This is a genomic window from Fibrobacter sp. UWB4 (genome assembly GCF_002210345.1).
Classification (GTDB): domain Bacteria; phylum Fibrobacterota; class Fibrobacteria; order Fibrobacterales; family Fibrobacteraceae; genus Fibrobacter.
On the sequence record NZ_MWQI01000010.1, the window covers coordinates 1 to 115343 of the forward strand.

A 115343-nucleotide genomic window follows, 5' to 3' on the forward strand; every position below is an offset into this window, starting at 1 on the left:
CAGGCTGTGAAAATCGCCTGGGCTGCCGCTGCCGATGGCCTCGAAGCCAACGACGCCGATGGGGAAGCATTCGCATTCACGACGGTTAAGGCGTAATTGTCATCCCCGCGAAGGCGGGGATTTCCCAGCCAAACCAGAAATACTTTATCCCCGGAATCTAAAATTCCGGGGATATTTTTATATTCATATGAAGTTGTTTTGCTCCAATGTTTATTGATGTATTGTGATAAATTATGCTGAGCTTTATAAAGTATTCCTGGATTCTTATATTATTTGCTGCTTGTGCATCAAGTAATTTAGAACCGTCTAAAGAATTGTCAAAAGTCCCTCCGCAAAGTGAATATAGAACGGAGTTAGTTCCTCCGACTGGTGTGGGCTATTATGTTGATTTTTACGGTCGTATTAGTGACGAAGAAATATCGTGGAAAGATAAGGGGTTTTATATTCTTTTTGATAAAGATGACCAAAAGAAAATAGGCTTTATCCCATTAGACTCAAATAAAATTCGTATTTATAAGTTCCTTTACTTCCCATCTTGGGATATTGGATATCCAGATATTGGATTATGTGTAGGAGAAAGTTACACTTCCCAGGAATATGAAAATTTTTTCATGGACAAATGTCGTAAAGAATACTCAATAGACTCTATGGATTACAGACTCGTTATGTCTTATTTTTCTGAAAAAAAGATGTCCATTAAAAAAAGAGGAATTCCTCCACGTGAATGTGTTGGTGAAACATTGAATATCATTTACTATGACGGAAATGAATATCAATATTTCGATATGATAAGTCCTAAGTGTTTTGATAGCGCCTTGAGGAATAATCCTGAGTCTTTTGAGTATAAACTTTTTTATGAGAAAATAGATGGCATTATGAAAGGTGATTTCCAAGAATGCCGATGGGATAAATTTTTAGACCCTGATGTTGTGGAGAAATGTGTGTCAAAATATAGATGATTGTAAAATTTATAACTTTATTTATATTTATACATCATGAAGTATTTCCCGTAAAAAAGAAACCGAACTTCTTTATGTTTCCGGAAGGCTTGTTCCCGAGCCTTTGCGGTAGGGCGCCTCGCGCCAGACGCAAGCGAACGTTATCGTGTGGAAGGATTCTACGGCTGGTTTGCAGGAATCTGATGCAGATGGCGAAAAGGTCTTCGTCGAAGCTGTAAGATAAGTACATCGCAGGAGACAACCTCGCAAGACGAGAGCAGCGGCCACGCTTGCGTGGACATTGCCGAGCCGAAGAGGTTGGGCACGAAGTGCCAAACGCAGGCTGTGAAAATCGCCTGGGCTGCCGCTGCCGATGGCCTCGAAGCCAACGACGCCGACGGAGAGGCATTCAGCTTCACGACGGTAAAAGCCTAGTAAGGCGAGAGTCGCGCAATTGTCATCCTGAACCCATTCGACAGGCTCAGGGTAAACTCCGAGGCGTATCCTCGAAGTCGAAGGATCCAGACCCAAAATTCTTTATCCTCGGAATCTTAATTCCGAGGATATTTTTATATTCGTAACACAATGAAGTTTATTCGTACTCTCGTTCTTCTTTTTGTTCTACTTTTGCCGGATTATTCCTTGGCGCAGGTAGATTCAGTTTACACACCTAAGAAAAAAACTTCAGATTATATACCAACACCTCTTGGGTTAGAGGCGGGTGGTGGAAGTATGTTCATGGCGGGGCTGGAATGGGGGTCTCCTTTAAGTTTAGTCTATGCACAGGTACGTCCTGGAATTGCGGATGGTCTATGGACGCCGGATTATGCAATTTTATGGTCCATTCGTACCAGGTATGTTTATGATTACATTGATCATGAACATGGCGCTTTGCTTTATCCGAATATTCAATACCTGCGTGGTCTCTTTTTCGGCATTGCCGTTGGCCCTCAGGTGGGGTGGTTTTCTTCAACGGGATTTGACTATGGAGTATCCGCCCGTTTGGACTTGATAGGCATATTCAATGTCGAAATTGGTTATTTTTTCGAAAAAAAGACCCCTTACGTGAGTTTCCTGTTCTCGTTTTCCATTTTGAGATTTGGACCTTTCGATCCCTAATTAACTATGTCTATCATCAACGAAATTCAAAAAGCGCTTTTTGCAAAACAGGATTTAAAGTTCAAGGCTTTTCATAGCAAGCTTATCCCGAAGACGGATGCAAAGTCGATTATCGGTGTGCGCACTCCAGATTTGCGTGCAATCGCCAAGGAATACGCAGGTCACTCTGATGTGGAAAAATTCTTGACTGCGCTCCCGCATAAATATTACGACGAAAATCAAGTCCATGCATTTATCTTGTCCTTGATTAAGGACTATGATGATTGCGTTTCGCACATCGATGCATTCTTGCCGTATGTGGATAACTGGGCGACCTGCGACCAGATGCGCCCCAAGGCTTTTGCGAAAGCTGCAAACCGCAAACGCCTTTTGAAAGATGTTGAGCGCTGGATGAAAGCTCCCGTGACGGATGTTTACACGATGCGCTTTGGCATTGAATCGCTGATGTCGTTCTTTCTGGACGATGACTTTGACCCAAAGTTCTTGAAATGGGTCGCGAAAATCCGCAGCGAGGAATACTACCTCAATATGATGATCGCGTGGTTCTTTGCGACGGCACTTGCAAAGCAGTACGAGGCGACACTCCCGTTCATTGAAAAACATGCGCTTGATACATGGACGCATAACAAGACTATCCAGAAGGCGATTGAAAGCTATCGCATTACCGATGAGCAGAAAGCATATCTGAAGACCTTAAAATTATAGTATCTTTAAAATATGATTGATTATACCGTACAGACCGTAAAAACTGACAATTTTGAAATGGACTACCTCAAGTTTGGCACGGGCGCGCGTACGCTCGTGTTGCTGCCGGGGATGAGCCTCAAGAGTACGATGGGCATTGCCTCGATGGTGGTGGATTCGTACAAGATATTTGCAGACGATTTTACGGTTTACATGTTCGACCGCAAAAAGAATTTTGGCGAATCGTACCTGATGGAAGAGATGGCTGCTGACACTGCCGAAGCGATGGATGCTCTTGGCATTGAATGCGCCTGCATCATTGGAATTTCGCAGGGTGGCATGATTTCGCAAATCATTGCGGAACAGAACCCGCAGAAGGTCGAACGTTTGGCGCTCGGCTGCAGTGCCTCCCGCTTGAACGATATGTCTCGAGCCGTGATGACGGAATGGAAACGCCTCGCGGATGCCCGCGATATCGAATCCCTCTGCTCGAATTTCATCGACAAGGTTTTTTCTGAGGAAACCGTTCGCAAGTACAAGAGGAGCCTGATGCGCATGAACACGAACGCCACAGAACAGGACATGGCTCGATTCTGCGTCTTGGCTAAGGCTTGCCTTGCGTTCGAAGCGTACGAAGGACTCTCTAAGCTCAAGTGCCCGACATTGATTCTCGGAGCCGAGCTGGACCAGGTCTTGGGCGTAATTGCATCCCGCGAAATCGCTGAAGTGCTAAAGCAAAATGGTGTGCCTGTGGAACTCTACATTTACGAAAAATACGGTCACGCCGCCTACGACGAAGCCCCGGATTTCCGCTCGAGGATTTTGGAATTCTTGAAAAAGTAGTGGGGGCGTTGCGGGGAACTCCCCGCTCGTGGGGGTGATGTAAGACCAATGGAGATCCCCGCTTTCGCGGGGATGACATGGGGCTGCAATCAGGGGGATTCTTCCCCCTCCTATAAAATAAAAGCGTATTTTTGCGCACTTCCTACCCCCAAAAAAACACCTTTTTCTGCATTTCCTTCCTACTTCCAACTATTTTCATTGTTTTTAAGCATATTCTTTCGTCTCTCGTCTTTCGTCTTTCGTCTATCTTTTCTATCTTTGCACTCGTCCAAGCAATATCGCTTGGGCATAAACAATCACCGGCTTGCAAGAGTCGCTTCGGTGGCGCGGTAATTTTAACTTCGCTTTGTGGCTTAATTGCAGTCCGGGTAGTAACAACCGAAAAGGAAAATATACTATGGCTAATTTGCCTTCCGTCGAAGATCTGCTTGCAGCAGGCTCCCACTTTGGTCACCAGACTCAGCGCTGGAACCCGAAAATGAAACCGTACATCTTGGCAGAAAAGAACGGCATCTACGTTCTCAACCTCTCCAAGACTCGTGACCTCCTCGAAGAAGCTGCTAAGGCTGCTGCCAAGATTTCTGAATCTGGCAAGACCGTGCTCTTCGTTGGCACGAAGCCGACTGCACGTCAGTGCGTGCTCGACGCTGCTGCTACCTGCAACCAGTTCTCCGTCACCAACCGTTGGTTGGGCGGTATGCTCACGAACTTCCAGACTGTCCGCAAGTCCATCAAGAAGATTGACAAGATCGACACCATGGAACAGGACGGCACCTTCCAGGCTCTCTCCAAGAAGGAAGTCCTCGACAAGACTCGTGAACGCGCCAAGCTCCTCGACGTGTTCGGTGGTATCCGTGAAATGGTGAACCTCCCGGGCCTTCTCGTCGTGACCGACCTCGCTCACGAAAAGATCGCTGTTGCAGAAGCTCGCCGTCTCCACATTCCTATCATCGGCATCTGCGACACGAACGTCGATCCGACCCTCGTGGACTACCCGATTCCGGCAAACGACGACGCTGTGAAGTCCCTCAAGCTCATTGTGGACTACATCGCTGCTAACGTCAAGCCGCGCGTCGCTGCTGAAAAGAAGGAATCCAAGGAAGAAGTGAAGAAGTTCGACAACGGCGAGGACAAGTAATATGCAGATTACCGCTTCCCTCGTTAACGAACTCCGCCAGAAGACTGGCGTCGGCATGATGCAGTGCAAGAAGGCACTCACCGAAACTGACGGCGATATGGAAAAGGCTTTGGAACTCCTCCGCAAGCAGGGTGCTGCTGTTGCTGCAAAGCGCGCAGACAAGGCTGCTAAGGAAGGCCGCGTCTATCTTATCGAAACCGCAGAAAAGGCTGCTGCTTTCGAACTCACCTGCGAAACTGAACCGGTTTCCAACAACGACGACTTCGTTGCCCTCGCAGCCCTTGCTACCAAGGCTGTTGAAACTCAGGCAATCGCTTCCGTCGAAGATCTCAAGAACGCTGTCGTTGATGGCGTCAAGATCAATGACCGCCTCCAGGACGTCCTCGTGAAGATTCAGGAAAACATTGACTTCCGCAAGTTCGCAGAAATCAAGAAGGTCCCGAACTCCGTGTTTGGCGTTTACAGCCACATGAAGGGCAAGATCGGTGTTATCACTGAACTCGCTTTCGAAGGCTCTGCTGACGAAGCTGCTCTCAAGCAGGCTGCTAAGGACATCGCTATGCAGGCCGCTGCATTCGCTCCGGTTGCATTGAACGATGCTGCAGTTCCGGCTGAAACGATCGAAAAGGAAAAGGAAATTGCCAAGGCTCAGATCGAAGCTTCTGGCAAGCAGACCAAGCCTGAATTCATGCAGCGCCAGATTGATGGCCGCGTGGCTAAGGTCCTTAAGGAAATCGTTCTCGAAGACCAGGAATTCTTCATGTCTGAAAAGAACCCGAAGAAGCTCTCTGTCAAGGACTACCTCCAGGAAGTCGTTGCAAAGCAGCTCGGCCTTACCAGCTTGAAGGTCGTGAACTTCATCCGCTTCGAACGCGGTAACTAAGTTAGACGAAAGACGAGAGTCTAGAGACGAGAGAAAAAGTAATGAGATTATTTTTCGTCTCTCGTCTGTAGGACCTTTGGTCCGTTCTCTCGTCTGAGAACCTATCTTTATGAAATTGGTCGTCCCATCCGGGGCGGCCAGTTTTTTTATAGTTTATTTTGTATCTTATTACGTACACGTAAGTGAGAAAGGGAAAATGAGAATTTATCTTACATTGACGATTTGTGTTTCGTTGCTTTTACTTGGATGCGGTGGGGCCCAGGTGCAAAGAGGTTCTTTTGAAGCCTTGGTTCCCGATGCGTATACCGGTCCAACATTTGCTATGGACGATGATTCTAGTGCGTGGAAAGTCAATGTGTCGATTCGAAATCCCAATGATAAACATGTGCATTTGAAAGAAATCTGGAACGATACGATTAATGGCTTTGAGTACACCTTGGATCCAGTTGCTGGCGATGTCTACTATGATTTCAAGATATTCCCAGTGGCGGCCTCTATTGACTATTTTGGTAAAAAAACTTTTTTGCTGGGAGGCATCGGTTTTGGACTTGATCCTTTCCCGTATGTACGTGTGACTGCAGGCATAAATGAACGATATTTTGAGTTGGGAGCTTTTGCATCACTAGGATTAGCTAAAGTCTCGTATTCAGTTTATGCCCCTTATATAGATGATCAAGGAAATATGGCTGGAGCGGGAACGAGTTCTAAAGGCGTTATTGAATGCGATGATTGTAGCGAATGGAAATACAATGGGAATTTTGGTTTTTATGTAAACGCATTCCCGTTTAGCGAATTTGCGCTTTCTTATTCTTTCTCGGCATTTTGCCCCTGGTTGTACAACGAATTGCAAGAATATCCGCTGACATTTGATTTTCCCTATATCTTTTCAAATTACTTTGGTGGAACGTACATAATCAATAATCATTATCTCGTTTCTCTAGGGGCGAATATCCACTTTGGAAACGATTTTAAAGAAACCATCTGGAATTTGGAATTGAAGACGGCCTTTATCTTTTAAACGGAATGATCTGAACGGCGCCTGTCTTATTCGCGCTGTTCCAGATTGACCTTGTAGCCGCGTTCAATTGTTGTTCCGAGCCGCAACTGGATTAACTTCATCGCGTGGTCGCGGGCCCTGCGCTTGAGTTCCGCGCTGTTTTCCTGCTCATATTTCTTTTGTTCGGAAATAAAGAACTGCTTGAAGTCTTCGAAGCGGATGTTGTTGAACCAGCCCTGCTTTTCCCAAAGAATCTGGATGCTCTCGAAATCGATGCTGTGACTCAGAATTTTAGGCTCTGGCAGATAAATGAAAATGCTCTGCGTGTTCGGCTCCACGAGAATCTTGATGTCCTTCAAGTCGTAACCCAGCTTGACATCGCCCTGATAAACAAGCGAAAATTCCTTGATGGACTTGTTGATTCTCCAGTCGGGAATGTATTCGAGAAGCTTTTTCGCGTCCTGAAAGTTCGCGTTTTTGCGGTAGTGATGGTGGAGGGTTGCAAGCTCCGAAATCTCGCTGATCTGCTGCTCCACAAACTCGCTCGTGATGCTCGTCTGTTTTGTGTCGGTGTACAGCTTTTTCATGACAAGCGCAGTCGTCACGCTTGTAGCGCAAATGATGAGCAAAATCGCAACTATTTTCAGGGCTGGTTTCATGCTATAAATTTATGCAAAAAAGATGCAAAAGGTTAATTTCATTGAAATTTCTTGTTATTCATGAATTCTTCATTCTCTTTATATAACGGGGGAGGAATCCCCCTCGCTCCAGCCCCGACTTACAAGTGCAAAATGCGGCATGTCATGCCCGCCACCGAGCGGGCATCGCCTCTATCTGTCAAAAACACATCGTCGGGTCTTACGCTACCCCCACTGCGGGCTTCAGACGCCAGCCCGCAACGCCCGGCTTGCTCCGCTCACCTATCCTTTGGAGCCTTAAAAGAGATGCTGTTTCTGGCTACTCTAGAAAATGTTGCTTGTTTTTCTCTGAAAAAGATTGTATATTTATAAATAACAGGACCCCCCGCACCTCTCATTGATGTGTCCCAGGGGGGACATTTTTTTATGGAAATCAAAAAGGCGACAACGTATAGGGAGCAGGCAGAAAAGATCGAACAACGTGGCTGTTGTATCGAAAATGTTGACGATGCCATCCGCTGCCTTGAAACCATAAATTATTATAGGTTGTCTGCATATTTTCTGCCGTTTAGAAAACAAGATGGTTCCTATAATGCAGGGACGAGTTTTTCAAGAATTGTGCAGATATATGAATTCGACCGATTGTTGAGACGGTCACTTTTCTCGGCTCTTGAAGAAATAGAAATTTCTATGAGGGCGAGACTAGCGTATTTCCATGCGCATAAATATGGTCCGACGGGTTATTTGATTGAATCGAATTTTTCTCTGTCGCATAAACACCAAAGATTCTTGGAAACGTTCAATAGAGAAGTTGAACATAGTTCTAATGTTCTTTTTGTGAAGCATCATCAGGATTGCTATGATGGTGTGTTCCCTATATGGGTGGCAGTGGAGTTGTTCTCGTTTGGCATGTTGTCCTATTTTTATGCAGACCTTGTTCTTGCAGATCAAAAGCTCTTTGCATGTCAGTATTATAAGACCATTCCGAAGAATCTAAAAAGCTGGCTAAGGTGTACGACTGACTTGCGTAATATCTGTGCCCATTACGGACGACTCTACTATAGGATTTTCTCCGCTATTCCTGCTAATATTGAGGAAGTAGAAGAAAAAGATAATCGTTCTCTTTGGGCGGCGTTCCTTGCGGTGCGGAATTTGTATCCAAACCCCAAAAAGTGGAACGAAGAATTTCTTCCGTCAATTAAAGAATTGTTTGAAAAGTATTCGTCTGCAATTCAGTTGGAACATATTTCGTTCCCTGAGGATTGGGCTGAGAAAGCGGTTGCCAAGGAAGAATAGTGGTGGTTAATTCCCACAAAAAAGACCAATTCCCCAAAAGTGGAAGTGTCAATTATACTTTTAAAATTTATATACCTATATATGATTTCCCCATTTAGGCGAAATTGTTTTTGAACTAGTTAAATATGTTTATCGCTTTTTTCTGCTTAGTGAAGGTCGACTCTATGCCGTGTATTTCATTGGAATACCTAGCCGTTGATGGAGCTACTCTTTCAGTTCTTCTATTATATTTGACGATATGAATGATTTATTCTTAATTCCATCGCCAGAAAGTTTTGAAAATAGCAGATTGACTGTTGATTTCGGCTTAAGAACAGCACTTTTGAAGCACAGAACTGCCGTCGTCCCCTGCATTGGTACTGTTCAATTTCTGAGGCAGATGACATGGTCTCTGGCAGCCATATATCTTTGTACTGAAAGCTTTGACGAAAGAACGCGTCGAATACAACGAATTTCGGCAACAGTTGTTGCGAATGCTATTGAGGCGTTAGCATGTAAAGCAATGTATAATTATGCATCGCGCGATTCATTTGACTTTTATGGTAGCAGGGCTTTTGGAAGAGAATGCTCGGATGGGATTTTTGAGCGACGAGATGTTTGGACGTTTGGTTGGCTTGGTCAAACCAAGAATTATGTACAGAATACATATAGGCAAAGTGCCTCTGCTGCAATATATGCATTAGGATTGACGGAAGGTTCATCTAGATTTAACTCAATGAAATTGACCCCTGAGGGGCGAAATATTGCCATAGAATTTCTGCAACAGAAGGTTGGCGATAAGACTTTGAAATCTTTCCTGTCTTCTTGGATATGTAACCCGAAATGGGTTCCGTCTGCTAATTCATCTGCATGGAAAGAATTTCTTGGCTCAGTAAATCCGACTCTGCAGACGGTCTCCGAACGGATGCTGTATGCAGCTGTTTTTGAAAAACAAGTTCGTTATAATGGTAAGCAAATATTGATGCCTCGAATGAAAAAATGCGGTTCAGAAAAGGATTTGTTGGCGAATTTAAAACAATCAAAAGAAGAACGTTACCATACTGAAATTCTGGCTGCGAAGGCATTTGATGAATTCCATAATGCGGTCAAGAAGCTTTTTTCAGGATGTGTTAAGCTAATGGATTCTAACATATATAACTTGAAGGATATTGAAGGTAGACTAAAACTCGAAATTAAGGATGTGAAAGAGAGGGGCGAGTCTTATCTAAAGTTCAAGGAATTTGCTTATGGAAAAGTTGAGGTTGGGGAAATAATAAAATCTAAGTTTAGGAAAATGCTTGATTTGATTATCTCAAATAACAAGTCTATTCTTATCAAAACCGATATGGTAATGAAGGGGCCTCTGTATGCTGCAGCAAAGGATTGGTCTTTTGAATTAGATCGACAGAAGAATAATGATAAAAAATGGCCCTTATCAAGATTGCGTCAATGGCGAAATTTGTGTATTGATTGTGGAATTTGCTGATGAAGACTCTTTCTCAATTGTTTACGCCTCCTGATGGCTATGTAGGGCAGATTTGTGTCGCAAGTGCCTTGAGTGCAGATGTGCGTTTTTTGGATAGTATGTTGACTGAATTTACCCGCATGTCAAATTCCAAACGTCGCGGATGTGGTAATGTGAGTTTACTGCTAATGTTAGATGCAAAAGCTGATCGTCTTGATATGGATGCTGCCTCTGGCTTCATTCAATTGCAACCCAATGGCAAAAGTAAATGGGATAAGATTGCTTGTATGCATGCCAAGGTCGCTTTGATGCAATTTGGCAAGTCAAATACAGTTCAGTCTCGTAATAAGACTGTAGATTTGATATGGCGTCTTATTATCTGTACCGGTAACTGGACTGAGGCTTGTGCGATTCGTCAAATGGAAATGGCTTGGTCAACGGATTATGATTGCGATGGTAAGCCAAAGGATTACAAATCTTTGTCAGATATGGTCTGTGCAGTAAGATTTCTAAGAAAGCTCCATCAAAACTATGCTGTGGATGAGCGAATGTGGGTTCCTGCTGAAATTATGTTCAATGGTATAGAAAATTGTGCTGCTGAGGTTACTTCATTACCAACGCCAAGAATGTTTACCACTTTTAGCGATAAAACAATGCTAGATTCTATCGCAGCTCGTTTTCGCGGTGTTAAACCCAATTATGTAATAGCAGGTTCGGGTTTCTATGAGCAGGATGATGGCAAGAAGGGTAAACCTATAACGATTGAAAAAATTGAGCAAAAACTCAAACTTGCAGAAATCGGCAAGGCAGACAGGCATTTGGTTGTTAATCCAGATACAGCAGGCAAAATTGCTACATGGTCGGGAAGCATTTTGCGTGATTGGAGTCTTCATTTACCATTGGATCTTATGGCAGAAAGATTTATGCATGCCAAGTATATCTACGCAGGCGTTAAGAAACGAACTTCAGTTGGTGAAGGAAGGCTGTATCTAGGTTCAGGAAATCTGTCTGCAATGGGGTTACTTGGGTATGCTAGTGGCAAGGCAAAGAATATTGAGGCGGGAGTTGTGATAACTCAGTCTGACTTTAGCGGTGAGGAACGGTCTTCTCAAGAAAAAATGTTTAAAACATTGCTTTGTGGGATGGAAAAATCATCCTATGAACTTAAGCCATTAAATGAATCTTTTGATGAACCTGGTTTTAGAGAGGATGATGCTTGTTATAAAGACCCTTGCCCTTTGTTGGCTTTTGAACTTATTTTTCAGGATGATAAATACATGCTTCGTCCTGTTTGGCTTGAAGATATCCCTGTGAAGGGTGTTATACATAAAAGAACTGGAGCGGAACTTGGGAAAAAGGATGTTTCTATTATGGACATCCCTTCTGGATATGATTCTGTTCAGTGGAAAGGTGAAAACTATCAAGTTCCTGTAATTGTGATGAATGATAAATTTGCAAGGCTATCCGCACCTGCAGAGACTGTGCTCACGCTAGAAGAAATGCTGTCTCAATTAGAATCAGCCATGAATGGTAGGGATGCAGAAGATGATGATGGAGATGATGATCAGGAAGATCCTAATGGAGAAAAAAGAAGGAATGATTATGCAAACAGATTGATGAAAGAAAAATCTTACAAATACCAATCCGCTATGACCTTGGTAGAGACCATTGCTGAATATAGTCAAGAACGCTTTGAAAAGTACGAAAATGTGTGTGTGGAAGATATTATGGATTGGATCTCGATGATAGATTCAAAATTGCGAAATCTGTCAAAGGAACTTGTTGCAGAATGGCAATCACTTGAGGTTGATTTCATTTCAGTTTTGGCTAGGGATAATTTTGCGCCACCATGCAAGGGCAAGGCTAGGACTCTGTGGAACAGCTATGTTAAAAAATGGTGTAGAAAGTGGCGCCTTGATAAGTATGAGATGCTGTAGTATGGATTGGAAACAAGTAAGGAAAAATCTATTCGATGTCATTCATGAAATGACTATGAGTGATAACGGCAAGCCTGTATATGGTCAGGATGCTGCCGCTATGGCTGTCATGAATCGTTTATCTCAAAATGGGGTTATTCTTGCAGATGATGTTGGTCTCGGAAAAACCCGAGTCGCTTTAATGCTTATGGAGAGCGTTTCTCGTGCGGGTGGAACAGTTGCAGTAATTTCACCTTCGAATTTGATACACCAATGGATTGATGAAGCTAGATCATTTTTGGAAACACTGAAGAATAGTTCATTGGATGCACAACCGTTCTCTCTACAGAGTGTTGCTAAGCTGAATAAGGATCTTACGTATCCATTATGTTATAATAATGGCCAATTAAACCGTTGGCTCATCGTGTCTCAGCAATTCGGTTTAGTAGGTAATAAGAGTCTTAAGATTGGCGGAGACAGAAATAATAGAGATGCTCAGAAGCAGAAATCTTTCTTTAGGTCTACAATCAAGGGGATGATTAAACAGGGATGTGTTGCAAACGATGAATATACCAATGAGGCGGCTTGGTTAATTGGAACTTTGATTGGTAAGGTTGATTTACTTGTTGTTGACGAAGCACATAAGAGCCGTCACTTGGAAGATGCTGAAGAAGAATGCAAGAATATGCCGAGACTACACTTCTTGTTGTCTAAAATAATACAACGCAAGAATGATTCAAGATGTCTTTGCATGACTGCGACCCCTGTGGAAATGGGTGTTGATCAGTGGCAGGCATTATTAGAACGTTGTGGAGGCATCAAGAATAACAAGACTGCAATACTTGAGCATGTTAAGATGTTTTCTGAGAAATTGGACAAGGCGAATGCTGCTCCAGAGAACACAAAAACTGTAAAAAATCTAATTGAAGCGGCGAAAATCTTACATGGAGACCTTAAAAATTATGTGGTCCGTCGTCGTCGAACAAATCAGAACGAGTATAAGAACTTAATTTCACAACTCCCAGATAAGGGAGGTTGTCACCCTCATAGGGAACTTAATCCAGTTAATGTCAAGACTGATGACTTAAGTGGTGATTGGAAGTCTATTGTCTTATGTATGGAAGGAATTTCCTGTGCAGCAAAGAAGAGTGACGCAAGCTACCGCGATAAACTTCTTCGTTGTCATTATGCCGCGGGTATGTTAAACATGAAACAAGGTGATGCACTACGCGACTTGAACAATGCTATAAATAGGGAACGTAAGCAGGATGCTGCTAAAGCAGGTAGATTGGACTATTGGAAGGCTAAACTAGCCCAATATGAGGAAAACGATCTATTTCTACTTGAACATCCGCGAATTCAGACTACTGCAGACCATATTGAAGCTGTTTGTCGTAAGGGTGAAAAAGTTCTTGTTTTTGGAACGTTTATAGAACCCATGGAGGCTTTGCGAAATGAATTGAATTACAGGCATATTTTGCAACGTATGGAGGATGGCTTGCCAGTTGCTTTGACTAGGGTTTCCATGGACGCTCTGTGGCATGTCTATGAACGCTTGAAGGTAAAGAACAATTGGAAACGATGGGGTAATAAGAAATCCTTTCGAGAACGATTTAAAGAAGAACGCGATAGATTTAGCGATGCTACGACTTGGCTAAAGGATTATGTGTTTGGAAATTCTGCTTGGCTAAATATGCTATCCGAACATCCCATGTATTCTTTAACCCGATATTTTGTATTCTTAGAAGCGTTGAAAGGTCTTTCTGAAGAAAAGATTAGGCCAATTGCTGAAAAATTACGTTGGGATCTATTGGAATCTATCTACCAATCTAACTCCAAGTTTTCCTTTAGTGGTAAGCCTTCGAAGAGGGAACGAAATGATTTGATAATGTTGTTAGCAGATGTAATTGACGTATATCTCAATTGTGGAAAAGATGATGGACTACCAGTTTGTCTGAAAAAGTTTTCGTTGACTGATTTTGTTAAAACCATGATGTATGACGATGCTATTGGACGTCATGATTCTTTCTGCGCAATGATGTCGGGAAAAGATGATATGAATACCCGTAGACCGTTGCTTACTAAACGTTTCAATATGAAAAATACATTCCCACAGGTCCTTATTGCTCAGTCTCGTGTGGGGCGTGAAGGTTTGAATCTTCATAAGGCCTGTAGTCATGTGGTTATCTTCAATACAGAATGGAATCCTGCGGTTGTTGAACAAGAAATTGGTCGAGTTGACAGAATCAGTTCGCTGTGGAATGAACAGATGGTTATGTGGAATTCTGAGGATCCTAAAGATCGCTGTGATCCACCTAAGATTAAGGTCGATTTTGTTGTATTTGATGAAACTTATGATCTATATCAGTATGAAGTTTTTGCTCACCGTCGACGAGAAATATCTAGTCAGTTGTTTGGAACCTTACTAGATGAGGAAACTCTGAAAAGGGTTCCTAAAGAATTTCGTGATCACAATGAAAATGAGCTTGTGTCTGCTTTTGATTTTGACCCTGTAAGAGAATTTGAGGGTATGCTAAAAAGATGATGAGGCGTGTAAAGGTCTTTGAAATGTTCTAATAACGAGAACGAGTTGCCGATGTTTGGGAAAGTTTTTAGAGCATGTCCTGCAATAAGAAAAACCTCGGTTCATCACCGAGGTTCTTTTGTAAAGGGAGATCCCCGCCTTCGCGGGGATGACACCTGCGAGGCTTATGCCTGCTTGTAGCTTTCGAGCGATTCCACGCGGAGGCTCTTCACAAAGTTGTAGTGCTTTGCGACTTCAGCTTCGGCGAGGTTCAAGTACACCTTCATGCTCTTGTCGAACAGTTCTGGTGCCTTGGTGGCGTCGCGGAGGAGCAACTGGGTCATCACGCAGTTGGCGGCGAGTTCGTACAAGTGACGGCTGCAGAGGTCGGTGAATTCGTTGTTTTCAACGGACTTCACGTATTCGATAGCTTCGTTGTACTTTTCGTCCATAGCCTTGGCGCGGGCCTTGAGGCTTTCGTATTCCGGGCGAACGTCCATAGCTTCGAGTTCTTCGAGCATGAGGCCGTAGCTGCCGGTAGTGATGTGTGGAAGTGCTGCAACCGTCTGGAGCTGCGTTGTACCTTCGTAAATGGAGGTGATACGAGCATCGCGGTAGAGGCGCTGGCAAGCGTATTCAAGCATGTAGCCCGAACCGCCGTGAACCTGGATACAGTCGTAGCTGTTCTGGTTTGCGTATTCGGAGTTCATGCCCTTTGCAAGCGGTGTGCAAGCGGAAGCGAGCTTCTGGTAAAGCTTGAGTTCCTTCTTTTCGTCGTCGGTGAGCTTGCGGGTGCGTTCGATGTCTTCGAGGCACTTGTAGATATCGACGTAACGAGCTGTCTGGTACAAGAGGGCGCGGCCTGCATCGAGGCGAGCCTTGATGTTCGAGATCATTTCGTAGACGGCCGGGAAGTTCACGATAGCCTGACCGAACTGCTTACGGTCCTTGGCGTAGGCGAGAGCTTCGTTGTAAGCCATCTGGCTGATACCCACAGACTGAGCGGCAATGCCGAGGCGTGCGCCGTTCATGAGGGCCATCACATACTTGATGAGACCGAACTTGCGGCGACCGCAGAGTTCAGCCTTGGCGTTCTTGTAGACAAGTTCGCAAGTCGGGCTTCCGTGAATACCGAGCTTGTTTTCGATGCGGCGAACGTCAACGCCACCGTCACGCTTGTCGTAAATGAACATGGAAAGACCACGACCATCGTGCGTGCCTTCTTCGGAGCGGGCGAGCACCAGGTGAATGTCGGAGTCGCCGTTCGTGATGAAGCGCTTCACGCCGTTCAAGTACCAGCACTTGTCAGCTTCGCTGTAGGTGGCCTTGAGCATTACGCGCTGCAAGTCAGAACCTGCATCCGGTTCGGTCAAATCCATGGACATCGTTTCGCCGGCGCAGATGCGCGGGATGAAACGGGAACGCTGGTCTTCGTCGCCGAATTCATAGAGCGTTTCAATGCAGTCCTGGAGGGACCAGATGTTCTCGAAACCGGCGTCTGCAGAGGCGATCATTTCGTTGATGGCCGTGTAGGCGGTAATCGGGAAGTTGAGACCGCCAAAGCGGCGCGGCATCGTAACACCGTTGAGGCCAGCCTTGCGGGTGGCTTCGAGGTTTTCGTAGGTCTTGGATGCGTAGCGGACGCGGCCGTTTTCGCAGTGCGGGCCTTCGGCATCCACGTCTTCGGAGTTCGGGAAGACCGTGTTTGCGGTGATGTCGCCAGCGACTTCGAGCACGCGGTTGTAGTTGTCCATAGCGTCGGCAAAATCTTCCGGCGCATAGTCGAAATTGTCCTTGTCAGCAAAGCCGTTTTCCTTGAGCTCGACAATGCGCTGCATCAAGGGGCTGCTTTCGAGGTTGAATTTAATCTCGGGGTGATCTGTGTAGAAATTTGCCATAGCGCTTACTTGTTGTTTGCCTTGTAATACTTGATCATCTTCGGGAGAACTTCTTCGACGGTGCCGTTGATCACGTAATCAGCGATAGCGTTGATCGGAGCTTCGGGGTCGGAGTTCACGGAGATGATGATACCTGAATCCTGCATACCAGCGAGATGCTGGATTTGGCCGGAAATGCCGAAAGCGATATAGACCTTCGGGCGGACCGTCACGCCAGTCTGACCGATCTGACGGTCATGATCGACGAAACCTGCGTCCACAGCGGCGCGGCTAGCACCGACTTCAGCGTGGAGTTCCTTGGCAAGTTCGAACAGCATGTCGAAGTTTTCCTTGGAGCCCATGCCGTAACCACCGGCGACCACGATCGGAGCGCCCTTGAGGTTGTGCTTGGCCTTTTCCACATGGCGTTCGAGCACCTTGACCACGTATTCCGTTTCCGGAACGTACTTGGCCACGTCGTGCTTGATGACTTCGCCCTTGTAGTTCGGGTCCACGATTTCCTTCTTCATCACGCCTTCACGGACGGTAGCCATCTGCGGGCGGTGTTCCGGGTTCACAATCGTTGCGACGATGTTACCGCCGAATGCCGGACGGATCTGGCAGAGCTGGTTTTCGTAGAACTTCTTCACGCCACCGATGCTCATTTCGAAGCTGTCGATTTCGAGTTCGGTGCAGTCAGCGGTAAGGCCGCTGTGCATGGCGCTAGAGATGCGCGGGCCGAGGTCACGGCCGATAACCGTTGCACCGAGCAAGCAAATCTGCGGCTGTTCTTCCTTGAAGAGGTTCACCACGAGAGAAGCGTGCGGGTTGGTCGTGTAGGGGAACAGGCCTTCGGCGTCGAACACATGAACCTTGTCCACACCGTAAGGGAACACCTGTTTTTCAATGCCATCAAGGCCCTTGCCAGCGCAAATGCACTCGAGCTGAACGCCGAGAGTGTTGGCCAACTTGCGACCCTTAGAAAGCAGTTCAAGGGAAACGTCAACGACGGTGGTTCCCTCAATTTCGCAATATACAAATACGTTATTCATAGGTTAGCCAATAATCTTCCCGTCTAAAAGTTCCTTGATAAGTCCTTCAATGTCGGCGTCGCTTGCGGAGAGCGTGCGGCTTTCCTTGGCCTTGAACACGATGTTCTTGACGGCCTTCACGTTCGTCGGCGAGCCTGCCTTACCGATCTGAGCCGGGTCGGCGTCGATATCGGCTGCACCCCACTGCGGGATGTCGAGGTAGGGCTTCTTAGCGATGAGAGCTGCGTACTTGTCAGCATCTTCCGGCTTGCGTTCGGCAACTGCAGTAGCGTTCTTGAACTTCATGATGCGCTTTGCATTGCGCGGACGGCACGGAGCAGCACTGCCGTTCACGGTCACGACCAGCGGGAGCGGTGCTTCCACAGTTTCGACACCACCGTCGATGTGGCGGCGGATCACGACCTTGCGTGCCTGTTCGTCGAGCTTCAAGATTTCTTCGGCGTAAGTGACCTGAGTAAGTCCGAGCTTTTCTGCAATCTGCGGACCGACCTGTGCGGTATCGCCGTCGATAGCCTGGCGGCCACCGAGGATAATGTCGTAGTCACCGATCTTCTTCACTGCCTGGGCGAGCGTGTAGCTCGTAGCGAGCGTGTCAGCACCACCGAGCGGGCGGTCCGTCACGACGTAACCGCAGTCAGCACCGCGGTACAAAGCTTCGCGGACGACTTCGGCAGACTTCGGGAGACCCATGGTCAACACGGAGATGGTGGAACCAGGGAACTGGTCCTTCAAACGAAGGGCTTGCTCCAGGGCGTTCAGGTCTTCGGGGTTGAAGACCGCGGGCAATGCGGCACGATTGATAGTACCCTGCGGCGTCATAGCGTCCGGGCCTACGTTTCGTGTATCAGGTACTTGCTTTGCAAGCACAACGATTTTAAGACTCATATTACTATAGTGTTTTAATTTAACGGTTAATTGAAAATCCTGCTACTCTGCAAAATTTTACGGATACAAGATAAAATTATTAAGCCCGCCGGATTTCTGAATATGCTCCGAACGGGCCGAAAATAACTCCATTTTAAGATTTGTGTAATAATTTTGTGATAAGCGGCTTTTACTTCGCTATTTCCACGTAAACGCCTTTAGGCAGGTCGGGCAATTCGCCTGAATCAGTCCTTTTGCCGACGGGCTTGCCGAGTGCGTTGAAAATCACATTCCCGGGTTTGCCATGCTTTGAACTGCGGATGTTTGAAATCCTTGTCGTCATTTGCTGTATCGTGACTCTGATTTCAAAAGTGACCTGCTTGTTTTCGTATGTGACCGCTTGTCGCACGGTGAATGTATCGCCCGCATAGACTTTATTCGGCATGTGTCCGATTTTGGTCGTCATTGTCGAAAGGTCTGCATTTGAATAAACGATGCTCGAACCGTTTGGATCCCAGGCGACGATTTTGCCGTCCTTGTCAAACCAGTGTCCGGTCCCTTCGCCGGTGGTACGGCTGTTGAGCGAACCGTCTGGTTCTACGCCGTAGAACTTGACTTTATCTGCGATTTCGCTTTTCTTGATGTTCAAAATTTTTGCTACATCGTCACCTTTCAAGTCGAGCGTGACGTAAGCATAATTGTTGTCTATCGGGAGCGTCACGTCAAATGCAATTTTTTCGATTTTCATTTCGACGGCGCTGCTGCTCTCGGGCTTCGGCACACTCGAGGAACTTGAAACAATTGCGCTGGACGAACTCGACGCGATCCCCGTTGAACTTGACGATTCCTGTGCGGGGCAGTTCCCGCCGATGCAGAACGTGAGCGTTTCGCCGGGCGTTCCGATGTCTGTGATTTTGAGTCCTGTCTTGGAACCGTTGTACCAGCGGATGGCGGGGTACTTGTCATCCGAAAATTCAGGGTAGGCGCTGTAACTGAAGAACGTGTTTGCTGTACTGCCAGGGCTTGGCCATTGGTCTGAAACGTTATCCGTAGATTTGCCTGCTGCACTTGCATGTACGATTCTTAAACCGAGCTTGTCGGCGGAGGAATTGGCGCCGATCGAAAAATCGTAGTGCTGCATCAAGAGTCCGCTACCTTTAAGAACTTTGTTGCGGCCTGTGTTGCGTACATAGGACCATACCAAGCCTTCTTTGTCCGGCCTTGCGGGGTTCTTGTAGCGGTAGCACACTTCGCCAGGCTTTGTGGTTTCGAGGCTTATATCTTCGCTAGTCACGTCCACGAACGGGATCCATCCTTGGTCCGCACGGTAAAAATCGTTGATGGCGACGGGGTTCAAGTCGTTTGCGCGGTTGCCCATGGTGCAGTAGTCGCCGTACCAGTAAAGGTCCGGCCAGCCAAAAATCATGTGGCCGCTTTCATGCACAAAGACGTAAATGGAAAACTTTCCCGGCATGTCCGTCATCTGGTGGTGCGTGAGCTTCACGCCGTCGCGTTTTTCGTTGGACCATCCCGAGTGGGGCCATAAGCCTTGTCCCCATGTTTGCCCGGCGCCAGCGTACACGATGTTGATCGCTTCGGTGGTGCCGTCCTTGTCGTTGTCGTAGCGGGAAAAATCAACTTGCGGATCGAAATAGTCAAAGACTTCCTTCATCAGCGAATCCGATCCCGTGTACCCTTGCAGGCTCTCGTACCAGGACTTGGGATGCTTTGCGCGGTACCAGCCGTAGACTTCGTTGGTGAGGTCGAGTTGCCCGTTTGAAACGTCCAGATAGTAATCGCGGACGGATCCGTTGCAGCCGTCCCTGTTGAATCCTTCCTTGTTCAGCCATTCTTCAATGTCGGCAACCGAGACAGGCGCCTTCTGGTCCGAAAAATCAACGAGAAGCGTCAGGCTGTAAATTTTGCCTTTGGGGGCAGCGTAATGGCTTTGGGTCTGTGTTGCGGACGTTCTTGCCAAAATAAAGCTGGGCTTGTTGGCGCTTGAACCGTTGAATGTCGGCCGAGCTTCTTCTGGCCATTCCTGGACCCTTTTCCCTTGATATACGATGTCTGCGAAAAGCATCGTCGGTAGCAACAATAAGCTTGATAATAAGCCAAATACAATTTTGGTTTTCATAGAACATCCCTTTCCTTTCAACTCTTTTTATAAATACATTAATTAGTGGTAAGAAGGCGTTTCGTATGAAAAAAGCAAGGACTTTTAGTGTTGGCCATAGCCTATTTTTATTACATTTCCTCTGAGACACTAAAAACTAATGACCAATAACTAGTGACCAACTTATGAAATTCAAACGCATTCTTCTCAAGCTCAGTGGCGAAGCCCTCGCAGGCGAAAAGGGCCACGGCATCGACAACCAGATTCTTTCTGACATGGCCTCCGAAATTGCTTCTATCGTCAAGCAGGGTGTGCAAGTCGCTCTCGTGATTGGCGGTGGCAACCTCGTTCGTGGCATTTCCGCTTCTGCAGGCGGCATGAACCGCGCCCAGGGCGATGCTATGGGTATGCTCGGCACCGTGATGAACGGCCTTGCCATGCAGGACGCTCTCGACAAGCAGGGCATCGACTCCGTCGTGATGTCCGCTATCCGTATGGAACCGGTTTGCGAATTCTTCGACCGTCGCAAGGCTCTCAAGCTTTTGTCCGCTGGTTCCGTGGTCATCTTCTCTGCCGGTACTGGCAATCCGTTCTTCACGACGGACAGCTGTGCTGCTCTCCGCGCTATCGAAAGCGAATGCGACGTGATCATGAAGGCCACCAAGGTTGACGGCATCTACACTGCAGACCCGGTCAAGGACCCGACGGCAACGCGCTTTGACGACATCAGCTACAAGGAAGTCATCTCCCGCGGCCTCAAGGTCATGGACACCGCAGCAGTCGCTCTCTGCATGGAAAACAACATGCCTATTTTCGTGTTCAAGATGGAAAAGGGCAACCTCACGCGCGCTGCCGTCGAAGGCGACCTCGGTACGCTTGTCCACTGCTAAATTATAAATAACTTACAATTATGCACCCTTGCGATTGCGGGGGTGTTTTTGTGTTTTAAATAGGCCGAAAATGTAATACTAGCCTTGCTTTTATTTATATTTAGCCTCTAGAAGATATCACTAAAACCTTTAACCTTTTACCTAGTAACTATCATCTAGTAACTAGTAACTAAAAACTACTATGGCAGATTATTCTGAAAAAATGGACAAGGCCATCGAGGCCACCGAACGTGAATTTTCCAAGATCCGTGCTGGCCAGGCTAGCCCGGCTATCCTCAACGGTGTGCGCATCGACTACTACGGCACTCCGACTCCGATCTCTCAGGTCGCAAAGATTTCTGTGCCTGAACCGCGTATGCTGCTCGTGACCCCGTGGGAAAAGCAGCTCGTCGATACGATCGACAAGGCTATCCTCGCCGCTAACATCGGCCTTACCCCGATGAAGGACGGCAACTGCATCCGCGTGACGCTCCCGATCCTCACGACCGAACGCCGTAAGGAACTCGCTAAGATCGCCCGCAAGCATGCTGAAGACGGCCGCGTGGCTATCCGCAACATTCGCCGTGATGCTAACGACGCCCTCAAGAAGAACAAGGAACTCTCCGAAGACGACGTCAAGAAGCAGCAGGACGAAATCCAGAAGGCAACTGACAAGGCTATCGCACAGATCGACGCTCTCCTTGCTGAAAAGGAAGCCGACATCCTCAAGGTGTAATAGGTTCTATGGCCAATCAGCTTAGACATATTGCCATCATCATGGACGGTAATGGCCGTTGGGCCCGCCGTCGCGGTCTGGAACGGTTCCTGGGGCACCGCAAGGGCACGGAATCAACAATTGACGCTGTGGAAATGGGCGTGAACCTCAAGCTCGAACACATGACATTGTATGTGTTCAGCTCGGAAAACTGGGGCCGCCCGTCCAAGGAAGTGGATTACCTGATGAACCTCCTCATCGAGATGGTTTACAAGGAAATTCCGGACCTCATGGAAAAGAATGTGAAGCTGATTGTCATCGGAGACATCAGCCGCTTGCCCGAGAAGCCGCGTACCAACTTGCAGATGGCGATTGATAAGACGGCGAACAATACGGGTATGCAGCTGAACCTTGCCATCTCCTATGGCGGTCGTCAGGAAATCGTCGAAGCGGCAAAGCACATTGCGGCAGAAGTTGCTGCAGGCAAGCTCTCTATCGACGAAATCAACGACGACGTTTTTGCAAAACACTTGTACCTGAAGGGCGCTCCCGATCCGGACCTGATTATCCGCACGGGTGGCGAATTCAGGCTTTCCAACTACCTTCTGTGGCAGGCCGCCTATAGCGAGTTCTATGTGACGGACACGCTCTGGCCTGATTTCACGAAGGAAGAGTTCATGAAGGCGGTCGAGTTCTATAATACTCGCGAACGCCGTTTTGGGAAGGTTCTTCATGAGTAATTTGGCTCAGCGATTGATCACTGCATTTATTGCAATTCCAATCGTTTTTGTTTTACTTTGGTTCAACGACTTTAGTCGCATTGGACTGATGTGTTTTCTGGGCGCTGTGGGCGCCTGGGAGTGGGCCGGTATGGCTTCCAAGATGTATGCAGGCCCGGACATGCGCTATCTCTCGTTTGCATCGACTATGGCGTTGACGCTTGCGTGGGCGCTTTCGAAGGGCGGCTACTTTGGCCTCCCGGCTGTACCTTACGTTGTCGGCATGACGTTCCTCGCCATTTTCGCGATTTACATTGGCGTCGCCTATGCGAAGGTTGAGATTGACCACTTGTTCCCATGGCTTGTGATGCAGCTTGGCGCTCCGCTGTACGTGGGGTTCTGGGGCGGCATGAATGTGCTCATGATGGGCAACGGCCAGGGCTTTGAACATTGCTACCCGTTCATCCTCGTGATGACGGCGGTGTGGCTCTGTGACACGGTTGCTTACTTCTTTGGAAAGTTCGCTGCAGGAAAGGGGCCGTTTGGCCGTCATCCTTTTGCTCCGAGCATCAGCCCGAAGAAAACTTGGGAAGGCTCGATTGCAGGCTCCATCGCTACGATTGCCTGGGTTGCGTACTGGGTCAAGTGCAGCGCTGCTCTCAGCTCTTTCGAAATGAATTTCACATGGACATCGGCAATCGTCATTGGCCTCCTCATCACGGTAGCTGGCCAGGTGGGCGACCTCTTGATGTCTGCTCTCAAGCGCTGGAGCGGCACAAAGGATTCTGGGAACTTGTTTGTTGGGCACGGCGGTGTGCTTGACCGTTGCGACTCGTTCCTCCTCGCAGCACCTGCCCTATACATCTTCATGGACTTCTTGAAGAGCGTCGTCCATCCATGAAAATGGCAAGATAGTCGATAACGCCTGATGCAGCTCCCTTCACGGGAACATAACGCATACTGTTGTCTGTTCCGATGATGATTGCAAGTCCGGCAATGTAATTTATCCAATGGTAGTCCACGTGGTATTTGAGGGCTACTTTTTTGTTTGAACCGAATACGGTGAGTGGCATCACGAGAATGTCGTGCGAGACCATTATGCTCACGCGCTTCCATTTGGATAAATTCTTGAGGATGACTTTCTGCATGAATTCTTCGGCGCGGGGCGCGAGTTCATAGAGTACGTCGGGGTAGCCGCCATCGTATGCCCAATGAGCCATGAGTTCGACAGAACTGCCTTTCATGTTGAGCTTGGTGGCGTACTGTGCGAGCGAATCTGCTGAAATTTTCAGGAACCAGTTTCCGGTGATGTCGTAGTTGGTGATGAGTTTCGGGAGACTTGCTTCTCCGCGGCCTTTTGAAATGTTGTTTGCGGTTTCATTAGTGCGCACAAATCCAGAAGTGATGTATGAAAATTCTTCATCGCTTTTGAGGGTGGCGCCTAGGTCTTGGGCCATCTTTACGCCATTGGCGGTGAGTTCCGTTTCTATAGCGACGTCATCTTCGCGTTCGGAATGTCGAATGATGAATACCGCTTTTTCGTCTGCGGTAAGACTCTTGTAGACGTCGGCGACAGTTGCAAAACCGTTCTCGTCGAGCGAAATCTCTTTTGCTGGTAGCGATGTTTGCGAGGAACTGGAAGATTTTGCTACATCTGAAGACGAAGAAACTGGCGTGTCTTGCGAAGATGAAATTATGGATGAGCTTGTTTGTGCTACAGAAGACGAAGATCGTCGATGGCTGCTTCGTGATGAACTGGAATTATTTTTTGTTCCACTTGACGACGAGCTTTGTTGAATTGCTGAGCCGGATGATTCAACGGTTGCGACCTCCGATGACGATAGTTCCTCAGTTGTTGTTGAGGATGAAGCGATGCTTTCAGGAGCTGTTGAGAATGTGGTGTCGCTACAGGCTGAAAGCATCGCTGTGAATGAGATTGCGACAAATAGGGGCTTTGTCGCAATTGCGCGGAGCACGCTATGGTTGAGTTTTTGCATTTACGAACCCCACTGGTAATCGCCTGCTTTGTAGACGGGTTCTTCTCCGTTGAAGCCTCGTGGGCGTTTAATCTTGTCGTCGAATAAAGTCTTGTTGAATATGCGGAAATCTCCACGTTCGTAGCTCTGGAAAGAAATATGACAGAAAATGGGGCCTGCCGGCATGTACTCGCTATAACTCATGGTGCGTTCACCGGCCGTGTAGAGGTAGTTGTAATATTTTCCGTTAAATATAATGTGCAGTCCGATATTTCCGACCGTGAACCAGCGGCCTTTTGCAAGGATGTTTTCGTGGTGGGTGTCGTCGTAATCCATGACGACGAATTCTGCATCGCCATTCTTGTCGAGGTGGAAACGGTACTTGTGGTTTCCACCGCAGCAACGCCCGTCAAAGAACCAGGTGTAACCACTTGCAGCCGCAATGCGCGGGTCTCGCACACTAGTATCGGGGTGGGCGAGCTGTTCATCGCTCACGATTCGTTCGGGTTCCACGGCTGCGATAAGCTGTGCCAATGTTTTGGGGTTGCTTACCGTGGGGATACTCACTTTGCTCTTCGCTTCGCTTGCGGCTCGGCGGTACAGACGATAGGGAATGCCATCGTCACTGATCATCGTGAGTTCATCTTCGCTGAACACGTAATAAGCGTAAGTTTTGGTGCCGTTCTTGGTGACAACGTTAAAGCTGCGGTTGTTGAGCGTGTACCATTGTCCTGAAACATTCGGGAATCCGGACACGGCCGCTATCCCGTCTTCGTTGATGATTACGGTGTAATCGTCGCTGATCCAGGCTTCGTCAGAAGCTGTGATTAAACGGCAGTCGCGGTTCTTGTCGCCTTGGCAGACGGCGGCCGATGGGTTTGCAGCTTCGCAAGGGCTGACCATTCCCGGCGGGAGCTTTGTGGACATGCCGAGTCTGAACCCCATGTCGGCGGCGCCATCGCGGCTGCGGATGGCGCGACGGCTCACTCGCGCGAACTCTGCGGGTTCCCCGTAGCTTCCGCCTCGACGCGTCTTGTTGCCGGAACCAGTGAGCTGTACCGGGTTCACCTTGTCGTCAGATGTATAGCCTACGAGCCAGTCGTACACCCATTCCCAGGAATTTCCGCTCATGTCGTAAAGTCCTAGCTTGTTTGGCTTCTTGGTCGCTACATCGTGCGATTTTCCGCCGCTGTTTTCGGAATACCATGCCACATCATCGACGTTGTTGCTTCCTGAAAACTTAAACTTGTCTGAAACGCCGTCCTTGCCGCCCCGTGCCGCAAATTCCCATTCGCCGTCCGTGAGCAAACGGTACTGACGCCTTGTCTGTTGCGAAAGCTTGCAGGCGAAATTGTTGGCGTCAAACCAGCTTACTCCAATTTTGGGGGCCTTGTCCGATTCCCAGGCGCTCTTTTTACCGCCCATTACAGCGTTCCATTGTGCAATAGTCACTTCGGTATTGGCAATGAAGTATTCATCGACTGTTACTTTGTGTGATGGACTCTCGTAAATTTTATCTTGTTCGGCGCAATTGTCGCAGCCTCGTGTATAAGAACCGCCTGTTACATAGACCATGTTGAATACAACGCCGTTTACCGTATCGGCGAAATTTGCAGGCGAGGTGTAGACAAAAGACTCTTCGCTGGAACTAGAATTTACTTGAAGTCCAGACGATTTTCCTTGCTCGGAACTCGAAGATGAACTCCGGTGGACATGTCTACTCGAAGAACTTTTGTGCGAATCTGTGGACATGCCCGGCGATGTTCCCGACGAGCTTTCAGATACACTTGTAATGGATGATGACGAATTTGTTCCGCCATTTTCGGCAGAATAGTTTTTGTCTGGTGAATCGCCTGCCTCGGAAGACCCGGAATAGTCGACAGACGATGAAATATTGATGTCCGATCCGGAAATGTCATTGCTTGACGAATCCGAACAGCTCCAAAGCACCCCGACTGCGCAACAACACGCAGCATATACACCCGAGGAAAGTATGCGCATAAGCACCTCCTTCGAGCAACAAACCTAACCCATATTCAATATACACTAATTTTTTTTATTGAAATGTAAAATGTTGTAATTGTCTCAACGCAAGCATATATATGGATAAATCGTTTATCTCCATATGTATGTTACCCTAGAATTTAAAGCTTGCTTTCTTGGCGGGATCATCTCTTTATTCTATCTTTACCGAAAAAGCAATCACTGAGGTTCTTAAATGAAAAACGTTGTTCTTTTGGGTGCCACCGGTTCTATCGGTACCTCTAGCGTCGATGTCATTCACCAGCATTCGGATATCTTCAACCTTTACGCCGTGGCTGCCAATAGCAGTGTCGAGAAGGTTGCTGAAATCGTGCGCAAGTACAATGTCGAACGTGTTTGCATGTTCAACGAAGCTGCCGCCAAGGAACTCGAAGGTATGCTTGACAAGAAGGTGCTTGCCGGTATGGATGGCCTCTGCGAACTTGCTGCTGACCCGAAGGCGGACATCATCATCAACGCCTTGATGGGCGCTGTGGGTTGCCTCCCGACGATTACCGCTATTGAACATGGCAAGCATGTCGCCCTTGCAAACAAGGAAACGATGGTGATGGCAGGCCCTGTCATTTGGGACAAGCTTGCTGAAAATCCGAAGTCATTCATCACGCCGATTGACTCCGAACATAGCGCCATTTTCCAGTGTCTCGAAGGTGGCAAGCGCGAATCCGAAGTGGAATTCCTCGAAATCACGGCTTCGGGTGGCCCGTTCCGCGAATGGCCTATTGAAAAGTTCGAAAACATCACCGTCGCCGATGCCCTCAATCACCCTGTGTGGAGCATGGGCAAGAAGATTACGATTGACTCTGCTTCCATGATGAACAAGGGCCTTGAAGTGCTCGAAGCTCATTTCCTCTTCCACATTCCGTATGACCAGATCAAGGTTGTGGTTCACCCGCAGTCTATGGTGCATTCTTTGGTGCAGTTCCGCGATGGTTCCTTGATGGCTCAGCTCGGCGCTCCCGACATGCGCATCCCTATCCAGGTGGCGCTCACGTGGCCCGACCGCCTCAAGCTCGAAACCAAGCGCCTCGACTTGCCGACGCTTGCAAAGCTCACGTTCTTCGAACCGGATTTCAACAAGTTCCGTTGCCTTGCCCTCGCCTTTGAAGCCGGCCGCCGTGGCGGTATCGTGCCGTCGATGATGAACGCCGCAAACGAAGTCCTCGTGGACCGTTTCCTCAAGGGTAACCTCAAGTTCACTGATATTCCGAAGTACGTGGAAATGGTGATGGAAAAAGCCCCGAATGTCACCGGTCACCTTTCGCTCGAACAAGTTCTCGAAGCTGACAAGGAAGCCCGCCTCATGACAGAAGGCTTCTTGAAGTAATCGCCTTATGCGGTTTTGTTGCAAATAATGCGTTTGTTTAGCACGGCTTCGGTCGTGCTTTTTTTTGTATATTCTGTGCAATTTGTTTAAGGAAAAATTTATGAGAAATTCATGGCGTGTTGCGGGTTTGTCTGTAGCTGTTCCTTTGCTTGCTTTTTTTGCAGGTTGTTCCGAAAATCCGACGAGTCAACTTGATGAACCGGGCAAGAATCCCGCATCGCATTCGGGGGATGAGTCATCGTTTGAAACTTTGCTTTGCTCTTCGCCTGTGGGCGGTGCTGTAACGCCTGAACCCGAATATCTGAATGTGGGGTCGATGACCGCCGTCATTCGCGACTTCCAGCCGAATCATTCGGACTTTGAAAACTTCTCGGAAGAAGCGACGACACAACTGGAGTACGAATCCATTGCACATCTGGATCTCATTTATAACTATGTCACGCGCACTGGTGTTGCGATGAAGGATAATGGCTACGGTGATGATTGGTATACCGCTGTTCCTTATCACGCTTCTTGCGGAACCGTGAGTGCCAATGCCCAGTATGGCTCGGGAACGCAAATAGGTGTCGACGGTCTTCCTATGGACGAAAATACGAATTTGCCGGAATACCTCCGACAGACCTCCGCAGGTCCGGTGCTGCAGTTTGGTGAATGTCAGGAGAGACTTTTGGGTAACAACAGGATTTTACGCGGGTATGCGAATGCGCTTGAATCCATTGACTACTATGATTGCCCCAATGGCAAAACGGTTTGGTCGAACCCTGTGATTGCCACGACGGGTATGGTGCAACCTTACTTGAAGTTTGCTGCTGGCGCTGACGGCAAAATTGACATGATCGATGGCGTCACGATTAGTAAGCAGAATGAACGCTGCGATAACGCCAACTTTGATCAGTGGTTTACCGATGTTCCGTCCGTGAATAAGCGAGTCAACACGACGCTCGATCTTGTTAAGAAAGAGGATTCCGAAGATTACATTTACGGTCGCGGCTATAATGATGTTGGATTCTTCCCGCTGGATAGCATCAATCCGATTACTCATGAATGGGTGATGAATAAGCCCTGCGATCCGTCGTTACAGCCGAGTGGCACTTGTGAACAGTTCTTGCCACAGTCTCTTTCCATTTTTTGCCCGCCGTACAATTACATGTACGCATCGACTCAAGTGGATGAATTTGGAAATAATACCGCTCAGCTTTGTAATGAATGGTTGAATCAGGGTGGGCCGCGTGCCGCTGATCCCAAGGGCACTGGATATAGTGCTGCTTGGCTTGCTATGGTGTCCATGGCGGAAATGGGGTACAAGACTGGTATGCAGCACCTTCGCAATTTCCATTTTACGATGATGGCCTATTCGACCTTCAAGTATGATGCCGCCAAGCAGGCCACATTTCCGCAGAATCTCGAATTTATCAGTAGCGGTGATATGTGGGTCTTTGTGGATGGCGTGCTTGTTGCCGATATGGGGGGCGACCACATGCCTGTCCCGAGCCAGGTGAACCTTCAGGTGCTTGCCGCAAACAACCACGGATGCCATGAAGGCGAACCTCTTGCCGCTTACGAAAACTGCAATGGCTCTACGGAAAAGGATGGCTGGGCTGATGGTTCCATTCACCACTTGCACATCTTCTATGCAAACCGCCAGACGAACGGTTCCGAAATCTACATCCGCACGATTCCTGTAGAACGTGCAACGCGCCGTGTTGAACCGCTTTCGATGAACAAGCTCGAAGTGGTAAAGGATTCTCGCGGCAATACGCAGAACCGCATTTACATGAATCTTCCGTTTGCAGATTCTACCGTTGCGGCTATGACCTCGCGGAATTTGCCGTCGATGATCGTGCTCCGCGACGATGCTGAGGGCAAAACAAAGGTGTTTGGTCTTTATCTGCTCTCGTTGACGGATTCGACGGCCAACGAAAATGGAGAACCGATGTACCAGTTCGAAGGTGTCCTGAAGGATGTTAATGGTAACACTGTTGAGGGCGGGTTGCGTAGTTTGGACCGCGTTGCTTTCAATGTTCCCTGGAGTGAGGCTCTTGAAAATGGAAACGATGCGGACATGTATTTGGGCGATGTCTGGAAGCAGATGATGGCCTGGTCTAAGATGATGCCGACCTACATAGCTTCTTCGTCTGGGAAACAGATTGTGACCTTTACCGCGAATAACGCACTGAACAAGCTGATCAATTCATGTGCTGAATAAGTTTTGGGGGTTGTAATCCTGAACAACGAAATTGAGGCTCCGCTTTGTAGCGGGGCTTTTATTGTATATAAATTTATTAAAGCTGGTTCCGGTGTTAGGGACGGTGTTGATTGGAGTGGATATGAAAAAGATGACAATGGCGGTATGCATTGCCACTGTTTCTGCGTTCGCCCAGTGGGGCGGCGGTGGTGGCTTTGGCGGCCCACAAGGTGGTGGGAGCGTATCTAATGCCGATAAGACTGCCGATGTAAACTATGTAGGCGACGGAAAGGCCTACCATACGCTGGATATTTATATTCCAAAGGAAGCGAAGGAATCGTATCCGGTGGTTATCCATACTTATGGTAGTGCCTGGAGCTTTAACAACATGAAAGGCTCTGCGGATTTGAGCACCATCTGTTCCGCATATGTCAAGGCGGGCTATGCCGTCGTGACTCCGAATCACCGTTCTGCAAGTGACGCCAAGTATCCGGCGCAGCTTCACGACATCAAGGCTGTGGTCCGTTTTGTCCGTGGCAATGCAGCTAAGTACAAGTTTGACACGAATTTTGTGGCTGTGTCCGGCTTCTCGTCGGGAGGTCACCTTTCGAGCCTTACTGCGACAACCTGCGGCTTGAAAGAAGGCAAGTCGGGTTCGGTGACGGTGGACTTGGTGGGTGACCTCGGCGAATTTACGTCATTCAGCAGTTGCGTGGATGGTGCCGTGCTTTGGTCTCCTCCGACGGATATTTATACCATGAACCCTATTAGCATGGGTGGTTCTGGAACAATGGAAGGAGCCTTCATCGGTGTCGAGCGCGAAGGAAACAAGGATAAGTGGATGGTTGCAAGTTCTCCCTATTATGCAAGCGATGACGATCCGCCGATAATCATGTTTCATGGCACGTCCGATAATATTGTGAATATCGAACAGAGTGAGGAACTTTATGATTCCCTCAAGAATCATAATGTGGTAACGGAATTTGTCAAGGTGCCAGGCGGTTCCCATGGCGGCGACAAGATGAATGCGACTGAAAACCTGAACAAGGCGGTCGCTTTCCTTGACAAGGCTCGCGAGGCGAAGGCGGCAAGCGTCCCGCCGGATACGGTGGCTGGGGATACGTCCGTGATAGATACTTCTGCAAGGGATACTGCTAGGACGGATACGAGTAAGGTGGATTCCGGCAGGACCGTGTTGCCGGAATTTGCAAAGTCCCATGGTGTAGAGATTTATGGAAATCGCTTAACGGTTCAGGGATCTATGGCGGTGTTCCGTTATACGGTGATTTCTGTAGACGGGGCGCGTAAAGTTAGCGGATTCTTCCGTAAGGAACTTGACTTGTCCCTATTGCCGGTGGGCGTTTACGGGATTATGGTGGAATCGCCTTCGGGTGTGACAAGCATCATAAAATTTGCGAAAAAATAATACATTGGGTACAGTTGTAACCAGATTGTCCAACAAAAGTTGGGCAATTCTTTTTTTTAGGGGTAAATTTATATTGTGAAAATGGAAAGGAGTGTCTTATGAAGGTTTCATTTGGCTTAAAGCAGTATATCCCCCTCGCAGCTACGGTTCTTTCGCTTGCTACGGCTGCGACCGCTGCGACTGCCTATATCAACCAGGTTGGCTACCGTACCACAGATCCTAAGGAATTTACTCTTTTTGAAGGTTCTGGTGATATCGAAATTGTAGATGCCGCCGGTCAAACTGTACTTCAGGCTACTCCGAAAGCGGCATCCCGCTGGAATCCGAGCGGTCAGGATGTGCAGCTTGTCGATTTCTCCGCCTTGACTGTTCCTGGAACTTATTCCATCAAGCAGGGTGGGCAGGTGCTCCGTTCCGATTTGGTAATTGCCGAGAAGCCGTTTGAAAATGTTACTAAGGCTGCTTTGAAGTGGTACTATTATCAGCGGGCTTCCATGGAACTGGAAGAACAGTATGCGGGGCAGTGGAAACGCGCTGCTGGCCATACGAACTCGACGGCGACGCTCCACAGTTCTACGGGTGCTTCGGGAACGATTGAATCGAGCAAGGGCTGGTACGATGCTGGTGACTATGGCCGCTATATCGTGAACTCGGGTATTACGACTTATACGCTCCTTTCTCTTTACGAGCATTTCCCGGACTATTTCAAGACTTTCAAGTGGAACATTCCGGCCGACGGAACCCTCCCGGATTTGCTTGCTGAAATCAAGTACAATCTTGACTGGATGCTTACCATGCAGGCAGAAGATGGCGGTGTCTATCACAAGCTTACGACGCTTCAGTTCCCGGGCGACGTGATGCCCGCGAAGGATACGGAAAAGCTTTATGTGATTGGCAAGGGAACTGCGGCCGCGTTTGATTTTGCGGCGGTGATGGCTACTGCATATCGTGTGTACAAGCCGTTTGACGCAACTTACGCAACGAAGTGCCTTGAAGCTGCCAAGAAGGCTTATGCCTGGGGCGCTCAGAACCCAGAAAAGGCTTTCAACAATCCGATGGATGTGGCTACGGGTTCTTATAGCGATGGCAAGCTGGATGACGAAAAGGTCTTTGCAGGTATGGAATTGTTTATTTCTACGGGCGAAGCCTCCTATAAGCCGACTTTGAATCCGAACGAAACGAGCATTGTTCCTGCATGGCCTGAAGTGTATGGCCTTGCTGTTTATGGTGCCGCAACTCATGCGACGGAACTTGGTGCTGACGCCGCTACGGCAAAGAAAATGCTTACGGACTATGCTAATGAATTTGCATATGAAGCCTCGAAGGGCTTTGGCGTTGTTATGTCTCAAGACGATTTTGTCTGGGGATCGAATGCTGTTGCTGGCAACCAGGGCGTATTCCTTCTTCATGCTTACTATATCACGGGCGAACAGAAGTATTACGAAGCTGCAAAGAAGGTGGTGGACTACTTGCTTGGCAAGAATCCGCTCGATATGTCTTTCTTGACGGGTTTCGGTACCAAGTCCGCCAAACTCCCGCACCATCGTCCGAGTACTGCTGACAAGGTAACGGATCCTGTCCCGGGCATGATCGTTGGCGGTCCGCAGCCGGGTGGAGAAGATATCGGTTCCAAGTCCTGGGAATGCAAGGACTATACTTCTGGCAAGAAGCCTGCGACGGCTTACATCGATGACCGTTGCAGCTATGCCACGAACGAAGTGGCCATCAACTGGAATGCTCCGTTTGCATACTTGGTTGGCGCTATGGAAGCCTTGAATGCTGGTTACGCTCCGTCCTTTGCTGTAGAAGGTGTTGCAAAGGGAACCTCTGCGATCAAGCCTTCCGTTTCAAGAAGTCGTATGAAAGCAAACGATGGTGTTCGTCTTCGTTTTGCTGATCAGAAGGTGTTTATCGAAAAGAGCGGCAAGCGCTTTGACCTCAAGGGTCACCGCATGAAATAGAATTCCCCAAAATCCATATTCATAGAATGCAGAAACGGCGCCCCTTCCGGGACGCCGTTTTTTGTGGCATTTCGTCATCCTCCGTTAGGAGGAACCATAATTTCCTACCAAACACTTGCTACACTTTTCTGTAAAATAACGTTCTCGCGGGTGGGAAATGCGTTCAAACGGCTCTATATTATATGGACCAAAAACTTGCACTTTTTTACGAGGATGTTTGTGAAAAATCATGCGTTAAAGTCCGTCGCGCTTGCCGCGCTCGTCGCAGCCCCAGCTTTCGCAGTGACTGCCTATATCAATCAAATTGGCTACCGTCCGGGCGACTTCAAGGAACTCGCCTTGGTCGATGCTAATGGCAGCGTGGATTTCGTAAATGCTGCCGGTCAGGTGGTTCTCTCCGTGACGCCTAAGGCCGCTTCTTACTGGGATGCGAGCGGTCAGAATGTCCAGCTCGTTGATTTCTCCAAGCTCGCTGAAGCGGGCAAGTACAGCATCAAGGTAAACGGCAATGTGCTCCGTTCCGACCTCGTCGTGAAATCCCAGACGTACGAAGAAATCGTCAAGGCTTCCATCAAGTGGTTCTACTACCAGCGCGCTTCCATGGCTCTCGAAAGCCAGTACGCAGGCAAGTGGGCCCGCGCAGCCGGCCACACGAATCCGACTGCCGAACTTCACAATTCTACGGGTGCTTCGGGCACGATCAATTCTACCAAGGGCTGGTACGATGCTGGCGACTACGGCCGTTACATTGTGAACTCGGGCATCACGACCTACACGCTCCTCTCTCTTTACGAACACTTCCCACAGTATTTCAAGACGCTCAAGTGGAACATCCCGGCTGAAGGCTCCCTACCGGATTTGCTTGCTGAAATCAAGTACAATCTCGACTGGATGCTCACCATGCAGGCTTCTGACGGTGGCGTCTACCACAAGCTTACCTCTCTCGGATTCCCGGGCGATGTGATGCCGGCGCAGGACAATTCCAAACTTTACGCCATCGGCAAGAGCACGGCGGGCACGTTTGACTTTGCTGCCGTGATGGCAATGGCTTCCCGCATTTACAAGCCGTTCGACGCGACTTATGCTTCCAAGTGCCTTGAAGCCGCTAAAAAAGCTTACGCTTGGGGCCAGCAGAACCCGAGCCGCAACTATCTTGCCAATCCGTCGGATGTCTCGACGGGTGCCTATGAAAACGACAATCCGAACGACGAAAAGGTTCTTGCCGGGACAGAACTCTTCATCACGACGGGTGATGCTTCTTACAAGCAGTCCGGCTCTTCGGAATACGTCTCTTACTGGGGCGATGTCATGGGCCTTGCCACGTACGAAAAGGCTACGCATCAGGCGCAATTTGGTGGCGATGCAAACGAAGCCAAGCAAAAGATTTTGGGCACGGCAGACAACTTTGCTAACCGCGCTGAAAAAGGCTTTGGCGTTGTGATGGCAAAGGATGACTTTGTATGGGGTTCCAATGCGGTTGCCTCCAATCAGGGCGTTTGGCTGTTGCATGCCTACTACCTCACGGGCGAACAGAAGTATTACAAGGCTGCCGTCAAGGTTCTTGATTACCTCCTTGGCAAGAACCCGCTCGACATGTCTTTTGTGACCGGTTACGGCACCAAGTCTCCGAAAATGCCGCACCACCGCCCGAGTACTTCGGATAACGTAGAAGAACCGATTCCGGGTATGCTTGTGGGTGGCCCGCAGCCGGGCGGCGAAGACGTTGGCTCTGCCGCCGAATGGAAGTGCGCTGATTATCGCAAGGGCCAGGCGGCAACCGCTTACACCGATCAGCGTTGCAGCTACGCCACGAACGAAGTCGCTATCAACTGGAACGCTCCTCTTGCATACCTCGCTGGCGCTATCGAAGCCATCAACGCGGGCTATGCACCAGAATTTGCAGCCGCAGGCGTCGCAAGACAAGACGTGCCGGCCTCTAGTTCTTCTGATGTTCCCGCAAGCTCATCTTCGAGCGTACCGCAGAGTTCCTCCTCTGAAGTTGCAAGTAGTTCTTCCGCGATTTCTGGCAATTCCTCCTCTTCCGAGATGCCCGCAAGCTCCTCTAGCTCTTCTGCAAGCATTGAATCTTCCAGTTCGCAGGGCACGATTGCAATTCACGCTACGGTGGATTACAAGGCTGTTCGCTCGACGCAGCCGCGCCTCCGTTTCGACGACCAGAAGCTCTTCGTTGAAAAGGACGGCAAGCGCTTTGACTTGAAGGGACATAGAATTAAGTAAGTTCTATTTTCTAATATTCATAGAATGTCAAATGGCGCCCTGTCTGGGGCGCCGTTTTTTTCTACATTGACCGTATGATGTCGAGTATCTTAAATAATTTGTTGATGTTCGTTTTGGGGCTTCTGGCGTTGAGCTTTCTCGTGACCATTCACGAATTAGGCCATTTTATTGTCGCCAAGTGGAACAAAGTCCGAGTGAACACGTTCTCTGTAGGCTTTGGCAAAAAGCTTTTCCGATTCAAGAAAGGCGAAACGGAATATTGCATTTCGGCAATTCCCTTTGGCGGTTACGTCGCCATGGCTGGCGAAAATCCAGATAGCATTGAAGATGGTAAGCTTCCATCGCAAGATGATTTTTTGGGAAAGTCGGTTGGCGCTCGAGCGGCGATTGCTTTTGCGGGGCCGTTCGTGAATATCGCATTTGCATTTATCCTTCTGATTTTCCTTTATATGGTTGGCGTTCAGGAACCTGATAATAAGAGTCTCATTATCGGTTTTGTTGCGAAAAATTCGTCTGCTGAAATTGCAGGCATCCAGCCGGGTGATACGATCACGTCTATCAATGGCAAGGAAACGCAAGGATGGGATGATTTTCGTGAACAGATTGGCGTGAGCCTTGGTGCTGATGTGATGCTCGAAGTGCATCGTGGCGGTGAACCGCTTGCCATCAAGGTTGTTCCGCAAGAACTCGTGATCCCGGCGGCGGATTCCGCTTCAGAACCTATAAAGATGGGAATTGGCGATATCGGTATTTATCCGCGCAACCGCGTGATTGTGCGCCTGCCGCCTAAAGAAGGTTCTGCGGCGCAGAAGGCTGGCATCATGCGCGGTGATACGCTCTTTGAAATTAATGGTGAACACATTTCCCGTTACGAAGATGTTATTCGCCTCATTGATGGTTCCAAGGGGGCCGAAGTCAACGTGACGCTTTTGCGCAGTGGCGAAAAGGTCAACGTGAAGATGACTCCTGCTTACAATGAGGAATTCAAACGCTACATCGTCGGAATCCAGATGGGCTATGTGATGTTCAGCGAAACGCACCTCGTGCGCCGTGGCCCGATCGAAGCGTTCGAGAAGACCTGTGCCACGAGCTGGAAAATGACGACGAGCATATTCCGCTATTTCAAGCGCTTGTTCCAGGGACAGGTCAAGGTCGATGCTTTCTCCGGCCCGGTCTCGATTGTCGCCGTGATGGGCAACGTGTGGATGAGCGGTTTTCAGGACTTCCTCATGCTCCTTGCACTTATCAGCATTAACCTCGGCGTCATGAACTTGCTCCCACTTGCGATTACCGATGGCGGTCTCCTCTTGTTCCTTGGCATAGAAAAAGTGCGTGGCAAGCCGTTAAGCCTCAAGACGCAATCCGTGATCCAGAACGTCGCGGCGGCATTCTTCATCAGCTTCTTCGTTTTTATCACGATTCTCGATTTCGGGAAAATCTCGCTCTTCTTGAAATAGAAAATGGCGGCCTCGGCCGCCTTTACTGTCATTCCTCTTCGAGACCCTCTTGTCATTCCCCTAACGGGGCTTGACATGTTCGCCTCGGATATAGAAACATGCAAGCATGTTTCTGCATCGCTCGGCTCCATTGTCATTCCCGCCTCCGAGCGGGAATCTCCATTTATCTCGCTTGCATGTACGCGTACGCGAAATTCATCGGCGGTGTACTGATGCAAATGTATTCGAAAATCTCGGGACCCATATTGCGCAGCCCGTGAATTTCCTTCTCTGCAAATCGCACGACATCGCCTGCTTCAAACGGAACTTCCTTATCGTCGGCAAGCAACAAAACGCCACGGCCTTGAACCGCGACCCAAACCTGTTCCGACGTATAATGCTTATGGCGCGGCTGTTCTGCACCCGGCATGACAGAAACTTTCGTGACCGAAACCTTTTCTGATCTGCTGTTCTCGGGCGTGAGCATCTGTGCAGATTCCACTCCTGGGTTGCACAAAACCGTTATGTCGTACTTTTTAATCAGTTCCATTTCGTGTACAAAGATAGCTCTTTATTGTGCACAAATGGCTCAATGCTGTGCTAATCTTCTGTATTTTGCAGGTTTTAGGCTTCCATCCCGAGAACGGCACGGGCGAGCTGGTCTGCGCAAGAGGTTGGCTTTCCGCCGCAGGTGTTGCCGAGCAACTTGGCTGCAATGTCTTCGGCCTTCATGCCTTCGCAAAGTTTTGCAATGGCCTTGAGGTTTCCGTTGCATCCACCCGTAAAGCGGATGTTGCGGATAATGTCTCCGTCACGCGTGAACTGAATCGTCGTTGCGCATGTACCTTTTGTCTTAAATGTCTCTTCCATAGTAAACCCGTTGTTGTGATTTGTAATGTCTGCGCGTCTCGTCATCCTGAGCAACGCGAAGGATCCAGTGAAGTCTTGATTTGCATTAAATATAGAATGTCTTGTCATACCGCGTGGCGACTTAGCGATCGCTAGTTATTTTTTATAGATTATAGCAACAAACTATATGGCAATGGTTTAGGTATGAATATTCTTGTTCTTTCGGGTAGCCCGCGCAAGGGCTGCAATACGGATTTGCTGGTGGAATCGTTCGTAAAGGGCGCTTCGCAAAAGCACCAAGTCGAAGTCGTTTCTGTTCACGATTACAAGGTCAATCCTTGCATCGGTTGCAATTCGTGCTTTGCCCGCGATGACCACAAGTGCTGCCAGAAAGATGATATGCAAATCGTCTACGACAAAATGGCGAATGCCGAAATGCTCGTGATTGCATCGCCGGTTTATTTCTACGGCTTGAGCGCACAGCTGAAAGCAGTCATCGACCGTTTCCACAATCCGATCCGCGATACGTTTCACATCCACAAGATGGCTTTGCTTCTGGTCGGTGCGGCTTCGCTTCCGGAACTGTTCGATGGCATCCTCACGCAGTACAAGCTTTGCTTGAATTTCTTCAAGTTGCAGGACATGGGCCAAGTGCTTGTGCGTGGCGCAAAAGATAAAGGCGATGTCAAGAACGGAGATGCGCTCCAAAAAGCTTTTGAGTTAGGACAAAGTCTTTAAAAATATGTAAGGAGGGAAAATGAAACGTTTTCGTGATTTTATCGGCTATTTGTTAGGTGGGATTCTCTTTGTGATGCTCATCCCGACAATCATGTGGCTTGCATCTGGAATGCCCGCGCTTTGGCCTGTTGATGCTTGGCGCTGCGTTGTGGCGCCTGTCGTGATGCTTGTGGGCCTTGTGCTGAGTGTTTGGACTATCGTCTACATGCGCAATCGCGGCAAGGGCAATCCGATGGATGCTTTTGGCCACGAAGTGGCCCCGCGTACGCAGCACCTGATGGTCGAAGGCCCGTATAAAATCAATCGCAACCCGATGCTGACCGGGACTCTCGTTTACCTCGTGGGTGCCGCCGTGTGGCTGTGGACTTGGCAATCGTGCGTCGTATTTGTCGCCTTCTTTGCCATCATGATGGTGCAGGTGCTGAGCGAAGAAAAACGCCTCCGCCGCGACTTCGGCGAAGAATACGAAGAGTATTGCAAACACTCACGCCGGTTCTAAAATTTGAGATTTTGTATGTAATTCATTTTACAGCTTGAACTTTACACCCCAAGCCATGAAACCGGCCTGCCCGATTCCAAACTGCCAAAAGAAGGATGTGTCCTTTCCAAATTCAAATCCCGCAAGGGACAAATGCCAAAGTGTATTTGCTTTAAATTCTTCACTGTTGAAAAGGAATACGGTTCCAATTGCCAGTAGAGAGTAAAAACGAAAATTAGATTCGTTAATCCAGTTAATTTTAGCTTTGGGCATGAACGTAATGGTGTGATTGTTATAACCGGAACCGACATACGAATATGTCAGTATGCCGCCGGTTTCCAATTTTCCCCATAGCTCGTATCCATATGCGACATTGAACGAACTCATTGTTAAAAGATTGACATCTTTTAGGTCTTCTTTGTCACCACCAAAGTAACTGACTAGCGCATTTGCTGCCATGACGCTTGCTCCAGTCGTGTTTAAAAGACCGTAGCTAAGGCTCACGCTGTGGGCTCCATTTTCACTGGCGAATAAAACAGAAACTGTAAACAGCAAACAGAGAATAAACGATTTCTTCATATAACAGACAATATAAAAAAGTTTATTTGTTACGGCTTTGTCGAAAAATACTCCCGTAATTTCTGCAGATTCTAAAGATTACGTTCATAAGCTCGTATAAATGATAGTCATAATTGTGTTTAAATATAACATTGTTGACGGCGCTGCCATGAAATGATGAATTTTTCTTGTGTGCTTGCCGATGTGCATTAATGTAATGTGCTAAAATGAATAATCTGCATAATATTCTGAAATGATTATGCAAATTTTGTGACTTTTCTGCATAAAAAAGCTATATTATATGCAGAAAAGAATACGATTATGCATAAATTTGATTATTCATTCCTGAAAAATGGGCTTTTGCCCGCAAATTTGGTCAATACGACGTCCTCTATTGCGTCGTTAAAGACGATGGCGTCGTTTCGCAAGGAATCCTATCAGGAAATTTTCACGGAACTTGAATCCATAGCCAAGGTCCAGTCCGTCAAGAGTTCAAATGCGATTGAGGGTATCATTACTAGCGATGATCGAATTGCACAAATCGTGAACCAGAACAGCGCTCCGCTTAATCACGATGAAGCCGAAATCGCTGGCTATCGTGATGCGCTTTCGCTTATCCATACCGGCTATAGTGATATTCCGTTTTCTGTGCAGAGCATGCTCTCGCTGCACCGGACTCTTCTCGCACAAGTCGCCCAAAGTCGCGGAGGCGTGTTCAAAAACGAAGACAACGTGATTCTGGAAATCGACAAGTCGGGAATGCGCAAGATTCGCTTTGCTCCAGTGAGTGCTGCTGAAACGCAAAAGGCGATGGAACAACTTGAACTTGCTTACATGGATGCTGCGGCTGATGACTCGATAAGCAAACTGTTGCTGATTCCATGCGTGATGCTTGATTTCCTGTGCATTCATCCATTTAGGAACGGAAACGGCAGAATGTCACGATTGCTCTCGCTACTTCTTTTGTACAAGAATGACTACGATGTCGGCAAGTACATTTCTTATGAAGAACAAATCAACAAGGATAAGTCGTGGTATTACGAATCGTTGCGGGAATCTTCCGTGAATTGGCACGAGAGTCGCAATGATTATTTCCCGTTCGTTCAGCATTTTTTAAGTATGCTTTATCAGTGCTATCAGGAATTGGATAAACGCTTTGCGACTGTAAATTCTAATAAGATCACCAAGTCTTCCCGCATCGAGGCAACTGTCTTGAATAGCCTTCTCCCGATATCGAAATCCGAGATATGCAAAATTCTTCCCGATGTCAGCCCGACTACCGTCGAATATGTTTTGGGAAAGATGCTGAAGAGCGGAGTCGTCACGACTGTCGGCGCCGGGCGCGGCACAAAGTATCTGAAGAAGTAACGACATCTCGTGGATTTTTATGGAGAAGGTAGAAACTATATGAAATTTTTAGCAGTATTCCTTTTGACGCTTTCGTTGGTGGCGACAAGTTCTTTTGCGGTGTCTCTGAATTCTCCGTTGGTTTTGTCAATGCAGGAATACGAAGGTACTATGACCTCCGACGATTTTGACTATAATGAAAGATCGGAGGCTGATTTCGGTTTCTTTAAACCCTTTGTGGGTGTGATTTCGTTTATGCTTGTTATTTTCGGGTTTTCTTGGGGTGTGCTGGGGGCAAAGGAACTCAAGGACGGGGTGATGGTGGAGGTGCGATGCTTGGTGAAGGCTTGGGCATAACTGTTTTAGGGGGCTTGGGCCTATACTGGGCATTTTGAAAAAAATGCAGCGGAACGCTGCACTATCTATTTTGAAACGTTTTCGACGTAAAGAATTAGATTGTAAAGCCGTGTATCTGCTTTGGACGATTCCATTGAACGATGTTCAATTTGTGTGAAGTAGGTTGAATCGGTTGTGTAGTATGTTAAAGGAATTGCGTCTAACTCTTCGTTGTTGGAAATCGGCTTTATTATATAGCGGTCATTGATAGTGCCGTTCTTGTCTCGGTATGGGAAAAACATCGCTTTCAAGTCATGTGGCTTTTTGGAAATGTGAATGGTTTCGTACATTTGATATTCTTGGTCGGCATCTGTTTTCTTGTAGATGTTGTATTCAAAATACAAACTGTCATTATTGATGCCTATAGCGTTGTGAATGCCTTCATAATGTGCTGTGTCGTCAACGGCAAGGAAAATACAAGCTTCGGGGGCTGAAGTTGCTTTTTGGGAAATGCTGGGTAGTGCATGATAGCCTTTTGCCGTTGCACAACCGCATATTGATAAGGTGATAATGCCTAAAATTGTAACTGCCCAGTAGCGGGTTCTTTTCATATTTTCCTCCAGAGATGACGTGTTGAGGGGCTTGGATAACTCTAATTATACATTATTCCGTATGTTGGCAGATTTCTTATAATGCATTTTTCTACATTTCCCCCCGTACAAAGATAAGGATTCGCTTATGAATATTCTCGTCGTTGGTAGCGGTGGTCGCGAACATGCCATCGCTCTTGCAGTCAAGAAGTCGCCGCTGTGCGACACTCTCGTGTGCGCTCCGGGCAACCCGGGCATGGCTAACCTCGGCAAGTGCGTACCGGTGGATGTGGCCGACCCGAAAGCCATTGCCGACCTCGCGGTTGCCGAAAAGATTGACCTCGCGGTCATCGGCCCCGAAATTCCGCTGGTCGCTGGCGTGGTGGATGAATTCCGCGCTCGCGGTCTCCGTGCTTTCGGCCCGACTGCGGCTGCTGCCGCGCTCGAAGGCTCCAAGGCCTTCAGCAAGGATATCATGAAGAAGTACAACGTGCCGACGGCAGCCTTCGAGACCTTCACCGATCTCGCCTCTGCCAAGAAGTTCCTTGCCGAACACCCGGCTCCGATCGTGGTGAAGGCGTCGGGCCTCGCTGCGGGCAAGGGCGCTATCGTCTGCATGACCGACAAGGAAGCGAACGACGCAGTCGAAGAAATGCTCGGCGACAAGGCGGTCTTCGGCGAATCTGGCAAGACGGTCGTGATCGAAGAATTCATGGACGGCGAAGAAGCTTCCATCTTCGTGGTTTGCGACGGCAAGGACTACGTGATTCTCTCCTCTGCCCAGGACCACAAGCGCGTCTTTGACGACGACAAGGGCCCGAACACGGGTGGCATGGGCGCTTACAGCCCGGCTCCGGTAGTCACGGACGCTCTCCTCGACGAAGTGAAGAAGACGATTATCGAACCGACCCTCAAGGGCATGGCCGCCGAAGGCAAGCCCTACACGGGCGTGCTTTACGTGGGCATCATGGTGACTGCGAAGGGCCCGAAGGTCGTGGAATACAACTGCCGCCTCGGCGACCCCGAATGCCAGATTGTGCTTCCGCTCTACGACGGCGACGTGCTCGCTCTGTTCGACGCTGCCGAAAAGGGCGAACTCGCCAAGCTCGGTGCCCCGAAGGCTCCGAAGGGCAGCTCCGCTATCGTCGTGCTTGCCAGCGCTGGTTATCCGGGCTCCTACGAAAAGGGCAAGGTCGTCACGGGTATCGAAGAAGCCGAAAAGAACGGCGCCCAGGTGCTCCATGCCGGTACCAAGATGGTGGACGGCAAGCTGGTCACGAACGGTGGCCGCGTGTTTGGCGTGGTGGGCCATGGCGAAACGCTCCAGGCTGCTCTCGACATCGCTTACGAAGCCGCCGAAAAGGTTCAGTTCGAAGGCAAGTTCTACCGCAAGGACATTGGCAAGAAGGGCCTTGCAAGACTCGCTAAGAAGTAGGAAGTAAGAAGTAGACAGTAGGAAGTAAATATGCAGATTAATGAAGTTCCGAATGCAAAGGTCGGTATCGTTGCGGGTAGCAAGTCCGACCAGGAAACTGTAGACAAAATCACCGCTGTGCTCGACCAGTTCGGCATCACGTGGGAATACAACATCCTCTCTGCACACCGCACCCCGAATGCGACCGCGAAGTATGCTCGCGAAGCCGCCGGGCGAGGCCTCCAGGTCCTCATCGGTGTGGCTGGCCTCGCTGCAGCCCTTCCGGGTGTGCTCGCAGGGCACACGATTCTTCCGGTGATTGGTCTGCCCTGCGCGGGCGGCCCGCTCAACGGCGTCGATGCACTGCACTCTATCGTGCAGATGCCCCCGGGAATCCCGGTGGCAACAGTCGGCATCGGCAACGGCAAGAATGCCGGTTTCCTCGCTGTCCACATCGTCGCCCTCTCTGACGCAAGCGTCCGCGAAAAGCTCGTTGCTTACCGCAAGGGCCTCGGGGATATCGAAGGCTAAGTCTTCTAATTCCGAATTAAAAAAAACGCTGGCGTTTCGTCAGCGTTTTTTGCTTTTTTGTCACAGTCTCTTTGATTTTACTCACATGTAGCCGTATCTATCGCTTTCGACTTTTATATATTGTCTTTATCTTAAATTTTATCCATTATAAAGAGTATTGGGGTCTATGTTTTACCGTGCTTTGAAAAGTGTTTTGTTGCTTGCGTTTACTTTGTCGGTTTCGTCTATGGCGGCGGAATCTTCGGATTCGTCTTCGTCTGTGCAGTCCCAAAGTGCGGCGAATCTCGACAAACTGCCTCAGTCTTCGGCGACTCTCGAATCGCAGACCCCAGGCGTTCAGCCGTCCTCAAGTGCTAGTGCGCCTGCAAAGCCTCTTTCCAAGTGGCAGACCCTTCCCGAAGTCAATGCCTCGTGGATGAATGGCGAACGTCTTGAATATGAACTCAGCTGGGGTTTTATTACGGCTGGCTACGCTACTCTCGAAGTCAAACCGCGCAAGGATGGCAAGGTCGAGTTCCTCACATTTGCAACCGCCAACAAGACGGTCAATAAATTTTACCCTGTCCATGATACCGTCTATACGCTTGTTCACAAGAAAGGCCTCATGACGGATGTATTCCGCAAGTCCCTTCACGAGGGTACTTTCCACAACAAGTCGCTTATTAGGTTTAATCGCGATGGCAAGAAGGCCGTTCTTTCCGATACGGTATTTAAGGACCCGGTCAAGCACTATGTCAAGCGCTCTGCAGATACGTCTGTGACGATTGATGGGCTTGAACACAGCATTATGTCGGCGTTTTATCTTGTGCGTACGCTTCCGCTTAAAGAGGGTGAAACATCTCGTTTTTCGGCGGTAAGCGGGAAAAAGCGCTATGAACTGAAGGTGATTATTCACAAACGAGAAACGATCAAAACGGATTTGGGCACGTTCAAGACCGTTAAAGTAGAACCTGTCCTGGATGGTGACGGCATTTTCAATTCCAGCGGTCGCATTTTCATCTGGTTTACTGACGATGAAAAGCGACTTCCAGTGCTCATGCAGTGCGAAATTAAGCTTGGTTCGATTAAGGCAGAGCTGAAAAAGGCTAAATAGTCATACTAGAATCTTACGAAATTGTAAAATCAAACGAAAAAACAAGTTTTACAAGAAGTTTTCGAAAAAAACTTCTATAAAAAGTTATATTCCAAGCGTGGTTATTTATCCGAGGCTTTTTTAATGCTGAAAAAATTGTTGTTGCTGTTGTGTCTTTCGAGTTTGGTTGCATGGGCTGCTCCTGCAAAAGCGCGTAAAGCTAAGTCTAAAAAGGCTGCTCCTGTAGCAGAACAGACCGTTGAAGCTCCTGCTGCTCCTGCGGAATCCGATGATGGCTTTATGTCTGTTTCCGAGGCTCCTTCTTCTTCTGCGGCAAAAGCTGTCGATGATGATGACGAGGAAGAAAATGCCGAAGCGTCTATGGCTGGCATGAATGCCGCACAGAAAAAGGACTTCCTTTCCCGTAAAAAGTTTGAAGAAGAACAGCGCTTGGACGAATATGCAAACTCCGAACGCCGTCGTGACTGGCTCAAGGACCGTCTCGTTTTTGAATTGGGACTTGGTTCCCGTATGCCGTTCATGGGTGAATCTGGCATGGGCATGGGCCTTGGCGCTGGCGTCGAATATATCACTCGCTGGCATGTAGGCGCTTTTGCCTCCTTCGGTTTCTTGCCGAAGGTCAAGGACAGTGAATTTGATTATATGGAACTTGAAGGTGGTACGGGTTACAAGATCGGTATTAACTACTACTTCTTCCCGAAGATTCCTATCCACCTGGGCTTGTCCGCTTCTTACGGTACGGTCTACTTTGACCACGATATGGAACCGGATGACAGTGGTCTTCGCCGCTTGATTTCTGTAAAGGGCTACCAGTTTGATATCCTGGTGTCTTACCTCTCGAATGAATGGTATTATTTGCAGTTCTCTTTTGGTTTCTACTATTCTCCGGAACTTGCCAAGCCTCGTGAATCGAACCCGAGCTTCAAGGAAACGAAGGACTCCAAGACGGAAACCGAAGTTACTTATGCTTCTCGCGTCGTGAACAAGCCTAACGGCATGGACAAGACCGGCATCGTGTTCGGCATTACCATCGGTTATTCCTTCCCGGAATTCTTCCCGGACGATACCGAAAAGCGTCGCCGTCAGCGTGAAAAGGAACGCAAGAACGCCAAGTAATCCGCATCTAGCTTAAGTGCTAAAAAGCCCGCCAGTTCATCGAACGGCGGGCTTTTTGTTTGCTTTTAATACCCATGTCCGGAATCGAACCGGAATACCTTCCTTCGGAGGGAAGGACACTATCCATTGTGATACACGGGCGTGAGCCTTTAAGGCGGGTATAATATAATAATTTAGACGAGAGAATGTGCCTACGGCACTACAGATGACAAATGCAAAAGGCGAATGCTGCAGGGCTGCTTGCAGACCTATAACTGAGCCGAGCATTTGGGGCTTGCCCAAAGACGAAAGTATCTCTCGTCTCTCGTCTTTAGTCTCTAGTCTATCAATTTGACCACAAGTTCGTGCGGTTCGGCATCCACGACGAGTGCGTTGTGGAACTCTCCCACGTCGCCATCGCCCTCGATGACCTTCACGATATCGTCGTTCTCCATCGAGTTGCCTTCCGTGCGTCCGTAGAAGTGGTATTCGCTTTCTTCGGCGACCTGGTCGATGATGATCTTGACTGTCTTTCCGATCATGTTCTCGGCGTATTCGGCGGCAAGTTCTTCCTGGTAGTCCGTGACTGCTTCGAGCCTTGCGCGGGCATCGCTTTCGTCCACGGCGGGGAGGTCCATGTCCATCACCGGGGTTCCTTCTTCGGGGCTGAACACGAATCCGCCCAAGTGGTCAAATTGCACATCCTGCAAAAGTTCCATCAGCTCTTCGAAATCTTCGTGCGTTTCACCGGGGAACCCGACGAGCACGGTGCTGCGGAGCGTCACGCCCGGGATGCGTTCGCGGATCTTGTGCAGAAGGTCAACAAGTTCCTTTTTGCGGTAATTGCGCTTCATGTACTTGAGCATCTTGTCGCTTGCATGCTGGATCGGCATGTCCACGTACTTCACGAGGCGCGGTTCTTTGGCCATCAAGTCCAGAAGTTCATCGTCCACGAACATCGGGTACCAATAGAGCATACGGATCCACGGGATGCTCGTGTTGTCCAAGAGAGCGCGCAAAAGTTCGACAAGCGTACCGTCCTTCTTGCCCTTTTCACGTCCAAAGTAGGTTGTGTCCTGTGCGATCAAAGTAATTTCCTTGACGCCCTGGGCTTCGAGGTCCTTTGCCTCTGCGACGATGTCTTCAATGGAGCGGGAATCCTGCTTGCCGCGAATGAGCGGGATGGCGCAGTAGGCGCAACGGCGGTTGCATCCTTCCGCGATTTTCAGGTAGGCATGGTGCGAAAATCCGCCCAGGTTCATGCGGGGGAGGTTCTCGGCGTCGCAGCTCTGCGGTGCGACAATGCCCATCTTCTTTAAAAGTTCGCCTGGCTTGTACGTGCCGACCCAGTAGTCCACTTCGGGCAGTTCCTTCATCAGCTCTTCGCCATAGCGGCCGCTGAGGCAGCCCGAAACAATCAGTTTCTGCTTGGCCTTCTTTGCTTTGGCCTGTGCAAGAATCGCATTGATGGATTCTTCCTTTGCGGCTTCGATAAAACCGCACGTGTTCACGAGGATGTAGTCCGCCTTTCCGGCGGTATCGCAGGTTGCAAAACCTGCATGGAGCATTTCGCCGACGAGGTTTTCTGCGTCGACCTGGTTCTTGGCGCATCCGAGATGCACGACAAAGACTTTGGGCTTTTTTGTAGGCATGGCACAAATATAGAATTTGAGGCAAGGGGTGCTTCGACGACGTGTTCGGGAGCTGTTTTTTTTCAATGATGGCTTTAAAGCTGTGCTTCTGTATCTTTTTTTTATATTTTCCAAATAACAAAATAATAAGGAGAGTATTTATATGAAAAAAATTATCCTTGCATCAGCAATTATGCTTGCTATGACCGCTTGCGATACTGGTACCAGTGCTAATGCTGACTCCGGAAAAGTCGTGAACGGTTTTTCGTGCAAAGTGACTCGAACGGCCAATTCCGTTACGCTTTCTGAAACGTATGTGCTGGGAACCTATAAACAAACGCAAACGGTTTATCAGGATCAATATGGTTTTGATTATTCCATTTGGGCTTCGGACATTGTTTTCACTGATCTTGAAGAAGCCGCTGAGGTATGCGCGGACGAAAGGGATGAAGCCAGGAGCTGGAGAGATGGCAGCTACCAGGTGGAATGCTCGTCGAATTCTGTGCATGTGAAACAGCGTGATGATAGCACTCGAGAGGATCTGGAAGAAACCGCTGCCGAGTACCAGGCCCAGTGTGACGATGGTTACCGGAGAGCCCAAAACGGCACTCTTTACGAATACGATTGATCCTGTTTTCGTTAGGTTTTAAATGAAAAAGGCTCCGCAAAGTGCGGGGCCTTAACAGTTCGTTGTTCTTGTAAAATTACATATCTTCGCTTCCGCCCGGCTGGCCGATGCGGTCGTTCTTGCGGTTGTCCACCCATCCGGCATAACCCTGCGGAGCGAGGACTTCCTTGCCGAACTGCTGGGCGTTTGCAATCGTGGAGAAATACCCGACGCGTACACGGTAGAACGTGCCTTCGAGTTCTCCCGGGTTTTCAACTTCGGCGACGTATGCCTTGATGCCCTGGTCGGAGAGCTTGCTCACGACGTTGTTGGCGGCTTTTCTGGAGGGCTGGATGCTTACCTGGATTACGAATGGGCCGGAGGCTTCTTGTTCGACGCTGGATACCGGAGCTGGGGTTTCGACAGGAGCGGGCTTTTCTTCGCTAAGGGATTGGATCGGAACGAGTGCCGGTTCTTCCTGGACTGGTTCTGGAGCCGCTTCTTGCACTGGAGCGGGTTCTTCGACGACGGGTTTTACCTCGACTTGTGGAGCAGGCTGTTCTTCCTTGCTACCGCAAGCAGAAAGTAGGGCGATGGAAAGGGTGAATGCCCCAAGTAAAGAAACCGATTGCAATTTCATGGTCGTACTCCGCTAAAAAAATAGTTCTCCGGCAATTTGGAAAATCTTACAAATAATATACATAAGTCTTTGATACTTCGCAAGTTATGAAGATTTATTTTTCTGAAAAAAGTCCATATTTTACAAAAAATTACGAGGAAATTTTGATTATTTATTTAGTTTTAGTGCTCAAATGTTTATGCATGCTGTAAAGCAGAAGCCCTGGAAAAATTTCCAGGGCCTCGTAATTTAAAGCGGATTGTTCTTCTTAAGAATCGCAATACCCGTTACGGAACTCTCGACATGTGGAAGCCCATGATCATTTGATCGTCCGGGGCGTCGTTCTGAGTGCAAGCGAGCTTGAGAATGATCTTTCCGGATGCCGGAACCGTGAACGAATGGAGAATGTACGGTTCGCGGATTTCCTGCATGGATGCGCTAGAGTATTCATAGCTGGACTTGGAGGTGAATTCGGTACCGTTCTGGAAGAGGTGTGCTTCCATCTTGATCGGCAACTTGCCCAAGGACTTGATCGTGTTGCCCTTCATGAGCCATGTCACAGCGAGCTTGTACTTTTCACCAGCCACTAAACCGTCGATGAGGACGTTTTGCGTCTTGTTGTTTCCGTTAGCGTCCTTGAAGAGAGACGTGTAGTTTGCTCGGTTCCAGTAGCCGGAGAAGGACTTGTTGGATGCCATGAGGTTGAATGCCGGAACGCCCGGAACTGCACCGCCATCGGAATCTCTGTCTTCAATGAGGTTGCCAAGAGTAGAAGTCAGGAATACGGGCTTGACCATTTCCGGGTGACCCTTGAAGAACGGGTGCTTGCTCATCAAGACTGCGCCCATGGCTGCAGAATACGGTGTCGATGCGCTCGTTCCGTTAAAGATGTCGCCGTATGCATCCGGGAAAATGGGGTCTGTGAAGTTCGTGAGGTTCATGATATCGGGCTTCGTATTGCCGATATTGGAGTTGATGTAGTTGCTGTACGGCAAGTAGAAATAGGCCGGTCCTTCCGGAGTTGTACTTGGAAGCGGGTTCACGGCGCCGACAGTAATGACGTTTGCTGCCTTGCCCGGGGAATGGATGGTCGGTTCGGGCTGCAAGCTTTCGCTCTTGAGGTTACCTGCGTTCACGAATTCGGTAACGCTGGTTTCATAGACGTAGTTGTCGTACTGGGCGTCGATGACTTCGTAGTTATTGCGGTACTGGCCGTTATAGTAGAAGCCCAGGGAAGTTGTACCAATGTAGATCTTCGGGCTGAACGAAGACGGGTCTGCAGGACCATCGTGGCTGTTCAGGACCGTGTAGTCATAGCCGTAGACGTTTACGTTCGGTGCAAAAAGCTGGAGGACGCCAGTCACGCCGGTAGCGTGGTCGCTGGTGCCGGAGCATCCCGGCGTGGAGTGCTTGGACGGGTCCGGAATTTCACTTACTCTTGCGCAACCCTGTTCCAGATAGTAGACGCCGACGTCATTTCCCTTGTATCCGTCAGCGTGTGCAAAGTTGAGCTGGGAAATTTCGAGAGCTTCGTCACGCGTTACGTAATTGGCGGTGTAATAGCCGTAGCCACGAGTGTAGTCTGTAACGGTGAGGTAGTTCGGTTCGACCTGCAATTCTTCGCTTTCGATGTAGATTGCATCCGAAGACTTGAGCTTCTTTTCGATTTCAGTAGGAGTCAAGAAAGCCTTGTAAGATTTCTTGAGCGGCTTGCGCTTCTTTGCACGGCGCTTTTCCCAGTCTTCTGTTTTCTTGAAGAACGACTTTCTGTCGATTGTCTTGCCGTTCAGCCAGAACTTTTCTTCCTTGGAATCGCCATTGAAGGAATAGAATGCGCTGATCGGTTCGATATCAATGTTGTCCACCTTCAAGTCCGTGACGGTGACTTCCATTTTTGGTTCGATTTCATCTTCAACCATGTAGACGGTGGAATCGCGGAACTGACCTTTTTTGGATTTGCGGCCGAGAATATCGCTCTTGAGGACAACTTTTCTCTTTTGTGCGTTGATTTTTTTATTAGCCTTTTCTGCTTTGTATTTTTCAACAAATTCCCTAGCTTTTGGGGACAAGCGGTCTAGATGATTGTCTGCTAAACCTGCTTGCGCAGAGACTACTCCAGCAAGTGAAAGTACCAATAAAGTCTTGGTATTCATCCTTTTCTCCTAATTTAATTGTAATTGATTATTTTACATTTTGTTAGCAAAATGTTGTATGAATATAATTTATTCTTTGAAACAAATGAATATGATGGGTTGTAAAATGTGAAATATTAAAAATATTTTACATAAAACAGGCTGAGTATGAGTGTGGCACCATTGTTTTAATCCCTTTAAAAGCCTCAAAACATGAAAAATGGTTTTGACAACCCCCTGAATTATTTCTATTTGTAATAAAAAACAATTTTTGTTGTAACAAAAAGAAAAGGTTTATATGGGCTTCAACATGCACGGGCTGGCGTTCAAACAGTCCATGATGACCCTGGTCGGTTTCAGCATCGTGTTTGCGACGCTGTTTGGGGTTCTCAGTTTTAAGGTGCAAAGCGAGCTTTCGACGTTGCTCACGGAAAAAGGCGAAGAGATCAGTCTTGCAAATGTCGCCATAATCGAAAAGCTTTTCGAAAAAGGCAAAAAGCTCGGCGATGAATATGCTGAAGTGCTTGGTAAGGAAATGCTTTCGGGCAAGGACCTTGATGACTTTCTGACGCAGGCGGTCTTTGACGCGCGGCAGACGCTTCCGCAGGTGCTGGCTGTTGTGGTTGCCTATGAACCGGGGATGGCGCCTAAGGCAAAATGGCATCAGGAAGTGATGCGGCTGGCCCAGTATTCGGGTAATGACATCAAGCTCTTGAAGGGGAAGGATTATCTGGAGAAAACTTGGTACAAAAGTACCAAGAACTTGCAGAAAGGGCTTTGGCAAGAACCTTTTATCGGAGACTTTATCAAGGAACCCATTGCAATTTATACGGCTCCGATTTACCAGAAAGATGCTTATGGAAACACCGTCTTTGCGGGTGTTCTCTGTGTTGATATGTCGATTGCCTTCCTTAAAGAAACGGTAGCCTCGATCCCGGTGTCGAATTCCGGGTATGTGGTCGTCCTGTCTGCAAATAATACTGTTATCGCGCACCCTAAGAACGAAATTGTTTTCAAGGAGAGCTTGTCCGATCTCTCGGGAGGGATGGGAGTTCGTACGGTCACGGAATTTGAGAAGGCTGTGCAGAGCATGAAAAAGGGGCTTTTCATGGGGAGCACACCCGATGGCAAAGAGGCGGTTATCTACTTCAAGGCGATGGATGCGAATGGATGGACGTTCATGATCGTGTGGCCCGCGCATGAATATATGGAAAGCCAGCGTTCCCTGGAAAAAATGTTCGCGTGGATGAGCGTTGCGGGCTATGTTGTGATGTTGTTTTTGATATTTGTAATTTCGTCCAGGGTGTCCCGCCCGCTCAAGGAGCTGGCTGTGGCTGCAAATAAAATGGGGCAGGGCGATTTCGATGTGGAAATTCCGCACCTCTCTGGCCGCGATGAAATTGCTCAGTTTGCGTGGGCGTTCCTGAACATGCGCACGTCGCTCAAGGAACATATCGAGAAACAGAAGGACTTGGACCGCATTGAAAGCGAGCTAGATTTCGCGAAGGATATTCAGCTTGGGTTCCTTTCGATGACGGAAAAAGAGGAAAATTCTGAGGACTCGCTCCATGAACTCACTCCGTTCCTGCAACCGGCGAAGGAGGTCGGTGGTGATTTTTATGATTTCTTCAAGCTGGATGATGGACGTTTGTGTGTAGTCGTGGGCGATGTGTCGGGCAAGGGAGTCCCGGCTGCGCTGTTTATGATGGTGTCGCGCATTGTGCTCCGTACGACGGCTAGAAACTTGCAGTCTGTTGTTGAAACTTTTGAGAAGGCTAATTACGAGTTGGCGAAACGTAACCGCGCGAACATGTTTGTAACCGTCTGGATGGGGTTTGTCGATTTGCAGACGGGGCGTATAGAGTTTGCATCGGCGGGGCATAATCCGCCGGTGATTCGCCATAAGGATGGCTCGGTTGAACTTGCGAAGAGCAAGGCGGGGGTCGTTATGGCGGCTATGGAAAACTCGCGCTACAAAATGCAGACGCTTGAGCTTGCCCCGGGCGATACACTGTTTCTCTATACCGATGGCGTGACCGAAGCGACCAACGAGCATAACGAGCTGTTCGGCAATGACCGGTTGCTTGATGCCGTTTCGCTTGGTGGCGGGCGGGGTACTAAAGAAATTTGTCGCTTTGTCAAACGCCAAATTGACGCTTTTACAAGAAATGCCCCGCAATTTGACGACATTACCATGCTGGCGATGGAATATAAAGGGGGTAATGACCGGTAAGCTTAAAGTGCTTACAAAATGTTACCCTTGACGGATTTAGAATATTTAGGTATATTTGGCTATCCAAAAACTGAATTTTTAACCAAAGGATTATCGTGATCGGCGTTATTGTTAAGTCCAACGAACCTTTCGAACGCGCACTCAAGCGTTTCACCAAGTCTTGCGAAAAGAATGGTATCATTTCCGACGTCAAGAAGCGTCAGCGTTTCGAAAAGCCCTCCGAAGAAAAGAAGCGTATTGAAACGGCTGCTCGTCGCAAGCGTCTCAAAGAGATTGCTGACCAGAACCGCAAGCGTCTCTACTAATTCGATTCAATAATCGGAAATTTGCTAAGCTTTAATGAGTTGTCGGCTGGTGCTGATGACTCATTAGGTGTTTTATAACAAATCTTCATCGCTTGGAGCGAAGCGTTATAATCGCTCGAGGTCAATATGAGTTGTGCATTGCTTACCCAGATTCTCGACGACATCAAGACCGCCATGAAGGCTCACGATGCCGAAACTCTCGGAACTCTTCGTACGCTCCATTCTGACATCAAGAACGAAGCTATGAAGTCTGGTGCCACTCCGGCACAGATTACCGAAAGCATTACCGATGCCATGTGCATCGACGTTCTCGCCAAGAGCGTGAAGCAGAAGCAGGAATCCATCGAAATCCTCAAGAAGGGCGGATTCCTGGACAAGATCCCGGCCGAAGAAGCTGTCATTGCCATCTACCGCAAGTATATGCCGGCCGAGATGACCGAAGACGAAGTCAAGGCTCTCATCGCTGAAATCAAGGCTGCAACGGGCGCCTCTTCTCCGAAGGACATGGGAAAGATCATGAAGGAACTTTCCCCGAAGGTCAAGGGCCGCTTTGATTCCAAGCGCGCTTCTGCCCTCGTACAGGAAGCGTTGAAATAGTCGGAAGTAGACGGTAGGAAGTAGGAGGGGAACGTTTTCCCCTGACTCGTACTTCGTGACTCGTCACCCCTTCTAGCGTGGCCTCAGACGCCGGCCCCGCAACGCCCCGCTGTCATGCCCGCCACTGAGCGGGCATCTCCTTTTTTTATACAGCTAAAAAAATTATATTTCCTTCATCAATCATTTGTTGTAATTCATTGAAATATCCAAAGGTTTGCTTTATGCGCAAATTATCTTTTTTCATGTTGATTGTGTTCGCCATTCAGTTGACTGGTTGCTTGGGCTTGGCTTATCGCATGAGTTCGTTGGAAAAAACGACGTTTGCGCCATCTCTTTCTGACGCCTACAAAAAAAATATAGGGCTTGATACAGTTTACAATGTTGGCGCAGGTGGAATGACCATTGAACAAATTCAAGAGAAAACACATCCTGCGGTACGAGATTTTCTTTTAGAATTTATTCAGAAAGATGAATTTGATTACAAAAAATATCTGAAGTTTAATTTGGTTGAAGGCTTTATTATGGATGCCGTCATGAAAAAGGATGATGACGAAAATGCCACGGTTTATTTGGTGCATGTGAATTATGGTGGAGAAAAAGATGATTCTTTGCGTGAAAAACTGAAAGCTGTTTATGATTTATGGTACATTAATGGACGCGTCACGAGGCTGATGCGTCGTATTGGTGACAAAATTATTTATGACATGGATGTTGAAAAAAAGTATGAATTAGAATATTACGATGATGGTCAAGTCATGTCCGAATATCGAGGTGAATTTTTAAATGATACTGATGGTGCTTCTAGATATAATGGGACATATACCATATATTCCGAAAGGGGTAAAAAGGCTATTGAATGTGAAATTAGCGATTTGCGAGTGGAAAAAGAATCTTGTAAAAAATGGGATGAAAAAGTAGATTTAAACAAGGTTTTTAACCATTAATCCGTTTACTCAAAACGTATTTACTGAAAAAATCAATGACTTCTGGTGAAGAAAGACGAATTCAAGAACTGGAGCTGCTCTACAAGATCAGCTCTATTTTGAACCAGAGTCTTGATTTCGAAACGGTGGCGCATCCTGTATTGCAGACCGTCGAATCGGTGATGGGCGTCGAGCATGCGACCCTCACATTGTACAACCGCCATACCGGCGAAATTTCCATTGAAATTGCAGAAGGCTTGAGCAGCCGCCAGGCGAGCAAGGGCCGCTATAAGGTGGGCGAAGGCATCACGGGCCGCGTCGTTGAAACAGGCAAGCCCATCATCATTCCGTCTGTCGCGAAAGACCCGGACTTCTTGGATCGCACGGGCCGTGGCAAGACCGAGGACAAGGCTTTCCTTTGCGTTCCGATTATCATGGAACAGGAAGTCGTTGGCGCCTTGAGTGCCGACGAACACAACCCCGACGAGGCAAACCTCAACGACCAGATTCATTTGCTCGAAATCATCGCGCAGATGCTTGCAACTGCCGTGAAACTCCGCCGCCAAGCCCGAGAAGAAAACGAAATCCTCAAGGCCGAAAACGAACGTATGGCGATGGAGCTTAAGGCCAGATTCCAGCCGGACAACATCATCGGAAAAACGCCCGAAATGCAACAGGTCTATACGCAAATCGACCAGGTTGCCAAAAGCCCGCTCCCAGCGCTGATTGTGGGCGAGGTGGGAACTGGCAAAGGTCTTGTTGCAGAAGCAATCCATTTCCGTTCCGACCGCAATTTAGGGCCGTTCGTGCGAGTGCATTGCGCGGCCCTCCCGGAGTCCGTTCTGGACCGGGAACTTTTCGGTAGCGAAAAGGGCGCCTTGGTTGGCGTCGTCAACGAGGCGCCGGGCCGCGTCGAGCAGGCCGAAGGCGGAACGCTATTCCTCGATGAAGTTGCAGAACTTACGCCGAACTTGCAGATAAAGTTGCTTCGCCTTTTGCAGCAGGGCGAAATGGAACGCGTGGGCGCTCGATTCCCGAAAAAAGTGAACGTGCGCGTGATTTGCGCAACGACTAAGAACTTGCAGCAGATGGTCTCGGATGGAACCTTCCGTGAAGACTTGTACTACCAGCTTCACATTGTTCCAATTTACGTGCCGCCTCTTCGCAAGCGCCGCACCGACATTGTGCTCTTGGCTGATTACTTTGTGGATCATTACTGCCGCTTGGTCGGCAAAAACGTGCGCCGCCTTGCTCGCGGGACGATTGAAATGCTCATGAGTTACCCGTGGCCGGGCAATGTGCGTGAACTCGAGAATGCGATTGAACGTGCGGTGCTCTTGACTGAAGAAGATGTTATCTACCCGCATCATTTCCCGCCGACCATCCAGACGGATGAAACGAGCGGAACGCCTGTGAGCGGGAACCTCAAGCTCATGGTCGAGGCGTACGAACGCGATATCATCTGCGATGCCCTTAAAAGTTCTAGGGGTAAAATGGCTGCTGCAGCCCGCAGTCTCTCGACCACTCCGCGCATCCTCACGTACAAAATCAAGCAGCTCGGCATCGACCTCGCGGCGTTTACCAAGTAGCGATCAAGTTGTCGCGCCTGCCTGAATGTCATGCCCGCCGCTGAGCGGGCACCTCCCTCTCGTCTAAAAACCTATATTGCTACACATGGAACTGACTCAGCTTAAATACTTCTTGGAGGTGGCCCGCACGGAGCATGTCACGCAAAGTGCAAAGAACCTCTGCATCGTCCAGCCGGCACTTACGCAAGCTATCCACAAGCTCGAAGATGAGCTGGGCGTATCGCTGTTCAAAAACTCCGGGCGAAACATCAAGCTCACCGATAGCGGAAAGTTCTTTTACGAAAAGCTCCAGCCGCTTTATGAAAACATGATGGCGCTCCCGGCGCTACTCAAGGAGACTGCAGATAAGCAGAATAACAACGTCAAGCTGAATGTCCTTGCGGCATCCACGCTCATCACAAGCGCTGTGATTGAGTATAAACGTGGTAATTCCGATATTGACGTGGACATTGTGCAAAATGAGGAGACAAGCGTCTTTGATATTTGCGTTCGCACTTACGCCAATTACAAGCCGGAACTTGATAATACCGAAAGTGATGAAACGTTTGTCCATTCTGAAAAAATTTTCTTGGCTGTTCCCAATACGGCGCAGTATAAAAAGCTCGATTCCATCTCGCTATTTGACTTGAAAGACGAAAAATTCATTCGTCTTTATGGATCTAAGCAGTATAGACAAATTTGTAATGAACTTTGCGATAGTATTGGATTTCATACAAATGTTACATTTGAAAGTGATAACGCCGCTGTTGTCAAGGAAGCTGTTGCCGCTGGCATTGGCGTTGGTTTCTGGCCGGAACTCTCGTGGGGCAAGATGGACCACAAGCGCGTCAAGCTTCTTGAAATTACCGATACGGATTTCAAGCGCGATATCGTGGTGTCGCTCCGCCGCAACAAGCAGGACAATTCTAAGACGGAACAGTTCTATAATTTTTTGACGAAGTACATTCTCCAGTGCCAATCCAAAAAGCGGAAGTAACTTTGCGTAGATTGCCAAAGTTTTCCAATTTTACTGTTTACAGCCTGCTATCAACTTCCTACTTCCAACTTCCTACGGCCGACTAATTGCTATCTTTACCCCGTAAATTAACTAACAACTATCAACTATTAACTAGTAACTAAAATGCAATTCCGTCCTGTTAAAGAACAGCTTGAAATTTTGATGCGCGGCGTTACCGACATCGTGCCGCAAGACGAACTCGAAAAGAAACTCCAGAAGTCCTACGAAACGGGCAAGCCCCTCCGTATCAAGATGGGTGTGGATCCGACGGCTCCGGACGTCCATTTCGGCCATACGGTCGTGATGCGCAAGCTCCGCCAGTTCCAGGACCTCGGTCATACGGTCGTCCTCATCGTGGGTGACTACACCGCGCAGATTGGTGACCCGAGCGGCCGTAACAAGGCCCGTCCGCGCCTCACGCACGAACAGGTGCTCGAAAACGCCAAGGAATATCAGGAACAGTTCTTCAAGGTCGTCCGCCGCGACCAGGTCGAAATCCACTACAACGGCGAATGGTTCTCCAAGCTCCCGTTCAGCAAGGTCACCGAACTCATGGGCCAGTTCACTGTCGCCCAGATGCTCGAACGCGAAGACTTCCACAACCGCTATGCCGCCAATACGCCGATCAGCCTCCACGAATTCATGTACCCGATGATGCAGGGTTACGATTCCGTCGCTATCCAGAGTGACGTGGAACTCGGCGGCACCGACCAGAAGTTCAACGTGCTTCGTGGTCGCGACCTCCAGATTTTTGAAGGCATGGAACCGCAGATCGGTCTCTTCATGCCGATTTTGCTCGGTACTGATGGCAAGGTCAAGATGTCCAAGTCCATCGGCAACTACGTTGGCCTCAATGAACCGGCTGACGTGATGTACCACAAGATTTACAGCCTCGCCGACAGCATCGTCGAGAACTGGTATGAACTTTTGACCAACATCCCGCTCGACGAAGTCAAGCAGATGATGGCAGACATCGCCGCGGGCAAGATGAACCCGAACGAAGCCAAGCACCGCCTTGCTATTGACATCGTGACGCAGTACTACGGTGCCGAAGCTGCCGAAGCCGCTGCCGCCAAGGAACGCGAAATCCATAGCGGTAACGCCATCCCGAGCGATGCTGCTGAATGCTCTGTTGATGCTGGCTCGTATGGCGCCCTCGATCTCCTCGTGAACATCAAGGCTTTTGCTTCCAAGGGCGAAGCTCGCCGCATGGTGCAGAACGGCGGTGTGAAGATTGGCGGTGAAAAGCTCGCTGATCCGCAGGCCCAGATCGAAATCAAGGGTGGCGACCAGATTGTCGTTCAGGTGGGCAAGCGCAAGTTCTTCAAGGTGAACTTCTAAGGTAAGCGATGTCAAGGGAAATCTTAGTTCTCGGTTTGAATCCTGCCTGGCAGAGGGTGTTCTTTCTGGACAAGTTTACTCCAGGCGAAGTGCACCGCATCTCCAAGGTCAAGGAATACGCGTCGGGCAAGGGCATCAACTGCTGCCGAGTGTTGCAGCTCTTGGGCGGTACTCCCCGCTTGATGCATTTCCTTGGTGCCGGGAACGGAGAAAAAATCTTTGACGAGCTTTCGGCTTGCGGCATCCAGCAGGTGCCAATCTGGATTCGCGAGAATACGCGCATCTGCACGACGATTGCCTGCAATGGCGATACCACAGAGCTTGTGGAACCGTCCCCGATGCTTGCGGATTCCGAGAACGAAGACTTCACGCAAACGCTGAATGAATACTGGGATTCTACGCAGTACATCGCCTTGTGCGGAACATTCCCGCAAGGCTTTAACGCAAAGATATTCAATGACCTTGATTTCAGCGACAAGCACATCTTTGTTGATGCCATTGACGGCATTGACGAACTCCTCGCGAAAGGCGTGGACGTCCTGAAAATCAACATGCTGGAATACTGCAAGCTCCTGGAGCGCATGGGTATTCCGCAGGTCAAGTCGAGTCCGCAGTTCTGGAAGATGACGGCAACGGCAGTTCTCGAGCGCCTCCCGATCAAGAATCTCATCGTGACCGAAGAAGACGCCCCTGTACGTGCTTTCCGCCTCATGGAAAAGAAGTTCCAGGGAATCCAGTTGCAGCCGCCGACCATCAACGTAAAAAATGATATTGGCGCCGGAGACTCGTTCTTTGCGGGCTGGCTCTATGCGTTCGAACAGAACTTGAGTTTTGAAAGCTGCTTGGCGAAGGCTACAGCCGTGGCAAGTGCCCGTTGCGAAGTCGAACGCCCGTGGAACTTGAGCCTCGACCGCGTTGCCGAACTTGAAAACGAACTCTCGACAAAGGTCGAACGTCTCGAATAAGGGCGTGTTATGGAAGACAACTTTGTTCCTTTGTTTGCCTTTGCGTCAAACTTGGAATTCTTTGGCGTCTTTCCAGAATGCAAGTCCTTTGTCCAAAGTGACATTCGTTTAGGCGAAATCGTCGAACTGCCCGAAGGGCGCGGCTTTGCCGTAGTCCTTGGCGTGGGCTTGCTTGAATTTGCAACAAATTTATCTGTATTGCTTTCTCGGTTTGCTGCCGAAGGGCCTTTTACGCATGTGGTGCTTGCGGGAATCTGTGGTGCCTATCCTGGTCGCGGATTGGACGTTGGCGATGTAATTCGCGTCGATTCTGAAGTTGTTGGGGACCTTGGCGTTGTCGAATGTGATGGATCGTTTACGCCGTGGCACAAGGTTTGCGCAGCTTCTGTGAACGGTTCTGCCTCTCAAGTGCCTGCGCCTGTCTACGAATCCTCGTCGCTACGGGGTGTTCCCGCCTGGCTTTCGAATTTAAAGCCTACCGCCGGTCTCAGCGTCAATTGCTGCACGGGAACCGCCTCCATGGCGAAAGAACGTAGCGAAAACTTCAATGTCGATGTCGAATCGATGGAAGGGGCGGCCTGCTTTTCGGTTTGCCACGCCTTTTGCATTCCCTGCTACGAAATCCGTGCCGTAAGCAACTTTGCCACTACCCGCGATAAATCTGCCTGGCGCATCAAGGAAGCCCTGGACAGGCTCCGGGTTGCTATTGCTGCGATGTAATTTTTTTGTAGCCAAGCCTATCGAAAAATATTTTGTATCGCGTATGTTTTTCTTATGTTATTTTTGTAAATAATTTATCGTTAAACAAGGAGTTTAAAATGAAAAAAATTGTTTTTTTGGCATTGTCCGTGCTTGCTTTGGTAGCTTGCTCTTCGGATTCTAAAGTTTCCGAACCTGAACCTTTGACTATCCAGTGGTCTCTATCGGGGACTTTTGGCGGTTCCGTTCTTGATTCTCTCCGTAGCGACATGAACTTGACGGGAAATGTGAACCGTTCCGCTTCGACGACCTTGCATTTGAACGGTTATGATACGACTTATTTCGAAAACAAGATTGTCGTTGAACATGTTATGAACGGCATTAAAAGGGAAGCCGAAATCGATGAAGCCGGTAATTTTACATTCCGCAATGCGGATGCTATCGTCTTGCAAGGGCGTAACGATGTTCGGTTTACTCCGCGAGCCAAGGGAAATGTGAATCTCAGTCCGTGGTCTGTGACTGTCCGTGCCATGGTTTATTAGTTTTCTGTATTTTTATGCAACTCTCTCTTGGTATTTCCACTTGCCCAAACGACACCTTCATCTACGAAGCTTTGCTCCAGGGGCTTGAAAATTCCCCATTTGAATGGAAAGTGACGTTTGCCGACGTACAGACCCTCAACGAGATGGTTCTGCGAGGTGAACTCGATGTCGCAAAGATCAGCGCCCAGGTCTATCCCCAAATTGCCGAAACGTACCGTTGCCTCGGTTGCGGGGGCGCCATCGGGTACGGCTGTGGTCCGCTTTTGCTCTCTTCTCAGTCTGATACGTTCAATCCTGAACTCCCGACAACGCTTCCGGGCGCAAATACGACCGCAGCGCTTCTTTTCAAGTTCTGGTATGCGCACCATTTCAAAAACGCTCCAAAACTCGAATATGCCCTCTTTGACGAGGTGTATCGTGGACTCCTTGCCAAAGGCGTTCCCCAGGGCGTTACAATCCACGAACACCGCTTTACGTGGAAAAGGGACGGCCTCCATCTTTTGCAGGATCTGGGGGCGTTTTGGGAGCAGGAGACGGGTTCTCCGATTCCGCTGGGGATCGCCGTTGCAAAAAAGGAATTGGGGTATGCGACTATCGAATCCGTTGAAAAAGAGATTCGGCATAGCCTCCAGATTGCCCGTCAAAGGCATGATCCGGTGACCCCGTTTATCGTCGAAAAAGCACAGATCGATGACGATGAAGTCATCAAGTCCCACATCGCCATGTTCGTGAATGACTTCTCCGAAAATGTTGGGGAGGCCGGTTTTCGGGCTCTTGAGAATCTGTGGCGGTTATCACACTGTTAATAAGTTGTTGAATTAACCCAAACCTATGTAATAGTTTGTAAACGTAAACATAATTTTGCAAAACGGCGAATTTTTAGCAAAAACTTTATTTATTTTCCAAAAAGCATCTTTTTTTGGAGTTTGCTTATGAGTTTAGTAAACGATCTCGAACTAGAAATTGAAAATTTCAAACGCGAATACGAGAAATTCGAACGCGGCAACAAATCTGCTGGCACACGCGCTCGCAAGGTCTTGCAGAACATCAAGAAGACCTGCCAAGAGATTCGTGTTTCAATTCAAGGTGCAAAGAAGGAGGAGGAAAAGGAGGACGATCTTCCGAGTGAGGATTGACAGATAAATTTTCCCTAAAGGCTATACCTGTGTATTTTTTACACGAAAAATGGCGTTTTTGACGAAAAGTATTTGACTAAAGTCATTTTTGAAGGTATATTCCCACATGGGTTTTGTGTTTGCCAAACTGGCAAGCGTATGTTTAACGAATTTAAGTGTTCTATGATTGGAGAAACGTAGCAGTATGACCCTAAAGAAACTGGTCTTAATTACGGCCGGGGCGATGCTTCTTTCAGGAACCGCCATGGCAAAGAATATCAACGTGCCTGGCGATTTCGCAAAGATTGCAGATGCTCTCGGAAATGCGGATGCCGGGGATACAATCCTTGTCAAACGCGGTGTTTATAATGAAAACATCACCTTGATCATGGGTGTTGTTCTTAAGGGCGAGGACCCATTGTCTACCATCATCGATGGTGGCCGCCGTGGTCCGACCGTCATGGGTACTTCAGGCGCCGAAATGTCGCACTTCACAGTGAGGAACGGTCTCGAAGGTATCCTTTGCGAAAACGCTGCCCCTTACATTCATCATTGCTATGTGATCGATAACCACGCAACGGGTATCGGTGCTTTCATTTCTCTGCCGTGGCTCCGCAACAACGTGGTCTACGGTAACCGCTGGTCTGGTATTCTCGCTTGGGGTGCTAAGTCTCTCGATGCTTACATCGAACAGAACGTCGTTCTCCGCAACGGCTATTCCGGCCTCGCTTTGAAGGGACCGACCAACGTGGTCGCCCGTAACAACATCTTCATGGAAAACCACTATTACGGTGTGTTTGCTGACCCGGCTGCCGGTCAGACGAAGGTGGAATACAACAACATTTACAAGAACTACTACCCGTTCAACCAGTTCATCAAGGTGAACCGCACGAACGTGTCCTTGGACCCGAAGTTCATCAGCCCGTCTATCGGCAACCCGAACTTCTTCTGCCAGTCTACCTCTCCGATGCTCAAGCGCGGTAAGGGCAAGCTGGATATTGGTCTTACTGCAACTGACGTCGTTAAGGAAGAAGAAGCTGTCGAAGAAACTCGCAATCCGGACACTGATGGCGATGGCCTCTGCGATCCGTGGGTTTCCGAAGAAGGTCTCTCCGAAAAGTACGCTGGCGTTTGCACCGGTTTCGACAACTGCCCGGAAGAAGCTGAAGACTTCGATGGCTTCCAGGATGACGATGGCTGCCCGGATGCAGACAACGACCGCGACGGTCTCTGCGACCCGTGGGTTGAAGCTAAGGGTATGCTCTCCCAGTACGCTCACATCTGTAAGGGTGTGGACCTCTGCCCGGAACAGGCTGAATCTCTGAACAACTACAAGGACGATGATGGTTGCCCGGATGAAGTTCCGCAGCCGCCGAAGAAGGTCTTCGTTCTTGAAGGTGTGAACTTCGAATCTGGTAAGTCCACGATTACTCAGGACTCCTACATCTCCTTGATGAAGGTTGTCGATATCATGGAAACCTTCCCCGAAGCTACTTTCGAAATTATTGGTCATACTGATAACATCGGTAACAAGGACAAGAACATGACCCTCTCCGCAGACCGTGCTAACGCTGTGAAGAACTTCCTTGTCGAAAAGGGCATTGCCGAAAGCCGTATGACAACTAAGGGCATGGGCGATACGAAGCCTGTTGCTTCTAACAAAACACCCGAAGGGCGTGCGCAGAACCGTCGTATTGAGTTCATCCGCACGGATATTCAGTAAAGGAGTAGGTGATGTTGCGTACTAGTTTCATCAAGACGTCCGTTTTTGGACTTGCCGTAGCCAGCACTTCTTTGTTTGCAGAGGCAACCTACACGCCGAATAAGTATCAGCAGAATGACTGGTTTGCCGAATTTGGTGGTAACACCTCGATGTATGTGAACCCGGCTGGAATTTCTGAAACCGATCAGCTCGAATTCAGCGCTGCATTCTTTAGCACCATTAGTGGCGAAGCTAGCCAGGAATATGTCAGCTTGACATATCCGATGGATTACAAGCACACTTTGGGCTTCTCCCTTTTCGAAAACGGTGCTTCCATCGAAGGTGGCCAGTCCTATAGCGAAATTGCCGCAATGTTCGGCTATTCCTACAGACTTTTCCACTTGCTCTCCCTCGGTGTCGATCTCTCTGTCTTGTACATCAACCAGTTTGATGAAGTCAAGCAGCTTACAGTCGGTGCTGACGTAGGTTTGAGCTGGAACCCGCTCGCTTCTTCGAAGTACGGTTACTTGCTTATCGGTGTTGCCGTTCAGAACGCTCTTGCTCCGGCAGTTAGCGAAGCTGAAGCTACCGATGGCATGAAGTTCGTGTTCATGGGTGCTGCCGATGCATACCAGATTCCGACGAACCTCAATGTGTCGTTGTTCTACCGCGGCTTCAACCGTCTCCTCGAATTCAAGGCTGAACTCTCTGTGATTGACATCATCCACGATTCTGATGAAGGTGGTAAGGGTGCTAATCTCGAAATGAGCTTCTCCTTGACCTACTATCTTTCTTCTCACCTCGGTGTCCGCGCCCGCTTCACTAAGGAAGGCTACCCGGTCATCGGTGCTACGGTTAACGTCAAGGATGTCAGCATCTTCCGTTACCTCGCTCTCGACCTCGAAATGTCTCACGACGACCTCTGGGCCAAGAAGAACCGTGGCTTTGTGTGGGCTGTCAAGCTGACTTCTCGCTTCGGTGATACCCGTGAAGAGAAGATCGGTGAAGAACGCTATCGCCGCTTGAAGATTGAACCTGAAAACGACTACCGCGCTGCTATGCGTCTGTACTTGAACCGTCAGTTCCTCGAAGCTGCCTATGCCTTCGGTAAGGTTCAGACCAAGTACCCGGCATTCCACTTGGTGGACCAGGCTGCTTTCTACAAGGCAAAGTCTTTCGAAAACCTCCGTATGCACAAGGCTGCTAAGTCCGTCTACGAAGACGCTATCAAGCGTTATCCGCAGAGTGACCAGCGCGCCAAGTACCACTTCCAGTTGATGAACATCGACTATAAGGAAGGCAAGTACACGGAAGCTATGAACAAGTATCAGAACATTGCTCAGAAGTTTGGTGAAAGCGACGTGAAGGCTGACGCTGACTACGTTGCAGGCCAGATCAAGTTCGAACAGGGCCTCTATCAGGAATCTGTCGATCTCCTCGCCTCCATTCTTCCGGGTAACGCAAACTACTTCTACGCTCGCTATACCATGGGTATTGCCAACAGCCGTATGAACAAGTTTGACGAAGCTGAAAACTGCTTCCGTGATATTACGGAACAGCCGGTTTCCAACCAGTCTGAACGCGACCTTCAGGACGCTGCTAGAGTTAAGCTCGGCCACCTCTTCTTCTCTGGTGAAAAGCCGGACATCGCAGCTGCTGCTCAGATGTATGGCCAGGTCCAGAAGGAATCTCCGGTGTTCGACGAAGCTATGCTCGGTATTGCTTGGTCCTTCCTTAAGGTCAACAAGCCGGATGAAGCTATCAAGCCGGCTAAGTGGATTATCAGCAATCTTCCGGAATCCTTCCTCGTGTCCGAAGCTTATCTCGTGATTGGTTACTGCCACTTCATGAAGAAGAACTATCAGGACGCTCTCGAAGCCTTGACTCAGGCTGAAAAGCGTACGGAACAGCCGATTGTGTCTGTTGCTTCTCGCGACAGTGCCCGTCAGGCTTACGATGCAATGCAGAGCCAGTTCGACTCCGTTCAGGTTCTTGCTTTGGATCTCGCTCGCCAGTTGCCGACTCCGCGTGTGGAAAGCAAGCGTGAAGCTTTGCGTCCGACGTTCAACAAGGCTAACCAGGCTATTGAAGATTATGCTTCGTTCATGCAAAGGTCCATCCAGAGTGACCGCTTCGAATCCAACCGTAAGCGCATCTTGGATGACGCTGGCTTTACAAAGGCTACCCTCTTGTCTAAGATGGGTGGTGCTGGTGGCGGCGCCTCGAAGTCTGGTGCATCTGAAATGCCCTCGTTGGAGGATGACCTCTAATAGTTATAGTTGCGGGCCCGCTTAAAATCGGGTCCGTCCTTTTTATTTTTTAGAATAATCATAGGTGGATAGAGAACGATGAAAAATCTATTGCTCGTATCAGCAATTGTTTGCTCCATGGCCGGAACATCATTCGCTGCATCGGACCCGTGTAAAGATAAGACTACCGAAGCTAAGAATCTTTACGCAAAGTGCAAATCCATTGGAAAGGGCAACTCTGGTTATGAACAGTGCGCCAGTTCCTATCGAGTTATCAAGAACCAGGCTGAACAGGCTTGCCGTTCTGGTGGCCTTGACGAACAGGGCATGCGCGATGCTATCGCCCAGTGGGAACGCCAGGTAGAACGCTGCAAGGGCAAGGTGAGCAACCGTTGCGCAAGCTCCTTGCAACAGCTCGGTCACTACCAGTTCCAGCTCGAAGAAAAGCAGTTCCTCGACAAGAACGCCCAGTATGAAGAAGATGTCGCATGGTGCGCTGACCGCGACAATAAGCCGGCAAAGTGCGCCAACATCGGTCAGTTCCCGAAGCCTGACCATCAGAAGTCTTTGGGCTATTTCCTCGAATACATCGACAAGTATCCGAAGGAAGCCAAGGCTCCGACCGTGATTTACCAGGCTGCTGCTGTGCAGGAAGCCAGTGGCGAAGACGACAAGGCTTACAAGCTCCGTATGCAGCTCGTCCGTGACTTCCCGGACAACGGTCTCGTGCCGAAGGCATGGCTCCGTATTGCTGAATACCACTTCATGAACCGTAAGTTCAAGGACGCTATCGGTGCCTATAAGAAGGTGACGGGCTTCGAAAACCTCACGGGTAAGGAAGCTGCACTTGCCATGTACCACTTGGCAGAATCTTATTACAACACTGCCGAATACGAAATTGCTGCTAAACAGTATTTCGACTACATCGTCGGTGCTGACAAGGGTAAATATCCTAACGACTTGCGCGCTGAAGCTATGGACTTCATGGCAGCCTCCTTCTCTGACTTGGAAGGTGGTGGTGTCCAGGAAGCTGAAGCTTTCTTGAAGGACAAGAAGGTTCCGTTCAAGGACTCTGTCTACTACCGCATCGGTATGAAGAACAAGGACCATGACCGTAACGAAGAAGCAGTCCAGTCCTTCAAGCGCTTGATGAGCATCAACCCGGACTATATCGACGCTCCGCTCGCCGATATTGCCATGATCGAAATCTTGATCGTCCAGCAGAAGTTCGAAGATGCTCAGGCTCACCGTTATGAAGTTGTGAAGCGTTATGACCGTAACTCTTCCTGGTACAAGAAAAACCAGAAGTATCCGGAATCTGTGAAGAATGCTGAAAAGGCCATCCGTGGCGCTATGCTCGACATTCCGCAGTACCACCATGCTCAGGCTGCTAAGCTCACCAAGGAAGGTGATATCGAAGGCGGCAAGAGACAGTATACTAAGGCTATCGAAGCTTATGAAGCATTCCTCAAGCGCTATGCTAAGGAACCGACCTGGGATGAATACAAGGTTCACATCAACCTTGCTCTTGTCTATCAGGAAATGAACCAGCATGCTAACGCTGCCAAGATGTTCAACTGGATCGTTGAAACCGATACGACCCGCTATGGCCGTCGCGAAATGGGTTCCGGCGCTCTCCTCACGAAGGATGAAGCTGGTTATAACGCCGTTCTCATGATGGACCAGGCTCGTGAAAATGCAAGAAAGTCTAAGGCTAACGATGACGCTGTCCAGGCTTACAACTTGCCGGAAACTAAGGCCTACTTCGACCAGGTCGATAAGTACATGGCTAAGTTCGGTAAGAACAAGGAAGCTGCAGAACTTGCTTACAACGCCGCTATCGTTCATTACGATGCAAAGCAGTTCAGCGTTGCTGTGAACGTCCTCCGCAAGCTTAAGAAGGACTTCCCGAAGCACCAGTATATCTTGCTCATCAGCCGTATGCTTGCTCAGTCTCTCCTTGAATCCAACCAGCTCGATGAATCCCTCACCGAATTTGAATGGCTCCTCAAGCAGTACAAGGCTAAGGAAACTCGTAACGACTCCATGGCTGCTGAAATCGAAAAGGCTATCGCTTACGTTCTCTTCCAGAAGGCTGAATCTTCTGTCAAGGCCGGTAAGTCCGAAGCTGGTGCCAAGGCTTACTTGGACCTCGTGAAGCGCTACCCGAACATCGACATTGCTGACAAGGCTATCTTCGAAGCTGCTGCCGCTTACGAAAGCGTCAACCAGTACAAGAAGGCTGCTGAAACCTTCATGCTCCTCCCGAAGAGCTATGCTAAGTCTCCGCTCACTGTCAAGGGTATCTTGCGTGCTGCTAGCAACTACAAGAAGGATAAGCAGCCGGTGGTTGCTGCTAAGACGTTCTTGTTCATCACTGACAACTTCCCGCAGGATTCTATGGCCTTCCCGGCAATTGGCTTTGCTGCTCAGACCTATGACTCCATCCCGGACAAGAAGCAGGCTGCCCAGACGTTCGAACTTGCTTACAAGCGCTACCCGCAGAACGAAGAAACTCCGTCCTTCCTCTATAGCGCATGCTTGAGCTATGACGAAGCCAAGATGACCAACGAAGCTATCCGCTGCTCCAAGGACCTCGTCCGCGACTATCCGAAGAGCTCTTACGCTGTTGACGCTGCCTTCTCTATCCCGATGGCATACGCTAACGCTAAGAAGTGGGACCTCGCCATCCAGGAATATCGCAACTTCATCAAGATGTACCAGGAAGACAAGGAAAAGCTCATTGCCGCTTACATCGGTATCGCTCGCGCCTACCGCAATGTGAAGGACATGGATAACTCTGTTGATGCTTACAAGAAGACTCTCGAAGCTTACGACAAGTACGGTTTGCAGATCAAGAACGCAGACGCTGCTATCCCGGCTGAAGCTGCATTCTACATGGGTGAACAGGAATACAACAAGATGACTCCGGTTGTCTTGAAGGGCAAGGAAAAGGAAAAGGCCAAGATCATCAAGAGCTTGGTTGAAACCCTCCAGAAGGCTATGGGTCACTACTCCAAGTCTGCTGCCTACGCATCTGAAAAGTGGACCTTCCGTGCCACCAACAAGATGGGTATGCTCTTCGTGACGATGGCTGCAAAGATTCGTGAACAGCAGCTCAACGGTAAGAAGGAAGAAGAAAAGTTTGCAGAACGCATCGGCATTGTGCAGCAGCTCCCGACTTACTACGAACAGGCTCGTCCGATCTTCCAGAAGAACATCGACCTCGCTCGTGACCAGGGCTTCTACAACAAGGACGTGATCGCTGCAGAAATGGGCTACATCGAAATGTACTACCAGGGCTGCGCCGTGTTCGTCGAAGTTGCTGACGCATTCGCCAACTCTCCGCTTCCGGACAGTGCTATGATTGTCCGTGAATACATTGGCCAGGGCATGGTGAAGGATGACGCTATCATGGCTGCCCATGAAGACTTGGAAGCCTACCGTGAAGAATTGAACAGCCGTTCTGATGCCGCCAAGCAGCTCGCTATCCCGCAGTGCGCAACTGGTATCAAGGCTTCTGCTCACTACGGTATCGATAACGAATGGACTGCAAAGCTTTTTGAAACCCTGAGAAAGCTCGACGAAGCTAACGAAGATCTTAACACCAAGATCGAAAAGTTTGACCCGTCTACGCTCTTTGCTGACCCGGCTTACTTCAAGTTGAAGGCTCGTATCGAACAGATCGAACAGTCTGACGCTATGACCCTCGAAGAAAAGGTCTCCACCTTCCGCAACATCGTCAAGGAAACGAAGGACGATCGCGTAAAGCTTGAAGAAGAACTCGCCAAGCTCAAGCAGTGGATGGCTGACCCGAGCTTGATCCCGGCTTCTGAAAGAGGTGTCGAAGCTGCTTCTGAATCTTCTAGCGACGAAGAAGCTGTCGAAACGACCTCCAAGAAGGGCAAGAAGGGCAAAAAAGCTAAGTCCGAAGCCAAGAAAGCCAAGAAAAAGGCTAAAAAAGGCAAGAAGAAATAGCGGTAAAAACTATTTTACGGGGAATCCTAGTTCATGGGATTCCCCTATTTTATTGGGCTTGAGGGCGTTTTCATCGCGGTAAAGAAAGTTTTACTACTAAAAACTCCCACAACGCTCCAAAAAAAAATAAATATGAACGAAGATTATCAAAAACAACAAAAACAATAACTCAATTAAAGGAGTCTCTAATGTCTAAATTGCTTCAATCCTTCAGCCCTGAATCTGATGGTTACCAGTTCATGTGGATCATCTTGGTCGTGTTCATCATCGGCCTCGGTTTCTCTCTCGAACGCGTTTCCTACATCATGGTGAAGAGCTCCAAGGGCCGCGCTAAGTTCATGGCCGATTTCGGTAAGCTCGTTATGCAGAACCAGCTCGAACAGGCTCTCCAGTTCGCTAAGAGCTCCAAGCTCCCAATCGCTAAGGTTATGGACGCTATCGTTGCTGCTAAGCTCAACTGCAAGGATGCAGACAAGGCTCGTGACTTGATGACTGCTGCTTCTGATGCTGTGTTCCTCACTGAAGCTCCGCGCCTCACTCGCTACATCTCCATCATTTCCGTTATGGCTTCCATCTCCACGTTGCTCGGACTTATGGGTACGATTTACGGTCTGATCTACACATTCGACGCTGTTGCTAACAAGCCGGCTTCTGAACGTGCTAAGGCTCTTGCTGATGGTATTGCTATCGCTATGGGTACTACGCTCCTCGGACTTCTCTCTGCAGTTCCTCTCCTCGTCATCGTCGGTCTTCTCAACATGAACTCCGAACGCCTCATCCAGGAAATGGAAGAAAAGGGCCTCAAGATTATCAACTCCCTCGCATAATCAATCAGAGAGTTTAATTTTAACTGGAGTTTAAATAAACATGGCAAAAAATATCAAGAAACCAGGAAAGGTCGAAGAACCGGATTTGCTTCCGGCGATGGGCTTGTTCACCATCTTGATTCCTATGCTTTTGACCATGACTGCTTTCTCCAAACTCGCCATTGTCGAAGTCAACCTGCCTGAACGCAGCCAGATGATCATGGACAATGACGTGCCGCCTCCACCTGATGAGCAGGCATTGAACTTGTCCCTCGCTATCGCTAACAACTACCTTGTTATCGGTGCACGCGGTGGTTTCCAGCCGAACGTCTATTTCAAGGAAATGTGGACGTTCCGTTGCAAGTCTGATGCTCAGCTCGTTACGTATCCGATGGAAGACGTCAAGACGGCTGTTGAAAGTGGACACGGACCGAAGTGCAAAGATGGTTCCGAAATGGACAAAGAGAAGTATCTCTACGAAATCGAAACCATCGAACTCTGGGCTATTCAGAAGGAATCTGAAGAAGACCCGGGTAAGGTTATCTGGGCCGCCTACAAGAACGATGGTAGTGCTGAAGAAGCTCATGCCGACAGTGCTTATGTAGACGGTGCCAACAACTTCTTGTCCCTTCCGGGTGAAGGCGCAATGGGTTTGCAGAAGCCGGCCGCTCTCAAGGCTCCGACTCCGGGCATGGCAGTTGCAACGCTTCAGCCGAACTCTGCCCGTACTCTCAAGCCGGGCGACAAGACAATGGTTTATCCGCTCTCCGCATACGATCTCATTGCTAAGGACTTGATTGCAATCCATACTCAGTTCATCGACTTGGACGACGTTGATAACATCATCATCGTTGCAAACGACGACACTCAGTTCGACAAGATCATCCAGCTCATGGACCGTGCTAAGGAAGCTGGTTTCAGCAAGATCAACCTTGCAAAGTTGGGAGGTTAATCATGGCTAGAAAATCTCGTAAGTATAGCGAAGACGTACCTTTCTCCCTCACGTCCATGATGGACATGATGACCATCATCTTGGTGTTCATGATCAAGAACATGGACGCTGAAGGTCAGCTCTTGACCCAGGCAGAAAACTTGATTCTTCCGATCTCGACCTCCAAGGTCCAGCCGAAGGAAGTGTCTTTGACTGTCGTGGTCGATGCTAACTACGTTATCGTTGACAATGAAAAGGTCGTGCCGACCGCTGACGTTCTCGCTCAGGAAGACCTCCTCGTTACGAAGGTGGACGAAATCCTGAAGGATCGTCGCGCTATCGAACAGGAACACGCTCTCAAGATGGGCCTTCCTGCCGATGAAGCTGGTCACATCATTGTCCAGATTGACAAGAACATCCCGTATGATGCGATGTATAAGGTCATGGCCACTTGCGGCTTCTCCGGATACACGAATATCGCATTCGCCGTGATGGAAAAGAACGGCGGGGAGGAATAATCAATGGCAAAGAAGAACATAGATCCGTTTATTGCGTCGCTCATGCCGGAATCCGACAAGAAGATGGGCGCAATCGCCGGTGTCTCTCTTGTGATCGCTTTGGCTATGTGTATTTGGGCTTCCATGTACGAACAGGTCGTTGCTGAAGTCGTATTCGACAACGCAGATTCCGTGGACCTTACTACTTCCATGCAGATTGAGCAGAAGGAAGAAAAGAAGGAAGAAAAGAAGAAGCCCGAACCGAAGAAGCCTCGTAAGAAAGCTGGTGGCGGTGGCAAGCCGCGCGGTAAGGGCCAGCCGAACGCTCCGCAGACTCGCGGTGTGCTCAAGCTCCTCACTGCTCAGACCAAGAATGCCTCTGCTGCTGCTTATGACTTGATGAAGAACCAGAAGTTCACCAAGGACATCGATAAGGTGCTCAAGGACGTCGCTGGTCTCCAGACTACGGGTAAGACCGTTCTCGGTGGCCGTCGCGGTAAGGCTAATGGTGGCTTCAATGAAGGTTACGCAGAAGGTGGTTCCGGTGGTATCGGTGACGGCCTTGCAGGTCTCCTTGGCGGTGGTGGCGGTGGTATCGCTACTAAGGCTAAGGGTTCCATCAAGACTCCGTCCATGCGCGATATCGACATGGGTGCCGGTGGTGGTTCTCGTTCCGCTGCAGACATCATGAAGGTTGTCCGCCAGCGTACTCCGGGTCTTCGCCACATCTATAACAAGTGCCTGAAGAAAAAACCGGGATTCCAGGGTAAGGTTACCTTGAAGTTCACGATCGCTCCGGGTGGCGAAATCATCAGCATCTCTACTGTTTCTTCGACGACCGGTTTCCCGGAATTCGACTCCGAAGTCAAGAATGCAGTTAGCCGCTGGACCTTCAGCAAGGTGAAGTCTGGTAACACGACGGTTACGATTCCGTTCACGTTCACCGAATAATTCACTTATAAAGCTTGCAAAAAAGACCAGACTTGCGTCTGGCCTTTTTTGTATCCTGATTTCGGGAATGACATCAAAAAAAGTGATGTTTCATTAAATTTATGTTGCGTTTTTTCTTTTATAAAACTAACTTTATAAAAGAATTTTCAATAGGAGTTAATCCATGAACTTAAAAACCGTAGCTGCGGTTGGCACCGCATTTGGAATTCTTGGTGTTGGGTCTGCATTTGCAACATTTGCCCGTATTGAATCTATGGGTAAGAACACGACCTACATCATGGATGATGTGAGCATTTTCGATAACCCGGCAAACATCAACCTCTACTCCAATTACTTGATTGGTGAATTCGGTCCTTATACGCAGGATGTCGAAACGGGCAAGAACCTCGACCCGCAGCACCCGAATTTCGGCGGTATTTTCTCCATTTCTGTCGGAGAAGACAACAATCCGGATCCCCGTATTTCTATCGGTGGTCTCTTTGGCCGCATTAATTCCGAACTTATCCAGTACTTGCCGGATGTCGTGATTGGCGAAAATGGCTCTAGCACTAAAGTTCCTGAAACGGTGACGAACTTCGATGGTTTCTTGGGCGGTACGCTCTCGAACGGTAATGCCTGGGGCTTGCATGTGTATATTGCACAGCAGGACGGTGGCGACATGGGCGAAGATGGTAATTACCAGGTGAAGAAAGACGCCTTTGCCTCTATCGTGCAGGCAGACGGTGGTATGAACTTCCAGTTCACGAACTACTTTGACTTGGAATTCTCTCTTGCTTTGGCCCGTATCCAGTACGGTCCGGAACACCACAGCTTCTTTGACGACGGCAACTTCTCCTGGTTGATCAAGTCCCGTGCGTTCTTTACTTTGGACGCTATTAACGGCGAACTCGTTCCGGCTATGAACCTCAAGTTCATCGATGCTCCGGGTCTGGATGAAAAGCATGCTCAGGTGGGCGTCGGTATCAACGTCGCTCTCGATCGTGGTTTCTTCTGGATGGGCTTGGACTTTATCTATAACAAGAGAAAGGCTCATGACTGGCTCTTTGACAAGTCCTTGAATGGCGGCTCTTGGGTCTATGACTCCCGCAATGAAGACAACAAGCACTGGGATGAACGTACCGATGTCGGTGGCATGATCAGCTTCGGTATCGAACGTAATATCTGGTGGGATTGGTTCATTATCCGTGTTGGCGGCCAGAAGTCCATCCTTTATACAGATTGCAATGTCAATGACAAGAACGAAGCGAAGTACAAAGCAGATAAGGGCGGAAAGTACGGCATCTGCAAGGAAGACGGCAATTTCTTCAGCACCAACCCGCTTGCTGACGGAACCTCCAAGGACCACATTGGCTTTGGTTTCGGTATCAATATTGAAGAAAAGCTGAAGATCGACGTGACCGTTGCTGAAGACCTCCTCTTCCGTAATCCGTTCCAGGGCGAAGGCAGGCTCTTCTCCAGAATCTCTGCAACGTACTCGTTCTAAAGAGCTATGGGCGCGGACCTTGCGGTCCTTTGAGGTATGGGCACGGGGCTTGCGCCCCTTGGGGCATGAGCATTTGCTCAGAGCGAAGCGAGCTCAAAGTGCTTTAGCACGACCCCAAAGCGAAGCGACCTCATACCCTACAACTTGTTTAAATTTTCGAAACGCATTCCACTTGGGTGCGTTTCTTTTTTTATTTTATGGGCATGAAGAAAATCTTATCCCTCATATTCCTTGTATTGCTTTCGTCTTGTTCTGAACCGACGGAACGCATTGAAAAGAAACTCCTCTCGTACTTGCAGGAAGACTTGAAGTTCATGGTTGCAGAAACATTGAACGCCAATGCGACTAAGGCCGACTTGCTCGATGAACCGTATTACAAGATTCGTGATTTTAGGTTATTCGAAGGTGCAGAGGCTGAAATTTATGCGGCGTATGCAGAAGTCGATTTTTACATCTATCGGGACCTTGCCATGTACGAAAAGCGCAAGTACCGTTACGAGGTTCACGGTAGACATTGGGACCGTTATTCCAAGGTTCTAAAATTTGGTAAGGATAAAAATCCTTAGGTAATAGTTTCGACTATTTTAGTTATATTTTTAGCTGGGATTTCTACTATAGAGGGTTAAATTTTGTTCGGACTTTTTTCTTGTGATATCGGTATAGACCTGGGTACCGCAAATACGCTTGTCCATGTGGCTGGACAGGGCATTGTCATTAACGAACCGACTGTGATTGCTGTTGACCGTAAGAGCAATCGCGTGACTGCCATTGGCGGCGAAGCTAAGAAGATGCTTGGCCGTACGTCTGGCGAAAGCCGTGCAATACGTCCGATGCGTGATGGCGTGATTGCTGATTTTGAACTTGTTGAGACGCTCTTGCGCACTTTTATTACGCGTGTACAGCGCTATCCGTTGTGGATGGTAAAACCGCGTGTGGTGGTTGGCGTTCCGAACGGAATTACCGAAGTTGAAACTCGTGCCGTGATCGACGCGATCAAGATGACGGGCGCGAAGGAAGTGCACCTGGTTCACGAACCGATGGCTGCCGCTATCGGCATGGGCATCCCGGTCGAAGAACCTGTCGGTAACATGATTGTGGATATTGGCGGCGGTACGTCCGACATCGCAGTGATCGCCTTGAACAAGTCCGACTGCAACGGCTCTGTGCGCGTGGGCGGTGACGAAATGGACGAGGCCATTGTACGCTACCTTCGTACGATGTACAACCTCTGCGTTGGCGAAAGCACTGCCGAACAGATCAAAATCCAGATCGGTTCTGCTAGCCCGCTTGAAGAAGAATTGACGATGGAAGTCAAGGGCCTTGACTTTATTGCCGGTATGCCGCGCACGATTCCTATCGGTAGCGCCGAAATCCGCGAAGCCATCAACGAACCGGTGACGGCCATTATCGAAGCTGTGAAGCAGGCCTTGAGCATCACGCTTCCGGAACTTTCTGCCGATATTTACGACAAGGGCATCATCCTCACGGGTGGCGGTTCCCAGTTGCGTGGTCTCGATGAACGTATCCGCAAGGAAACGGGCCTCTCGGTGAACGTGATTGACGATCCGATGACTTGCGTTTGCAAGGGCGCAGCCCGCATTCTCGAAGACCTGGACAAGTACCGTCCTGTTTTGGTGGCTTCTTCTACCTAAATTCTGAAATTGCACTTCGATGCTTAGAGCTTTTCGCTTTATTGTCGATCTGTTTACCCAAAGGCATGGCGTTGTCGCTTTTGCCTTTTTTCTCGTTTTAGGGATTCTGGTGCATGCGTCTCCGACGGCGGTGCGCGAGAGCATTGTCGATAAGGCTCTTTCGACGGTGTTTTACCCGGTGCAGCTCCTGCTTGCCTCTGTGAACGACTTCAAGTCCTTGCAGGCCGAGAATGACCATCTGAAGGCTGAAAACGCAAGGCTCCGTCAGGAGACTTACCACGCGAGCGAGGGCTTGCAGGAACTGGCGCGTTTGCATACCTTGGTGCGTTTTGACGACAAGTGGGATTTCCCGATCGTGACGTCTCGCGTGGTGGGGCATAATCCCGGGCGTTTTCTGACGACTCTCGTGATCAACCGCGGGACGCATCACGGCGTGAAGGAGAACATGCCGGTGATGTCGATGAACGGCCTTGTCGGGAAAATTTCGAAGGCTTCGCTTACGCATTCCCGTGTGCAGCTCCTGGTGGACCCGAACTTGAAACTCTCCGTGCTTGAACGCCGTACGCGCGTGGTGGGCTTCTTGGAGTCTGTAGACGGTCATTTGCTTTCGGCGATGATTCCCTCGCATGCGGGCGTTGCCGAGGGCGATACGCTCATCACCTCGGGGCTTGGCGGCATTTTCCCGAAGGGGATCCCGGTGGGCACGGTGCACAAGGTGCGCAAGGCGGATTTGGATGTGATGAGCCTTATGGATGTTGAGCCGTTCCAGGAATTCTCGACGCTTGAGGAAGTCTTTGTGATGCAGAAGGAACCGGATTGGATTATCCAGGAGTTGCTCGATGAGTAATTACGGGTGGTTAAAGACGCTTCTGATGTTTGTGCTTGCCTTTGCGGTGCAGTCAACGATTGGAGACTGGCTTAAGATTTTGGGCGTTGGGCCTGATTTTGTCTTGATTTTCATTGTATCTGTGGCGCTTCGCTTTGGGGCGGCTACGGGGTGTCTCTGGGGCTTTCTGGCTGGTTTTACGCAGGATATCTATGCGCCTGTGGAATGGCTTGGCGCCAATGCGATTGCAATGACGATAGTGGGTTTTGCCGTGGGACAGCTGGAAGAGCACTTCCTCACGCTGAACTTGCCCCCGAAAATTGGTGTCCTTGGGCTTGCGTTCTATGTGAACGATATGTTCTATTTCCTAATTACAGGTCTCGAAAAGGATGTCGTGACGACTTTATTCCTGACGAAAACGATACCGGAAAGCATTTACACTGTAGTTATTGGCGGTATTTTGTTCTACCTCACTTCGGGGAAGAAGTCGGATGTATAACGATACTTCGGAGAATGAGGCCAGAGTCCGCAGAAACTGGAATATCCTGATATTCCTTGCCGGGACTGTTATTCTTTTTGCGGTAATCCTGTTTCGGCTGTTTTCTTTGCAGTACTTGCATTACGAAGAGAACTTCCAGCGTTCCGAAAATAACCGTTTGCGCCGCATCGAGCTGATAGCCGACCGAGGCTACATTTACGACCGCAACGGGAATGTGCTGGTGCGCAACCGCCCGTCGTACCAGATTGCGTTACAGGCGCTTGAAATGCCGCGCAAGAAGGCGGACAGGGATTCCATTTTCAAGAAGCTTCTGAATATCCGTGATGCGGCTGGAGTGCGGCTGTTCGATTCCTTGTCGCTTGATACGGCGTTCCAGAGGATTCGCTGGGTGCGTACGCGCCCGGTCCGTATTCTGGAAGATGCGACGATGGAACAGGTCGCGGTAATTGAAGAGCATTCGACGGAATTGCCGGGCGTTTCGGTGATCATCGAATCGCGCCGAGAATACCCGTACGGGACGCTTGCTTCGCATGTGCTCGGCTACACGAGTGAAATTTCGGAAGAACAGCTGAAGCTCCCGGAATATGCGGCATATTCGCAGGGCGACCGCGTAGGGCAAAAGGGGCTTGAGCAGGAATACGACAAGGAGTTCCGCGGCAAGAACGGCCTCAAGCTTGTGGAGGTGAACGCCTCGGGGCGTGAAGTGCGAACGCTCTCGGATGTGGGGGGCTTTATTGCGCCTGAACCGGGACTGCACATGATTTCGACGATAGACCTGAAGCTGCAAAAGGCGGCCGAGGCGGCGATTCCCGATTCGGTAAAAGGCGCCTTGGTGGCGCTGGACCCACGCAATGGAGAAATCCTCGCGATGGTTTCTTCGCCGCGACTCGACCCGAACATCTTTTCCTTGAAGCGTCGTGAACGCAACAAGGGCTGGGCGCATGTGGCGCTTGATTCGATGCGTCCGCTGACGAACCGCGCGATTTCGGGCATTTATCCGCCGGCGTCGATTTTTAAGCTCGTGACGTCCGGGGCGGGGCTTGAAAGCGGGATTATCTCGGAGACAAAGTATTACCCGAAAGCCTGTACGGGCGGTTACCAGTATGGTTCGCGTTACCAGAGGTGCTGGGGTGTGCATGGGAACCTGAATGTGGTGCATGCGCTTCGCCTCTCGTGCGATGTGTATTTCTATCAGGCGGGTCTTGAAATAGACATGGCGCGTATCAACGAATTTGCGCGGCGCTTTGGCTATGGGGAAAAACTGCTGGGCGTGGATATTCCGGGCGAGCGCGCTGGATGGCTTCCGGATTCGGCATCGTTTAACCAGCGCAACAAGCGCCTCGGCTGGCGCTGGGCGCGCGGGCTTATTCTGAACCTCTCGATTGGGCAGGGGCAGATGGTGACGCCTTTGCAGCAGGCCGTGTTTATTGGTTCTGTAGCAACGAACAAGGGTGTATACCGCCCGCATTTTATGAAGGAACTGCAGGATGCCGAGGGCAACGTGGTGCGCCGTTTTGAACCGGAGGTTATCCGCCCGGGGACAATGAAGCCTGAGACGCACCGTGTGCTCTTGAATGCAATGGACTCTGTGGTAAACCATCCGGGGGGAACGGGCAAGAAAGCCGCAGTACCTGGAATTCGTGTGGGCGGCAAGACCGGTTCTGGCGAATGGAAAAAAGGGCAGAAGACGCATGCCTGGTTTGCTGCGGCAGCCCCTTTGGATGACCCGCAAATCGCCCTTGCCGTAATTATTGAAGCTGGCGGCGGTGGCGGTTCTGTGGCAGCCCCGATAGCTCATAAAGTGCTGATGGCGTTTTTTGGTAAAGAAGAAGAGGAACAGGAATGAGTACCGATCGCATTCAGGACAAATCGTTAAAGTTCGATTGGCTCTTTATTGCTGTGACGCTTGTGCTTATGACATTTGGCGTGTTCCTCGTGTATTCGGCGACCGTGGGCGAGGAACTGGCCCTTTACAATACCCACTGGTTTAAGCAGATTGTCTACTTTCTGACAGGTATTGCGATTGCTGTTGGCCTCGTGTTTGTGAAAATTGACTGGCTCAAGCGTATTGCGGTTCCGTCCTATGCCATTGCGTTGGTCTTGCTTTTGTTCGTGCTCATCTTTGCGGGTGACGTGAAGGGGGCGGGGCGCTGGATTGACTTGAAAGTGATCAAGTTGCAGCCTTCGGAATTTGCAAAGATTGCGTACCTCATTACGATTTCGTACTGGCTTTCGAAACATCCGGTGAGCTTGCATAAGCTCAAGACTTTTTTGGTGCCGCTCGGGCTTTTTGTTGTGCCGTTCCTGCTTGTGCTGAAGCAGCCGGATTTGAGCACGGCGCTTGTGTTTACGGCGGTGACGCTTGTCGGGTTCTTTTTTGCGGGGCTGACCTTTACGGACTTGTTTTTGATTGTAAGCCCTGTGCTATCAGTGCTGTTTTCGCATTCGCAGTCGATGGTGATGCAGGTTTTGTGGGGCGTGTTGATTTGCTTTGTCGTTTTCTCCGTGTTGCGCAGGCACTTGTCCAAAAAGTTCTCGGGTGTGATCATTGCGACGAACATCTTGGCGGGGTATGCCAGTACGATGGTGTGGAACATGCTGGAGCCGCACCAGCAGAAGCGCGTGAACACGTTCCTGGATCCGATGAGTGACCCGCTGGGCGATGGCTATCAGGTGTTGCAGTCGCTCACGGCAATTGGTAGTGGCGGTATTGGTGGCAAGGGCTTTGGAAACGGTTCCCAGACGAATCTCTCGTTTTTGCCCGAAGAACATACGGACTTTATCTTTAGCGTGCTCGGGGAGCAGTTTGGCTTTGTCGGGTGTGCTGCAATTCTTGTGCTGTTTACGTTGTTCTTGTGGCGAGCCTCATCGATTTGCAAGACGAACGATGACCCGTTTGTGACGCTTGTGACGATGGGCGCGTGCACGATATTCTTGTTCCACATCACGGTGAATATTGCAATGACGATTGGGCTTATGCCGGTGACAGGGCTTCCGTTGCCATTTCTCTCCTATGGCGGTTCTTTTGCGCTTGTGTGCATGTTCCTCGTGGGACTCTTGATGTGCCTACGTTATCAGGGGAATAAGTGATTAGTAGGCAGTAGGCGGTGGTTTGTGGTTAGGAACGTCATCCTGAACGGCGAACGCCGTGAAGGATCCAGTGAAGTTTTATTTGGTAGAACTTTAAAGAAATTTTTACGGTCCAAAATCCTGAAAAAAAGCGTGTTATAGAGGTGGGCGCGATTTTGCGCTGCTTTATGACAGGAGGCTTTATGGGCGTTTTACGGACGGTATCAAATTTTGTTTTCGGGATGGAGTGCCTAGGATGTGGGAATTCTTCGGAGAAGCTTGACCCGTGGCTTTGCCCGTCTTGTGCGGCGGAACTGGCTCGTGAATCGTGTTCGCCTAAATTCCCGAACGAGGATGTCTTTTGCCTTTTCCCGATGCGTCCTTTGACAAGGCGCCTTGTGCATGCGCTCAAGTACAGGAATATTCCGGGGCTTGCGTCCTACCTGGTGCGCCATTCGTCGGCGGTAAGGCAGGGGATGGTGGCGCAGGAGCTATCGATGCTTGCGCAACCGCTTTACTTTGTACCGGTGCCGCTTCACAGGGCCAGGTATCGCGAGCGTGGGTACAACCAGGCGGAACTTCTGGCGGCGGCGCTTGCTGTTGCGACTGGCGGTAAGGTTTGCCGCCTACTAAAGCGCAAGACGTTCGTGGTTTCACAGACTAAGCTTTCGAAAGAGGAACGCGAAATGAATGTGGCGGGGGCGTTTGTTGCAAAATTCCCTAGGAAAATGCCCACGCGGGGGAGTGTCGTCGTCGTGGACGATGTCTTTACGACAGGGGCGACGACTTCATCGTGCTTGGCTGCGTTTGGGGCGGATTTCCCGCTCCCCTTGAAGGTGTGTACACTTATTTATGATGAGCCTGCGACTGCTGTTGCGGACTTTGCTGCAGATTGCCGCGCGGATTGGGACGGGCTTCGCAGTAGGCGGTAGGAAGTATGAATTACTAATTCCTACTTCCTAATTCCGAATTAAAAAAGCTCCCCGAAGGGAGCTTTTTACGGAGGAAGAGGGACTCGAACCCCCAAGCCTTACGGCGGCGGTTTTCAAGACCGCTGACTTACCAATTAGCCTATTCCTCCAATTGGTGCGCAAAGAATAGAAAAAATACTTGGATATCGTCAACGATACTTTGCATTTTATGCAGAAATAACTATTTTTTTACATACTATGAGCTATCAAGGAAACGCTACCGATCTTGGAGACGGCGAAGTCGCTGCTCTTTTGTTCGAGTACATGCCCAAAATTGCTGCAGAGCATAAAACGGACAGTCTCCTTATGCTTATGGCTGATTTAGGCCGAAAAATTGTCCAGGCCGACCGCTGCTCGCTCTGGCTTGTCGATGAAGAACGTAACGAACTTTGGACAAAAGTTGCCCATGGCGTGAGCGAACTGCGAATACCGCTATCGGCTGGCTTTGTCGGCTATTCCCTCAAGACGGGTGAACCGCTTTTGGTGGAAGACGCGTACTGCGATTCCAGGTTTGACCGGCGGAGCGATGTCAAGAGCGGTTACCATACGACATCCGTTATGACGATGCCGCTAGAAAGCGACGATCGTGTAATGGGCGTATTTCAGGCGATCAACAAGGTCGGGGAAAACGTATTCTTTTCCGAGAAAGACCTGGAACGCTTGAAACTTATTTCGGTTTATTCTGCAAAGACGATTGAGTCTGCAATGCGGGCCCAGAAGCTAGAGCGCTATGCGAAGCAACTGGAGCGCAAGGCCGATGAACTCAAGTCGGCGCACATGGAACTTATCCGCATTCTGGGTGAAGTTTCTGAATTCCGCAGCCACGAAGTGGGTGACCACATTCACCGTGTTGCAGAAATTTCATTGAAGCTTGCCCGCTATATGGGACTTCCTTCAGAACAGCAGGAGTTGATTTTCTACGCGGCTCCGCTGCACGACCTTGGAAAGGTCGGTATTCCGGATATGGTTCTGAATAAAGCTGGCAAGCTGACCCCAGAAGAATATGAACGGATGAAGGCTCATTCCATTATCGGTCGTACTTTGCTCCGTGATTCCAAGACGGATTTGCTTTGCATGGCCTCGGATATTGCCGGCTGCCATCATGAACGCTGGGATGGCACGGGTTACCCGGATAGGCTAAAAGGTGAAGAAATCCCGCTTGCCGCCCGTATTTGTGCTGTGGCGGATGTCCTGGATGCGCTTTCTAGCCCGCGCTGTTACAAGCCGGCCTGGCCTGAAGAAAAAGTCAAGGAAGAAATGCAAAGATCTCGTGGCTCGTATTTCCAGCCGGAGCTTGTAGATATTTTAATGGATCACTGGGACGAATTTTATTCCTGCTATAGGCCTGAAGGCGAGTTTGCTAAGAAAGGCCTCTTGCCGCCTGTGAAATAAATCACACTGAATTTTTTTTGTGCCCGCCAACGTGCGGGCGTATTTTTTTATTGGGGGAGGGTGATTCCCGCTCGGAGGCGGGAATGACAATGAAAAAGGCGGGAAATTGCCGAAAATAAAGAAAAAACCTCGGTTTTCACCGAGGTTTCTTCGTGGTTCCGATTGGAATTGAACCAACGACACGCGGATTTTCAGTCCACTGCTCTACCAACTGAGCTACAGAACCATTTTGGTGACCCAATTATAGATATTTATTTTCGGCTTGTCAAGGGTAAAGAGAATATTACTGTTATTTTTTTAAAAAAACTACTAAATTTACTGTTGTTGGATGGATGATTAGGTGCTTCACGGCATTTTGCTGTGGAGAGTGAGTCTTTTATTTTAGGTGGTCGCCGTGATACGTTTGAAAAAAATGAGACCGTTCTTTGCCTTTGCTGCGGTTTTAGGTACAGTTTTTATTCTTGGCTGTGCTGAGGAGAATAAAAACCCGATTATACCAGGTAACGATGAACCTGGTCCGCAATGTTTAACGCCTGGTGCTTGTAACGATACGATCATTAAGCCGAAACCAGGTGGCGGCTATGACACATCGGTCGTTCCTGTGAACCCGCATTTTGATACGACGTATGAAATTATTGGTACGGATACTGTTCGCGTTATCGATACGGTTTATATTCCGCAAGATACGTCGCTTATTTGGGTGGGACAATCTGCATTGCGTATCACGGAAATTGCTCCGCTGAATACGGACTGGCTGGACGAAAACGGCGATGATCCGTCCTGGGTGGAAATTTACAATTCCGGCGATAAGGATATCGATCTGAAGGGCTACACGCTTGTTGAAAACATGAAGAACTTGCGCAAGTGGGTCTTTGGTAGCTATGTTCTCAAGGCTAAGTCTTTCTTGGTCGTTTTCTGCGATAAGAAAAATATTTCTGCAGTGCAGAGTGCTGATCTTGATGGTGGTCGCCATACGCGCCCGCATACGAACTGGAAGCTCGATAAGAACGGCGGCACGATTTACTTGATCGACAAGTACAACGGAATCCGTGATAGTGTTGAATATCCTGAATTGACAGCTGGCCTTAGCTGGGGTATTGTCGATGGCGGATACTGGAAATACTTTGAAAAGCCGACTCCGGAAAAGCCGAATACAGCATCAAAGGCTTACGATGATGTTGCTCCTGAAGCAGATATGAGCGGCCTTAAGTCTGGATTCTACAGTGAACCGTTTAAGCTGAATCCTCCTGCTCTTGATGAAGGTGTCAAGCTCCGTTGCACAACGGATGGTTCTGTTCCGACGGAAAATTCTCCAGAATTTAATTCCCCGAAGACGATTGACCACAGCGTGGCTTTCCGCTGCGCGACATTCAAGAAGGGCGCCCTTCCGAATAAGGTTACAACCCGCACGTTCTTTGTTGACGAAGACCAGGTGAAGATGCCGATCGTTGCAATCAGCGTGGATTCCAGCTTCTTCCGTGAACATTATATCAAGACGAGCTGCAATGCTCCGAAGGGTTGCAGTGACAGTGCTGGCCTTTATGCCGATGTTGAATTGCCTGTCCACGTGGAATATTTCGAAAATGGATCTTCTACGAAGAATGGCTCGACTTGGGAAATTGATGCCGGCATTTCCTTGATGGGTGGCTATAGCCGCTTGAATGACAAGAAGTCGGTTGCAATTCGCCTCCGTGAAGAATATCAGGATGGCAGCATCAACTATCCGTTGTTCGAAACCCGCAAGGGCGTAAATGACAAGTACAAGTCCTTTAACCTCCGCAATAACGGCAACCGCTTTGTTAGCGACTACATCGAAGATGCTATGGGCGGAGCCCTTCTCGAAGGTACTAGCGTCGATTACCAGAGAAGCCGTCAGGTTGTGGTGTTCTATAACGGTAAGTACTACGGCATTCATGACATGCGTGAACGCTTCAACAAGCATTACGTAGAAACGAACTACAAGATTGATGCGAATACGGTGAATTTCATCAAGCATTTGGGCAAGGAAGTTGAAGCCAGCAACGGTACGACGGACGCCTATATGAACATGCTCCACTATGTGGCGACGAATGATTTCTCCGGCGAAAACAATGCAAAGTATGATACCGTAAAGACGATGCTCGATGTGGGCAACTTGGCGGACTACATGGCTGCTGAAATTTATATGCACAATGGTGACTGGCCGAACAACAATGTTCGTGCATGGTCTGCTCCGGGGCATCCGTGGAAGTTCATGGTCTATGACCTCGACCATGGCTTTGACTGGACGTGGGGCGTGAACGATAAGGAATTCAACCAGGAATCCAATATGTTTGCCTGGATCAAGAAGGGTGGCGGAAACAAGCCGTGCAAGGATGAAGGCTGCTTCGCCAATCTTTATAACCAGCTCATCAAGAATCCGGATTTCAAGCGCATGTTCATTAACCGCTCGGCTGTGATGTTCAATAGCTACACGAACGGTAAGAATGTGGAAAAGATTGTCAATTCCATGGTTTCAACGATTGACAAGGCTGAAATGGATCGCGACCTCGCCAAGTTCAAGCAGGATCAAAAGTACTATACCAACTCTTGCCCTGACAATAATGGCTTCAGCAGGGATGGTTCTTGCTTAAAGAAATGGGCAAATGACCGCGATCCGAAGGTCCTTCAGGAATATCAGGAAGAATTTGGCTTGAGCGGTACTGTTTCTGTGAGCATTGGCGCCACTGGCAATGGTACTGTGCTTATGGAAGGCATGAAGCTTCCGAGTGCAAGTTTCAAGGGCAAGTTCTTTGGCGGCGTGAAAATGGAACTCAAGGCTGTTCCGGATGCTGGTGCGGTGTTTACTGGCTGGAGCGATGGCGTGACGGATAACCCGCGTCTCGTAAGCCCGACGGATGGCGCGTCCTTTACGGCGAAGTTCCAGTAACTGGTAGCGACGCGATACGCCTTGTCAAGATGTGTCTTGTCGAGATGCGTCGCCGCTCATGATGAAATTCGCGGCCTGGATAAAAATCCAGGTCGCTTTTTATTTCTACATTTTGCTATATGAAAAGTCCCGTGCGTAAGATGTTCGATGGCATTGCGAGCCGTTACGATTTTCTGAATCACTTTCTGAGCTGCTATCAGGATGTGCTGTGGCGCAGGTATTGCTGCAAGCGCTTGAAAAAGATGATGGGCGCTGAATGGCGAGACGAAATGCCGGGATTGCTTGACGAGACGCCGCTTTCGGGAAAGCCGCGCGGTTTGAATAAAGTGCGTCTGCTCGACTTGTGCGGGGGAACGGGCGATTTTGCTAACACGTTCCGCAAGATTTTCGAATCCGGTTGCAAGTGCAAGAATGTTTCGCAAAACGGGGTGTCGCGCGACTTTGTCGTGGATCCGGCTGTAATCGGTGATTTTTCGTACGGGATGCTTGCCGAAGTCAAGCCGAAGAAAATCGATGCGCATGCGGTACAGCTCGATGCGATGAAAATGCCTTTTGCCGAACGCCAGTTTGACGTCATCTTGAACGGCTTTGGCATGCGCAATGTGCCCGATGCCCGTGGCGCCTTGATGGAATCGTACCGCGTACTTGACGTGGGCGGCTACCTCTGCGTTTTGGAATTTTTCTCGCCGAGGAACTTGTTCAACAAGTTCTTCTATAAAGTGCTTGCGCCGCTGTTCATTCCGGTGATGGGCGCCTTTTTTAGCGGCAAGCGCGATGCCTACGAATACCTGGTGAACTCGATTATCCGCTTTTTGCCGGTCGATCAGTTCTGCAAGATGGCCGAAGAATGCGGCTTTGAAGTCAAGCAGGTCAAGATGTTCGATGGCGGAATTTCGTTTGGCGTGTTCTTGCACAAGCCGGGGAATGCATGAGCCGCTTTGTGCTTGGAGTGACGGGTGCAAGCGGCAGCATTTATGCGACCCGTACGGCGATGTACTTGCAGCGTTTTCATCATGAGGTGACGCTCATCGTGACGCACCCGGGCAAACAGGTTCTCGAATATGAGGGGCAAAGTGCGCTTTTCGACTATTGCAAGGACGTGTGCAACGTGGATGATTTTTTTGCGGAATGCGCGAGCGGTTCTAGCGATATTGCAGGCATGGCGGTGGTGCCGTGCTCCATGGGAACGCTTGGACGCATTGCGGCGGGGACTTCGGATAATTTGCTTGTGCGCGCGGCGGATGTTTGCCTCAAGGAACGCAGGCCGCTCGTGATTGTGCCGCGCGAAATGCCGTACAACTTGATCCACATCGAGAATATGAAACGAGTGACCTTGGCGGGGGCGGTTGTGATTCCGGCGTCGCCGCAGTTCTACAGCAAGCCCAAAAGCATCGAAGAACTCGTGGATACCGTCGTCGCGAAAATCCTAAAGCACTTGGGCGTGGAACAAGCGCTTGTTGCAAGTGTTGCTAAAGTGTGGAATGGCGATGAAAGGGAGATTCCCGCTCGGAGGCGGGAATGACAAATCTAATGACCAATGACTATTGACTAACCACTGTCTACTTCTAACTTCCTACTGTCTACTATAACATGAATAAAATCCTTGAATTTACACATCTTGTTCGTTTGAGCCATTCGCTGTTTGCAATGCCTTTTGCGATTGGCTCCATGTGGGTTGCGGCAAACGGTTTCCGTGACATGAGCGCTTATGAGACCGTCCGCATTATCGTGCTCATCGTGCTTTGCATGGTGACCGCCCGTAACAGCGCCATGAGCTTTAACCGCATTGCAGACGCCAAGTTCGATGCGGAGAATCCGCGCACAGCAAAGCGCCATTTGCCGGCCGGGCGCCTGAGCCGAAAATCGGTGATGGCGTTCTTGGCGTTGAACGGAATCTTGTTTGTTGTGTTTGCATGGATGCTCCAGCCGCTTGCTGGCGCGCTTGCGTTCCCGGTGTGGCTATTGCTGCTCTCGTATTCGTACTGGAAGCGCTTTAGCTGGCTTTGCCACTGGTTCCTTGGCTTTGCGATTGGCATGAGTCCGCTTGGCGCCTGGATCGCGGTTCGTGGTGAATTTGCTGTGTTCCCGATTTTCCTCCTGTTCATTCTGATGCTCTGGATGGGTGGCTTTGACATTATTTACGCGACGCAGGATATTGAAATTGACCGCAAGCAGGGCTTGCATTCCGTGCCCGCCCGCTTTGGCCTTGAAAAATCCTTGCGCATTGCGCTGGCGAGCCATTTGGCGATGCTTGTGCTTTGTGTTGTGTTCGGATTCTTCTGGAACATGGGCTGGATCTGGTGGGCGATTACGGGACTCATGACTGCCGCGATTGTCTATATTCACTTGTTCAGAAAGTCTAATGACCTGGATGCGATGAACCGCGACTTTTTCCTTGCGAACGTGGCGATTAGTGCCCTCGTGATGGTGGGTCTCATTGTCTGGATTTGCATGGGAGGTGATGTCAATGCCCTTTATTAATCGCCCGAACGGAAAGTTCACGAATGAAGAAAAAGTGAAAATGTTTCACTTGATGGGAGGCGTTGCCGCCGTTTTAGCGCTTGTCTGCATTTTGCTGATTGAAACGGGTGCTGCCGGCGAACGCCGCGACCTTGCCGATATGGGCCTTACCGCGATGATTGTGATGCTCGCTGTTTCGCTTATTGGTGCGATGTATTTTAAGAGATAGCTCTCTTAAATTTCCAGATCTGCTGATATAACGGTTTCGACGGTTCCGTCGTCACATTCAAAGAGCAGGCTGCCATCATTGTTCATGTCGATGATACGGCCTGTTTTTTTGATGGCGCCTTCGCCGGAGTCCCGGTTTTGATCGGTGCAGTGGTTGTTCACGACGATGGTGCCGCGGGCGCCGATGAACTGGTCCATCTTGCGCCAGGCGCTAATCCAGGGCGATATGCCGAAGGCGCGGAACTGCCCGATGGCGCGTTCGAGATTCCCGATAAGCGCTTGCAAAAGCTTTTCGCGGTTGATGGAATGCCCGAAGATTTCTTTGAGCGTGGTGACGGCGCGATTCAGGTGCGCATATTCGGCGGGATCGCTATTGACGTTTATGCCGACTCCCATCGAGAGCGCTGGGCGCGGCGCATCTTGTTGCATTGTCATCCCCGCGGAAGCGGGGACCTCCCTCTTGACGAAGACTATTTCCGCGAGAATCCCGCAGAACTTGCTTTTGCCATAGAGAATGTCGTTGGGCCATTTGACCGTAATTTTTGGCGAGTTCGCGTTTTCCGATTCTGCGCAATCCCGATTTGCGGGACCTGCTTGGCTATCCTTCGCGCATTCTCGAACATTGTTGAATGTTTCTGCGAACGTGAGAGCTGCAACTTGCGTAATTTGTGCGAAATTGCTTGCGGGTATTCCGTCGAGCGGGATTAAAATGTTGAAATAAAGATTCTTGCCGGCGGGGGAGTCCCACGTGCGTTCGTGACGACCATGACCATCGCTTTGTGAGTCTGCAACAAAGAGCGTTCCCGGGGCAATTTCTCCAGCGGCTGCCATGGACTTCATGAGCTTGTGTGTGCTGCCGACCGTCTCGAAGAGAAATGCGGGGGCATCACCAAAGCCAGTAAGCTGCCAGTCTGTAAAATTGCGTTCTTGAGAAAACATTTGCTTAGTCGTTAGTCGTCGAGCATGACATGGGCGGCGATTCTCGTCTTTCGTCTGACTTACTCGTCGGCTTGCTTTTCTTGCAGTTCCTTGAGGGCTTCTTCGGGGAAGATGTTGAAGAACTCGCGCTTCTTGTCTTCAAAGAGCTGCAACATGCGTTCCTGTTCGAACTGTTCGCGGTCGATGTTCTGCATGAAGAACTCGTCTTTGGCGAAGTTTCTGCTCTGTATCGTTTTCTTGATATCTTCAGAAAGGTCTACGTTATCCCAAAGAATGTAATACGAACCGATAAAGCCGTCTGCAAAGATATCAACGTTCAACTTGATCGAATTGCTTTGCGTGGAGTCGACCATTTCGACTTTGGTTTCTCTCTTCTCGGGACGGAACACGTCCACGTCGTTTACAGGTGCGGTCAAATCTTGTCCCCAGCAGATGGCTGAAGCACAAAGAATGAGCATTACCTTATTTTTATACGACAAAATCATATTAACAATATACAATGAAAAATGTTAAAAAGACAATGTTGGTATAAAAAGCATGTCCGAAAATACGGCAAATAGCGCGTTTGTCGCTATTACCGTATCGTGACGATTTGCTTTTTGTTCATGATGTGTATTATATACGATCCTGGGGCCGGTTTGGCAATGTTAAAGTCCGAACTCACCGCATGATGGCGGTACAGAACTCGTCCTTGCATATCCAATAAAGTTACGTTGGCTCCAATCTGTGCTCCGTGAATCGAAATGAAGTTTGGTTCAACGGCAATGTGCAATTTTGCAATTGACCTTACTTTTTCAAGTCCTGTTCCCTTGCTTGAGCTGAAAACAGTTACGCTGGAACTAGACTTTGCACTGCTCGAAGATGACTTCGCGGAGCTGCTCGATTTCGCGCTGCTCGAAGAACTCGAAGCAATCTTTGAAGAACTGCTGGATTTCGCAGAGGAGGACGACGACTTCGCGGAACTACTGGATTCTTCGCTAGAGCTGGAGACCGTTACGCTAGAAATTGAATTCTCGCTGCTTGAAGACGATTTTGCGGAACTGGATGACGATTGCGCGGTAGAGCTGCTCGAATTCACGCTGCTTGAAGAGCTAATTGCAATTTCGAGGTTGAGCGTCTTGATGTAAGCGGCTGCAAATTCTTCGACAACATTCTTCTTGAAGTGCGGGTAAGCATCACCTGTTTCTTGCCCCCATACGTCACCATTAATTCCATTCTTGTTGTAATCATGGAGCTTCTTGGCCAGCGACAAATCTGTAAACTCGGTAGCACTTGCTGCGGTTCCGCTTTGAGTTGTTTTTGCTGTATTCACATAGAATGTATTGTTCAATGAGACTTCGGAATTTTCGCCCGTTTCGGCGACGAGTGCGTCTACTAATGAATCCTTTTCGGCGCTGACAATGCCTTTGTTATACGTATTAATGATGGAAAGAATACCGTCCGTTTGTCCAATAATCCCGCCAGATTTAAACGTACCTGCTTGGACGTTGCCAACATTGTAAGAGTTGTAAAGATCTAGGAAATATTTCTGGAATGCAACTAAACCGCCTACTACAGCATTGATGGAACTGACAAAGCCTTCGTTGTAAGAGTACATCATTGTGGATTTAGATGTGCCGTAGCTAATTATTTGCCCGACTAATCCGCCAATTCCGCCATACCCTAAAGTGGCTCCAGTATTAGACGCGTTGATTATAGTTGATTTTGCATATAAGATAGAACCTGCAATGCCTCCGACGCAATTGAGACCAAAAGTTTCGCCATCATGGTGGACGTTGACTATGTTCAGTTCGATGCCTTCGTCCGGACCTTCATCGTTGCCATAATAACCGATGATTCCTCCAGCGTGATTGGAATTTGCATTGATGTTGCTTTCGCTAGAAATATTTATCACCGACAAAATAGAAGCTGATTCGGCTCGTCCAATGAGACTCCCGACATACTTGTTTCCGTAGAAATAAGAGTCTTTGATGTTGATGTTTTGAATGACTGTTTTGGTCACGGGTTCACCGACTTCTCTTGTTAAGCCGATTGAGCCAAAGAGCCCGACTCCATCTGCGAAACTGGAAACGAAAAGACCTGAAATGGTGTGACCTTGACCATCAAACGTACCAATGAAATTCTTGATTGGAGTCCATTTTTTGAATTTTGCAGAATCTGCTTCGTTGATTTTTCCGTTGACGAGAACATTCTTGTTGTCGATGATGTTTGCCGTAAGCTTGACACATGTGCTCGTGTGCTTCGCTTCGCTGTTGTACATGTCGGCAAATTGATACAGCTCGCCAATGTCGCCGATTTCGTAGCAGTTGTTGACAATGCTCGGGTTGTGCCACCATTGGGCGTAATAAGTCAAGTCGCCTGTTGCATCGTTTGGAATGAATTTCACTGGACTTCCTGAATAGTCCTTGTTGCTGAACCAACCCTTAAAAACATAGTCCTTGCGTTCGGGAATCGGAAGTAAGCTTTCTAATCCTTCGACATATTTGTCGCGATATGTGGTTGTGTCTGTATCGTATGTTACCAACTTCAACGAAGAACTCTTGACAGAAGTAGCGCCTGTGATATTTCCGGTGAGTTTTGGATATTCATCTGTGCCAATTTTTTGCCCCCATACAGAACCGTCAGCAGTTTCGCTTTTGTATGTATGCAAGGCTGTTGCCAAAGAACCGTCTTTAATTTGTTCTTCACTTGTTTTGAAGAGCGCTTGACCGTTAGTTTCTGCGGAACCAGAATATAGGTAATAGAATACATTTTTAAATGTGGCGTTCCCCCTCATGAGGTGAACATAAGTTAACTCTTTGTTCTTGGAGGATATTACTAAGGCATAGGAGTTTTCTACGTTGACTTGCGGAGAAAAAAGTGTGGTTCCTGAATAATATGAGCCAGATATAGAACCGACAAGATTGTAGAAATTAAAGGCATTGGAAATGGTAGCGACATTATATGAGTTGATGATGTTCGATTTCCCTGTGACAATACCGATAAGCCCGCCTGTACTTCCGTAGCCAAAAAAGTCGCCTACGCTAGAAGACTGTGTAATTGTAAGTTCTCCGCCGTGTTGGTTTCCGACAAGTCCGCCAATGTATGGCTTGGCGTTATTGATGTAGCTGTTGCCGACAGTCGCCTCTACTTGACAATTTTCGATGGAAACCTTTTGGCTGAGCGAGTCGATTTCGCCTACCAATGCACCTGTATTTAAACCGCCGTGAATGTAGGAATCGGTGATGTTCAAGTTCTTGATTGTTGTCGGACTGAGAGGGTCACGATTGATAATTGATGCGAACAAGCCCGCATTTGTTACCGTCGTATCTTTAAAGTAAATTCCCGAAATGGTATGCCCTTGACCATCGAATGTGCCGTCGAAATCCTTAATGGGAATCCATTGAATTGCACCCTTTTCATTGGCTCGAACGTCTTTGTTCAAAACGATATCGCTGGTGAGCTCGGCGCAGAATGGCGTGATGTTGTACAAGGCTGCATTGACGATATTTGCAAATCCAAAAAGCTCTTCGATTGTGCCGATTTGGTAACAACCATTTGTCTGCTTGGGTGCCTTGGGTGTGATTGTCGAAGAGAATACAAGTTTGTCTACAAAAACAGGTGATTCGTCAACGCCAACATTTTGTCCCCAAATTGAACCATCTACGTTATCGGTTTTGTATTCGCGCAAAAGCTTGGCTACTGTGCCATCGTTGAATTCGTGCGTTGTAACGTGAGTGCCGTTTTTGCCTACATAGGAGCCATCGTAAAAACTGTTGATTGCAGTAACGCCATCTAGCGTAGCTCTGTCGTTGTCCCAGTATTTTGTCGGCATGTGGTAGGAGTTTTCGAATATGGTTGTTCCATAATTGTAACCGACTACTTGAACGGCAGGCTTGTTAGATGATGAACAACAGCCGTCGTTGTTCGGAGTAACATGTCCTTTGTTGTATGAATTTGTAATTCGGATTGTTCCATGGGACACGCCGATGAAAGCACCACCTGCAGCTCGTGCATCGCCTCCGGCTTCGTTGATGGTATGGGTGATGTTTGAATTGGAAAGTTGTCCTGCTATGCCTCCGATAGCGTATCTTCCGTGGACGGAACCGGTGGTGTGAACGTTGATGATATCGACATCGCGGCCATTCCCGATTAGCGTTCCGATACAAGTGTCTGCTTGGAAGTAGGCATCGGCAATTTCAAGATCTTTGATGACTGCTCGATATTGTTCGTTATAAGAAATGTATTTGGATTTTGTTGTTCCGAAAAATCCGATATTTCCGATGGAACCATTCGTTAAGTATGTCAGTCCAGAAATAGTCTTGCCGTTGCCATCGAACGTTCCGCAAAATTCCATCATCGGAAACCAGCGCTTGTACGTGCTAAATTCGACGAATTTTTCGCTTACCGAAATGTTTGTCGTGAGTTTTCCGCAAGCGCAACTCTCTCGCTTTGTCCCGTTGGTGCCGTTGACGATGGCGGCAAATCCATATAGCTCACTAGCAGTGCCTATTTCGTAGCAGCCGTTCACAAGCTTGGGGAGCGTTGCCCACATTGCATACAGTTCTTTGTCTCCCGTCATAGTGCGGTTTATTGTTAATATGGTGTCGCCCGTAAATTCTTTGTCCTCGAACCAGCCGATAAAGGCATAGCCTTCTTTTGTCGGGATGGGGAGTGGAGTTATTTCGCCTTCGACATATCCTTCGATAAAAGGTTCGTGCTCAAACCCTGTGTTAAATGTGAGGCTTGAAACTTTGAGATTGCCTGCGTAGTTGGTCACCTTTCCGCTGAAAGTCGGGTGATTGTCTACGCCTACATTTTGACCCCATGCATTGCCTTCGTCATAGTTGTGGAGCCTAAGCGCGAGCGAGCCGTCGGTAAATTCTCTGTAGGGAATGCTCAATGCATTGATACCCGTCATGAGGTTCAATTCACTTGGGGTGTAAGAATTTATGCTCTCGCTCTTTGTGCCGGAATACATATCGCCTACCAGACATGCTTCTCTGACAATTGATCTTGGAACAAATGTGTATGTATTCTTGATGAACAAAGATCCTTTTTTGACTTCGCCGATAAGCCCGCCAGCAGTGTCGTATCTGCCCCTTATAAAGCTTGCGTAATAGACGTTCGTCATTGCGACAGTTCCGGAATCTACAGTGGCGATGAATCCGGCTGCATATCTGTTGTTATAAATGTATGAATCTTCGATACCGATGTTCTTGATGGTGATTGTATCGCTGCTTTTCGCCGGTCTCACTGAAAGAATCGGGGCGACCCATTCGGCTTCGTCATGGTCTTTGCTCATGTAAATGCCGGAGATGGTGTGGTATTGGCCGTCGATTGTTCCGCTGAATTCTTCAATCGGAGTCCATGGAACAAAGTTAGAGCCGTCGCCGTTGAGCGTGTCATTGGCAAGGACGTTCTTGTTGACAACGATGTTGGCGGTGAGCTTGCCGCAGGCGGCTTTGTTGCGAGTCATGCCGTTCGTGCCATTCGCGATGGCGGCAAAACCGTAAAGTTCTTCGGCGGTGCCGATTTGGTAACAGCCGTCAACCAACTTCGGGGCGACAGGCATAATGGTCGGTGCTGCAACAGCGTTTGCTACCCAAATAAGGGCTGTTGCCAATAAACCTTTTTTCATATTCTCTCCTTCTTTTTTAGCCCGCCGAAGCAGGCGCACTCTCGTCTCTACTCTCTCGTTTGAAGCCCGCCGTGGCGGGCGTTCTCTCGTCTAAATCGCGAGTGGCATCCACGGTTTTACGACATTGATGGATTCAAGTTTTCCTTGCAATTTGCGACGGATGGCTGCGGCTGCAATCATCGCTCCGTTGTCTGTACTTAGGCTGCGGTCCGGGACGCAAAAACGGATACCCTTCTTGTCGCAGTAATCTTGCAAGCGGGTGCGCAACCAGCTGTTTGCACTCACGCCACCGCCCATCACGAGCGTCTTCATTTTCGTCTTCTTGAGGGCGTTGATGGTCTTTGTGACAAGGCTATCGACAATGGCGTCTTCGAGCGAGGCGCAGATGTCGCCGAGATTCTGCTGGATAAATTCCGGGTCGTGCGTCTCGGTGTAACGGAGCACGGCAGTCTTTAAGCCGCTGAACGAGAACTCGCAGCTGTCGTGCGTGTGGAGCGCGCGCGGAAATTCCACGAATTTGCGGTTGTGGTCCTTGCCGAGGCGGCTGATGGTTGCCCCTGCGGGGTACTTGAGGCCGATGAGCTTTCCACACTTGTCGAATGCTTCGCCGGCGGCGTCATCGCGGGTGCGACCAATGCTTGTGTACTTGAATCCCGGTTCTTCCATCACGAGTTCCGTGTGCCCGCCCGAGACGGTGAGCGTCAAAAACGGCGGTTCGATGTCCGGGTTAGAGAGCCATGCGGCGGCGAGGTGCCCTTCGAGATGGTTCATGCCGTAAGCCGGAATGTTCAAGTCGCGGGCGAGACCTTTGGCAAAGCTTGCGCCAACGAGGAGAGGTCCCATGAGGCCGGGACCCGTGGTGTAGGCTATTGCGTCGATGTCCTTGAGTTCGATTCCAGCTTCCTTGACGGCAGCTTCGGCAATGGGGGCAATCTTTTGCAAGTGCGCACGGGCGGCAATTTCTGGGACAACGCCACCATAAAGGGCGTGTTCGTCAATTTGGCTATAGAGCGGGTTTGAAAGAACTTTTAAGGGGTCGTCCTGCAAAACGGCGCAGGCGGTTTCATCGCAGCTGGATTCAATTCCAAGCCAAATCATATTCCGTATTCCTCGTCTTTATTATCGTCCTCGGTCTTTGTCTTGATGAGCTTGATCTTGTCGGGCTTGACAAGGATGGCCTTGATGGACATGCTGCGGTCGATATCGGGCGGCAGGTTCAACTTGACTGTGGGAGCGAGGCTGTCCGCATCTTCAATGGCGAAGCGGTTGTATTCAATGAAAAGTTCAATATCGTTGTGCTTGATGGCTGCGATGACTTTTTCGCCGCCGGTGACTTCGACTGTTGCCTGTTGCGGCGAGAGCGTGTTCAGGGCGCGGTCATAGAAGCCGATAAGCTGGATGGGAATGTTCTTAAATTCTTTGGAGTTGATTTTCTGGATATCGACAAAGACTTTGGCGACTGTATCGCTGGGCGTCACAAACGGCGGGAGCTGTTCGGTCGCTAGCTTCACGGAGAATGTCTGGCTTGCCTTGATGCTGTCGAAAAATACGGAGTCTGTCGGGATGTCGATAATGCGCGTGAGTGCGTTTCTGGCGCCAGAAACCTTCAGGTCTTCCTGGAGAAGCTTGGGCTGTTGCACAAGTACGTAACCAGGGGCTGCGCCAAAAGTCACGTTGCTCTTGATGGGAATGCTGCGTTCAATGCGCGTATCGACCGCTACGTCGATAAAGAGATACTGGTTGTCTGGTTCCACGTAGTGTACCGAGGAAAAGTTCGGGGCTACAAAGTTCTTGGAATCGAGGTGGATGCGTCTGGAGCCGAGTTCGGCGAGGTGCATGTCAACGACCATCGCGGCCTGCTTTTGCGACTGCAGGCGGATGAGGTCCAGGGGCTTGCCTTCGACAGTCACCGAAACCGTGCTTGGCGGCTTCGATGCAATCGCGAGCGCTTCGGGCAACTTCACGAACGTAAGCGGCACTTCCATCGTCAGTTGGAAGTCCTTGAGCGAGATGACATAGAACCAGAGGGCCATCGCGCACACCAAGGCGGTAATCTTTAATATGATGTTTCCCATAAAAGCCCCTTAAAGAACTGCTATAAATTTAATTATATTCGAGGCGTGTTCGGACAATTAGGTTACTTAATATCGGAATCTTTTAGAGGATGGAAGCAGCACCGCACGGTGATTCTCCCGTCTTTGCTGACGATTTTCCTGTGCTCGCTTTTACTTTCGGCTTCTTTTACGGCGCTCGGCGTCTCGTTCAAGCTCCTCTCTGCAGAAAAGTCGCTGTATGTGATTGAGGCATTCTTGAAAGAGGATGTTCCCGAGGATTCTATTGCGGTTATCCAGACGCGGCTTGAGCATACGCGCCATGTGGAGTCTGTCGCGTTTGTGAGTGCGGATTCTGCGCTTGCCGATTTTAGCAGCCACTTCTCGCCGGATATGCTCACACTTGTCGAAGGGAACCCGATCCCCGCGTTTTTCCGTGTGTCTCTGAGCGAAGAGGCTCGCAACCCGGCGGACCTTTCCGAAGTGCGCAACACGATTGCCGAAGAAGCGTATTTTGAAGAGGTGCAGGCTCCGATAAAATGGGCTTCGCGAATTGCGTCGTGGAAGTTCAAGATGATTTTCTGGCCGATTTGCATCAGTATCCTTTTGCTCATTACGCTCTCGCTCATCATTTGCAATTCGGTAAGGCTTTCGCTCATGTCCCGCAAGCTTTTGGTCGAGAACATGAAGTACGCGGGTGGCAGTTACCTGTTCATTGAGTTCCCGTTTGTGCTTGAAGGGGTAATGCAAGGTTTTTTAGGGAGTGGCTTTGCAATCCTGTTGCTTGGGCTTGTCATCCGTTCGCTTGTGCAGATGTTCCCGATTGTGGCTAGTGGCGTTGCCTACTTTGGAATCGTAGCGTTATTTACGGTGCTTTTAGAAACGATGCTCGCGGGCTACTTTAGTTTCCGTACGGTGCGCAGTTTCTTGTTCGAAAAGAAGGGTGAGCAGGAATAATGCGTCTTGTTTGCCGGTTCATTCCGCTTTTATTTTTCGTCTTTGCCGTGGTGGCGGGTTCAGCAGTTTCGTCTTATGCGGCTCCGAAAAAGACGGATGCGCAGATTGACGAACAAAAGAACGCCCTCAAAAAGCTAGAGGTCGATCTTGCGAAAAAGCGCGAGGAACTGGCCGTCCTTGAAACCGAAGAAAAGGGCGTCTTGAACACGATTTCGCTTTTGGACCAGAATTTGAACCGCACAAGGTCTTACCTTTCGGAACTGACCCGCAATGAGGATCTGTTGCAGGGGGCGGTCAAGCAACTTGTGATGGATATTGATTCTCTTGACTCAAAAATCAAGGCCCGCAAGCGTGCCATGAGAAAGCGTATACGTAATTTGTATGTACACGGTCGTAGCAGCGATGCCGAAATTCTCTTTGAACTTTTGACCAAGAACGGGAACCCGGAACGCGAAGTTTACTGGGTGCACCACTTGCTGAACCGCGACCGCGAAGACGTGGAAACGCTCCGTAGGCTTGTGGCCGAACGCACTCAAAAACAGCAGATGCAAGAAAAGCACTTGGCCGAGCTTTCGAGACTCCGCTCCCGCAAGGCAGTCGAAGAACGCGGTCTTGTCGCGCAGATGAACGGTCAGGCCCGCATGCTGAATTCCCTCAAGCATGACAAGGCCGTGCAGCGCATGGCGCTCAAGGAATTCGAACGCAACCAGAAGACCATGCTTGCGCTCCTCAAGAAACTTGAGCAGCGCCGCAAGCGAGAAATCGAAGAAGCGAAGCGCGCCGAGGCCGCCCGCCTCGCCGCCCTAAAAAAGAAGGAACGCGAAGCCGAGAAGAAACGCCAAGCGGCAGACAAGAAGCGCGAAGCAGAAAAGAAACGTGAGGCCGAAATCGCCCAAAAGCAGACTCCGGTACCGCATTTCAAAGGCCCGAAGTGCATGCCGCTCGACGGCCCGGTTATCAGCGAATACGGCTTGCAGGAACACCCGGTGCTCCACATCATGACGCGTAACCTTGGGGTGGAAATCCGCGGAAAGCGCGGTGGCCGCATCCGTGCCGCTGCAGCCGGAACTGTCGCTATGGTCGCCGAAATTGACGGCCGCGGCCCCTCCGTGATCATAGAACACGAAGATGGAACGTACACGGTGTACGGTCACATGAAGGCAATCCATGTCCAAGAGGGCAAAAGTGTCAAGAAATGCGAAGAAATTGGAGAAGTGGGCGATATTGCTTCGTTAAATGGTATTAAATTGTATTTCCAAGTAAGCGAAGGGACACAGACCGTGGACCCGTTGCAATGGTTGAAACAGAGATGATAGAATATCGCTTAAATGGCCCCGCCTCCCAGGAACGAATCCGCATTCGTCTTATGGCGGCGTTGCGTGAGAACCGCTTCCCGCAGTCGATTCTTATCGACGGCCCTGTGGGCATTGGCAAAAAAGCGCTCGCGATGGAAATTGCTCAGGCGCTCCAGTGCACAAACCCGAGTGTTCGCCCGTGCGGTAATTGCTTCGGCTGCAAAATGGCAACCGATACCGGCGTGACCGACAACTGGGTCGTGCCGATGGAAGCGAAAGAGGCGAGCGCCCGCAATGCGGCCGACGTCTCTGCCGGGAGCTCTGCAAAGACCATCCAGGATTTTAAACAGGCCTACATCGAAGAAATCACGAAGAACCCGTACCGAGTGGATATTTTCAGTGCGGGCGCCGTGATTTCGGTGGAACTCATCCGTACGATGACAGCCTCCTTTGCAATGAAGGGCGACCGCGTGCGCGTGGTGATTATCGCCGAGGCCGACCGCATGAACGATTCTGCGGCAAACGCATTCCTCAAGACTCTCGAAGAAGTCCCGCCGAACACGTACTTCATTTTGACGACTTCGTCTCGCGAAAAGCTCTTGCAGACGATCCGTTCGCGCTGCCTTGCGCTCCACCTGCCACCCCTCACGGATGAAGAAGTCCGTCAGGAAGCCATTCGCGTGGGCGGCGAAGAATTTGACGAATCGACTTTGACCGACGATGTGATTGGGCTTGCTGTGGGTTCCCCTGGCATGGCGCTTTACTACGCCGAACACGCCAAGAACTGGTGCCCTCTTGCGGTCGATTTTATCGAGAAGTCGCTTTCGCAGGACTACACGGACCTGTTCTTTAAGCTCGAAGATTCCGGACTTGAAGACCCGGCCATCGTGAACCGATTCTTGGAAGTGCTCTCGTTCTTGATTACGGACTTGTTGCGCCGTGAATCGGGCGCTCCGCTTCGCATCCCGGAAGCAACCGGCAGCGTGAATCTCGAACGCTACCCGCAAGTGGGGGCGTCTGCCCTCGAAGCTGCTCTTGTGAGTGTGCAAGAAACTATGTCGAGAATCGCCTCCAGGCGAATGGCGGCAGTGACCTGCCTCCAGAACCTCTCGCTAAAACTTTTTGAAGGCTACAAGTAATGGAAGATCTTGTCGCCTCAACTTTGTCCTCTACGCTAAAGATTCCGCATGCGGTCGCGAGGTTCTTGGTCTCGCGCGGCATCAAGACTGTTTCTGATGCGTACCACATGCTGTGCTCTAACGAGAGCGACGTGCATGACCCCTTCCTCATGATGGGAATGGACAAGGCTGTGGAATGGATACTTGCGGTTCGCGAACGTGGCGAGCGCGTGTTCATTTTTGGCGACTACGACTTGGACGGCATGACGTCCGTGACGCTTTTGACCCGCTGCTTAAAGACTGTGGGTATTGAATCTGAATGGCGACTTCCGAACCGCTTTGGCGATGGCTATGGCCTCTCGGTTTCTGCCGTCGATGAAATGTATGAGGCGGGTGCTCGCAACTTGATTACCGTGGACACAGGCATTACCGCGAACGTGGAAATTGCGCATGCCAAGGAACTCGGCATGGCGGTCATGGTCATGGACCATCATCAGCCGTCGGGCGATGGGCTCCCGGTAAGCGATGTGCTTCTGGATCCGCATCAGGAAGGCGACAATTACCCGAACCCGGAACTTTGCGGTGTCGGCGTTTCGTACAAGTTTATTTGCGCCTTGTTCAGCCGCCTTGGCATTAAGGCCCCGGTTGAATATCTGGACTTGGTTGCACTCGGGACGCTTGCGGACTTGGTGCAGATGACTCCTGAAAACCGCTATTTTACGCGTACCGGGCTCGAAAGCCTTAAGAGCAGCCGTTGGCCTGGCGTACAAGAAATGTACTCTTCCCTCATGAAGCCCCATAGCTGTGTGGGCGGCATCGACGTGATGTACAAGCTTGCGCCGCTCCTCAACGCTCCTGGCCGCATGGAACGCCCGGACCCGGCATTGAAACTTCTTTTGTGCGAAAACAAAGGCGAAGCGGGCAAGCTTCTCGATGAGCTGAAAGACTGGAACGCTCGCCGTAAGCAGAAAGAAGCCGAAATCACCGAAATGGCGATGGAACAGGTAAAGGCCCTTTACGGCGACACCATCCCGACCGTGATCGTGGTTGCTGGCGAAAACTGGCATGTGGGCGTGATTGGCATTGTCGCGGCTAAGCTTGCCCAGGAATTCCACAGGCCTTCGGCTGTGCTGTCGATTATCAACGGCATGGCACATGCGAGCGCCCGTGCAGTTCCTGGATTCAACTGGCACAGGGCACTTTTTGACAGCCGTGAACTTTTTGACCGCTGGGGCGGCCATGCGAATGCGGCGGGATTCTCGCTCGAAGCAGGCAAGATTGAAGAACTTCGCGGGCGCCTTTTGCAGTCTGCAAAAGACCAAGGCTATACCGGCGAGATCGTCAACACCGATGAATCGTACCCGTACGACATCAAGATCGCGCTCCGCGAACTGACCGTGGAAACGCGCGTACCGACAGGGCGTTACCCGATTCGTGAACGCTCAATTCTCGAGTACATCGACTTGCTCGAACCATTTGGCGGAAACTTCCCGTACCCCGCATTCCGTGCCGAAAACGTGACCGTGCATCGCGTACGTGAACTTCGTGGCGGGCACCTGCAAATGGAAATTTCGCAGGCGGGGAGTGCCGTTTTCCCGGCTATCGCCTTTGGACTTCGTAAGAGCAAGGCTTTGCTCGGGCGCTCCCGCCCGGTGACGGTCGTGTTTGAGCCGATTTGGAATTACTATAACAACACCAAGACGGTGCAGCTCTGCATCAAGTCCATCGAGTAGTGCTATGCTGAAACGGAACGCTCCATTGCTTGCCTTTGCGCTTGTCTTTGTGGCTGTGCTGTATTTTGTCTACAGTATTCCGCAGTACGAACCTATCGTGGATGTCGAGGAAGAAGAGGAAGTTCCTGAAGAAGCGTTTACCGGCCGCGTGGAAATGCCCTCGATTGACGAAATCTACGTGATTGAAAATACCGCAGGTCGTGACCTGAACAAGCTTGCGATGTTTTTGGAAGGCCGCGCCGCTGGCTTGCATTACCTCTCCTCGGAGTATTTCAAGAAAATCCGTGTGACCCGCAAAGGGAACCGATTTATCAAGTCCGATGACGATGTTTTCCTTGGACTTCACCTCACGCTCGATAGCCTTGGGCGCTTCATGGATCCGAAGATTATGTTCTCGGATAGCGATGACGATGTGTTCAAGGTTAAGTTATTGAAGCACGTCGAATATTTTTGGCGCCTTCCGCCGAGCAAGCAGGGCAAACTCGAAATCTGGATCCCCATTCGCTTCCACGCAAATTAGTTCCTTCTTACGGAAGTATTATGAAAATATAACCCGTTTGGGCTATGGTATTGTTTCTTTGTTTTTTTTAGCATTGTATTTTGTAAAAATTTATTCAACAAATACGGTGCTAAAAGACTATGACCAATCATCTAATTCATTCATTACGTTCGCTCCGTTTGGGGCTTGTTCTGGTTTTTACCCTGCTTATGGCAGCAACCTCGTTGGCGGAAGATGTGATCAACATCGAAGCTATGGGGCAAACCATCAATAAAGAAACAACATGGGAGAACTGCTCTGTCAATATTATTGGCAACGGTACTGTTACGTTCAGTAGGCGAATCTATATTAGAGGTTCTGTTACATTGAACCTTGGCGCGCAAACAACACTTGATGCACAAAATGGCATTGGCGTTCATGATGGACACAGCCTTACAATAACAGGCGAGGGAAACCTTAATACGAGATCTGGCAGCAGCAACGAAAATTCTCCACTTGGTGGAAGTAAAGGTAATGGCATTGCCAATGCAGGTTCGATTACAATATTAGGGGGTAATATAACAGCGATTAACACTGGTTCACTAAGCTATTATTTCGGGGCGGCAATAGGTGGTGCGGAACTGGGCTCCGGTGGTAACATCACTATCCGTGGTGGTACGGTCAATGCTATATCTGATTCTGGAAGTAGAGGTTGCAAAGGAGCCGGTATTGGAGGTGGTTTTAATGGCAATGCTGGTACGATAACCATTACTGGTGGCGTTGTTAAAGCGACATCGGGAACATATGGCGCTGCGGCGATTGGCGGCGGTACCATTAACGAAAGTGGAAAGGGCAAAGGTGGATCGATTACCATCAGTGGAGGCCAAGTCACAGCAGTAAGTTTAAGGGGTAACGGAATAGGTCCAGGCCGTGATGGTTCAACAAGAGAGGGAACCGCAGGAACCATTTCATTGTCGTGGACTGAAAGTACAGATTTCATCAATGCAAATAGTTACAGGGGTGATATCAGCATTGAGGGAGATTCGCGTTTCTATTACGAAGGAAGTACAGACTTAGTCTTAGCGGATGAACTTGCAAAAAGGCAAAATCAGAAAATTATTCCGGTTGAGCTGGACAACAACTCGATTGCGTTAGCGAACCTTCAAATGCAAGACTATAGCATTCTCCCGAATGGAGCGATAAAGTATCTCAATTATGACGTTTACGATTACAACGGTAACAAATTGATAAAAGGAACTCACTATACTGAGACCGTCGGGTATAGCGTGGATGCGACTGGAGCTATGGAAGAAGGCAAACTTAAGCTGACGATTAAGGGTAAGAGCCCCTATTTCGGTTCACAGTCATTCATAATGTGGGTTAACACGGCTGTACTGACGCAAGACGGCGACGAGAAATATGTAACTATACCCGAAAAACGTAAAATGACGCTGAAGATTACAGAATCGGAAATCAAAGACGGCTTGACATCCTTCAAGGTCTATGAGGCTGGTGGCAAGAATCATGTTCTTGGCAAAGAATGGGATGGTGTCCTCGTTATCAACATTCCTGACAATTCGAACTATCTTATTCAATTGTCTGGTAAAGCCCTGGCTGCGGATAGGACGTCGAAAAACGATTTGATTGATTGTGAATTAATATATGAAGGGTATTTGACTGTTTATGACAACGATGAGGCGAGCGGAACAATACTTTTAGAGAATTCGGAGCTAATTTATGATTACCTACCTAGCCCAGTGGCTATAATTCCCACCATTACTAGCACGGGAAAAAACTTAGCAATTCGTTATCGAGAGATGTATGGCTATTCAGATTTAGACCTTTCGGTGACACTTGTGCCAGCCGACCGCAAATACAACGTAAATCTACCTGACAGATTTACCGGCGGTCAAGTAACGGCGAATTTGAGACAGGCAAAAGCAAACGACAACATAACTCTGACTGTTACGCCCGACGAAGGTTATATGCTCAACGAGCTAAGGGTTGTAAAAGCTGACGGTGAAACTGTCAACGTTACTGATTGTAACTGGTACACCGACTGGAGCGAAACTATCAGTAAGACCGTGACATTTAAGATGCCTACCCAAAATGTAACCGTCGCTGCTGTATTCACCAACAAGCTGAATTCAGATGAAGGAGGTCTCTATGTCAATATGCCGCATTCTGGCACAAAGAATATGGTCATTCCCGACAATATTACTTCATTTAAACTCTACGACGACGGCGGCAAGGATGGTGATTTTCAACCATTGAGCGATGGCACCCTGGCAATAACGGCACCTTCGGGTAAAGTGATGCAATTTTCGGGAAAAAGCTTTATGGTGGATAATAGCTCTAGTGAGTCTTACTATGCAATCTATAATGACCCTCCTAAAAGTTACGGACAAAAATTAGCATATGGCAATCAGCAGAAAGAGGAGACTCTTTATCCTGTTGTTAGTGAAGGCAATACAGCTTATGTCCGCCTTAAGGCAGCCGATATTTCGAGAACAGATTTTTTTCATAAGTACGGTCTCGACCTGAACGTTAAAGTCTTTACTCCTGCTGTTTACAGTGTAAGCAGCGACAAAAATATGGAGCACGGTAATGTAATGTTTGACAAAACTCAGGTCGTAACTAACGGAACTATCAACGTGACCGTAAGTTCTGACGAAGGCTATGTGTTGAAAGATATCGATGCTTTTGATGCGGACGGAAAAATTGTCATGACAAAACCTGACGCCGCTCAATGGGGCGATGTTGTCTATTACGCAGCCTCAACGGGATACTCATTCAAGATGCGTTCGTCGGATGCAACGGTGACGCCAACATTTATGCCCAAGACGGACTTTTTTGTCAATATGCCTAAGACTGGCCAGCGAGATATTATCATTCAGGATGACATGACTTCATTCCGAGTTTACGACAATAGTGGAAAGGATGGATATTACTTTACCAATGACGATGGCAAACTGTTATTGACGGCACCCGAGGACTGTATGATGAAAGTATCGGGATATGTCAAACTCATGTACTCGTCTGCAGAAGAAGATTATCTTGATATCTACGACGGCAGCAGCACCAATGCAAAACGCCTCGGACGTTTCAGGGGCTACAAAAATTCTTCGACGACCTCTGTCACAGCCTCCAGTAGTACCAATCAAATGTTGCTCCACTTTATATCCAATGGCTACGGCTATGTCAAAGATGGCGGTGGAGTCTATCTGACCGTGTCGGTGATAAAGCGTTTTACAAGCTCAGACATCACGGTCGCAGCCATTGAAGACCAAACATATACGGGTTCTCGAATTTGCCCTGCAATTAGCGTTACAGACGGAGAAAAAGTACTTGAACCCGGTGTAGATTTCACGACTCAATGCTCAAACAACATATCTGTTGGAACGGCAAGCATGACTATCACCGGAAAAGGCCATTATACCGGTGGAATCAGCAAACAATTTAAAATCGCTAAAGCACCTTTGATGGTTATCGCAAAGGATAAGTCGATTATCTATGGTGACAAACCAGCAAATGCAGGTGTTGAATACAGCGGCTTTGTGAGCGTCGATAACGAAAATAGCTTAAGTGGCTCGATTGTCTTTAGCTACGATTACGCTCAATACGATAAAGTCGGTGAATACGCCATTATGCCGAGCGGTTTGGAATCCAACAACTACGAAATTGAATTTGTCGCGGGCAAGTTGACTGTTGAACCGAAGGAAATCTCTATTGCCTGGGATGATAAAGAAACTTCGTTCACTTACAATGGAAAGGCTCAAGCTCCGAATGCGACGGCTGGAGGTCTCTTGAACAATGACGAATGCAACATTATTATAGACTCCGCTATGAATGCCGGAAAGTACTCTGCCGAGGCAATAGATTTAACCAATAAAAATTACAAGTTGCCAGAAAATCGAGATGGACCGGACTTTGAAATTACAAAGGCTCCGCTCACGGTTACGGCCAAGAATGCAACAATTGCCTACGGTGATGAACCGTCTAACGCAGGTGTCGAATACAGCGGCTTTGTGGGCGACGATAACGAAAATGACTTAAATGATTCGATTGTCTTTAACTACGATTATGTGCAATTCTATAAAGTTGGCAAATACGTCATTATTCCAGGCGGTTTGTCTTCTGACAACTACGACATCACTTTCGTCGAAGGCGAGTTGACTGTTGAACCGAAGGAGATTTCGATAGCTTGGAGTGACGCTTCGCTCACTTACAATGGCTCTGAACAGATTCCAATGGCTACGGCTAATGGTGTCGAGAATAGCGATGAATGCATTTTCACGATGACGGGTGCTGCTACGAAAGTCGGCAAGTACACTGCAAAAGTAACGGATTTGAGCAACGAGAATTACAAGTTGCCGGCAACGGGGCTTGAACAGGCTTTCGAAATTACAAAGGCTCCGCTTAAGATTACTGCATTGAACGATACGATTGTTTATGGCGACGAACCTGCTAGCGCAGGTATTGCTTATGACGGATTTGTTGGAAAAGAAACCAGCAATGTCTTGACAGGCGAACTTGCTTTTGAAATCAATTACAAGCAATATGGCGATGCCGGTGAATATGCCATTACGCCGAGCGGCCTGACGGCTGATAACTATGAAATTGAATTTGTGGCTGGCAAGTTGACGGTTGAACCGAAGGTCGTTTCCATTGCTTGGGATAAACAGACTTCGTTCACTTACAATAGCTTTGCTCAAGTTCCGGCTGCAACGGTAGAAGGCCTTTTGAACAATGACCAGTGCGATTTCACGGTGGCTGGGGCTGCTACGAATGCCGGCAAGTACACCGCAAAGGTAACGGACTTGAGCAACAAAAATTACAAGTTGCCGGCAACGGGGCTTGAACAATCTTTTGAAATAGCCAAGATTCCGCTCACGGTTACGGCCAAGAACGCAACAATTGTCTATGGTGATGAGCCGTCTAATGCAAGTGTTGAATTCAGTGGCTTTGTCGGTGAAGATAATGAAAAGTCCTTGAATGGCTCGCTCATCTATAGTTACGATTATAAGCAGTATGGTGATGTCGGTGAATATACTATTACACCGAGCGGCCTGACGGCTGACAACTACGAAATCGAATTTGTGGCTGGCAAGTTGAGTGTTGAACCGAAGGCCGTTTCTATTGCTTGGGGCAAGTCTTCGTTTGCTTACAACGGTGCGGCTCAGGTTCCGACTGCAACGGCAGAAGGTCTCGTGAATAGCGACAAGTGCGACTTCACGGTGACAGGCGCTGCGGTAAATGCAGGCAAGTACAGTGCTGCGGTGACTGCTTTGAATAATGCAAACTACAAGCTGCCAGAATCCGGCCTTGAACAGCCTTTCGAAATTCTGAAGGCGGATCCGACGATTGTCAAGGCTCCGGCCGCTGTTGAAAATCTGGTGTATAATGGTAAGGCCCAAACGCTTGTGACGGCGGGCGAAGCCAAGAATGGAACGCTGGTCTACAAGATCGGTGATGCGGAAAAGTATTCCGAAACGTTGCCGGCTGCAACGGATGCGGGCGATTATACGGTGTACTTCATGGTGCTCGGCGACGAGAATTACAATGACCTTAAGGCAGAAACGCTTGCGGCTTCTATCGCTGCTCCGGCATCTTCTTCAAGTGCGCCGGCTTCTAGTTCCAGCAGTGTCAAGGCTTCCAGCTCCAGCGCAAAGCCTGCTTCTAGTTCCAGCAGTGTCAAGGCTTCCAGCTCCAGCGCAAAGCCTGCCTCTAGTTCCAGCAGTGTCAAGGCATCCAGCTCTAGCGCAAAGCCTGCCTCCAGCTCCAGCAGCGGCAAGGCTTCTAGTTCCAGCAGCGGCAAGAATTCCATCGCCGCTCCGGCAATTGCGAAGGCTTTGAAGGTCGTGTACTCCCAGAATCAGTTGTTCGTGACGAACCCGGCTGCATCGGACATGGAAGTGCTTGTGTTCGATGTGCAGGGGAACCTCAAGACCCGATACCGTGCATACTCCGCTGGAGAACATCAGGTCTCGCTGCAACAGCTCTACCAGGGCGTTTATATCGTCCGTGTCGAAACTCGCGGCGCGGTAGAGACACTCCAGGTGCGCGTCAAGTAATTTGAGAAAGTTGTAAAAGCGTAAGGCGGGCGTTGCAAGTCCGCCTTTTTTGTTTTGCTATTAACGCTGTCAAGCCCAGCCCTGATCCGCGTATGGGGTGGGCTTTTCCGTTTCATGCAAAAAATGCCCGCTTATGGCGGGCATGACAAAAGCTTTTTTGGCAAGCGTTTATGCTCTCAGAATTTCGATAAGCTGTTTTGCATTCTTTTCGATGAGCACGAATGCTTCGAACATGCGGGCTTCGCGCCACTTGGTCAGGTACTTCGTCTGCCAGTCCACGGCGATCACGTCCGGGTCCTTTGGTCCGTTTTCGTTCTGGTACCAGACTTCCTTCGTGATTTCGCGAATCATGGCGCCCATTTCGGCAGCCGGCTGTAAAGAACCTTTGCAAAGAAGAAGTGCACGAAGGTTGTCGAGCAGGATTTCGTCAGAGGGATTTTCGGCATCCTCGCGGGCGCATTCCCAGATTTCGTCCCGATGACGTTCCGTCCAGCCCATCAAGTATTGTTTGGTCTTTTCAAGCTCGCCCTTGGCAAGCTTTTCATCGACCGCTTCGCGCGGATAATATATGCTGTTTGGATAGAATTCAATCATGATCTACCTCCTTCTGCGAAGTTAAAGCACAAAGACAATGCCCGGGGCGGGACTTGAACCCGCACGGAGTTGCCCCCAAGGGATTTTAAGTCCCCAGTGTCTACCATTCCACCACCTGGGCAGGTTGTGCGAGCAGAATATAGCAAATTTAAGTAGGATAAATTATGCAATTGGGCCAATTATTATGGAAAATATCACATTTTCCCCTAAAAAAATATTTTCTGTTTACAAATGTTTACTTTTGAAGTAGTGTTAATGTATATTATAAATTAGACCAAAACGAGAAAAAGGCATCTTTTTATTGTTAATTTTGGTTCGGTCCTGTTTGGAGATTTTTGTATGTTGAATTACGGTTCTAAAAAGAACGGCTATACTTTGATAGAAGTCCTTGTCGTTGTGTCGATTATGGGAATTCTGTCTTCTATGGGCGTCGTGAGCCTGCGTGGTGCCGTAGTCAATAGCCGAATGAAGGATAACGCTTTAAATACGACCGCTTTTTTGGAACGAATTGCCAATGAAGCTAATCGTATGTCCAAGACCCTTTGCGTCAAGAAAATTTCTCCACATGGACTTGGTGTGTATGTAACGGATGATTGCAGTAGCCTTCCGGAAAATACGTACGATACTTTTTATATCGACGCTCCTGCCGTTTTTGGCTGTGATAATCAAATCCAATTTAGCGTTTTTGAAGGTTCTGACTGGGCTGGTGGCGATGGTGTCATTTTCCAGCCCCGCATCGGGCTTTCTGCGGCTCCTTCTACGGGATATATCTGCATGCAGTATGGCGATGATGATGTCTACGCTGTGGCTGCGAAGTATAAAAACAAGAATATGATTGTCCCTATGTGGAGATCTGGTACCTATTGGGATGAATTGTAGGTGAACTATGACGAAACTTTTGAAAAATAAGAAAGGCTTCGGTATTGTAGAGATCCTGGTCGCAGCTGCGGTCCTTGGTTTTATGTATATGGCGGTGCTCAATCTCCAAGGCGGTAACCACGATGCCCTGTTGCGCATTCGCGGGCGCGATGGTGCCATTGAAGTTGCACAGCAGGTTTTGGATTCCCTTAAGTCTATAGGGATTGCGGCGATCCCGTCGAAGTCTCTTTCCGATACGACTTTTGAAGTTCCCGATATCAACCGCAAATGGGCTCGTGGCCTTGGCGATTCTGCAACGGTGACTTATTCGCCGATGGTGACTGTTGCCCCGACTCAGAATTACACGTCGCAATCATCGTCGCAGTTCGAGACGGTATCGCACATTTATGCTAAACAGGTGAAAGTCAGGGTTTCCTGGAACTTTAAGGGTTCCACGCAGTCTATTGAAGTCTCGAGTGTAATTAGATGAAATGTCATCCTGAGCGAAGTCGAAGGATCCAGTAAAAATATTCGCTAGAAATAACTGGATTCCTCGTCCTAACGGACTCGGAATGACGTTGTTTTGTCTGTTAATTTCCTAATATGTGCATTATCACGGGCCGGTTCTTGCCGGCCTCTGTTTTATGTATCGTGAGCTTTCCGGTGCTATCGTAGCTGAATTGGTCGCCAACGCGTTCCCCGTTCACGTAGTTGAGGCTGTCCTTCAATATGCCGCTCGGGTACCAGTTGCGCCAGATGCCGTGACGCTTGGAGTTTCCGTCTGCGTCTGTTTGCCAAAAACCTTCGCTTGCCATTCTGCCGCCCATGCTGTCTGGGTAGAAACTGCGGCTTGTTTGAATATGCGGTGTGCTGTGCGAGCTATCGGCGGTGCTATCCTCGCGTACCCAGAGTTCTTCGTACAAAAGAACGTGCCCTTTTTGAATGTAGCGGAGCGTTGCCGGATATTTGCCGATGCTTTTCTTGAAATCGTCCTTGTGACTTAAAGTGCAAGAGTCGAGGGTACCATTGGGTTTTTCTGAATGGACGAATAAGGTTTCGGCACAGAATAGCGTTGATGAATTTGCGCAGGTTCCATAAGCGATGCCGGTAACTTCGGATTTATTTGTGGAATCTTCCGCAATAAAACTGCTTTCTCGGACAATGTTGTTGTTCTCGTCGAACCACTGTATTTTTTCACGCCCCTTGAAAAAGCTTGACTTGATTTTTTTGATGAGGGAACCGTCTGCCCTGTAGAATGTTAGAGGCAATGGAGCGAATTGACTTTGTATAACCCCCTCTTCCATGATTTGCGCTTGTTCGCAATTTCCGGCGGCAGAATCAACGGGTCCGTATGATTCGTAGTATTTTTTGTAATTGCCTTCTAAATAGCCGTTCACGCAATCGTAGTATTCCGTGATTTTGCAGTTTCTCCCAAAACGCTTGACATATCCGTTGGCTTCATGGCATCTATTTTCTTCGGCAAGTACTCCGTTGTCGTGAAAATGTTTCCACACTCCGATGTGGTTCCCGTTGTCGTCGTAATGCCATTCAATTGCTTTTACCCCATTGTGATGATAGCCTTCCCAGTCGCCAACAGGGTGGTCGTCTTTATAGAACTGGACCGCTTCGACTTTCTTGTTCTGGTAGTAAACCGTCCACTTGCCGTCTTTTTTCCCTTTGTTGTAGCGCCCGACCATCGCAACATCGCCAAAGCCTGTCCAGCGCTTGAATTCCCCGTGCGGGAGGCTGTCTTCGTAGGGGATTTCGAGTTCCTTGATGCCGTCGTTGTACCATTCGTTACGCTTGAGGATGGTGCCGTCGGGGTAGACCCAGATGGATGTCTTTTTGACGCCGTTAGCGTGCCTTGCGAGGATATGTTCTTCAGCCCGCTCGACTGTACAGCCGGCGAAATAGCATAAAATGGCAAAAAAGACGATTAAATGACGGAGTTTCATTGTTCGTAAAGTAGAAAAAAAGTAATTTCTAGGTGTGAACGGACAGACAAAAAAAACAATTGCAGAAACTTTGCACATGAAAATCCAGACGCCCTGGATCTGGCTTGTCGTCGTTCTTACGATTTGCCTCACGGCGCTGTTTTACGTTTCGCAAAAACCGCAGGTCGCCGTTTATTCCCAGTACGTGAAGTCGCTTTGCGATTACCAGTTTGCCGATGCGAGCCTCATGCGTTCGATGGAACGTGTCCGTAGCGGTTACGAGGTGGATTCGGCGGTGGTGCTTGCGCAGATGATGACGCTCCGCGAAGTGGCGCTTTCGTTTGAGGCTGGCATCCAGAAACTTGAACAGTCGGGCTTTTCGGCGCCTCCGGCGGCGTCGGTTTCGCAATTCAAATCGAGCGTCCTTGCGAAGGTCTCGTGCTTGCAGCGCTATCTTTCGGAACGCTTGGCGTGGCATGACGATTTGGAACGCGTTTACCGCCTGATGGAGATGAACTCTTCGGACATCGATTTGTCGCTTTTGCGCAAGCTGGATTCTGCACGTGCGGGGTATGACGTGTTGCTGGATGACCTTGTGTTGCCGGAGTCGATCAACAAGCGCGTCGTGTCGCTGCTCGAAAAAAATCGGAATTTGCACAATGTCTGGAACCAGTTCGATAACGATAAGACGCTCAGCGTGAGTGATGAACTGCTCCACTTTTTCCAGATGGAATACGTGAAAGAAATTTCTTTGTCGGCGAAAGTTCCGCTAGCGTTCTACTTCCTGTCGCTTGTGCTTTTGCTTGCTACATTCTTCTTTATATTTAAGTCTAACAAGGATTAAAATGTCTGTATTTCGTGTTCGTAAAGTTGCTTTTATCAATTTTGGATTGCTGTTCATCTTCCTTGCGAGCTGGATTTCGTGGTACATGTACCCTCTCGCGAGAAGCGTTACGAAGGAGTTCTCTTTTGAATACGGCTTCGCTGCGGCTGAGTGGGAAGAGCACTTCTTTTATGGCAAGGTGAGCTATGCCGCTGTTCCTAGCTTGTTTGGTGGTTCGAATATTCCGTTCTTTGATAAAATCTATTTCCAGCTCAACGGGGATTCCAAGTGCACGTTTGTCCTTTATGCAAACGATGAAATTCTTGACGAACTTGCGGAATGGTACGATTTTTCGGCTGCAAATGCAAGCGAAATCCCGATGGAGGTGCGCGCGGTTAAGGTGGGGGACAAGTATGTCGTGAAGTCCATGACCTCGACAGAGGGGACGCTCAGCTGGGAATATTTGATGGACGAATTCCATTTTTACTGGTGCTTTGTGGGCTTGTGTCTTGTAGCCTTTATGGTGCTTGTAGGGATTGCGTTGATTCTTGTGGGGCTTGTGCATAAGCCGCGCCAGCTGAAATCCCAGCCTTTGCCAAACGGTGCTGAATGATGAACCGGTCCGTTTTTTTTGTGGTGCTGCTGTTTGCTTTTTTCATGGCAGGCGGGCAGACCTTTGCTGCGCAGGATTCCCTGCTTGTCCCGTTTGGGGAGTCTGGGGGCGAAAGCGCAACGGGAATCTGGTGGCCGGAACCTGTGGCCAAGAAAGCGGCTAAAGTAAGTAAGTCCAGGATTGCGAAGCGTGATGAAAATTTGCGCGCTGTTCGCGAGCGGGCTTCGGTCGTTGTATGGTTTCACGGTGGCATGAGTAGTGGCCATTGCGAAAAGGGATTTGTTGCCGGAGCCGATTTTGCGGAACTTTATCCCGAAAAAATTGTGGTCAGCGTTTCTGCTTGCCGCGAGAACCATTGGCTGACAAGGGGCATGATCGACGCTGTTGATGCGGCGCTTGATTCCGTGGCGGCCGGGAGAAAGGTTCCGGTGGAGCACGTGTCACTGGTGGGAATCTCGGATGGCACTCTTGGTGTCTTGGCTTATTCGGTTGAAGGTCGCCGGAAGGTGGATGACCGTTTGCTGATGAGTTCTTTCGGGAAATTCCTGGGAGAACCGGCGGTGCTTGCATCGCAGAAGAAAATGCAGTCGGGGCGTTTCCGCTTTTTGCAGGGGGGCAAGGATAGGCTTTATCCGTCAGACCAGACGGTTCCGTGGATAACGGATTTTTGCAAGGTGGTTTCGGTGGACTGCGAACTCCGGTTCGACCCGGAAGGCGAACACGACTGGAACTACTGGAAGGGCCGGCGCATGGACTGGATCCGCGACGCCATCCGCAAATAATTTGGGCTTTGCGCACAAATAACCGCCAAATTCAAGCGACCCCTTGACAAAAGGGCTATTTTTTTCAAAATTTGGTGCACCACGCGGATGTGGTGGAATTGGTAGACACGCTAGATTCAGGTTCTAGTGCCTGCAAGGGCATGAAGGTTCAAGTCCTTTCATCCGCACTGAAAAACCCGGTAGTTCGCTATCGGGTTTTTCGTTTTTTTTCTCGATAACGTCATTCTCGACTAACGAAAATATGTACTCTTTTGGGCGATTGTTTTTTTGCGAAAGGTCATAATGAGCGATTGTTTAGACAATGAACTTTGCGAATTTACGCTGCAA

The 115343-nt window shown here is 49.1% G+C and carries 96 protein-coding genes and 5 tRNA genes (1 of these 101 running past the window's edge); 76 read left to right on the plus strand and 25 right to left on the minus strand.

The window, feature by feature from the left end; translation table 11 throughout:
- Nucleotides 1-233: 233 nt before the first annotated feature.
- The 7 genes from B7990_RS12915 to B7990_RS12945 all read left to right on the plus strand — a co-directional run bounded on the left by B7990_RS12915 (nucleotide 234) and on the right by B7990_RS12945 (nucleotide 6623).
- Nucleotides 234-959: a hypothetical protein gene (locus B7990_RS12915; RefSeq protein ID WP_141099291.1), complete on the plus strand. Its 726-nt coding sequence runs from the start codon at nucleotides 234-236 to the stop codon at nucleotides 957-959.
- Between the two features lie 564 nt (nucleotides 960-1523).
- A complete protein-coding gene (locus tag B7990_RS12920) occupies nucleotides 1524-2057 on the plus strand; it encodes a hypothetical protein (protein ID WP_088641336.1) in 534 nt (177 codons plus the stop codon).
- 6 nt (nucleotides 2058-2063) lie between these two features.
- Nucleotides 2064-2762, plus strand: a complete 699-nt coding sequence (locus tag B7990_RS12925; protein ID WP_088641337.1) for a DNA alkylation repair protein — start codon at nucleotides 2064-2066, stop codon at nucleotides 2760-2762.
- Between the two features lie 12 nt (nucleotides 2763-2774).
- On the plus strand, nucleotides 2775-3584 hold the full coding sequence (locus B7990_RS12930; RefSeq protein WP_088641338.1) for an alpha/beta fold hydrolase: 810 nt from the start codon (nucleotides 2775-2777) through the stop codon (nucleotides 3582-3584).
- Nucleotides 3585-3981: 397 nt separating this feature from the next.
- Nucleotides 3982-4722, plus strand: a complete 741-nt coding sequence (rpsB, locus tag B7990_RS12935) for a 30S ribosomal protein S2 (RefSeq protein WP_088641339.1) — start codon at nucleotides 3982-3984, stop codon at nucleotides 4720-4722.
- Nucleotide 4723: 1 nt separating this feature from the next.
- Nucleotides 4724-5605, plus strand: coding sequence for a translation elongation factor Ts (gene tsf, locus B7990_RS12940; RefSeq protein ID WP_088641340.1), 882 nt, complete (start codon nucleotides 4724-4726; stop codon nucleotides 5603-5605).
- A gap of 109 nt (nucleotides 5606-5714) precedes the next feature.
- Nucleotides 5715-6623, plus strand: a complete 909-nt coding sequence (locus B7990_RS12945) for a hypothetical protein (RefSeq protein ID WP_176407333.1) — start codon at nucleotides 5715-5717, stop codon at nucleotides 6621-6623.
- Nucleotides 6624-6649: 26 nt separating this feature from the next.
- On the opposite strand, the gene B7990_RS12950 is transcribed toward B7990_RS12945, so the two are convergent.
- A complete protein-coding gene (locus tag B7990_RS12950) occupies nucleotides 6650-7261 on the minus strand; it encodes a DUF4230 domain-containing protein (protein WP_088641342.1) in 612 nt (203 codons plus the stop codon).
- A 405-nt stretch (nucleotides 7262-7666) separates the two neighbouring features.
- On the opposite strand from B7990_RS12950, the gene B7990_RS12955 reads away from it, so the two are divergent.
- From B7990_RS12955 to B7990_RS12970, 4 genes are all read left to right on the plus strand, one after another.
- Nucleotides 7667-8536: an Abi family protein gene (locus B7990_RS12955; RefSeq protein WP_088641343.1), complete on the plus strand. Its 870-nt coding sequence runs from the start codon at nucleotides 7667-7669 to the stop codon at nucleotides 8534-8536.
- A 238-nt stretch (nucleotides 8537-8774) separates the two neighbouring features.
- Nucleotides 8775-10001, plus strand: coding sequence for a hypothetical protein (locus B7990_RS12960; protein WP_088641344.1), 1227 nt, complete (start codon nucleotides 8775-8777; stop codon nucleotides 9999-10001).
- Entirely contained in the window at nucleotides 10001-11917 is a 1917-nt protein-coding gene (locus B7990_RS12965) for a hypothetical protein (RefSeq protein WP_088641345.1), read from the plus strand. The genes B7990_RS12960 and B7990_RS12965 overlap by 1 nt, the downstream gene beginning before the upstream one ends.
- A gap of 1 nt (nucleotide 11918) precedes the next feature.
- Entirely contained in the window at nucleotides 11919-14441 is a 2523-nt protein-coding gene (locus B7990_RS12970) for an SNF2-related protein (RefSeq protein ID WP_176407335.1), read from the plus strand.
- A 164-nt stretch (nucleotides 14442-14605) separates the two neighbouring features.
- Here the strand turns inward: B7990_RS12970 and B7990_RS12975 are convergent, their stop codons facing one another.
- The 4 genes from B7990_RS12975 to B7990_RS12990 form a co-directional block, all read right to left on the minus strand.
- Nucleotides 14606-16318 (minus strand): acyl-CoA dehydrogenase family protein, encoded by a 1713-nt coding sequence (locus B7990_RS12975; protein WP_014545690.1) that lies wholly within the window; start codon nucleotides 16316-16318, stop codon nucleotides 14606-14608.
- A gap of 5 nt (nucleotides 16319-16323) precedes the next feature.
- Nucleotides 16324-17349, minus strand: a complete 1026-nt coding sequence (locus B7990_RS12980) for an electron transfer flavoprotein subunit alpha/FixB family protein (protein WP_072827777.1) — start codon at nucleotides 17347-17349, stop codon at nucleotides 16324-16326.
- Nucleotides 17350-17352: 3 nt separating this feature from the next.
- Entirely contained in the window at nucleotides 17353-18234 is an 882-nt protein-coding gene (locus B7990_RS12985) for an electron transfer flavoprotein subunit beta/FixA family protein (RefSeq protein WP_014545688.1), read from the minus strand.
- Between the two features lie 169 nt (nucleotides 18235-18403).
- Entirely contained in the window at nucleotides 18404-20350 is a 1947-nt protein-coding gene (locus B7990_RS12990; RefSeq protein WP_088641347.1) for a M6 family metalloprotease domain-containing protein, read from the minus strand.
- Between the two features lie 164 nt (nucleotides 20351-20514).
- Here B7990_RS12990 and pyrH point away from each other — a divergent pair, with 164 nt between their 5' ends.
- The 4 genes from pyrH (at nucleotide 20515) to B7990_RS13010 (ending at nucleotide 23533) form a co-directional block, all read left to right on the plus strand.
- Nucleotides 20515-21219 (plus strand): UMP kinase, encoded by a 705-nt coding sequence (pyrH, locus tag B7990_RS12995; RefSeq protein ID WP_088641348.1) that lies wholly within the window; start codon nucleotides 20515-20517, stop codon nucleotides 21217-21219.
- A 181-nt stretch (nucleotides 21220-21400) separates the two neighbouring features.
- The gene (gene frr, locus B7990_RS13000) at nucleotides 21401-21934 is read left to right on the plus strand and encodes a ribosome recycling factor (RefSeq protein WP_088641349.1); all 534 of its coding nucleotides are present in this window, start codon (nucleotides 21401-21403) and stop codon (nucleotides 21932-21934) included.
- An 8-nt stretch (nucleotides 21935-21942) separates the two neighbouring features.
- On the plus strand, nucleotides 21943-22653 hold the full coding sequence (locus tag B7990_RS13005) for an isoprenyl transferase (protein WP_088641350.1): 711 nt from the start codon (nucleotides 21943-21945) through the stop codon (nucleotides 22651-22653).
- Entirely contained in the window at nucleotides 22646-23533 is an 888-nt protein-coding gene (locus B7990_RS13010) for a phosphatidate cytidylyltransferase (RefSeq protein WP_088641351.1), read from the plus strand. The genes B7990_RS13005 and B7990_RS13010 overlap by 8 nt, the downstream gene beginning before the upstream one ends.
- Here the strand turns inward: B7990_RS13010 and B7990_RS14875 are convergent.
- Nucleotides 23499-24629: a histidine phosphatase family protein gene (locus tag B7990_RS14875; RefSeq protein WP_141099292.1), complete on the minus strand. Its 1131-nt coding sequence runs from the start codon at nucleotides 24627-24629 to the stop codon at nucleotides 23499-23501. The genes B7990_RS13010 and B7990_RS14875 overlap by 35 nt on opposite strands.
- Nucleotides 24630-26609, minus strand: coding sequence for a formylglycine-generating enzyme family protein (locus B7990_RS13025; protein ID WP_088641354.1), 1980 nt, complete (start codon nucleotides 26607-26609; stop codon nucleotides 24630-24632).
- A 217-nt stretch (nucleotides 26610-26826) separates the two neighbouring features.
- Here B7990_RS13025 and dxr point away from each other — a divergent pair, with 217 nt between their 5' ends.
- From dxr to rseP, 6 genes are all read left to right on the plus strand, one after another.
- Entirely contained in the window at nucleotides 26827-27975 is a 1149-nt protein-coding gene (gene dxr / locus B7990_RS13030) for a 1-deoxy-D-xylulose-5-phosphate reductoisomerase (RefSeq protein WP_088641355.1), read from the plus strand.
- Nucleotides 27976-28075: 100 nt separating this feature from the next.
- On the plus strand, nucleotides 28076-30181 hold the full coding sequence (locus B7990_RS13035; RefSeq protein WP_088641356.1) for a fibro-slime domain-containing protein: 2106 nt from the start codon (nucleotides 28076-28078) through the stop codon (nucleotides 30179-30181).
- 121 nt (nucleotides 30182-30302) lie between these two features.
- Nucleotides 30303-31586, plus strand: a complete 1284-nt coding sequence (locus B7990_RS13040; RefSeq protein WP_254917532.1) for an alpha/beta hydrolase — start codon at nucleotides 30303-30305, stop codon at nucleotides 31584-31586.
- A 98-nt stretch (nucleotides 31587-31684) separates the two neighbouring features.
- Nucleotides 31685-33547 (plus strand): glycoside hydrolase family 9 protein, encoded by a 1863-nt coding sequence (locus tag B7990_RS13045; RefSeq protein WP_088641357.1) that lies wholly within the window; start codon nucleotides 31685-31687, stop codon nucleotides 33545-33547.
- 213 nt (nucleotides 33548-33760) lie between these two features.
- Complete coding sequence (locus B7990_RS13050) at nucleotides 33761-35785, plus strand: glycoside hydrolase family 9 protein (RefSeq protein WP_088641358.1); 2025 nt, start codon at nucleotides 33761-33763, stop codon at nucleotides 35783-35785.
- A 104-nt stretch (nucleotides 35786-35889) separates the two neighbouring features.
- Nucleotides 35890-37242, plus strand: coding sequence for an RIP metalloprotease RseP (gene rseP, locus B7990_RS13055; RefSeq protein WP_254917541.1), 1353 nt, complete (start codon nucleotides 35890-35892; stop codon nucleotides 37240-37242).
- Nucleotides 37243-37405: 163 nt separating this feature from the next.
- Here rseP and B7990_RS13060 read toward each other — a convergent pair whose 3' ends face one another.
- Together B7990_RS13060 and B7990_RS13065 are read right to left on the minus strand one after the other, a co-directional pair.
- Nucleotides 37406-37771, minus strand: a complete 366-nt coding sequence (locus tag B7990_RS13060; protein WP_088641360.1) for a cupin domain-containing protein — start codon at nucleotides 37769-37771, stop codon at nucleotides 37406-37408.
- Nucleotides 37772-37845: 74 nt separating this feature from the next.
- The gene (locus tag B7990_RS13065) at nucleotides 37846-38091 is read right to left on the minus strand and encodes a TIGR03905 family TSCPD domain-containing protein (RefSeq protein WP_088641361.1); all 246 of its coding nucleotides are present in this window, start codon (nucleotides 38089-38091) and stop codon (nucleotides 37846-37848) included.
- A 183-nt stretch (nucleotides 38092-38274) separates the two neighbouring features.
- On the opposite strand from B7990_RS13065, the gene B7990_RS13070 reads away from it, so the two are divergent.
- Together B7990_RS13070 and B7990_RS13075 are read left to right on the plus strand one after the other, a co-directional pair.
- Nucleotides 38275-38808 (plus strand): flavodoxin family protein, encoded by a 534-nt coding sequence (locus B7990_RS13070; protein WP_088641362.1) that lies wholly within the window; start codon nucleotides 38275-38277, stop codon nucleotides 38806-38808.
- A gap of 19 nt (nucleotides 38809-38827) precedes the next feature.
- Nucleotides 38828-39307, plus strand: a complete 480-nt coding sequence (locus B7990_RS13075) for an isoprenylcysteine carboxylmethyltransferase family protein (RefSeq protein WP_088641363.1) — start codon at nucleotides 38828-38830, stop codon at nucleotides 39305-39307.
- Nucleotides 39308-39334: 27 nt separating this feature from the next.
- Here B7990_RS13075 and B7990_RS13080 read toward each other — a convergent pair whose 3' ends face one another.
- Nucleotides 39335-39865 carry a hypothetical protein gene (locus tag B7990_RS13080; protein WP_088641364.1) on the minus strand — a complete coding sequence of 177 codons (531 nt, stop codon included), beginning with the start codon at nucleotides 39863-39865 and terminating at the stop codon, nucleotides 39335-39337.
- A gap of 300 nt (nucleotides 39866-40165) precedes the next feature.
- Between B7990_RS13080 and B7990_RS13085 the strand changes: the two genes are divergently transcribed.
- Complete coding sequence (locus B7990_RS13085; RefSeq protein ID WP_088641365.1) at nucleotides 40166-41212, plus strand: Fic family protein; 1047 nt, start codon at nucleotides 40166-40168, stop codon at nucleotides 41210-41212.
- Between the two features lie 39 nt (nucleotides 41213-41251).
- A complete protein-coding gene (locus tag B7990_RS13090; protein WP_088641366.1) occupies nucleotides 41252-41548 on the plus strand; it encodes a hypothetical protein in 297 nt (98 codons plus the stop codon).
- 65 nt (nucleotides 41549-41613) lie between these two features.
- Here the strand turns inward: B7990_RS13090 and B7990_RS13095 are convergent, their stop codons facing one another.
- Nucleotides 41614-42138 carry a hypothetical protein gene (locus B7990_RS13095; protein WP_088641367.1) on the minus strand — a complete coding sequence of 175 codons (525 nt, stop codon included), beginning with the start codon at nucleotides 42136-42138 and terminating at the stop codon, nucleotides 41614-41616.
- A gap of 127 nt (nucleotides 42139-42265) precedes the next feature.
- Here B7990_RS13095 and purD point away from each other — a divergent pair, with 127 nt between their 5' ends.
- The 4 genes from purD to B7990_RS13115 all read left to right on the plus strand — a co-directional run bounded on the left by purD (nucleotide 42266) and on the right by B7990_RS13115 (nucleotide 46271).
- Nucleotides 42266-43552: a phosphoribosylamine--glycine ligase gene (gene purD / locus B7990_RS13100; RefSeq protein WP_088641368.1), complete on the plus strand. Its 1287-nt coding sequence runs from the start codon at nucleotides 42266-42268 to the stop codon at nucleotides 43550-43552.
- Between the two features lie 30 nt (nucleotides 43553-43582).
- Nucleotides 43583-44062, plus strand: a complete 480-nt coding sequence (purE, locus tag B7990_RS13105; protein WP_085491545.1) for a 5-(carboxyamino)imidazole ribonucleotide mutase — start codon at nucleotides 43583-43585, stop codon at nucleotides 44060-44062.
- Between the two features lie 166 nt (nucleotides 44063-44228).
- Complete coding sequence (locus B7990_RS13110) at nucleotides 44229-45155, plus strand: DUF3108 domain-containing protein (protein WP_254917533.1); 927 nt, start codon at nucleotides 44229-44231, stop codon at nucleotides 45153-45155.
- A 123-nt stretch (nucleotides 45156-45278) separates the two neighbouring features.
- Nucleotides 45279-46271 carry a hypothetical protein gene (locus B7990_RS13115; protein ID WP_088641369.1) on the plus strand — a complete coding sequence of 331 codons (993 nt, stop codon included), beginning with the start codon at nucleotides 45279-45281 and terminating at the stop codon, nucleotides 46269-46271.
- Nucleotides 46272-46340: 69 nt separating this feature from the next.
- On the opposite strand, the gene B7990_RS13120 is transcribed toward B7990_RS13115, so the two are convergent.
- Nucleotides 46341-46412: transfer RNA gene (locus B7990_RS13120), tRNA-Arg, on the minus strand.
- A 176-nt stretch (nucleotides 46413-46588) separates the two neighbouring features.
- Nucleotides 46589-47902, minus strand: coding sequence for a 30S ribosomal protein S12 methylthiotransferase RimO (gene rimO, locus B7990_RS13125; RefSeq protein ID WP_088641370.1), 1314 nt, complete (start codon nucleotides 47900-47902; stop codon nucleotides 46589-46591).
- Nucleotides 47903-48044: 142 nt separating this feature from the next.
- On the opposite strand from rimO, the gene B7990_RS13130 reads away from it, so the two are divergent.
- Nucleotides 48045-48509 carry a hypothetical protein gene (locus B7990_RS13130; RefSeq protein WP_088641371.1) on the plus strand — a complete coding sequence of 155 codons (465 nt, stop codon included), beginning with the start codon at nucleotides 48045-48047 and terminating at the stop codon, nucleotides 48507-48509.
- 76 nt (nucleotides 48510-48585) lie between these two features.
- Here the strand turns inward: B7990_RS13130 and B7990_RS13135 are convergent, their stop codons facing one another.
- Together B7990_RS13135 and B7990_RS13140 are read right to left on the minus strand one after the other, a co-directional pair.
- The gene (locus tag B7990_RS13135) at nucleotides 48586-49128 is read right to left on the minus strand and encodes an SPOR domain-containing protein (RefSeq protein WP_088641372.1); all 543 of its coding nucleotides are present in this window, start codon (nucleotides 49126-49128) and stop codon (nucleotides 48586-48588) included.
- 266 nt (nucleotides 49129-49394) lie between these two features.
- Nucleotides 49395-51260 carry a S8 family serine peptidase gene (locus B7990_RS13140; protein WP_088641373.1) on the minus strand — a complete coding sequence of 622 codons (1866 nt, stop codon included), beginning with the start codon at nucleotides 51258-51260 and terminating at the stop codon, nucleotides 49395-49397.
- 277 nt (nucleotides 51261-51537) lie between these two features.
- Between B7990_RS13140 and B7990_RS13145 the strand changes: the two genes are divergently transcribed.
- The 27 genes from B7990_RS13145 to B7990_RS13275 all read left to right on the plus strand — a co-directional run bounded on the left by B7990_RS13145 (nucleotide 51538) and on the right by B7990_RS13275 (nucleotide 82120).
- Nucleotides 51538-53472 carry a SpoIIE family protein phosphatase gene (locus B7990_RS13145; protein ID WP_088641374.1) on the plus strand — a complete coding sequence of 645 codons (1935 nt, stop codon included), beginning with the start codon at nucleotides 51538-51540 and terminating at the stop codon, nucleotides 53470-53472.
- A 95-nt stretch (nucleotides 53473-53567) separates the two neighbouring features.
- A complete protein-coding gene (gene rpsU, locus B7990_RS13150; RefSeq protein ID WP_014546541.1) occupies nucleotides 53568-53777 on the plus strand; it encodes a 30S ribosomal protein S21 in 210 nt (69 codons plus the stop codon).
- Nucleotides 53778-53903: 126 nt separating this feature from the next.
- Nucleotides 53904-54374 carry a GatB/YqeY domain-containing protein gene (locus B7990_RS13155; protein WP_014546542.1) on the plus strand — a complete coding sequence of 157 codons (471 nt, stop codon included), beginning with the start codon at nucleotides 53904-53906 and terminating at the stop codon, nucleotides 54372-54374.
- Nucleotides 54375-54595: 221 nt separating this feature from the next.
- A complete protein-coding gene (locus tag B7990_RS13160; RefSeq protein WP_088641375.1) occupies nucleotides 54596-55318 on the plus strand; it encodes a hypothetical protein in 723 nt (240 codons plus the stop codon).
- Between the two features lie 35 nt (nucleotides 55319-55353).
- Nucleotides 55354-56886, plus strand: coding sequence for a sigma 54-interacting transcriptional regulator (locus tag B7990_RS13165; protein ID WP_088641376.1), 1533 nt, complete (start codon nucleotides 55354-55356; stop codon nucleotides 56884-56886).
- An 85-nt stretch (nucleotides 56887-56971) separates the two neighbouring features.
- On the plus strand, nucleotides 56972-57862 hold the full coding sequence (locus tag B7990_RS13170; RefSeq protein WP_088641377.1) for a LysR family transcriptional regulator: 891 nt from the start codon (nucleotides 56972-56974) through the stop codon (nucleotides 57860-57862).
- Nucleotides 57863-58006: 144 nt separating this feature from the next.
- Nucleotides 58007-59224 carry a tyrosine--tRNA ligase gene (tyrS, locus tag B7990_RS13175; protein WP_088641378.1) on the plus strand — a complete coding sequence of 406 codons (1218 nt, stop codon included), beginning with the start codon at nucleotides 58007-58009 and terminating at the stop codon, nucleotides 59222-59224.
- Nucleotides 59225-59232: 8 nt separating this feature from the next.
- The gene (locus tag B7990_RS13180) at nucleotides 59233-60189 is read left to right on the plus strand and encodes a 1-phosphofructokinase family hexose kinase (protein WP_088641379.1); all 957 of its coding nucleotides are present in this window, start codon (nucleotides 59233-59235) and stop codon (nucleotides 60187-60189) included.
- Nucleotides 60190-60198: 9 nt separating this feature from the next.
- Nucleotides 60199-60909: a futalosine hydrolase gene (mqnB, locus tag B7990_RS13185; protein ID WP_088641380.1), complete on the plus strand. Its 711-nt coding sequence runs from the start codon at nucleotides 60199-60201 to the stop codon at nucleotides 60907-60909.
- Between the two features lie 98 nt (nucleotides 60910-61007).
- Nucleotides 61008-61430 (plus strand): membrane lipoprotein lipid attachment site-containing protein, encoded by a 423-nt coding sequence (locus B7990_RS13190; protein WP_088641381.1) that lies wholly within the window; start codon nucleotides 61008-61010, stop codon nucleotides 61428-61430.
- A 14-nt stretch (nucleotides 61431-61444) separates the two neighbouring features.
- Nucleotides 61445-62236 (plus strand): 1,4-dihydroxy-6-naphthoate synthase, encoded by a 792-nt coding sequence (locus tag B7990_RS13195; RefSeq protein WP_088641382.1) that lies wholly within the window; start codon nucleotides 61445-61447, stop codon nucleotides 62234-62236.
- A 126-nt stretch (nucleotides 62237-62362) separates the two neighbouring features.
- Nucleotides 62363-62566, plus strand: coding sequence for a hypothetical protein (locus B7990_RS13200; protein WP_088641383.1), 204 nt, complete (start codon nucleotides 62363-62365; stop codon nucleotides 62564-62566).
- Between the two features lie 244 nt (nucleotides 62567-62810).
- Nucleotides 62811-64268, plus strand: coding sequence for an OmpA family protein (locus B7990_RS13205; RefSeq protein WP_254917534.1), 1458 nt, complete (start codon nucleotides 62811-62813; stop codon nucleotides 64266-64268).
- 11 nt (nucleotides 64269-64279) lie between these two features.
- The gene (locus B7990_RS13210) at nucleotides 64280-66517 is read left to right on the plus strand and encodes a tetratricopeptide repeat protein (protein ID WP_088641385.1); all 2238 of its coding nucleotides are present in this window, start codon (nucleotides 64280-64282) and stop codon (nucleotides 66515-66517) included.
- 78 nt (nucleotides 66518-66595) lie between these two features.
- Nucleotides 66596-70474: a tetratricopeptide repeat protein gene (locus B7990_RS13215; RefSeq protein WP_088641386.1), complete on the plus strand. Its 3879-nt coding sequence runs from the start codon at nucleotides 66596-66598 to the stop codon at nucleotides 70472-70474.
- Between the two features lie 188 nt (nucleotides 70475-70662).
- Nucleotides 70663-71301: a MotA/TolQ/ExbB proton channel family protein gene (locus B7990_RS13220; RefSeq protein ID WP_088641387.1), complete on the plus strand. Its 639-nt coding sequence runs from the start codon at nucleotides 70663-70665 to the stop codon at nucleotides 71299-71301.
- 40 nt (nucleotides 71302-71341) lie between these two features.
- Nucleotides 71342-72232: a biopolymer transporter ExbD gene (locus B7990_RS13225; protein WP_073424960.1), complete on the plus strand. Its 891-nt coding sequence runs from the start codon at nucleotides 71342-71344 to the stop codon at nucleotides 72230-72232.
- A gap of 2 nt (nucleotides 72233-72234) precedes the next feature.
- Entirely contained in the window at nucleotides 72235-72729 is a 495-nt protein-coding gene (locus tag B7990_RS13230) for a biopolymer transporter ExbD (RefSeq protein WP_014546558.1), read from the plus strand.
- 3 nt (nucleotides 72730-72732) lie between these two features.
- Nucleotides 72733-73659, plus strand: a complete 927-nt coding sequence (locus B7990_RS13235; protein ID WP_088641388.1) for an AgmX/PglI C-terminal domain-containing protein — start codon at nucleotides 72733-72735, stop codon at nucleotides 73657-73659.
- A gap of 163 nt (nucleotides 73660-73822) precedes the next feature.
- The gene (locus B7990_RS13240) at nucleotides 73823-75142 is read left to right on the plus strand and encodes a hypothetical protein (RefSeq protein WP_088641389.1); all 1320 of its coding nucleotides are present in this window, start codon (nucleotides 73823-73825) and stop codon (nucleotides 75140-75142) included.
- Nucleotides 75143-75345: 203 nt separating this feature from the next.
- Complete coding sequence (locus B7990_RS13245; RefSeq protein ID WP_254917535.1) at nucleotides 75346-75708, plus strand: hypothetical protein; 363 nt, start codon at nucleotides 75346-75348, stop codon at nucleotides 75706-75708.
- Nucleotides 75709-75771: 63 nt separating this feature from the next.
- Nucleotides 75772-76794, plus strand: a complete 1023-nt coding sequence (locus B7990_RS13250) for a rod shape-determining protein (protein WP_088631316.1) — start codon at nucleotides 75772-75774, stop codon at nucleotides 76792-76794.
- A 19-nt stretch (nucleotides 76795-76813) separates the two neighbouring features.
- On the plus strand, nucleotides 76814-77641 hold the full coding sequence (gene mreC, locus B7990_RS13255; RefSeq protein WP_088641391.1) for a rod shape-determining protein MreC: 828 nt from the start codon (nucleotides 76814-76816) through the stop codon (nucleotides 77639-77641).
- The gene (mreD, locus tag B7990_RS13260) at nucleotides 77634-78119 is read left to right on the plus strand and encodes a rod shape-determining protein MreD (RefSeq protein WP_088641392.1); all 486 of its coding nucleotides are present in this window, start codon (nucleotides 77634-77636) and stop codon (nucleotides 78117-78119) included. Before mreC ends, mreD begins: the two co-directional genes overlap by 8 nt.
- Entirely contained in the window at nucleotides 78112-79965 is a 1854-nt protein-coding gene (gene mrdA / locus B7990_RS13265) for a penicillin-binding protein 2 (RefSeq protein WP_088641393.1), read from the plus strand. Before mreD ends, mrdA begins: the two co-directional genes overlap by 8 nt.
- Complete coding sequence (gene rodA, locus B7990_RS13270) at nucleotides 79962-81209, plus strand: rod shape-determining protein RodA (RefSeq protein ID WP_088641394.1); 1248 nt, start codon at nucleotides 79962-79964, stop codon at nucleotides 81207-81209. Before mrdA ends, rodA begins: the two co-directional genes overlap by 4 nt.
- A 182-nt stretch (nucleotides 81210-81391) precedes the next feature.
- The gene (locus B7990_RS13275; RefSeq protein ID WP_088641420.1) at nucleotides 81392-82120 is read left to right on the plus strand and encodes a ComF family protein; all 729 of its coding nucleotides are present in this window, start codon (nucleotides 81392-81394) and stop codon (nucleotides 82118-82120) included.
- Nucleotides 82121-82188: 68 nt separating this feature from the next.
- On the opposite strand, the gene B7990_RS13280 is transcribed toward B7990_RS13275, so the two are convergent.
- Nucleotides 82189-82269: transfer RNA gene (locus B7990_RS13280), tRNA-Ser, on the minus strand.
- An 88-nt stretch (nucleotides 82270-82357) separates the two neighbouring features.
- Between B7990_RS13280 and B7990_RS13285 the strand changes: the two genes are divergently transcribed.
- Complete coding sequence (locus B7990_RS13285; protein WP_088641395.1) at nucleotides 82358-83551, plus strand: HD domain-containing phosphohydrolase; 1194 nt, start codon at nucleotides 82358-82360, stop codon at nucleotides 83549-83551.
- A 153-nt stretch (nucleotides 83552-83704) separates the two neighbouring features.
- Here the strand turns inward: B7990_RS13285 and B7990_RS13290 are convergent.
- Nucleotides 83705-83777, minus strand: a tRNA-Phe gene (locus B7990_RS13290).
- Between the two features lie 168 nt (nucleotides 83778-83945).
- Between B7990_RS13290 and B7990_RS13295 the strand changes: the two genes are divergently transcribed.
- The 5 genes from B7990_RS13295 (at nucleotide 83946) to B7990_RS13315 (ending at nucleotide 89148) form a co-directional block, all read left to right on the plus strand.
- Nucleotides 83946-86459, plus strand: a complete 2514-nt coding sequence (locus tag B7990_RS13295; RefSeq protein WP_088641421.1) for a CotH kinase family protein — start codon at nucleotides 83946-83948, stop codon at nucleotides 86457-86459.
- A 119-nt stretch (nucleotides 86460-86578) separates the two neighbouring features.
- The gene (locus B7990_RS13300) at nucleotides 86579-87391 is read left to right on the plus strand and encodes a ubiquinone/menaquinone biosynthesis methyltransferase (protein ID WP_088641396.1); all 813 of its coding nucleotides are present in this window, start codon (nucleotides 86579-86581) and stop codon (nucleotides 87389-87391) included.
- On the plus strand, nucleotides 87388-87981 hold the full coding sequence (locus B7990_RS13305) for a UbiX family flavin prenyltransferase (RefSeq protein ID WP_088641397.1): 594 nt from the start codon (nucleotides 87388-87390) through the stop codon (nucleotides 87979-87981). Before B7990_RS13300 ends, B7990_RS13305 begins: the two co-directional genes overlap by 4 nt.
- A 68-nt stretch (nucleotides 87982-88049) precedes the next feature.
- Nucleotides 88050-88940: a 4-hydroxybenzoate octaprenyltransferase gene (locus B7990_RS13310; protein WP_088641398.1), complete on the plus strand. Its 891-nt coding sequence runs from the start codon at nucleotides 88050-88052 to the stop codon at nucleotides 88938-88940.
- The gene (locus B7990_RS13315) at nucleotides 88927-89148 is read left to right on the plus strand and encodes a hypothetical protein (protein ID WP_088641399.1); all 222 of its coding nucleotides are present in this window, start codon (nucleotides 88927-88929) and stop codon (nucleotides 89146-89148) included. The genes B7990_RS13310 and B7990_RS13315 overlap by 14 nt, the downstream gene beginning before the upstream one ends.
- Nucleotides 89149-89153: 5 nt before the next feature.
- Here B7990_RS13315 and B7990_RS13320 read toward each other — a convergent pair whose 3' ends face one another.
- The 5 genes from B7990_RS13320 to B7990_RS13340 form a co-directional block, all read right to left on the minus strand.
- Nucleotides 89154-90086: a biotin--[acetyl-CoA-carboxylase] ligase gene (locus tag B7990_RS13320; protein WP_088641400.1), complete on the minus strand. Its 933-nt coding sequence runs from the start codon at nucleotides 90084-90086 to the stop codon at nucleotides 89154-89156.
- A gap of 59 nt (nucleotides 90087-90145) precedes the next feature.
- The gene (locus B7990_RS13325; protein WP_254917536.1) at nucleotides 90146-90544 is read right to left on the minus strand and encodes a hypothetical protein; all 399 of its coding nucleotides are present in this window, start codon (nucleotides 90542-90544) and stop codon (nucleotides 90146-90148) included.
- 116 nt (nucleotides 90545-90660) lie between these two features.
- A complete protein-coding gene (locus tag B7990_RS13330; RefSeq protein WP_088641402.1) occupies nucleotides 90661-95706 on the minus strand; it encodes an InlB B-repeat-containing protein in 5046 nt (1681 codons plus the stop codon).
- A 90-nt stretch (nucleotides 95707-95796) separates the two neighbouring features.
- Nucleotides 95797-96804: a tRNA (adenosine(37)-N6)-threonylcarbamoyltransferase complex transferase subunit TsaD gene (gene tsaD / locus B7990_RS13335; RefSeq protein ID WP_088641403.1), complete on the minus strand. Its 1008-nt coding sequence runs from the start codon at nucleotides 96802-96804 to the stop codon at nucleotides 95797-95799.
- Nucleotides 96801-97781 carry a YbbR-like domain-containing protein gene (locus B7990_RS13340; protein WP_088641404.1) on the minus strand — a complete coding sequence of 327 codons (981 nt, stop codon included), beginning with the start codon at nucleotides 97779-97781 and terminating at the stop codon, nucleotides 96801-96803. The genes tsaD and B7990_RS13340 overlap by 4 nt, the downstream gene beginning before the upstream one ends.
- 45 nt (nucleotides 97782-97826) lie before the next feature.
- On the opposite strand from B7990_RS13340, the gene B7990_RS13345 reads away from it, so the two are divergent.
- The 6 genes from B7990_RS13345 (at nucleotide 97827) to B7990_RS13370 (ending at nucleotide 109412) form a co-directional block, all read left to right on the plus strand.
- Nucleotides 97827-98714 carry an ABC transporter permease gene (locus B7990_RS13345; RefSeq protein ID WP_088641405.1) on the plus strand — a complete coding sequence of 296 codons (888 nt, stop codon included), beginning with the start codon at nucleotides 97827-97829 and terminating at the stop codon, nucleotides 98712-98714.
- Nucleotides 98714-100027, plus strand: coding sequence for a murein hydrolase activator EnvC (locus tag B7990_RS13350; protein ID WP_088641406.1), 1314 nt, complete (start codon nucleotides 98714-98716; stop codon nucleotides 100025-100027). Before B7990_RS13345 ends, B7990_RS13350 begins: the two co-directional genes overlap by 1 nt.
- Entirely contained in the window at nucleotides 100009-101148 is a 1140-nt protein-coding gene (locus B7990_RS13355) for an AAA family ATPase (RefSeq protein WP_233138500.1), read from the plus strand. The genes B7990_RS13350 and B7990_RS13355 overlap by 19 nt, the downstream gene beginning before the upstream one ends.
- Nucleotides 101148-102860, plus strand: a complete 1713-nt coding sequence (recJ, locus tag B7990_RS13360; protein WP_088641407.1) for a single-stranded-DNA-specific exonuclease RecJ — start codon at nucleotides 101148-101150, stop codon at nucleotides 102858-102860. Before B7990_RS13355 ends, recJ begins: the two co-directional genes overlap by 1 nt.
- Before the next feature lie 4 nt (nucleotides 102861-102864).
- The gene (locus B7990_RS13365) at nucleotides 102865-103380 is read left to right on the plus strand and encodes a hypothetical protein (RefSeq protein WP_088641408.1); all 516 of its coding nucleotides are present in this window, start codon (nucleotides 102865-102867) and stop codon (nucleotides 103378-103380) included.
- A gap of 119 nt (nucleotides 103381-103499) precedes the next feature.
- Nucleotides 103500-109412, plus strand: coding sequence for an MBG domain-containing protein (locus tag B7990_RS13370; protein WP_141099293.1), 5913 nt, complete (start codon nucleotides 103500-103502; stop codon nucleotides 109410-109412).
- A gap of 168 nt (nucleotides 109413-109580) precedes the next feature.
- On the opposite strand, the gene B7990_RS13375 is transcribed toward B7990_RS13370, so the two are convergent.
- The gene (locus tag B7990_RS13375; protein WP_088641410.1) at nucleotides 109581-110006 is read right to left on the minus strand and encodes a hypothetical protein; all 426 of its coding nucleotides are present in this window, start codon (nucleotides 110004-110006) and stop codon (nucleotides 109581-109583) included.
- 38 nt (nucleotides 110007-110044) lie between these two features.
- A tRNA-Leu gene (locus B7990_RS13380) sits at nucleotides 110045-110127 on the minus strand.
- A 218-nt stretch (nucleotides 110128-110345) separates the two neighbouring features.
- Between B7990_RS13380 and B7990_RS13385 the strand changes: the two genes are divergently transcribed.
- Together B7990_RS13385 and B7990_RS13390 are read left to right on the plus strand one after the other, a co-directional pair.
- Nucleotides 110346-110885, plus strand: a complete 540-nt coding sequence (locus B7990_RS13385) for a Tfp pilus assembly protein FimT/FimU (protein WP_088641411.1) — start codon at nucleotides 110346-110348, stop codon at nucleotides 110883-110885.
- Nucleotides 110886-110892: 7 nt separating this feature from the next.
- Entirely contained in the window at nucleotides 110893-111354 is a 462-nt protein-coding gene (locus tag B7990_RS13390; protein ID WP_088641412.1) for a type II secretion system protein, read from the plus strand.
- Between the two features lie 100 nt (nucleotides 111355-111454).
- On the opposite strand, the gene B7990_RS13395 is transcribed toward B7990_RS13390, so the two are convergent.
- Nucleotides 111455-112819, minus strand: coding sequence for a toxin-antitoxin system YwqK family antitoxin (locus B7990_RS13395; protein WP_088641413.1), 1365 nt, complete (start codon nucleotides 112817-112819; stop codon nucleotides 111455-111457).
- A 34-nt stretch (nucleotides 112820-112853) separates the two neighbouring features.
- Between B7990_RS13395 and B7990_RS13400 the strand changes: the two genes are divergently transcribed.
- The 5 genes from B7990_RS13400 to B7990_RS13420 form a co-directional block, all read left to right on the plus strand.
- Nucleotides 112854-113642, plus strand: coding sequence for a hypothetical protein (locus B7990_RS13400; protein WP_254917537.1), 789 nt, complete (start codon nucleotides 112854-112856; stop codon nucleotides 113640-113642).
- A 1-nt stretch (nucleotide 113643) separates the two neighbouring features.
- Entirely contained in the window at nucleotides 113644-114234 is a 591-nt protein-coding gene (locus B7990_RS13405; protein WP_088641414.1) for a hypothetical protein, read from the plus strand.
- The gene (locus tag B7990_RS13410; RefSeq protein ID WP_254917538.1) at nucleotides 114231-115016 is read left to right on the plus strand and encodes a hypothetical protein; all 786 of its coding nucleotides are present in this window, start codon (nucleotides 114231-114233) and stop codon (nucleotides 115014-115016) included. The genes B7990_RS13405 and B7990_RS13410 overlap by 4 nt, the downstream gene beginning before the upstream one ends.
- Before the next feature lie 83 nt (nucleotides 115017-115099).
- A tRNA-Leu gene (locus B7990_RS13415) sits at nucleotides 115100-115183 on the plus strand.
- A gap of 115 nt (nucleotides 115184-115298) precedes the next feature.
- A protein-coding gene (locus B7990_RS13420; protein ID WP_088641415.1) for a GNAT family N-acetyltransferase crosses the window boundary here: on the plus strand, nucleotides 115299-115343 show its beginning. Its footprint extends 534 nt past the window's final position; the window shows 45 of its 579 coding nt (coding positions 1-45); its start codon is at nucleotides 115299-115301; its stop codon lies beyond the right edge, outside the window.

Bases quoted from the DNA above. Each gene is read 5' to 3' on its own strand.
- B7990_RS13235 (WP_088641388.1), top strand. From the start codon at position 72,733: ATGGCAAAGAAGAACATAGATCCGTTTATTGCGTCGCTCATGCCGGAA.
- B7990_RS13045 (WP_088641357.1), top strand. From the start codon at position 31,685: ATGAAGGTTTCATTTGGCTTAAAGCAGTATATCCCCCTCGCAGCTACG.
- B7990_RS13375 (WP_088641410.1), bottom strand. From the start codon at position 110,006: ATGATTGAATTCTATCCAAACAGCATATATTATCCGCGCGAAGCGGTC.
- B7990_RS13330 (WP_088641402.1), bottom strand. From the start codon at position 95,706: ATGAAAAAAGGTTTATTGGCAACAGCCCTTATTTGGGTAGCAAACGCT.
- B7990_RS13245 (WP_254917535.1), top strand. From the start codon at position 75,346: ATGAAGAAAATCTTATCCCTCATATTCCTTGTATTGCTTTCGTCTTGT.
- B7990_RS13145 (WP_088641374.1), top strand. From the start codon at position 51,538: ATGGGCTTCAACATGCACGGGCTGGCGTTCAAACAGTCCATGATGACC.
- purE (WP_085491545.1), top strand. From the start codon at position 43,583: ATGCAGATTAATGAAGTTCCGAATGCAAAGGTCGGTATCGTTGCGGGT.
- B7990_RS13135 (WP_088641372.1), bottom strand. From the start codon at position 49,128: ATGAAATTGCAATCGGTTTCTTTACTTGGGGCATTCACCCTTTCCATC.
- B7990_RS13240 (WP_088641389.1), top strand. From the start codon at position 73,823: ATGAACTTAAAAACCGTAGCTGCGGTTGGCACCGCATTTGGAATTCTT.
- B7990_RS13320 (WP_088641400.1), bottom strand. From the start codon at position 90,086: ATGTTTTCTCAAGAACGCAATTTTACAGACTGGCAGCTTACTGGCTTT.
- B7990_RS13085 (WP_088641365.1), top strand. From the start codon at position 40,166: ATGCATAAATTTGATTATTCATTCCTGAAAAATGGGCTTTTGCCCGCA.
- frr (WP_088641349.1), top strand. From the start codon at position 21,401: ATGGCAGATTATTCTGAAAAAATGGACAAGGCCATCGAGGCCACCGAA.
- B7990_RS13160 (WP_088641375.1), top strand. From the start codon at position 54,596: ATGCGCAAATTATCTTTTTTCATGTTGATTGTGTTCGCCATTCAGTTG.
- B7990_RS13200 (WP_088641383.1), top strand. From the start codon at position 62,363: ATGAGTTTAGTAAACGATCTCGAACTAGAAATTGAAAATTTCAAACGC.
- tyrS (WP_088641378.1), top strand. From the start codon at position 58,007: ATGCAATTCCGTCCTGTTAAAGAACAGCTTGAAATTTTGATGCGCGGC.
- B7990_RS13205 (WP_254917534.1), top strand. From the start codon at position 62,811: ATGGCAAAGAATATCAACGTGCCTGGCGATTTCGCAAAGATTGCAGAT.
- B7990_RS13180 (WP_088641379.1), top strand. From the start codon at position 59,233: ATGTCAAGGGAAATCTTAGTTCTCGGTTTGAATCCTGCCTGGCAGAGG.
- rseP (WP_254917541.1), top strand. From the start codon at position 35,890: ATGTTCGTTTTGGGGCTTCTGGCGTTGAGCTTTCTCGTGACCATTCAC.
- B7990_RS14875 (WP_141099292.1), bottom strand. From the start codon at position 24,629: ATGCAAAAACTCAACCATAGCGTGCTCCGCGCAATTGCGACAAAGCCC.
- B7990_RS13060 (WP_088641360.1), bottom strand. From the start codon at position 37,771: ATGGAACTGATTAAAAAGTACGACATAACGGTTTTGTGCAACCCAGGA.
- B7990_RS13285 (WP_088641395.1), top strand. From the start codon at position 82,358: ATGAGCTATCAAGGAAACGCTACCGATCTTGGAGACGGCGAAGTCGCT.
- B7990_RS13340 (WP_088641404.1), bottom strand. From the start codon at position 97,781: ATGGGAAACATCATATTAAAGATTACCGCCTTGGTGTGCGCGATGGCC.
- B7990_RS13025 (WP_088641354.1), bottom strand. From the start codon at position 26,609: ATGCGCATACTTTCCTCGGGTGTATATGCTGCGTGTTGTTGCGCAGTC.
- B7990_RS12985 (WP_014545688.1), bottom strand. From the start codon at position 18,234: ATGAGTCTTAAAATCGTTGTGCTTGCAAAGCAAGTACCTGATACACGA.
- B7990_RS12960 (WP_088641344.1), top strand. From the start codon at position 8,775: ATGAATGATTTATTCTTAATTCCATCGCCAGAAAGTTTTGAAAATAGC.
- B7990_RS13130 (WP_088641371.1), top strand. From the start codon at position 48,045: ATGAAAAAAATTATCCTTGCATCAGCAATTATGCTTGCTATGACCGCT.
- B7990_RS13190 (WP_088641381.1), top strand. From the start codon at position 61,008: ATGAAAAAAATTGTTTTTTTGGCATTGTCCGTGCTTGCTTTGGTAGCT.
- B7990_RS13050 (WP_088641358.1), top strand. From the start codon at position 33,761: ATGTTTGTGAAAAATCATGCGTTAAAGTCCGTCGCGCTTGCCGCGCTC.
- B7990_RS12980 (WP_072827777.1), bottom strand. From the start codon at position 17,349: ATGAATAACGTATTTGTATATTGCGAAATTGAGGGAACCACCGTCGTT.
- B7990_RS12955 (WP_088641343.1), top strand. From the start codon at position 7,667: ATGGAAATCAAAAAGGCGACAACGTATAGGGAGCAGGCAGAAAAGATC.
- B7990_RS13070 (WP_088641362.1), top strand. From the start codon at position 38,275: ATGAATATTCTTGTTCTTTCGGGTAGCCCGCGCAAGGGCTGCAATACG.
- B7990_RS13405 (WP_088641414.1), top strand. From the start codon at position 113,644: ATGTCTGTATTTCGTGTTCGTAAAGTTGCTTTTATCAATTTTGGATTG.
- mreC (WP_088641391.1), top strand. From the start codon at position 76,814: ATGCTTAGAGCTTTTCGCTTTATTGTCGATCTGTTTACCCAAAGGCAT.
- B7990_RS13035 (WP_088641356.1), top strand. From the start codon at position 28,076: ATGAGAAATTCATGGCGTGTTGCGGGTTTGTCTGTAGCTGTTCCTTTG.
- B7990_RS13005 (WP_088641350.1), top strand. From the start codon at position 21,943: ATGGCCAATCAGCTTAGACATATTGCCATCATCATGGACGGTAATGGC.
- rimO (WP_088641370.1), bottom strand. From the start codon at position 47,902: ATGCCTACAAAAAAGCCCAAAGTCTTTGTCGTGCATCTCGGATGCGCC.
- B7990_RS12920 (WP_088641336.1), top strand. From the start codon at position 1,524: ATGAAGTTTATTCGTACTCTCGTTCTTCTTTTTGTTCTACTTTTGCCG.
- B7990_RS12990 (WP_088641347.1), bottom strand. From the start codon at position 20,350: ATGAAAACCAAAATTGTATTTGGCTTATTATCAAGCTTATTGTTGCTA.
- B7990_RS12965 (WP_088641345.1), top strand. From the start codon at position 10,001: ATGAAGACTCTTTCTCAATTGTTTACGCCTCCTGATGGCTATGTAGGG.
- B7990_RS13110 (WP_254917533.1), top strand. From the start codon at position 44,229: ATGTTTTACCGTGCTTTGAAAAGTGTTTTGTTGCTTGCGTTTACTTTG.
- B7990_RS12970 (WP_176407335.1), top strand. From the start codon at position 11,919: ATGGATTGGAAACAAGTAAGGAAAAATCTATTCGATGTCATTCATGAA.
- mreD (WP_088641392.1), top strand. From the start codon at position 77,634: ATGAGTAATTACGGGTGGTTAAAGACGCTTCTGATGTTTGTGCTTGCC.
- B7990_RS12975 (WP_014545690.1), bottom strand. From the start codon at position 16,318: ATGGCAAATTTCTACACAGATCACCCCGAGATTAAATTCAACCTCGAA.
- B7990_RS13140 (WP_088641373.1), bottom strand. From the start codon at position 51,260: ATGAATACCAAGACTTTATTGGTACTTTCACTTGCTGGAGTAGTCTCT.
- recJ (WP_088641407.1), top strand. From the start codon at position 101,148: ATGGAAGATCTTGTCGCCTCAACTTTGTCCTCTACGCTAAAGATTCCG.
- B7990_RS13395 (WP_088641413.1), bottom strand. From the start codon at position 112,819: ATGAAACTCCGTCATTTAATCGTCTTTTTTGCCATTTTATGCTATTTC.
- B7990_RS13095 (WP_088641367.1), bottom strand. From the start codon at position 42,138: ATGAAAAGAACCCGCTACTGGGCAGTTACAATTTTAGGCATTATCACC.
- B7990_RS13325 (WP_254917536.1), bottom strand. From the start codon at position 90,544: ATGCTCATTCTTTGTGCTTCAGCCATCTGCTGGGGACAAGATTTGACC.
- B7990_RS12930 (WP_088641338.1), top strand. From the start codon at position 2,775: ATGATTGATTATACCGTACAGACCGTAAAAACTGACAATTTTGAAATG.
- tsf (WP_088641340.1), top strand. From the start codon at position 4,724: ATGCAGATTACCGCTTCCCTCGTTAACGAACTCCGCCAGAAGACTGGC.
- B7990_RS13090 (WP_088641366.1), top strand. From the start codon at position 41,252: ATGAAATTTTTAGCAGTATTCCTTTTGACGCTTTCGTTGGTGGCGACA.
- B7990_RS13010 (WP_088641351.1), top strand. From the start codon at position 22,646: ATGAGTAATTTGGCTCAGCGATTGATCACTGCATTTATTGCAATTCCA.
- B7990_RS13040 (WP_254917532.1), top strand. From the start codon at position 30,303: ATGAAAAAGATGACAATGGCGGTATGCATTGCCACTGTTTCTGCGTTC.
- mqnB (WP_088641380.1), top strand. From the start codon at position 60,199: ATGGAAGACAACTTTGTTCCTTTGTTTGCCTTTGCGTCAAACTTGGAA.
- B7990_RS12915 (WP_141099291.1), top strand. From the start codon at position 234: ATGCTGAGCTTTATAAAGTATTCCTGGATTCTTATATTATTTGCTGCT.
- B7990_RS12945 (WP_176407333.1), top strand. From the start codon at position 5,715: ATGAAATTGGTCGTCCCATCCGGGGCGGCCAGTTTTTTTATAGTTTAT.
- B7990_RS13170 (WP_088641377.1), top strand. From the start codon at position 56,972: ATGGAACTGACTCAGCTTAAATACTTCTTGGAGGTGGCCCGCACGGAG.
- dxr (WP_088641355.1), top strand. From the start codon at position 26,827: ATGAAAAACGTTGTTCTTTTGGGTGCCACCGGTTCTATCGGTACCTCT.
- B7990_RS13075 (WP_088641363.1), top strand. From the start codon at position 38,828: ATGAAACGTTTTCGTGATTTTATCGGCTATTTGTTAGGTGGGATTCTC.
- B7990_RS13065 (WP_088641361.1), bottom strand. From the start codon at position 38,091: ATGGAAGAGACATTTAAGACAAAAGGTACATGCGCAACGACGATTCAG.
- B7990_RS13230 (WP_014546558.1), top strand. From the start codon at position 72,235: ATGGCTAGAAAATCTCGTAAGTATAGCGAAGACGTACCTTTCTCCCTC.
- B7990_RS13390 (WP_088641412.1), top strand. From the start codon at position 110,893: ATGACGAAACTTTTGAAAAATAAGAAAGGCTTCGGTATTGTAGAGATC.
- B7990_RS12925 (WP_088641337.1), top strand. From the start codon at position 2,064: ATGTCTATCATCAACGAAATTCAAAAAGCGCTTTTTGCAAAACAGGAT.
- purD (WP_088641368.1), top strand. From the start codon at position 42,266: ATGAATATTCTCGTCGTTGGTAGCGGTGGTCGCGAACATGCCATCGCT.
- B7990_RS13215 (WP_088641386.1), top strand. From the start codon at position 66,596: ATGAAAAATCTATTGCTCGTATCAGCAATTGTTTGCTCCATGGCCGGA.
- B7990_RS13195 (WP_088641382.1), top strand. From the start codon at position 61,445: ATGCAACTCTCTCTTGGTATTTCCACTTGCCCAAACGACACCTTCATC.
- B7990_RS13210 (WP_088641385.1), top strand. From the start codon at position 64,280: ATGTTGCGTACTAGTTTCATCAAGACGTCCGTTTTTGGACTTGCCGTA.
- B7990_RS13410 (WP_254917538.1), top strand. From the start codon at position 114,231: ATGATGAACCGGTCCGTTTTTTTTGTGGTGCTGCTGTTTGCTTTTTTC.
- B7990_RS13370 (WP_141099293.1), top strand. From the start codon at position 103,500: ATGACCAATCATCTAATTCATTCATTACGTTCGCTCCGTTTGGGGCTT.
- B7990_RS13220 (WP_088641387.1), top strand. From the start codon at position 70,663: ATGTCTAAATTGCTTCAATCCTTCAGCCCTGAATCTGATGGTTACCAG.
- B7990_RS12950 (WP_088641342.1), bottom strand. From the start codon at position 7,261: ATGAAACCAGCCCTGAAAATAGTTGCGATTTTGCTCATCATTTGCGCT.
- B7990_RS13315 (WP_088641399.1), top strand. From the start codon at position 88,927: ATGCCCTTTATTAATCGCCCGAACGGAAAGTTCACGAATGAAGAAAAA.
- B7990_RS13155 (WP_014546542.1), top strand. From the start codon at position 53,904: ATGAGTTGTGCATTGCTTACCCAGATTCTCGACGACATCAAGACCGCC.
- B7990_RS13165 (WP_088641376.1), top strand. From the start codon at position 55,354: ATGACTTCTGGTGAAGAAAGACGAATTCAAGAACTGGAGCTGCTCTAC.
- B7990_RS13275 (WP_088641420.1), top strand. From the start codon at position 81,392: ATGGGCGTTTTACGGACGGTATCAAATTTTGTTTTCGGGATGGAGTGC.
- mrdA (WP_088641393.1), top strand. From the start codon at position 78,112: ATGTATAACGATACTTCGGAGAATGAGGCCAGAGTCCGCAGAAACTGG.
- B7990_RS13225 (WP_073424960.1), top strand. From the start codon at position 71,342: ATGGCAAAAAATATCAAGAAACCAGGAAAGGTCGAAGAACCGGATTTG.
- pyrH (WP_088641348.1), top strand. From the start codon at position 20,515: ATGAAATTCAAACGCATTCTTCTCAAGCTCAGTGGCGAAGCCCTCGCA.
- B7990_RS13305 (WP_088641397.1), top strand. From the start codon at position 87,388: ATGAGCCGCTTTGTGCTTGGAGTGACGGGTGCAAGCGGCAGCATTTAT.
- B7990_RS13385 (WP_088641411.1), top strand. From the start codon at position 110,346: ATGTTGAATTACGGTTCTAAAAAGAACGGCTATACTTTGATAGAAGTC.
- rodA (WP_088641394.1), top strand. From the start codon at position 79,962: ATGAGTACCGATCGCATTCAGGACAAATCGTTAAAGTTCGATTGGCTC.
- B7990_RS13300 (WP_088641396.1), top strand. From the start codon at position 86,579: ATGAAAAGTCCCGTGCGTAAGATGTTCGATGGCATTGCGAGCCGTTAC.
- B7990_RS13310 (WP_088641398.1), top strand. From the start codon at position 88,050: ATGAATAAAATCCTTGAATTTACACATCTTGTTCGTTTGAGCCATTCG.
- B7990_RS13080 (WP_088641364.1), bottom strand. From the start codon at position 39,865: ATGAAGAAATCGTTTATTCTCTGTTTGCTGTTTACAGTTTCTGTTTTA.
- rpsB (WP_088641339.1), top strand. From the start codon at position 3,982: ATGGCTAATTTGCCTTCCGTCGAAGATCTGCTTGCAGCAGGCTCCCAC.
- B7990_RS13355 (WP_233138500.1), top strand. From the start codon at position 100,009: ATGGTTGAAACAGAGATGATAGAATATCGCTTAAATGGCCCCGCCTCC.
- B7990_RS13115 (WP_088641369.1), top strand. From the start codon at position 45,279: ATGCTGAAAAAATTGTTGTTGCTGTTGTGTCTTTCGAGTTTGGTTGCA.
- B7990_RS13365 (WP_088641408.1), top strand. From the start codon at position 102,865: ATGCTGAAACGGAACGCTCCATTGCTTGCCTTTGCGCTTGTCTTTGTG.
- B7990_RS13350 (WP_088641406.1), top strand. From the start codon at position 98,714: ATGCGTCTTGTTTGCCGGTTCATTCCGCTTTTATTTTTCGTCTTTGCC.
- tsaD (WP_088641403.1), bottom strand. From the start codon at position 96,804: ATGATTTGGCTTGGAATTGAATCCAGCTGCGATGAAACCGCCTGCGCC.